We start from the raw sequence: 112040 nt of genomic DNA, 5'->3' as shown, positions 1-112040 counted from the left end.
GGCATCGCAGTCGGTGTCCCTGGCCCCGTCGACTTCGAGTCCGGCAGGCCCGTTGCACCACCCATCATGCCCGGGTGGAACGGCTTCGACATCCGCCGCCGCTTCGAGCAGCGCTTCGACGCGCCCGTCTGGGTGGACAACGACGCCAACCTGCTTGCGCTCAACGAACGCACCAACCGCCAGGTCCCGTCGGTCGATCTCATCTACGTCAAGGTCGGCTCGGGAATCGGCGCCGGCCTCGTCTCGCGGGGGCGCATCCACCGTGGCGCGAACGGCGCGGCGGGAGACATCGGGCACGTGAAGGTGTTCGGGTCGACCTCGCAGTGCCGTTGCGGGAAGATCGGCTGCCTCGAGGCGGAGGCTGGCGGATGGGCCCTCGTTCGGGATGCCCAACTCGCGATCGAAGCCGGTGACGACGGGCTCCTCGCGCGACGCTCGAAGGAGGGCGAGGAGCTCAACCCGGAGCTCATCGCACTGTGCGCCGAAGACGGCGACGCGCTGGCGATCCAGCTCGCGCAGCGCTCGGCGAAGATCATCGGCGAGTCGATCTCCGCGCTCGTCAACATGTTCAACCCGAAGGTCATCGTCGTCGGCGGCGCCCTCGCCTCGGCCGGCGAGATCTTCCTCGCCGAGGTCCGGCAGCGCGTCTACGAGCACTCGCTCCCACTCGCGACCCGCGACCTCAACATCGTGGTCTCAGCGAACGACGTCCGCGAGCCACTGCGCGGGGGTGCCGCGATGGTGCGCGAGCAGCTCTTCGAGGAGACGTTCACGCGCTGGTTCGCGGACGGGCGCCCCACGATCGCAGGGCTCGCCCTCGGTCGCTGACACCAGCGCGCCACTGCGAGCACACCTGGTACCTCTGTTACTTCTTCCGATTTTCGACATAAGCCTGTAGGTTCACTCCTAAAGCTGGTATCGGCCGTCACAAAGGAGTGTCATGCCCAGAATCGACCCGCGCAGCCCCGACCGCCGGGGAGCACGCCCGTGAGCCTCGCGATCCTGCTCGACGACGCCCTCCGCAGCGATGGCGATGGCTTCTCGCTGCGAGTCTCCCTGCCCTGGATCCGCTCCCTCCCCCTCGCCAGCCTCCACGAGCTGCGCGTCACGATCGACGGACAGAGCGCACCGCTCCCCGAGCTGGCGCCCAGCCCCACGTGGTGGTTCGTGCAGGACCGCATCGTCGTGCACTCGAACGTGCGGCTCGAGCCCGGCCAGCACGAGGTGCTCGTGGGCTTCAAGCTCCTCATCCCCAATATGGGCGCAGGTCCGAACCAGCCGCTCATCCTGCCCTTCGCCACCGCCCGGCGCCTGGAACTGGACGCGCCGCTGGCACCGCCGCGCGCATCCCGCGACCTGCCACTCGAAGCCGTCGGGAGCCCCGCGTGAGCGCGCAGCTGCCCGAGGGATGGACGCTCGCCGCCTCGGCGTTCAACTGGTCGCCCGAGCTCATGGTCGCCGACCGCACCTCCCCAGAGATCGCGGCCTCTATCGGGGCATCCGGCGTCGCGAACGTCATCGAGCTGGAGGCCGCCCAGACGTGGCGCACATTCCCTGATCCGTCGGATGCGGAGACCTCCAGCATCCGCTCCGCCCTCGACGCCACGGGCACCTCGGTGAGCATCGTCGGCGCGAGCCTCGACGACTGGCTCACGGCCACCACACGCCGGTCCGAGGACGAGCGCTACGAGTTCCTGCTCCCCCAGCTTCGGGCAGCCGCGCGGCTCGGCGCGGAGGGCATCCGGCTTCCGCTGGGACAGGCGGGCCCCGCCCTCCTCGAGCGCCTCCTCCCCCGCCTGCACGAGCACGGCCTCGCGCTCTACGAGGAGCTGCAGGGCCAGCAGTCGCTCGACAAGCCGCAGAATGCGGCGGCCGTCGAGGCCGTCGCGGCGGTCGACGACACGAGCATCCGCCTCCTCCTCGACATCAGCATGCTCATGCCGTCGCTTCCGCCGAGCTACCTCGCGAGGCTGCGTGCTGGCGGGGTGGATGCGTCGCTCGTGGACGCGCTCGAGCACGACTGGCGGAACCCGGCGACGCTCGACGCCGTCCAGGCCGCGCTTCGCGGCGGGACCGTACCGCCGCCGGTGCACACCCTGTTCATGAACCTCGTCATCCGCTTCGGGCGTTCGGACGCGCGCGAGCTGCGCGAGATCCTGCCCCTCGTCGGCGGCGTGCACCTGAAGTTCTGGGACCTCGACGACACCGGCGGCCGCATCTCGAACCCCATCCGCGAGATCTCCGCCGAGCTTGCCACCGTCGGATTCACGGGCACGCTCTGCAGCGAGTGGGGCGGCCACGAGTGGATCGACTCGCTCACGCCGGAGCAGGCGACCCGCGCCCACCTGGCCCTCGCCCGCGAGGCCATCTCGGAAGGCGCCTCCACGCCGGTGACTGCCTGAACTGCCCTGCCCGCGCAGAGAAGTGCGGCAGATGCAGGCTCCCGTTCCGGGGAGCATGCACCTGCCGCACTCTTGTGGCCGGGCAGGGGCTGCTTAGTCCTGCTTCGTGGAGAAGGCCGAGTCGAACGCCGCCTCCGACGGACGATACGTGGACAGCTTGCGCACGAACCCCAACGCCTCAGGGGCGCCCACGAGACGGTCCATACCCGCGTCCTCCCACTCCACCGACAGCGGACCCTCGTAGCCGATCGCGTTCAGCATGCGGAAGCAGTCCTCCCACGGCACGTCCCCGTGCCCGGTCGAGATGAAGTCCCACCCCCGCCGTGGATCCGCCCACGGCAGGTGCGACGACAACCGCCCATTGCGGCCGTTGCTGAGGCGCTTCTTCGTGTCCTTGCAATGCACGTGATAAATGCGGTCCTGGAAGTCCCACAAGAACCCCACCGGGTCGATGTCCTGCCACACCATGTGCGAGGGATCCCAGTTCAACCCGAACGACTCCCGATGCCCGATCGCCTCCAACGCACGCTTCGTGGTCCAGTAGTCATACGCGATCTCCGACGGGTGCACCTCGTGCGCGAACCGGACCCCGACCTCCTCGAACACATCCAAGATCGGGTTCCACCGATCCGCGAAGTCCCGATACCCCGCATCCACCATCGCCTCCGTCGCGGGAGGGAACATCGCCACGTACTTCCAAATCGACGAGCCCGTGAAACCGGTCACCGTCTTCACACCCAGCGCCGCGGCCAGGCGGGCCGTGTTCTTCAGCTCCTCCGCCGCCCGCTGCCGCACCCCCTCCGGCTCCCCGTCGCCCCACACCCGGTCGGACACGATGTCCCGATGGCGCTGATCGATCGGGTCGTCGCACACCACCTGCCCCTTGAGATGATTCGAGATCGTCCACACCTTGAGACCATTGCGCTCGAGAACGTCGAGCTTGCCCTGGACGTACTCGGCGTCATCCCACCGCCACGGATCGAGGTGATCACCCCAGCAGGCGATCTCCAAGCCGTCGTACCCCCACTCCCCCGCAAGACGAGCAACCTCCTCGAACGGCAGATCGGCCCACTGACCGGTGAACAACGTGACAGGACGAGACATGCTTCTCCTCTTAACTAACGTTCTCGAATGCTGAACTAACGTTCTCGAATGCTTGGGCCGCGCTGCTCAGACAGCGACGGCGGAGCGGGTCTCGACCCACGCGCTCTCCGCGGCCGAGCTGCGCTCGACGGCGTCGAGCACACGCTGCACGCTGAGCCCCTCTTCGAAGCTCGAGTGCAGCGGGGTGCCGTCTGCGATGGCGGTGACGAGGTCGACGACCTGATGCGTGAAGCCGTGCTCGTAGCCGAGCATGTGACCGGCCGGCCACCAGGCTGAGACGTACGGATGCTCGGGCTCGGTCACGAGGACCTGCGCGAATCCCTGCGCCCGGCTGTCCGCCGTGCGGTCGTAGTACTGCAGCGAGTTGAGGTCCTCGAAGTTCCAGGCGAGGGCGCCGAACTCGCCGGAGACCTCGATGGCGAGCGCGTTCTTGCGGCCCGTGGCGAAGCGGCTCGCGTCGAACGAGGCGAGCGCCCCGCCCGAGAGCCGTCCGGTGAAGATCGCGATGTCGTCGACGGTCACCGCCCCAGTGCCAGAGCCGTCGGCGAGCGGACGCTCGGCGATGATCGTGTCGATCGTGCCGGAGACCCGGTCGACGCTCTGGCCCGTGACGAACTGCGTGAGGTCGATGGCGTGCGCCCCGATGTCGCCGAGCGCACCCGAACCCGCGAGCTCCTTCTGCAGGCGCCACGAGAGCGGTGCATCCGGGTCGACCAGCCAGTCCTGCTGGTAGGAGGCACGCACCCGGTGGACGCGCCCGATCCTGCCCTCGGCGATGAGGTCGCGGAGCAGGGTGACGGCCGGCACGCGGCGGTAGGTGAAGCCGACCATCGACCTCACGCCGCGATCCGCTGCACGCGCAGCAGCATCCGCCATCGCCTCGCCCTCGGCGACCGTGTTGGAGAGCGGCTTCTCGACGATGACGTGCTTGCCCGCCTCGAGCGCCGCGATGGCGATCTCGGCGTGCGAGTCACCGGGCGTGACGATGTCGACGATGTCGATGTCGTCTCGCCCGATGACCTCACGCCAGTCGGTGGTCGACTCCTGCCAGCCCCACTGCTTCGCGGCCTCCGCGACCGCGTTGCCGTTGCGCCCGACCACAACCGCCATCTCGACCTCGGCTGGCAGGCCGAAGACGCGAGGCGCCTGCCGCCAGCCGACCGAGTGAGCGGCTCCCATGAAGCCGTAGCCGATCATGGCCACGCGCAACGGCCGGGTCATGCGAGGACCACTTCGCGCTCGACGGGGACGCGGTTGGTGACGTAGCGGCCCGGCGCGATCTGCATGTAGAGGAGTCGCATCGTGAGCACGACCTCGACCGTGAGCTTGTCGCCGGCGGCCGGCACCTCATCCAGCTGGATGACGATGTCGGGCCGGTCGGAGAGGAACCAGAGGGTCTCCGACTGCTCGGGCAGCTCGTCGATCGTGTAGGAGCGTCCGGCGAGATCGAAGCGCAGCTTTTCCTTCGGGATGGAAACCCCGTTGACGTTGACCTCGACGTTGTCGACGGCCGACAGCCAGAGGCTGCGGTACCAGGGGATCTGCACGGAGACGCTGATGCCGTCCTCGCGCCGGGTGACGTCCTTCTCGGCGAAGAGCGAATTGTGTGTTGCCATGTTTCTGTTCCCTAGCCTCAGGCGACCGTGAGGCTGTTCGCCTCGGCCGCGGTCTCTTCGATGGCGCGGCGCATGAGCGCGTGCTGCTGACGCACCTGCTCGACCGGGTCGCTCTCGCCGAGGTCGGCGAACGCGTGGCCCTCCCACTCGCTGGAGAGGTAGCCCTGGTAGCCGCCCTTGACGAACTGGCGCACGATGCGCGCCGTGTCCATGGCCGGCTCCTGGCCGTGCTCATCGATGTCGTAGAACTTCGCGTGCACGTGGAACATCTGCGGCATGATGTCGAGCCACTCCTCCGGCTCGACGAGGCCGTGCATGTTGAACGCGAGGCGCGTGAACGGGCCGAGGCGGGCGAAGTCGAACTTCTCGGCCGTGAGGAAGTCCTCGAAGGCCTGGTTGCGCACGTGCATCGGCTGCGGGCGGCGCCAGATCTCGTCCATGACGGGGAAGTACTCCTCCGGCATGCCCATGCTGCTCAGGGTGCGCAGCAGCCGCGGCGAGAGGCTGTGCATCGTCGAGCTGAAGTCGGCGGTGAAGCCGAGGCGGTCGCTGCCGAGGTCCTCGTACATCTCGCGGATCGCGTGGATCTGCGGGGCGTTCGGGCCGGAGGGGGCGTGGATCTCGTAACCGAGACGCTGGTCGTACTTCTCTGCGAGCGGCAGGAGCCGCGCGAGCAGCTCCTTGCCTGCTGAGCGGATGACGACGGTGCGGAACCCGAAGTCGTTTGCCGTTGCGAGCTGGCGGGCGAAGAACTCGTACTCCTCGTCCGGCGTCATGTCGCGATCCTTGCGGCGCCCCATGTCGAGGTTCGTGCCGACGGCGCTGGGCTCCAGTTCGTAGCGCTCGAGAGTGTCGCGCCAGAACTTCACGAACTCGTGGTCGGTGTCCGGGTAGGTGCGCAGCAGCTGCGCGATGTTGAACTCGACGCCGGTGCCCAGGCCCTCCTTGTGCACGGCCTCGACGAGCGTCTCCGGCGTGTAGAGGCCGGCCGCGAACTCAGAGGTGAGCGAGTAGAGGGTGATGCCGAGCTTGATGCCCGTTCCTGCGATGCCATCTGTCATGGTGTTCTCCTTCTGGTCGCGGCGGTCAGCTGCGTACGGGCAGTGCATGGTGGGCGGCGAGGATGCGCCGCGCCTCAGCGGGGTCGGTGATCATGCGCGAGCCCGCATCCGCTGCCGCGGAGCGCTGGACGGCGTGCTCGGCGCGGATGATGTCGAACGGGCTCTGCCAGTGGTTCCAGTGCCAGCCCTCGTACTCGCTCGAGACGGCACCGGAGTAGCCCTGCTCGACGAGCAGCGCGATGAGCTCGCGGACGGGAACCGAGGGCTCCTCCCCGTGCTCGTCGATGCCGAAGAACTTGCCGTGCACGTGCTTGACCCACGGCATGATCTCGAGCCAGTCCTCGACCCGGGCCGGGCCGAAGAGGCCGGTGCCGTTGATGGCGAAGTCGATGCCGAAGTCGGGGCGCCCGTGCTTCGCGGCGAGGCCGATGAAGGAGCCGAAGCGCTTGCCGTGCACGCCCTGGTCTGCTGGCGGACCCTCCGCGTAGTAGCCATCCCACAGCTCGACGAGCTCGGCGAGCAGCTCCTCCGAGGCGCCGCGGCGGCGGTAGGCCTCGACGGCGGACGGGGCGAACGCCTTGGTGGTGGCGCCCCAGTCGGCGGTGAAGCCGAGGTACGGGGACCCGACCTGCTCGAAGCGGTCGCGGAGCGCGAGGATGCGGGGGTGCGAGGCGTACTGGTCGGCGTGCACCTCGAGGGCCAGCGTCACGCCGTGCTTCTCGGCGATCGGCGCGAGCTGCTCCATCGAGTCCGGCGTGATGGAGATCTGCACGCGGGCGACGGGGAAGCCGAGCTTGGCGGCCGCCTCGATCTGCCGCGTCATGTACTCGACGAGCTCGTCCTGCGAAAGCAGGCGGTCGCGGTGGATGCCGATGTCGGCGTTGACCGCGAGCGAGGTGCGGACCAGGTCGAGCTCCTCGACGAGGTCGGAGAACCAGCCGGCGAACTCGTCGGTGATGTTCGGGAAGCCTCGGATGCTCGAGAACCCGATGAGCTCGAGGCCGGGTCCGAAGCCCTCGGCCGCGACCTTGCGGATGAGCCCTTCGAGGTCGTACTCGCGCCCGTGGAACGCGCGGGTGAAGCTGTAGAGGGTGACCCCCTGGATGGGGGTGCCGAGCTCGCTGCTCATGCGGAGACCGCCTTCATCGTCTTGGAGTTGTGTTCTTCGATGCGGAGCACCCCGTGGTCGGTGATGATGTACGGGATGTAGAGCTTCAGGTCGACGTCGACCGTGTGGTCTCCGTCTCCCGCCGTGATGGGGATGTCGCCTTCGACGACAACCGAGTCGGTCGGGAACCACCACTCGCTCGTGTCGCCGGCGAGCTCATCCGGTGCGTAGGTCCTGCCGTTCATGGTCCAGCGCAGCGACTCGAGTGGGGCGGCGATGCCGTCGACCGAGAGGCCGAACTCGGAGATGCAGGATGCGGGCAGCGAGCGGTACCAGGGCAGGCGCACCTCCACCGAGGTGCGTGTGCCGTTCGTCTTGAGCGTGTCCTGCTCGATGATCCGATCAGGAATCATGGTGGCCTCCTAGCCAGTTGTCAGTCATGGTCAGTGCTCGGTCGTCTGCGACGCGAGCGCTGGTGCGGTGGTGAGCCTCGCCGCGACGTCGCGGGCGCCCTTCACGGCGAGCGCGACGCTCGTGAGGGTGGGGTTGCAGGCGGTCGAGGTCGGGATGACGCCGTTGCCGGCGACGTAGAGCCCCGGCACGCCCCAGACCTCGCTTGTCGGCGAGCAGACGCTCTCGCCGTCGTCGGTCTCGCCCATGCGGGTTGTGCCCTGGTAGTGCAGGGATGCGCCGAAGGGGAGGCGGATGACGCGCTCGTCGAGGGGTTCGCCGACGGCGTCGCCGAGCACGCGCAGTTCGGCCTCCGCCGCATCCATCACCGCTCGGTCCTTGTCCGTCGCGGTGTAGTGGATGCGCACGGCCGGCATCCCGTAGCTGTCGAGGTGCCCTTCGGTGAAGAGCACGCGGTCGTCGCGCTGCAGCTCCTTCGCGCAGAACATGCCGAGCCCCACGATGGAGCCGGGGATGACGGCGTCGTCGACCGCGACCGGCACGGGGGACGCGTCGAGCTGCATGATCTGCCCGTGGAACGGCTTCGCGTCGGTGTACGGCACCCAGCTGACGCCACTCGTCTCGCTGATGGCGCCAGCGGCCTTGTCCTGCACCGCTGTTGCCGACGCCTCCGGCGCTTCGATGCCCGTGATCCGGGCGGCGAAGACGACCTGCGACTGGTCGTTGAGGTATCGGCCGAGCGCATCGGGTCGGATCCCGGAGGCCCACAGGACCTGCGGGGTGCGGAGCGCGTCGGCGGCCACGACGACCACTCGGGCCGCGACCACGCTGAGCTGCGCTGCGCCGGCCTCGCTGAGGTCGCGCACCTCGACTCCCGCGACCGCGCCGTCGTCGCCGAGCACGGTCCTGGTGACGAGGGACTCATCGAAGAGCTCGAAGTTGGGGTTCTCGCGTGTCACGTCGCCGAGGACGACGTCGGAGCCCGACCAGACGAGGCGCCCGTCGTCACGGCGCCGCACGGCGAGCGGCATCCGCTGCACGCGGGCGGCAGGCTCGCGGCCCCCGTCGACCACCGGTGAGAGCCGGTCGCGGATGACCTGGCTGAAGGGGGCCCCCTCGAACGCGTCGGTCGTGACGCCGAGCAGGCGCTCGGCCTCACCGAGGAGTTCGTCGAGCTCGCCCGTCGCGTCGAGGAAGCTGATGCGCTCGCTCTCGCCCGGGCGCGGGCAGGCGCCCGTCCAGTGGGCGGACATGCCGCCCACGTTGCTCGACATGGCCGCGACGGGCATCCCGTCGCCGCCGTCGACCGAGAAGTCGCCGTCGGGAAGGATGTACGTGCCCGGGCGCGACTGTCGCTTCCCCTGCGCGAGGGCGACGGGGCTGTTGAGCTTGGAGGCCGCTTCGCCCGGCCCCTCGGAACGCCGCTGGGCGGAGCTCCGAGCTTCGAGGTCCTCGATGTTCTTGACGTGCGCGCCTGGCGGGTTCGAGACGGTCGGCCCGACCTCGAACATCGCGATGCGCAGCTCGGGTGCCGTCTCGCTCAGGATGCGCGCGTAGCTCGCGCCGGCTGGTCCGCTGCCGACGATGGCGACGTCGACGCGCTCCGGGTAGCGGCTCATGCCGACGCCGCGGCTTCCTTCACGAAGGCCACCGATGCAGCCGACTCCGTGGTCGGGTAGTACTCGAGGCCGATGGGGCCGTCGTAGCCGGATGCGCGCAGCACGGAGAACTTCTCGGCCCAGTCGAGCGAGCCGCTGCCGGGCTCGCCGCGGCCCGGCGCATCCGCCAGCTGCACGTACTTGACGATGTCTCCGGCGTTGGCGAGCTCGGCCGCCATGTCCTCGCCCTCGACGGCAGAGTGGTAGATGTCGTAGAGCACGCCGAAGTTCGGGGAGCCGACGCCGCGGGCGACGTAGACGGCCTCCGAGGTGCGGTCGAGGAGCGAGCCGGGGTGGTCGACGCGGACGTTGACCGGCTCGAGCACCAGCGTGATGCCGGAGCCCTCGATCTGGGTGATGGCCTTCTCGTAGATGGCGATGAGCTCGTCGAGCTGCGTCTGGCGCTTCGAGCCGCCGAAGCCCGTGCCGCTGCCGACGACGATGCGCGGGCAGCCGAGGTCCTGCGCGATGGCGACGCCCTCGTCCAGGCACTGGTAGAAGAAGGAGTGGTCCTTCGGCGGAATCATGAACTGCGTGCGCGGCTCGGCGAGCTGCGCCGTGAGCTGCGTGCCTGTCTCCTCCAGCGCCGCCTTGAGCGCGGGGAGGTCCTTGGGCTTGGCGGGTGCATCCTTGCCCGTCGGCCCCCACATCTCGACGGCGTCGAAGCCGGCAGCCGAGGCGGCGCGGACTCGGTCGTGGTAGTCGCCGGCTTCGGTGAAGAGGAGTTCGATGTTCGGTGCGAGCTGGTACATGGCTGGTCCTTTGCGGGGTTCGAAGAGTGAGGGGTCGACGCGTGGAGGTCGAAGCCCGAGGCGGGCGATGCGCTAGAGGCGGTCGGCGAGCTGACGGATGAGGGAGTGCTGGCGGCGGACCTGCTCGATGGAGCGCCACGGTTCGCGCTCGCCCTCGTATTCGCTCGAGAGGTAGCCCGTGTACCCGGCGTCCTTGAGGGACTTGAGCACCGGCTCCCAGGGGATCTGCTGGTCCTCGAGGTGCTCGTCGATGTCGTGGAACTTGGCCTGGATGAACACGACGTGCTCGATGATTCCGGCGATGTCGGCCGGGTCGACGCCGATGCCGTCGAGGAAGTCGGGGCGCTTGCCCGGCAGCTCGCCCGGACGCAGCGGGATCGGCCGGTCCTGGAAGATGCCGGTGTCGAGGAGCAGCCCGAAGTGCTTCGTGCCGGTGCGCTCGATGAGCGCGATGTAGTCGTCCACGACCTCGTGCTTGATGGGCGTCGGCGAGTGGATCTCCGGACAGATGATGACGTCGAGTTCCTCGGCGAGGGGAAGGCTCAGCTCGACGGCTTCCGTCCAGCTGTGGTGCGGCACGAGGTCGCTCGTGACGACCCCGATCTTCGGGCGCACGAACCTGAAGCCGAGCCGCTTGGCGAGGCGCAGGTCGCGCTGCAGGATCTGTGCGCCCTCCGCCGCGGTGAGGTCGCGCGCCTGCGCTCCGCTCGAGAAGAGCCGCGTGTCGATCCAGGAGCCGTAGTTCGTCGGCTCGAGCGAGTACTTGTCGAGAAGCGCGAACCACTCGTCGACCCACTCGTCGCTCGGGTTGGGGTAGTTGGGGATGTGCCCCTCGCCGAGGATCTCGACGCCGGTGGCGCCGAGGTCGGCGATCGAGCGCAGCGCGGTCTCGAGGTCCATGACCGTGCCGTAGTCGCCCATGTAGCTGTAGAGGGAGACGCCGTATGCGAACTGGGCACCTTCTGCCTCGGGCGTGAGGGTGATGTGCTTCGTCACCTGGTAGCGGCTCGGCTGGTGCTCGAGTGGGATGTACGACATCCGCAGGCGCAGGTCGACCGAGAGCTCGTGCACGCCGTCCGGCAGGCCGCCCTCGAGGGGGACGGTGACGGTGGCGGGTTCGTCGAGCTGCCAGCGCACATCCTTCGACACCCACAGCTCCTCGAGCGTGTACGTGTTCCCCTGGAGCGTCCAGAGCGGGACGGTCGGGTCCACGTCGACGACGCCGGGGATCTCAACGCCGACCCCGTCGATGAGCGAGGCCGCCATGCCGCGGTACGACGGCATGCGGAGCTGGAATTGGAACCCGGTGACCGTGTCGCCCTCGCGCACGTTGCGGAAGCCGACGGACTGGATGAGGTCTCTCTCGAGAAGCATCGTTGCTCACTCTCTGTGTCTGTGCGTCCACTCTACGCACTTATGTCGGTTTCAGTCATAAGAAAGACTGATGTGCGCCTTAGGTGCTGCGGATGCGGGCGGACCGGCCGTAAGAGCGGCGCCCGAGCATCCGGAATCCGCCGCTGCACGGCCGCCGCACGGCCGCCCTCGCCTCAGTCGGTCCGCACACCTGGGGCTTGTGCACCTGCGGGCACCTTCTGCCTGCGCAACCCCCAGGTCTGCGCAGCACCCCGCCCACGCCCGCGCGCCCACAGACCTGTGCCTTCCGCACCTGCGGGCACCCCTCCGCCTCCACAACCCCCAGGTCTACGCAGAACCCCGCCCACGCACGCGCCTCCAAACCTGGGCCTTCCGCACCTGCGGGCACCCCTCCGCCTCCACAACCCCCAGGGCTGCACAGAACCCCGCCCACGCACGCGCCTCCCCGCGCCCACGCGCCCACAGACCTGTGCCACGCGCACCTGCGGGCACCCCTCCGCCTCCACAACCCCCAGGTCTACGCAGAACCCCGCCCACGCGCCCACAGACCTGGGCCCTGCGCACCTTCGGGAGCCCCACAGCCTGCACAACCCCCAGGTCTACGCAGATCCCTGCCCGCGCGCCCACGCGCCCAGCAGACCTGGGCCACGCGCACCTCCGGGAGCCCCACAGCCTGCACAACCCCCAGGTCTCCGCAGAACCCCGCCCACGCGCCCACAGACCTGGGCCCTGCGCACCTTCGGGAGCCCCACAGCCTGCACAACCCCCAGGTCTACGCAGATCCCCTGCCCGCGCGCCCACGCGCCCAGCAGACCTGGGCCACGCGCACCTCCGGGAGCCCCACAGCCTGCACAACCCCCAGGTCTGCGCGACGCCCGAGACCACACATACCTGCACCTCCACCCACTCCCGGCACCTCCGCCCGCGCCTCCGCCCACTCCCTCCAAGCGCAGATGTGGGGGTTGCGCATGTGAATCAACGGATTCACGTGCGCAACCCCCACGTCTGCTCAGCTCAGAGCGCGGCTGGCTACTCAGGCCAGCGCCTGCACCTCCCGCATGCTGCGGCGGATGAGCGCGTGCTGGCGCTGCACGAGCACAAGCGGGTCGACCTCGCCGAGGTCAGCGAAGGCGTGGCCCTCCCACTCGCTCGACATGTAGCCGGAGAAGCCGCCGCGCACGAACTCCTCGGTGATCGCGCGGTAGTCGATCGCCGGCTCGTCGCCGTGCTCGTCGATGTCGTAGAACTTGGCGTGCACGTGCAGGATCTGCGGCATGATGTCCGACCACTCGCGCACATCCACGCGGCCCTGCATGTTGAAGGACAGGTGCGCGAGCGAGCCGAGGATGCCCGGGTTGATGCCCCGCCCCTCGAGGTACGCGATGAACGCCTGCTGGCGCTCGCGCATGGGCACATCGGTGCGCCAGATCTCCTGGAGCTTCTCCACCGCGGCGTCGTCGAGGCCGCGCTTCTTCACCGAACGCAGCAGCGTCGGCGCCATGCTGTGCATCGTCGACGAGAAGTCGGCGACGAAGCCGAGCAGCGGGGAGTCGAACTCCTCGAAGACCTCCCGCACCTTCACGATGGGCTCGGCGTTCGGCCCGAGCGGCGCGTGGATCTCGTAGCCGAGCTTGAGGTTCAAGCGCTCCGCGATGGGCAGGATGCGCCGCAGCAGCTCCGGTTTCGCGCTCTGGATGCGCACGAGCGGGAAGTCGAGCTTCTTCGCCGACTGCAGCAGCGTCTCGGTGAACTCGAACTCCTCGTCGAGGCTCATGTCGCGCGACCGGTTGCGGCCCATGTCGAGGTTCGCGCCGAACGAGCTGGCGTCGAAGCCGTACTTGTCGAACGCGCTCCGCCACTTCGCGACGAACTCGTCGGAGACGTGCGGGTACGTGGGCACCATCTGGGAGGCGACGATCTCGATGCCGGGCCCGATGCCGAGCTCGGCGACGCGCGCCAGAAGGGAGTCGAAGTCGTACCAGCCGGCCGCGAACTCGGCCGTTGCCGAGTAGAGGGTGAGGCCGAGCTTGAAGGGGTCGCTGTCGCGGGGCTCGGCGAACTCGCCGAGTGCATCCGCCGCCGACGCCTCGAAGTACGGGGTGGTCGCAGCCTCGACGGCCTCGCTCGCGACGAGCGTGCGGGTCACGTCGACGTGGTTCGGGACGTAGAGGCCCGGCTCGATCTCGCTACCCGGCTTGATCTGCATGTACGGCAGTCGCAGGTCGGCGACGAGGCGGACCTCGTGCTCGCTGCCGTCCGCGATCGGCTCGTCGAGTTCGACGACGAGCCGCGGGCGGTCCTGCAGGAACCACAGCACCTCCGACTGCTCGGCGATGTCGTCGAGGCGGTAGCTCTCGCCACGGTGCTCGAGGCGCAGCTTCGAGGCGTCGATCGCGGCGCCGTCGATCTCGAGCGCGAGGCCCGTGACCGAGGAGAGCCACACGCTGCGGTACCAGGGCAGCTGCAGGCTGAGCGCTGCGCCATCCGGGTGGGGGAAGAGGCTCTGCTCGCTGAGCAGGGTGTCTTGCGTTGCCATGTGGGGTCTCGATTCCTAGTGCTTGAGTCCGCCTGCGAAGCCCTGCATGAACTGCTTCTGGGCGACGAGGTAGAAGATGAGGATCGGCACCATCGAGATGATGACGATGGAGAAGATCTGGTTCCACTGCGAGACGAGCGCGCCGACGTAGTAGTACATCGCCACGGGTAGCGTCTGGAAGTCGGAGCCGCCGAGGAAGATGAGCGACGTGAAGAAGTCGTTCCACACGATGAGGCCGGCGAGGATCGCGACCGTTCCGGTGGCCGGCGCCATGAGGGGCAGGATGATCTGGAAGAACACCTGCGTGGGGCTCGCCCCGTCGAGGGCCGCAGCCTCCTCATAGTCGGTGCCGAGTCCGCGGAAGAAGTTGGCGTACAGGAAGATCGCGAGCGGGAGGAGCATCCCCGTGTAGAGCACGATCATGCCCCACAGCGAACCGGTCAGGCCGAGCGCGCGGGCCCCCATGTAGAGGGGAACGGTGCCGAGCTGCGTGGGCAGGATGATCGCGATGAGGAAGATGTAGTACGAAACCTGGGTCCAGCGGCGGGTGCTGCGCGTGATGACGTAGCCCGCGAGCGCCCCGAGGATCACCATGCAGAGGATCGTGCCGCCCGTGATGATGATGCTGTTGAGCAGGCCGATGAGCACGTTCGACTGCCCCGTCGCCGTCATGACGTTGGCGAAGTTCTCGACCGTCCACGTTGCGGGGAGCTCGGTGGCAGAGGTTGAGAAGACCTCCTGGTCGCTCTTGAACGCCGTGATGACGAGGAAGTAGAACGGCAGCAGGAACACGATGGCGACGAGCCAGACCGCGACTTCCCTGATCAGCGTGAACTTGGTGTACCTGAACATGTCAGCGTCCCTTCTCGGGGCGTTCGGCCGTGAGCTTCTGCTGGAGGACGGCGAAGATGAGGATGATGACGGTGAGGATGAGCGCGAGCGCCGCTCCGTAGCCGAAGTTGCCGAGCGAGAAGGTCTGCTTGTAGACCTCCGTCGCGAGCGTCTCCGTGGCACCTGCTGGCCCTCCGCCAGTGAGGGCCATGACCTGGTCGAAGATGCGCAGCCCGTTGACGAGTCCGAGCGTCGTCGCGATGGCGACGGCCGAGCGGATCGAGGGGAGCGTGATGTACCAGAAGCGCTGGAGCATGCTGGCGCCGTCGATGGCGGCGGCCTCTTCGATCTCGACGGGCACACTGGCGAGGCCGGCGATGTAGATGACCATCGTGAAGCCCGTGTTCTGCCAGACGATGACGATGAGGACCGCCCAGATCGACCACTGCGGGTCTGCCAGCCAGGCCTTCTGGTATTCGGCGAAGCCGAGCATCCCCAGGAACGCGTTGAGCGGGCCGTTGAACTCGAAGATGAACTTCCAGATGTAGGCGACCGCGAGCGGGCTGAGCACCACCGGCATGAAGAACAGGGTGCGGAGGATGTAGCGCGTCTTGAGCCCGCGGTTGAGTGCGAGGGCCAGGATGAGGCCGGCGATGTTGGTGAGGATGACCGAGCCGAACGCGAGGAACAGCGTGTTGCCGACGGCGCCGATCTTGCTCGGGTCGGCGAAGATATCGGCGAAGTTGTCGAACCCGACGAACGTGAACGAGCCGATGCCAGACCAGTTCGTGAACGCGAAGAAGCCTCCGGCGGCCGTCGCGGCGTAGTGGATGAACGCCACGAGCACGAGGCCGGGCAGCACCCACCACCAGTGACCGAATTGGAGAAGGGGACGCCCCTTGCGGGGGAGGGCGGCCTTCTTGCCACCCTCCCCCGTGGGCGACTGGTCTTCAGCAGCTGACTCGGTCTTGCCGTCGCTGTGCAGTGTCGCAGTCATGAACTGGCTCCTTTGCTACGTGTGGATGCGGTGGGTGCCTGACCTTGGAGGTCAGCTGTCCCAGGCCGCATCCATTGCCGAGAGGACGCCGTCGACCGTGGTCTGACCGGTGAAGAGGCCCTGGACGCCCTTCTGCAGCTCGTCGTAGACGGCCTGGTTCGGCCAGAGGCTGTTCGGCAGCGGCGTGTAGGAGCCGTCGGTGAGGACCTGCTCGACGCTCGCGTACGCGGAGCCTTCGAATTCGTAGTTCTCGATGCCGGAGACGGGGAGCGCACCGGACACGTCGGAGAAGAGCTTCGCGCCCTCGTCACCCGCGACCCAGTCGAGGAACGCCTGGGCGGCCTCCTGCTTGTCGCTTGCCGCGTTGATGGAGAGCGAGTAGTTGGAGCTGGCGAGCACGTACGGCTTGCCGCCGTCAGCGGACGGGAAGGGCTCGATGGAGAAGTCGAGGTCCGGGTTGGCCTCGGCCAGCTCGTTGGCGGAGGAACCGGGGAGGAAACCACCGAGCGACGTGCCCTGCGTGATGTTGTTCGTGATGACGTCGAAGCCAGCACCCTCGGCACCAGGCTGGAAGCAGCCCGCATCCTTGAGGTCGATGATCGTCTCGAGCGTGTCCTTCCAGCCCTGCGAGTCGGCGAAGGTGACGTCGCCGGCTTCGCGCTGCTCGTTCCAGTCGGGGGTCTCCGCGTAGACGCGGGTCGCCGAGATCGACATGGCGGTCATCCCCGTGTTGGGGCCTGCGGCTCCGGCGATGACGATCATCGACTTGCCCTGCGAGGTGAGGTCGCCGCACTTGCCGATGAGCTCGGCCGTGTCGGCGGGGTAGCTGGTCACGCCAGCGGCCTCCGCCGAGGAGTTGCTGTAGACGAAGCCGGCCACGGTGAAGTCGACGGGCTGCGCGAGCACCTGGTCCTCGTAGGTGTAGAGCGCCTCGCTGCCCTCGGGGATGACACCGGATGCGGTCTCGCCGAGGGGTGCGAGAAAGCCAGCCTCGCCGAGGCTGAGGACCGCCTGGCCCTGGCCCGATCCGGGGGCCGTCTGGATGACGTCCGGGGCGTTGCCCGCCTGGAGCTGCGTGCGGAGCGTCTCGCCGTAGCGGTCGTTCGGCTGCGGGTTGAGCGTGATCGTCACGTCGGGGTTGGCTTCCATGTACGCGTTCGCGAGCGCCTCGTACGGGTTCTCGAGGTTGTTCGAGGTTGCGTAGGTGAGGGAGAACTCGGTGGCGCCGCCGCCTGCGGTGTCGCCGCCGCCGCCGCTTGCGCAACCGGAGAGAGCGAGGACACCGGCAACCGGGAGGGCGAGTGCTGCGCTGAGGCGCATCCGCTGGTTACGGGAGTGAGACATTTTTTGCCTTTCTTGACAGCGTTGTCGAAGATCCTCCGGCCGTACCGGAGCTGGGTTCAGTCTGGCAGGCTTGTGCGCAAAACACACATAAGTAGTTGCGATGCTCCGCATAACTCACGGCCCGGAACCCGCCGAGCGCATCACCGAGACGGATATGCTGGCGCCACACCCCCGATCCGGAGGCACAACGACGTGACCACAGAAACACCGCTCTCCAGGCTCGACCTCAACCTGCTCGTCTCACTCGACGCCCTCCTCACGGAACGCAGCGTCACCAGAGCGGCAGAGCGACTGCACCTCAGCCAACCCGCGCTCAGCGCATCCCTCGGTCGTCTTCGCACGCACTTCAACGACAAGATCCTCGCCCGCACCGGCAACACATACGAGTTGACGCCCCTCGCCGTGCGCCTCAGCGAGCTCACCGCCACAGCCCTCGACTCGGCCAGGCGCGTCTTCGACAGCCAAGCCGAATGGAACCCGACGCAGTCGACCCGCGAGTTCACGGTGCTCGGCTCCGACTACGGCTTCGCGACCATCGGCGCCGCCGTCTCCAAGCTCGCCGCCGAGACCGCCCCGGGCGTGCGCTTCCGGTTCCGGATGCACAACCCCTCCATCGTCGAGGACGCCATCGCGCAGCTCCGCTCGGTCGACGCCATGATGATCCCCCACGGCTTCCTCAGCGACCTCCCCTACAACGACCTCTTCACCGACGAGTGGCGCATCATCTGCACCGACGACAACCCGCACGTGGGCGAGCAGATCACGATGGAGAACATCGCCGAGCTGCCGTGGGTGTTCAACTACCTCTCCCGGTCGGCGTTCACCTCGGCGAGCAGGCAGATCCGCGAACTCGGCATCGAGCCGACCGTGGCCGCCGTCGTCGAGGGCTTCCACGTCCTCCCCCACTTCGTCGAAGGCACCAACCGGCTCGCCCTCATGCAGAAGCGGCTCACCGACGTGCTCATCCCGAGCGAGGGATTCCGCGTGCTCGAGCCGCCCTTCGACGCGACCCCCATCTCGGCCGCCCTCTGGTGGCATCCCACCCACAACAGCGACCCAGAGCACGCGTGGATGCGCCGCCTCTTCGCGCAGGCTGGCGAGGCCATGCAGGCGGAGGTCGGCGCGGCGTAGGCGGCAGGCCGGCGCGGCGCTTCCTCGAATCCACTGGTTTCGGGATGGGTTTCACGCTTGCAGATGGCTTGCAAGCCATCCCCAAGCGCGAAACCCATCCCGAGATTCGCTCGCCAACGTCAACACCGCGCGAAAACTCCTCGGGATGGGATCCTCACCTCGGCGCAAGAAGGCCACCCGCACGAAGCGCCAAACCCATCCCGAGACTTGCTCAGCCATTCCGCCAGCACCCGCCCGCAATTTCGGGATGGCTTCCACGCACGCAGATGACTTGCAAGCCATCCCGAAGCGCGAAAGGCATCCCGAGATTCGCTCAGCCACTCCGCCAGCACCCGCCCGCAATTTCGGGATGGCTTCCACGCACGCAGATGACTTGCAAGCCATCCCCAAGCGCGAAAACCATCCCGAGATTCGCTCGCCAACGTCAACACCGCGCGGAAACTCCTCGGCATGGGATCCTCACCTCGACGCAAGAAGGCCACCCGCACGAAGCGCCAAACCCATCCCGAGACTTGCTCAGCCATTCCGCCAGCACCCGCCCGCAATTTCGGGATGGCTTCCACGCACGCAGATGGCTTGTAAGCCATCCCGAAGCGCCAAAGCCATCCCGAAACAGGAGTAGTCAGCGGATCGGCGGAAACGCGGGGCAGCGGGGCACCCCATCAGTGCGCCGCGGACCAGCGGACCAGCGTCAGTTGGGCTGCCGCCAGCGGATCAGCGGATCAGCGGATCAGCGGATCAGCGCTTACCGGGTCAGGATGAGGGCGTCGCCCTGGCCGCCTCCGCCGCAGAGGGCGACGGCCGCGGTTCCGCCGCCTCGGCGGGCGAGCTCGTGCACGGCGCGCACGACGAGTCGGGCACCGGATGCTCCGATCGGGTGGCCGAGGGCGATCGCGCCGCCGTGCGGGTTAACCACCTCGTCGGACACACCGAGTTCGGCCTGCGACTGGACGACAACCGCGGCGAAGGCCTCGTTGATCTCGATGTGATCGAGCGTGGAAGCCGCGATCCCCTGCTTCTCGCAGGCGCGGGCGATGGCGCGCGACGGCTGCGACTGCAGCGACGCGTCGGGGCCGGCGACCTGGCCGGCCGCGCCGACGACGGCGAGCACGTCGTAGCCGTGCGCGTCCGCGAAGGCGCGGGTAGTGAGGACAACCGCCGAAGCGCCGTCGGAGATAGGCGAGGCGTTGCCAGCTGTGATGGTGCCGTCCGCGGCGAAGGCGGCGCGCAGCCCGGCAAGCGACTCAGCCGTGGTCGAGGGGCGGATGCCCTCATCGCGCGTCACTCGCACGGGCTCGCCGCGGCGCACTGGCACGTCGACGGCGACGATCTCGGCGTCGAAGAGGCCAGCATCCACGGCCGCGGCGGCACGCTGATGGGAGCGCGCGGCGACGGCATCCTGTGCCTCGCGCGTGATGCCGAGGCTCGTGTTGTGCTGCTCGGTGAGCAAGCCCATGCTCTGGCCGGAGGCCGCATCCGTCAGCCCGTCATGGGCCATGTGGTCGAGCGCCTCGACAGAGCCGTAGGCCCAGCCCTTGCGGGAACCGGCGAGGAGGTGCGGCGCCTGGCTCATCGACTCCATGCCGGCTGCGACGACGAGCTGCGCGTCGCCCGTCTTCAGCAGGCGAGCGGCGTCGATGACTGCCGTCAGGCCCGAGAGGCACACCTTGTTGATGGAGGCGACGTGCGCCGAGGCCGGGATGCCCGCGGCGAGCGCCGCCTGACGTCCCGCGTTCTGCCCGACGCCGGCGGACAGCACGTGCCCGATGAGGACGGCGTCGACTAGCGAGGTGTCGATGCCGGCCTGCTCGAGCGCGCCGCTGATCGCGGCGGCACCGAGCTGCGGAGCGGTCAGCGTCGAGAGCTGCCCATTGAGCTTGCCCTGCGGGGTGCGCGCGGCGGCGACGATGACGATGTCACTCGGACTCGGGACGCTCGCCATCCCACCAGCGGAAGGCCCGCCCGCGATGTCGACGGAGCCGCCGGCTTCGCCGCCGATCGCACCGCTCCGGAGCGAGCCGCCTGCGTCGAGTCCGTCGTCGCGGTTCGTGCCGCTCATGCGCTGACGCGTCCTCTCGTTCGTGCCCGCGACGCCGCCCGGGCGCGCGGGACCGGCACCGCTTCGACGGCCGCGCCGATGATGTTGCTGACTTCGCCGATGCGCTCGACGCGCAGCTCGACGACGTCGCCCTCGGCGAGCGGGGGCGGTGTGAGGGAGCCCGCGCGGCCCCACAGCTCGGCGAGGCACCCGCCGTTGCCGGCGGTGCCGGAGCCGAGCACATCGCCCGGCACGACCCGTGAATTGCGGGACGCGTAGACCAGAAGCTGAGGGAAGGACCAGCCCATGTTCGAGAGCAGGTCGCTGCCGATCAGCTCGCCGTTGACCAGCACCTGCAGCTCGAGCTCGAGGAAGCCGTCGGCGTCGTGCGCGTCCGAGAGCTCGTCTGCGGTGACGATCCACGGGCCGAGCGTCGCGGCGAAGTCCTTGCCCTTGCAGGGACCGAGGCGCACCTTCATCTCGCGCGACTGGATGTCCCTGGCCGACCAGTCGTTGAAGACGCTGTAGCCGAAGACGTGCCCGGCGGCGCTGGCCTCGTCGAGGTTCGCCCCGTCGCTGACGTCGACCGCGCCCACGATGACGGCCACCTCGAGCTCGAAGTCGAGCCGCTCGGTCACGGGCGGGCGGATGCTCGCCCCGCTGCCCACGAGCGAGTGCGGGTTCGTGAAGTAGAAGGTTGGCGCGTCGTACCACTCGGCGACGACTCCCGAGTCGCCGTCGATGGACTTCACGATGCCTTCGACGTGCTCCTCGAACGCCACGAAGTCGCGCACGCTCGGCGCCTCGATGGGCGCGAGCAGTTCGACGTCGGACACCGACGGCGCGAGGCCGAGCGAGCCATCCGCCCAGGCCCGCTCGATGAGCGAGGTCGCGGCCGCGTTGGCGCGCTCGAGCCCGAGCCGGGTCGCCCCGAGCACGGTGAGCCCATCGGCGAAGGCGAGCAGCCGGTCACCGCCCTCGTGCGCGACGACAACCCCGTCGTGTGCGCTGCCGTCGTGCATCCACCTGGCGTATCTCACCGGGCCGCCTCCACGGAGTTCCACAGGCGCGGCAGTCGCGCGGCGTTGCCGAACAGGACCTGCGCTTCGTCGTCGGCGCCGAGCTCCGCGTCGTGCACCCGCTCGACGGGGTTCTCGACGCCCATGTCGAACGGGTAGTCGGAGCCGAGGAGCACCCGGTCGGCGCCCACGGCGGCGATGAGGTTCCGCAGCGCGGTCGGCGTGTGCACGAGCGAGTCGAAGCTCAGCTGCCGCAGGTACGTGGACGGCGCGCGCAGGCACGTGCGCGCTTCGGGCCGCACCTCCCAGGCATGGTCGGAGCGGCCGATGAACGTCGGCAGGTAGCCGCCGCCGTGGGCCGCGATGAGCACGAGGTTCGGGAAGCGGTCGAGCACGCCACCGAAGATGAGGTGCGAGATCGCGGCCGCGTTCTCGGCGGGCTGGCCCACGGTGTTGGAGAGGTAGAAGCGGTCGAGGCGCTCGTCGAGGCTGCACCCGAACGGGTGGAGGAACACGATGGCCTCGAGCTCCTCGGCGCGGTGCCAGAAGTCGTCGAGGCGCGCGTCGCTCAGCTCGACATCGCCCGCGAACGACGATAGCTCGACGCCGGCCAGGCCGTTGGCGAGCACGGCATCCTCGAGTAGCTCGACGAGGCGGTGCGGATGCTGGAGCGGCACGAGGCCGAGCCCGCGGAGGTGGTCGGGAGCACCGGCGACGTGCGCGGCGATGGCCGCGTTGGCCTCCTTCGCCGCCCAGACGGCGAGCTCTTCGCCCGCCCACGGGTAGTAGTGGCTCGGCGAGGGGGACACGAGCTGCATGTCCACGCCCTGCACATCCATGACCGCGAGGCGCTCTTCGAGCGAGATGAGCTTCGGGAAGCGCGACTTGATCATGGCGCCGGAGGCGGCGAGGCTCTCGGGCCCGTTGCGCTTGGCTTCGAGCTCGCCGGCGGCGGCGAAGCCCTCCGGGTCGCGCCCCTGAACGGCGCCCTGGAGCGCGGGAAGGAGGAGGTGCGCGTGCACGTCGACGATCTGGCCGGCAGCGCCGGACGCACGGCCGGAAACGGTCGCGGCGGTCATGCCGGCACCGCCACGAGCTGCGCGACGCCGCCCATGAGGGCGGGCACGTTGCCGTCGCGCTTGCCGTCGAGCTGCCACTGGCCGAGGGTCGTGGACGCCTCGACGACGTGGGCCGCGCGAGGGAGACGGCGGGCGTGGAAGTCGTCCCAGAACGGCTGGTCGAGCTGCTCGCGCTCGAGCAGCATCGTGGCGAGCACGAGCCCGTCCTCGGCGGCCTGGGCCGCGCCCTGCGCGATCGTGGGAGGGCAGCTGTGGGCGGCGTCGCCGATGACGACGACGCGGCCGCGGTTCCACGCATCCGGCACGACGTGCGAGGTGAAGAGCGTGTAGTGCACGCGGGCCGACTCGGTGAGCGAATCCCGGATCTCCTGCCACGGTCCGCCGTAGCTGCCGGCGAGGTCGCGCATGATCTCGACGCTCTCGGCGGGCGTGAGGCCGCTGCGGTCCTGCGCCTTCTCGACGAGGTACGCGTAGATGCTGTTCTCGCCGGTCGGGCAGTAGCCGGCGATGAAGCAGCGGCCGCCGTAGTAGAGGTCGGTGTGGGTGACCTCGGCGGGGCGGGCCACGAAGGCGCGCCAGATGCCCATGCCGGTGCGCTCCGGCTTCGTCTCGATGCCGATGAGCGAGCGGGTCGGCGAGTTGAGGCCGTCGGCGCCGATGACGAGGTCGACGCGCGACGTGTCGCCAGCATCCGTCGTGAGGGTCACGCTGTCGGCGTCCTGCTCGAGGCCCGTGACCGTGGTGCCGTAGTGGATGCGCGCACCGACGTCGAGGGCGCGTTCGGCGAGGATCTTGGCCAGGTCTGGGCGGTACATGCCGGCCGTCGCGGGGTACTCGGGGCCGCCCGTGCGGGTCTCGGTGAGGCTCGCGATGACGGTGCCCGCGGGGTCGGGGGCGCGCATGCTGACGTCGTCGAACGAGTAGGACTGCTCCTGGATGCGCTCCCAGACGCCGACCTGGTCGAAGACGCGCAGGGCGTTGCCCTGCAGGGTGATGCCGGAGCCGAGGGCCGTGATCTCGGACTTCGCCTCGTAGACGTCGACCTCGACTCCGCCGTCGGCGAGGATGATCGCGGAGACCATGCCCGCGACTCCGCCTCCGACGATGGCGACCTTGGAAACTGCACTCATGATGGTCCTGCTTTCTGCGTCTGCGTTGACGATGAAGGTGTCTGGGTCAGCGGCGGCGGGGTTGCCTCTGAGATGGACGAGTGGGTGCTCAGCGGATGGCGATCGGGTTGACGGGCGAGCCGACGGCACCCGTGATGGGCAGCGGCGGTGCGACGAGCAGGAACTCGTACACGCCGTCGGCCTGGCACGCGGATGCGAGGGCTTCGAGGTCCCACATCTCGCCGATGGTGAGTCCCATGTTGGGGATGACCACCTGGTGGAGGGGCTGGAAAGCCTCGTCGAACTCGTTGGGGCGCACCTCGAAGCCCCACGTGTCGGTCGCTATGGCCGCGATCTCGGAGCGGTGCAGCCATCCGGCCGTCGTGAACGACAGCCCGGCGCTTGGCCCGCCGGCGTAGCCGTTCCAGCCGTCGCGTTGCGCGCGAGCGTAGCGGCCAGTGCGGACGAGCACGATGTCGCCGCGGCCGACCGCCGCCGTGGCGCCCTGCGCGCGGATGCACGCTTCGAGGTCAGCGGTCGTGATCGCGTAGCCGTCCTCGAGCTCTCCGTTGTCACGCAGGTGCCTGCCGAGATCGAGGAGCACGCCGCGGCTCACGATCTCGGCCGCCGTGTGCTCGATGCCCGTCACGAGGTCGCCCTCGCTCGTCACGACCTCGCCCGAGCGGCGGCCGTTCCATGCGTAGCCGTGGTCGAAGATGTGGCCGAGGCCGTCCCACTGGGTCGAGCACTGCAGCGGCATGGCGATGACGTCGTCGGCCCCGCCGAGACCGTGCGGGAACCCCTGGTTCGCGAGCTGCGCATCCGTGCCCGTGTCGAGCATCGTGTGCACGGGGTTCGTGCGGCGCCGCCACCCCATCTGTGGGCCGTTCATGTCGAAGGGCTGCGAGAGCGAGAAGCTGCGGCCTGCGCGCACGAGCTTCGCCGCGGCGGCGCGCTTGGCGTCGTCGATGAAGTTGAGCGTGCCGATGCGGTCGTCGTCGCCCCAACGGCCCCAGTTGCGGAAGGCCTTCGCCGCGCGGGCTACCTCGGTGGTGGGGTCGGTGCGGTCGAGCTCGGCAGGGTTCGCGGTGGGGGCTCCCGTGACTTCAGGGGCTCCCCCAGCGTCGCCGGTGTCGGTGGTGTCGCCGGTGTCGGTGAGGGAGGTCACGAGGAGACCGCTTCTGCGCGCACCCGCGTGGTCTGCGTGCCGAGCCCCTGGATGACGCTCACCATGACGTCGCCATCGCGGAGGAGGCGGCCGTGCACGATGCCGTTGCCGGCCGGGCTGCCGGTGAGGAGCAGGTCTCCGGGGAGGAGCGGCATGTTCTCGGATGCGGCCGAGATGAGCGCGGGGATGTCGAAGAGGAGGTCGTCGCTGACGGCGTCCTGCATGGTGTCGCCGTTGAGCGTGAGCTTCAGCGTGAGCGAGTGCGGGTCGGTCACGAACTGCGCTGGCACGAGGAAGGGTCCCGTCGGGAGGAAGCCCGGAGCGTTCTTGCCCCGGTACCAATCCGTGCCGATCTCCTTCATGTCCTTCCGGAAGATGAGGTCGCGCGTCGAGATGTCGTTGACGATCGTGTACCCGGCGACGTGGCCGAGGGCATCCTCGCGGGAGACGCGGTGCGCGCGCTTGCCGATGACCACGGCGAGCTCCAGCTCCCAGTCGTGCTGGTCGCTGTAGCCGGGCAGCTCGAGCTCGGCGTCGACGCCGGCGACGGCCGTGGGGAGGCCGATGAAGAAGTACGGCTCGCCGTCCCTGGCGCGTGCATCCATCATCTCGGCCGCCCACTCGCGCAGCTCCTCGATGGGGCGCGGGTCGTTCTTCGCCCGGCCGGCAGCGACGAGGTCGATGACATGCGTGCGGTAGTTGGCGCCAGTCTGCAGCACTTGGCGTGGCTCGACTGGCGCTTCGAGGGTGACGTCGTCGAGGGCGAGCCAATCGGCGCCATCGGCGGCTGCTGCGAGCTGCGCGAGGCGGTCCCATGAGGCGGGCGCTTCAGCGAGGAAGTCGTTGAGGGAGTCTGCGCCGAGCTCCTCGCTGCTCAGCGGGCGGATGCGGCCGGCCACGACGAGTCCGAGCTGCGGCGTCCCCTCCCCCACACTGAAGCGGGCAAGAGCGAAGTCGGCGGTCAGGCCTTCGGACGACGATGTCACGGCTGGTCTCCAATTCACGACGCTTCGGTGCGTTCGTGACATAAGTCAACCGCGTCCGGCGCCATCAGCCAAGCAGGGATCCGTTATCCAGGGCATCAGGGCTGGTGATGGGGCCGCTCACGTGCTCGATCCAGGGCCGAACGTCGACAATCCCCTCCGGCAGGAGATCTCTGGCGGCTTCGAAACCGTCTGGCAGCTGGGTCACCAGAGCGTGTGCGTAGCGTTCGCCTCGGTCGGTCGTTGCCTCCCCGATTTTCAGCACCTGATCATCCGGCACCGAGTCGACAAGGGCTCGCGCGTCTTCGAGCTGCGCCTCATTCCACCGACTGCGGAAGACGACGACGGGGCCCGCCGGCCCCTGCGCCACGAGCGCCTCGACCCGCTCCGGCTCGGGTGAGGAGAGGACGTAGACCCGACCGTACTCGGCCAGAGCTACGTGAGTCATGGCGAGCACAGACGGATGACTCCCCAACGTGGCGGCGAATGCCTCGAAGTCTGGATGCTCTGCGTGCGTGTGAACGAAAGCCTCCCGAACCCGCTGCGCAAGGACTCGGAGGGAGGCCACGGCGGGATCGACGGCAGCGTCCTCATCCCAGCGGGAAACCAGCAGAGCTTCTCCATCCCAAAAGCCCTCTACTTCCACGCACCCCTCAAGAAAGGCCAGTTCCGTCTTCGCGACCTCGTCGAGACGGAGTGGCAGGAAACGGTCATCCCAGACGAACACCTTCGATGGCCGGAACGGAGTGAGATACGACGCTGCGCGCGCCGGGTCGAACACGAGCCACCCTCGCGCACGGAATCTGCCGCCGACCACCAGCCCTGCGTACGCGCTCATGTCAGCCATACCGGTCCACGCTATCTCGGGAATCCGCCCCGAACGCCGTCTCGCGTTGAACTTCGAGACAGGATTCGACGACTCGTCAATCTGTAACCTTAGACATCAGCCTGCGCTCGTCGATCAAGCGCCGCCGAACGAACACGTGCCGGGTGCCCGATTGAGATGAGGATCTTTCGAGCCGGAGACTCCCCGGCTAGCAGGGGGCTGTCCCTATATCCCCACATGTTCCGGATGGAACCGACGAGCACGCTCACGGTCACCAAAATCGGAATCACCAACGGCACATCAAGACCCAAACTGTCGTAGAGGAACCCGAACGAGATATTGGCAGCAATGAAACCGACTGTCGAGAGTCGTTCTTCTACATTCACCATCAGACCAAGCCCAACGGCGGCAAGGAGTACGCCGATGTAGGCGGCGGCATTACTCGAGAGAAAATCGATCACCCTTGAGATTCCTTTCTGAGAGCTTCGACTCGAACCTCGTGAATTGGACCCGAACTGGCAACGAGGCTTCAGAATGGATGTAGGCGACGGAAACGCCACGAGCCCGGCCGTGACCAAGCTCGCCGAGGCAGCCCACGACTGAAGCCACGTCCGCTACACGACTTGTGGGCGCCTCGGGAACAAGAGCCGAGACGAGGGCACCTCCGACCCGTCGCGACAGGAATCCGCGAGGGGTGAAAGCCGTATTCCAATGCAACATTCTCCCTAATTTCGTCGCCGCCGCGGAACGCAGCGAAGAGCAACTTAGCAGACAAAATCACCTCAGAAATTTCCCGACTCAATTGAGGAACACTTCTGGCACAGCCGCAGCCGAACTCACGCAAGTCCTATATCCCCTATTTCGAGAGATTCTGACTTATTTCACGTGCGATTGGTGGGTAGAGGGTAGGGGGACGAGCCCGCACGGAATCGTGCACCACCTCGTCACCAGACGCCTCGCACTCGGACGCGCACGTCCGCTGACGCCTGGCAACCGAGCAGGTGCCCGAAGCTCGAGCCTCGAGCCCGCTAGGCAGGCAGGACCGGCGCGGCGAGCAGCGGCAGGGTCTCCGCCCGACTGCGCTCGACGTGTGCGAGCGCGAGCGCGGCCGCTCGTTCGACTTGGCCGCGCACGATCGCGTCGCAGAGGTCGCGATGCTCACGGTGGACGTCGTCGTCGTCGCGTTCGCTGGCGATGTGGAAGAGCCGCTTGACTCGCCCCTGCACGGGGAGGAGCAGGTCTCGAAGGAGACGACTGCCCGCGAGCGCGACGACGGCATCGTGGAAGTCAGAGGTGGCGTCGGCGATCCTCGACTCATCCGAGGAGTCGACGGCAGCGTCTGCGGCTGCAAGGGCCACCATGAGCCCCTCCCCCGACTCCCCGTCGGCGCATCGTGCGGCGGCGAGGCGCGCGGCGAGCACCTCGAGGGACGCGCGGACGTCGAACAGCTCGATCACGTCGGCGAGCTCCATTGGGGCCACCACGGCACCGCGACGCGGCAGCGTGCGAATGTACCCCTCGGCCTCGAGCCTGGGCAGCGCCTCTCGGATCGGGATGCGCGAGACGCCGAGGGCCTCGGCGACCTCGCGCTCACGCACCCGACTGCCCGTGGGGAATCGGCCGTCGATGATGCGATCGCGCACCCACTCGTACACCCGCTCGCCATGAGAGACCGAGGGCTCCTCCGTCACATTCGGACTCGTCATCGCCACGAACATCCCTCCTCGATCCACTGACTGGCTACGTTACGCACCCCACAGCGGCGGGGATGCTCGTGCATCCGCGGCCGATCCCACGAGTACCGCATCTCCACATTTTAGTATGCCAAAACTTGAACCAGGGTCGCCAGAGCCACGAAAAGAATGGAAACAACTTCCCGTTCTCCAAGTTTTGGCATACCATCGCTCGTGTTCGAGTTCAGCCCGACATCGGTGCATCCCCCACGCAAAGGAGCCTGAGCATGACCGATACCGTCACACCAGTCGAGGAAGCGCGGCCGCGCACCCTCAAGCGCGCCCTCGGGCTGCCCGCCCTCATCGGGTACGGACTCGCCTCCATGGGCGTGCTCTCGGTCGTCTCCGTCTACGGCCCGGCCACCGAGCTCAGCGACGGGCACCTCCCCGCCGCGTACGTCGCGGCGATCATCATCATGCTGTTCACTGCCCACAGCTACGGACGCATGGCCGCGCACGTGCCGATCACGGGTGGCGCCTACGCCTACGTGACGCGCGGCTTCGGACCTGCGGTCGGCTTCGTCACCGGCTGGGTGATGCTGCTCGACTACCTGTTCCTGCCGATGGTGAACTTCCTGCTCTTCGGCCTCTACTTCAACAGCCTCTTCACCGCGGTGCCGGCCTGGGTCGGCACGCTCGTGTGCATCCTGGTCGTCGCCCTGTTCAGCATCATCGGCGTCAAGTGGTTCAAGCGCATGAACTTCGTCGTGATCATCGCATCGGTGCTCGTGATCGTCGTCTTCCTCGTCCTGGCGGTGCTCAACGCCCCAGATCTGACCTTGGCTTCGCTGACCGGTCCGCTCTCGATCGGCGAAGGCGGGCTCGCGCCGATCCTCGCGGCGGCGGCGATCGTGGCGTTCGCCTTCCTCGGGTTCGACGGGGTCTCGACGCTTGCCGAGGAGACGCACGATCCGCGTCGCAAGGTGCCGAAGGGCATCGTGCTCGCGACGCTGTTCGCGGGCCTCGGCTACCTGGCCTTCTCGATCGCCGGCAGTCTCATCGCCCCCGACTGGACCCAGCTCGACAACCTCGACGCGGCCGGCACGGAGCTCATGCAGCAGGCTGGCGGTGACGTGCTGATGGTCGTGTTCGTGATCGTGAACACCGTCGGCATCGTGCTCTGCGGCACGGCGGCGCAGATGAGCGTGAGCCGGGTGCTGTTCGCGATGGGCCGTGACGGCATCCTGCCCCCGGTGCTCGCGAAGCTGCACCGACGCTTCCGCACCCCATACGTTGCCGCCATCGTCGTCTCCGTCATCGCCCTGGTCGCGCTCTTCGTCACGCTTGACCAGGCCGTCTACATGATCAACTTCGGCGCACTCGTGGCGTTTGCCATGGTGAATCTCGCCACCGCCAAGGTGCTCTTCTTCGACCTCCGCCTGCGCAGCGGATGGGGGATGCTGCGGCACCTCATCATGCCGATCATCGGGTTCGTCTCCGTCGCCTGGCTGTGGACCTCGCTGGCCCCGTTCACCTTCGTGCTGGGCACGGCGTGGCTCCTCATCGGCGTCATGGTGTACCTCGTTCGCCGCAAGCGCCGGGGTGGACCCCTCGCGCTCCGGCTCGACGGCTCATCGACGGAGGCCATGCCCACGATCCCCTACCAGCAGTGACCCGGCCGCCAGCAGGCCAGGGCAGTCCGGGAGCTCACGACCATCCCGGGGAAAGCAGCACCATGACCGATTCCACGCCCACGCAGACGCTGCGCACGCCCGGGCTCGTCGACGCGCACATCCATCCAGACAAGACCTCGTGGGGTCGGCCCTGGCAGTCGCGTCGAGGAGCGGCCACGCTCGCCGAGCTGATCGAGAACGACCGCGCGACGCAGACGGCCTACGACACGAGCGTCGAGGAGCGCGCGTTCAGCCTGTTCTCGCAGGCGCTCGCGAACGGCACGTTCGGGATGCGCGCCCACGTCGACGTCTCCTCGGAGCTGGGCATCGGGAACGTGGAAGGGGTTCGTGCCGCGGCCGAGCGCCTCGCCGGCGACCTGACCGTGCAGATCGTCGCGTTCCCCCAGTTCGGGCTCCTCTCGAACCCGGGCACCCTGGAGGCGATGGCGGCATCGCTGCAGTCGGGCGCGGACCTCGTCGGGGGCATCGACCCCTCGGGGCTGGAAGGCGACCTGCACGGGCATCTCGACGCGATCTTCGGGCTCGCCGATCGCGCCGGACGCGAGCTGGACATCCACCTGCACGACGGCGGCGAGGAGGGCCTGGCGCAGATCCGGGAGATCGCGCGGCGCACGATCGCCGGCGGCCGGCAGGGCGGCGTGACCATCGGCCACGCCTTCGCGCTCTGCGATCCCACACTCGCGTCGCTCGGCGAGACACTCGATCTCGTCGCCGAGGCGGGCCTCTGGATCGCGGTGTGCGCGCTCGGCCCCGACCCGGTGCCCGACCTCGACCGCTTCGAAGCCCACGGCGTGCGGGCGGTTGCCGGCTCCGATGGGGTTCGGGATGCGTGGAGCCCGTTCGGCACGGGCAGCATGGTCGACCGCGCCCACCTCCTCGCCTACCGAACCGGTGCGATGACCGACGAAGAGCTGGAGCGGGCGTTCCGCATCGCCTCCATCTCGGGCGGCGAGATGATGGGCCTCGCGAGCGTCGCGGAGTGGGACGAGCGCAGTGGCACCCGACTCGAGTTCGCTGCCGAGAATCTCGCTCAGCTCGTCGTCGACCGGCCGGCTCCCCTTCGCGTCCTCCGCGACGGCCGGGTGCTCCACGACGGCCGGGTGCTGCGGTGAACGCTCAGCGCCAACAGGGCGTCGCGGCCGGCATCCTCGTCATCGCCGTCGGGCTGAGCGTCAGGTTCCCGATCACGAACCCCTCCGCGCTGCTCGGTGAGATCGAGACCGGCTACTCGCTCTCGCCGTCGGCGCTCGCCGTCCTCAGCTCGATCCCAGTGCTCCTCTTCGCGCTCGCCGCGCCCCTCGCCCCGCTGATCGTCGGCCGGCTCGGACTGCCCAGATCGATCGCGCTGCTCCTCGCGGTGCTCGCGAGCGCGACCCTGCTGCGACCCCTCGGACCCGCGCCGCTGTTCGTGTCGACCGTCCTCATCGGCGCCTCCATCGCGATCCTCGGCATCCTCGCCCCGCAGATCATCCGGAGCGCGCTCGCCACGCGCGGCGGGTTCTGGACGGGCGTCTACACGGCATCGTTCGGCGTCAGCGCCGCGACCGGCGCAGCATTCTCGGTGCCGCTCTTCCACGCCCTGGGCGATGAGGTCGGGCCGGCGCTCGCAGCGTGGGGAGTCCCCCTCCTCATCGCTCTCGCGTTCACCCTCGCCTTCGGTCGCCGCATCGAGACCCGCGGCGCTGGGCCACGGCCGACGGCGGCTGGCGAGCGCCAGCCGATCCTGCGCGCCCGCGGGCTCTGGCCGGTGACGGGGTTCTTCGCCTGCCAGGCGCTCCTCTACTTCGCCATGACCGCGTGGCTCCCCACGATCGCGATGGACCGCGGGGCCACCCCCGCCGCGGCCGGACTGCTGCTCGCGTGGATGAGCGTCGCCGGGCTCCCGGCGGCCCTGTTCGCACCGATGCTCGCATCACGAGCCGGCTGGCGTACGCCGATGCTCGTCGTCACCGCACTGCTCGGCGCCGCGAGCCTGCTGGGCCTCGCGATCGCACCCCTCGCGGCGATGACCGTGGTCGTCGCGGTGCTCGGCGTCGCCTTGAGCTCGGCGTTCGGGATCTCCGTCGCGCTCATCGTGCTCACGGCACCGAGCGGCGCATCCACTGCCGCATTCTCGGCCGTGGTGCAGGGCATCGGCTACGGGGCCGCGGCGGCCGGCCCCCTGCTTTCCGGCCTGCTTGCCGGAGCGGGCATCGGCTGGCCGGTCATCATCGTCGGCCTCGCTGCCGTCGCGCTGCTCGAGCTCGGGTTCGGCGTCGCGAGCTCCCGGGCGTCCCTCGCCGTGCAGCGAACGGGAGCGCCGGCCACCTCAGCTGATCGCGCGGGCGATCGGGAGGCCGACGCCGTGCGAGGTGAGGCCGCCGTCGATCGCGAGCTCGGCGCCCGTCACGAATGAGGTCTCGGGCGAGAGCAGGCTCGCGATCACGTCGGCGACCTCGCCCGGCGATCCCGTCCGGCGGAGCGGTGTCAGCTCGACGTTGATGTCGCGGAACGCCGCCGAAGCGCTCGCCGTCATTGGCGTCTCGATGTACCCGGGATGCACGATGTTCACGCGGATCCCCCGCGGCCCCAGCTCCATCGCCGCGGTCTTCGTGATGCCGCGCAGCGCCCATTTGCTCGCCGCATACGCCACCGCGTAGTGGGCCGTGACCGCTGCCGCGGAACCCACGTTGACGATGGATGCGCCGCTCGCCATGAGCGGGGCGAGCACCTGGATTCCGAGGGCGGGGCCCGTCGCGTTGATCGCGAAGGCCGCCTCGAAGTCCTCCGCGGTCGCTGCCTCGAGCCGGGCGCGCCTCGTGATGCCGGCCGCGTTCACGAGGCCCGCGAGCGCGCCGGTGGTCGCGGCGAGCTCGGCGAGCGACGCCCAGCCCTCCGGGTCGCGCACGTCGAGGACAACGCGTCGCACGTTCGACGGTTGGGCGGCATCCGCGGGCCATGCCAGGTCGGCGGCGATGACCGGGACGTCGCCCTCGATGAGCCGCTCCACGACGGCCGCGCCGATGCCGGAAGCGGCCCCCGTCACGACGACGGCTGCGGCGAACGCACTGGTGGTCTCAGGCACGGGGCTCCTCTCGGCGTGCGGCTCTGCGCATCCACCTCAACTCAAGCAGGGAGCGCGGCAGGCGGACAGCGGCAATCGCTGATCCGGCCCATCCGCTCCCTGGATACGACGCCGACAGCGACGGCCACGCCGACAGCGACAGCGACGACGAGCGCGCTTTCGGGATGGGTAACACGCCTCGGGATGGGATGCAACCCATCCGCAAGCGCGAAACCCATCCCGAAACCGCAGGGGGCAGGCAGCGAGACGAAGGTGGGGCTGGGAAGACAGACGAGGAATCCATCCCGAAACGGACGCAGCCGGACAACGCGCCCCACCCCAGCTTCTCGAGATGGGTTACACGCCTCGGGATGGGATGCAACCCATCCGCAAGCGCGAAACCCATCCCGAAACCGCAGTGGGCAGGCAGCGAAACGAAGGTGGGGGTGGGAAGACAGACGAGGAATCCATCCCGAAACGGACGCAGCCAGACAACGCGCCCCACCCCAGCTTCTCGAGATGGGTTACACGCCTCGGGATGGGATGCAACCCATCCGCAAGCGCGAAACCCATCCCGAAACCGCAGGGGGCAGGCAGCGAAACGAAGGTGGGGCTGGGAAGACAGACGAGGAATCCATCCCGAAACGGACGCAGCCGGACAACGCGCCCCACCCCAGCTTCTCGAGATGGGTTACACGCCTCGGGATGGGATGCAACCCATCCGCAAGCGCGAAACCCATCCCGAAACCGCAGTGGGCAGGCAGCGAAACGAAGGTGGGGGTGGGAAGACAGACGAGGAATCCATCCCGAAACGGACGCAGCCAGACAACGCGCCCCACCCCAGCTTCTCGAGATGGGTTACACGCCTCGGGATGGGATGCAACCCATCCGCAAGCGCGAAACCCATCCCGAAACCGCAGGGGGCAGGCAGCGAAACGAAGGTGGGGCTGGGAAGACAGACGAGGAATCCATCCCGAAACGGACGCAGCCGGACAACGCGCCCCACCCCAGCTTCTCGAGATGGGTTACACGCCTCGGGGTGGGATGCAACCCATCCGGAAGCGTGCAACCCATCCCGAAACGAAAGTGGGTGGGCAGCGCGGCCCCGCCGCCCCGCCGCAGCGCGGCACCGCCGCCCCGCCGCGCGCCCTACACGCGCTCGAAGACGGCGGCGAGGGCTTGGCCTCCGCCGATGCACATGGTCTCGAGGGCGAGGCTGGCGTCGAGGGCCGGCAGCTCGTTCGCGAGGGTCGCGAGCATGCGGATTCCGGTGGCGCCGATGGGGTGGCCGATGGAGATGCCGGAGCCGCGCGGGTTGAGGCGCGGGTCTTCGGCGTCGATGCCCCAGTCGGCGAGGCACGCGAGCACCTGCACGGCGAAGGCCTCGTTGAGCTCGATGACGTCGAGGTCCGCCAGGGCGATGCCTGCGCGCGACAGCGCAAGGGAGGTCGCCGGCACGGGCGCGACACCGAAGAGGCGCGGGTCGTTGCCCGCTACCGCCCACGAAACCAGCCGAACCGAAGGCGTGAGCCCAAGCGCAGCCGCCCGCTCCGGGGTCGTCACGATGCAGGCGGCGGCCGCGTCGTTCTGTCCGCTCGAGTTGCCGGCCGTGACGGTGGATGCCGGGTCCTTCTTCCCGAGGATCGGCCGCAGTCGGGCGAGGGCCTCGAGCGACGAGTCGGCGCGCGGATGCTCGTCCCGGTCGACGAGCACGTCGCCCTTCCGGCCAGGCACGGTGACGGGCACGAGCTCGGCGTCGAACGCGCCGGATTCCTGCGCGGCGACGGCGCGCTGGTGCGACTGCAGGGCGAAGCGGTCCTGCGCCTCACGGCTGATGCCGTACTCGGAACGCAGCAGCTCGGCGCTACCCACGTTGCCGTCGGGGCTCGGGTAGTTGACGCCGCCGACGGTCTCCCGGCCGCGGGCCAGGGCGTCGTGCAGCATGAGGCCGGCTGGCGGGGTGCCGCGGCGTCCCTGCTCCGTATAGAGGGGAGCGTTCGACATCGATTCGGCGCCGAGGGCGACGACCACGTCGGCGACCCCTGTCTGCACTTCCATCGCCGCGTTCATGACGGCCTGCAGCCCCGAGCCGCACCGGCGGTCGAGCTGGTACCCCGTCGTGGTGATGGGGAAGCCCGCATCCAGGGCCGCGACCCGCCCGAAGGCCGGAGACTCCATGGAGGGGTACCCCTGCGCGCCGATGACGGAGTCGACGGCAGTGACGTCGAGCCCGCTGCGCGCGACGAGCGCCTCGAGGACGGCGACGCCGAGCGCCCGCGCGTCGAGCGGCGCGAGCGATCCGCCGAGCCGCCCGACGGGCGTGCGGAGCGGTGAGCAGATGACGACCTCGCGGAGCTCGGTCATGCCGAGACCTCCTGCAGGGAATCGGCGACCGTGAAGGCGGCCCCGGTTGCGTTCCGAACCTCTTCGACCGTCACGCCGGGCGCGAGCTCGACGAGCACGAGCCCGGAGTCCGTCACGTCGAGGACGGCCAGGTCGGTGATGATGCGGTCGATGCAGCCCTTGCCGGTGAGGGGCAGGGTGCACTGCTCGACGATCTTCGGCGAGCCGTCCTTCGCGACGTGCTCCATGACGACGAGCACGTGCTCGGCGCCGTTGACGAGGTCCATCGCTCCGCCCATGCCCTTGACCATCTTGCCGGGCACGGCCCAGTTGGCGATGTCGCCTTGCGCGGAGACCTGCATGGCCCCGAGGACGGCGTTGGTGACGCGGCCGCCGCGGATCATGCCGAAGCTCGCGGCCGAGTCGAAGAAGGACGCGCCGGGCAGCACGGTGACGGTCTCCTTGCCGGCGTTGATGAGCTTCGGGTCTGCCTCGCCCTCCCACGGGTACGGGCCGACGCCGAGGATGCCGTTCTCGGAGTGCAGCACCACCTCGATGCCGTCGTCGATGTAGTTCGGGATGAGCGTCGGCAGTCCGATGCCGAGGTTCACGTACGAGCCGTCCTTGAGCTCCTTGGCGGCGCGGGCGGCCATCTCGTTCCTGGTCAGCGGCATCAGGCGTGTCCCCTCGAGTCGGTGGATGCGGTCGTTGCGGTTGCTTCACGCGGCCGGACGGTGGTCTTCTCGATGGGCAGCTCACCGGACTGCTCCGGCGTGAGCACGACCACCCGGTCGACGTAGATGCCGGGCAGGTGGATCTCGTCGGGGTCGAGCTCGCCTGGCTCGACGAGTCGGTCGACCTCGGCGATCGTGATGCGCCCGGCCATGCCGGCGAGGGGGTTGAAGTTGCGGGTCGACTTCTCGAAGCGCAGGTTGCCGTGGCGGTCGCCGACGGCGGCGCGCACGAGCCCGAAGTCGGTGCTGATGGCGGTCTCGAGCACGTACTCCTTGGCGGCCCCGAACACGTCGAAGGGGCGCTGCTCCTTGGGGTCGCTCACGAGGCCGACGGTGCCGTCGGAGTTGTAGCGGATGGGCATCCCACCCTCGGAGACCATGGTGCCGGCCCCGGTCGCCGTGTAGAAGGCGGGGACCCCGACGCCGCCAGCGCGCAGGCGCTCGGCGAGGGTGCCCTGCGGGGTGAGCTCGACCTCGATCTCGCCGGACAGGTACTGGCGCGCGAACTCCTTGTTCTCGCCGATGTAGCTCGCGATGACGCGGCGGATGCGCCCTTCGGAGAGCAGCTCGCCGAGGCCCCAGCCGTCGACGCCGCAGTTGTTGGAGACGACCTCGAGGCCGTCGACGCCGAGTGCCTGGATGGCGCGGATGAGGGTGATGGGCACGCCGGAGAGGCCGAATCCCCCGACCGCGAGCGATGCGCCCGCCGGGATGTCGGCGACGGCGTCGGCCGGCGAGGCGTAGGTCTTATCCACGTTCTGCTCCTTCGTTGGGGCTGGATTCTGGAGACTCTGCTGTGTCTGCGGTGCCTGCGGCATCGAGGTCCGCGAACACCTGCTTGGCGATGCCGAGGGCTCCGTTGGCGGGAGGCAGGCCGGCGTAGAGCGCCGTGTGCAGGATGACTTCGGCGATCTCGGCGCGCGTGAGGCCGTTGGTGAGGGCGGCGCGCACGTGCATCCGGATCTCTGCCTCGTGCGATCCGGTGACGAGGCTCGCGAGCGTCGCGATGGACCGCTCGCGGCGGGACAGCTCGTCGCGGGCCCAGATCTCGCCCCACGCGTAGCGGGTGATGAAGTCCTGGAACGGCGCGGTCTCCGCGGTCGTTCCGGCGACGGCGCGGTCGACGTGCGCGTCGCCGAGCACCTCGCGGCGCACGCGCATGCCCTGCTCGTGCGCGCTCGTCGCGCCGGGCTGCACCGGCGACGCGGATGCGCGCAGGTGCGTCGTGAGGAGGCGGGCCGCGGCGTCCGGGTCTTCGAGAGCGGCGAGGTGGGCGGTTCCGGCGATGGTGGAGTGGTAGCCGTTCGGGATGCGCTCGGTGAGCGTCTGCATGGCTTCCGGCGTCGTGACGGCGTCGTGTTCGCCGCTCACGACGAGCACGGGTGCGCGCAGCGAGCCGAGCGATGCGGTGCGGTCGAAGGCGGCGAGTGCCTCGTTGCAGCGCGCGTACGACTCGTCGTCGATGTCGATGAGCGTCGAGAGGGATCGCGCGGCGGGAGAGAGCGGGTGCTGTTCGAGGAAGCCGGGCGCGAACCACCGTTCGGCGCTGCCCGTGACGAGCGACGCGGTGCCGGATGCGCGCACCGCGGCGGCCCGCTGCTCCCATCCCTCAGTGGTGCCGATCTTGGAGTCGGTGCAGAAGAGCGCGAGGCTCTTGACGCGTTCGGGGTGCGCGAGGGCGAGTTCGAGGGCGATGGCGCCGCCGAGGGAGAGCCCCGCGAGGTGGAATGCGCCGCCGCCGGCTTCTTCGACGACCCCGAGGACCGCATCCGCGAGCTCGGCGATCGTGAACGGCTCGGCGACGGCGGGGCTGGAGCCGTGGCCGGGGAGGTCGACGCGCAGGATGCGGAGCGTGCTGCCGGGTGTCGAGGCGCGCAGAGCTTCGACGGTGCCGTCCCAGAGCGCCATGGTGGTGCCGAGCGATGGGAGCAGCACCAGCAGTTCGTTCTGGGCCGCGGGCTGCGTGCCGGGGGCGAAGGCGCCCCTGAGCCGTGGGATCGTCATGCCGTCTCCTCGCTGTTCGTGCTGTCGTCCGCGTCGCTGTCGCTGTCGCTGTCGCTGTCGCGATCCTGGCTGGCGTCCTGGTAGAGGAACCGGCTGATGGCGGCGTTGACGACGCGGTTCGCGGCCTGCAGCGTGACCTGGTCGGCGCCCGCGACGGCGGAGTCGGCGAGGTGGTGCCGCGCCGTCTCGCGCTCGACGGTGACGCGGTCGAGGGATGCGGCGAGGCGTCGGGCAGACACGCTGGCGAGCTCGAGGAGGCGGCGCAGCGCATCCCATTCGGCGTGCCATTCGCCGGCCGGTCGTTCGTCTTGAGAGATGGCGGCGGAGGCGACGGTCGCGAGGAGGCCGGGCGCCTGGAGCGCGTTCGAGACGACGACGATGGGGGCGACGGGGTTCTGCTTGTGGGGCATCGCCGAGGAGGCGCCGCCGCCGGCAAGCGAGAGTTCGCCGACGCGTTCGCCGGAGGAGGTGACGAGGTCGCGTCCGATGCGCCCGAGGGCTGTGCACACGGCCGTCGCGGCGCTCGCGACGGCGAGCACTGGGGTGCGCTCGGCGTGCCAGGAGCGGCGTGGGTCGTCGAGGCCGAGGCCCGCCGCGAGGTGCGCCCGCAGGATGCTCGTGGTCTGCGCGCCGGACCCGAGCCGGTCGGCTGCCTCGCCGGTGCCGACGGCGCCGCCGAACTGCACGGGGTAGTCGAGGGCGTCGATGGCCGCGATGGCCGAGGTGACGCCGTCGAGCCAGCCCGCAAACTGCACGCCGAGTGTGCTCGCGGCGGCCTGCCGGCCGAGCGTGTAGGCGACGCGGGGTGAGCGGCGTTCGGCGTCGGCGAGGCCCTGGAGGCGGGTGCCGGTCGCGGCGAGGTCGGCCCGCACGGCGGCGAGCGCGTCGCGCGCGTGCAGCATGCTGGCGGAGTCGACGATGTCCTGGCTCGTCGCACCCGCGTGCAGGCGCGGGGCCTCGACGCCGGCGGTGGCGAGCGAGGCGCGCAGCTGGCGCACGAGCTCCGGAACCATCACGCCGTCCGACTCGAGGCCGTCGCGCAGCCCGTCGGCATCGAGGTCGGCGGTCTCGACAGCACGTGCGGATGCGGTGGCGTCCTTCGTCTCGAGCGCCGCCCACGCGAGCAGCAGCTCGGCCTCGACGCGGAGCATGCCGCGCACGAGCGAGCCCTGCTCGTCCCCACCTTCCCGGCGCACGGTCACAGCTCCTGGCCGAAGTCGAAGAAGACCGTCTCGCCGTCGCCCTGGAGGCGGATGTCGAAGCGGTAGCTGCCGGGCGCATCCGGTGTCGCGATGAGGGTGGCGCGGCGCTCGGGGGCCAGACCGGCGAGCACGGGGTCCGTCTCGTTCTCGGCGGGCTGGTCGCCGAAGTAGGCGCGCGTGAAGAGGTGGTGGAGGAGGCCCCGCGCGAAGATCGTGACGAGCAGGTAGGGGGCGGCTCCCACATCCCGTCGCCCTGGCTTGATGGTCGTGAACGAGTAGTGGCCGTCGCGGTCGGCCGGTGCGCGGCCGAAGCCCGTGAACGTGTAGCCGTCTCGTTCGAGGCTGCCACGCTGCGCGACCGGCTGGCCGTCGGCGTCGAGCCCCCACAGCTCGAGGATGGCATCCGGAACCGTCTCGCCTGCACCGTCGGTGACGGTGCCGTGGAGGCGGATCGCGTCCGGGCGCCAGGGGGCGGCGATCTCGCCGCCGCGCTCGTAGGGCAGGGCGTAGCCGTAGAAGGGGCCGACGGTCTGCGACGGCGTCTGGCCGAGCGGTGCCGCCTCGGTCGTGGTGGGTTCAGGCATGGTCGGTGTCCTCCGGTTCCATCCACGTGGACTTCGAGCCGGTGAGCACGATGTCCCACTTGTAGCCGATCGCCCACTCGTGCTCGCTGACATCGTGGTCGTAGTTCGCGACGAGTCTTGCGCGTGCGGCTGGGTCGACGATGGACTGGTAGATGGGGTCGAGCGCGAAGAGCGGGTCGCCGGGGAAGTACATCTGCGTGATGAGGCGCTGCGTGAACTGCGTGCCGAACAGCGAGAAGTGGATGTGCGCGGGGCGCCACGCGTTGCGGTGGTTCTTCCACGGGTAGGCGCCCGGCTTGATGGTGGTGAGCCGGTACTCGCCGTCGTCGCCCGTGATGATTCGGCCGACGCCCGTGAAGTTCGGGTCGAGGGGGGCGGGGTGCTGGTCGCGCTTGTGCACGTAGCGTCCGGCGGCGTTGGCCTGCCAGATCTCGACGAGCTGGCCGCGCACGGGGCGGCCTTCGCCGTCGAGGATGCGGCCGGAGACGATGATGCGCTCGCCGATGGGTTCGCCGTTGTGCTGGATCGTGAGGTCCGACTCCTCGGCGGCGACGTCGGTGTGCCCGAACGCGGGAGAGACGAGTTCGATCTCCTCGGGGTCGGCGCGCACGAGCTCGTGCGTGGGGTGGCGCAGCGCGACGGATCGGTAGGGCGCGAAGTCGCGCAACGGGTGGCTGCGGGTGTCGTCGGCGTGCGCGGTGTGCATGTCGGCGATCTGCTGCGAGATGTGCGTCTGGGTGACCAGCGAGTCGACGGGGCCGTCGAGCTGCTCCGGCTGTTCCTGCGGGGCGCTCATCGTGCATCCACGAACGGTAGGCCGGCGTACTGCTCGGCGAGGCTGACCTGGGCGGCGTGCGAGGAGGTGACGTAGCGGATCTGCCCGAGCTGGCGTTGGAAGTCGAAGGCGCTCTGCTCGGCGGATCCGTCGGCGGGGTGCACGTGGAGCATGTCGGTCATCCATTGCGAGAAGTGCTGCACCTTCCACTGCCGGTCGAGCGCTTTGTCGCTGTACTGCTCGAGGCCCGTGTCGTCGCCGGCGTAGTGGGCTTGGAGGGCTTCGGCGAGGAGGGCGACGTCGGCGATGGCCGAGTTGAGGCCCTTCGCGCCGGTCGGGGGCACGATGTGGCCGGCGTCGCCGACGAGGTAGAGGCGCCCGTAGTTGAGGGTGGAGACGACGAAGCTGCGCATGGGCAGGATCGACTTCTCGGTGATGGGGCCTTCGGTGAGGGTCCAGCCCTCGGTGCCGAGGCGCGTCTGGAGGGCTTCCCAGATGCGCTCGTCGCTCCAGTTCGCGATGTCGTCGTCGGGGCTGACCTGCAGGTAGAGGCGCGAGACCGTGGTGGAGCGCATGGAGTGCATGGCGAAGCCGTCGCGGTGGAGCGCGTAGATGAGGTCGTCGGTGGAGGGGGCCACGTCGGCGAGGATGCCGAGCCACGCGAAGTCGTAGACGCGCTCGGCGACCTCGAGGGTGCCTTCGGGGAAGGTGCGGCGGCAGACACCGTGGTAGCCGTCGGCGCCGATGATGTAGTCGCAGTCGAGGGTGATGCGCTCGCCGTTCGGGGCCGTGTAGGCGACGGATGCGCGTTCCCCGTCGATCTGCGCCGATTCAATCTTGGTCGGCTGAACGTCGGTGGCTTCGAAGATGAGCTGCGAGCCGAGCCGCTCGTGTTCGGCGACGAGGTGGTGGACGAGCGCCTGCTGGCCGTAGACGGTGACGGTGCGTCCGGTGAGCTCGGCGAAGTCGATGTGGTGCCGCTCCCCCTCGTGCTGCAGGTAGATGCCGTGGTGGGTGAGGCCGTTGGCCTTGAGGTCGGCGTCGAGGCCGTACTTGCCGAGGAGGTCGACGGAGTCCTGTTCGAGCACGCCGGCGCGGATGCGCCCGAGCACGTAGTCCCTATCGCGAGCCTCGAGGATGCGGTAGTCGATTCCCGCCTGGCCGAGGATGTGGCCGAGCAGCAGGCCAGCCGGCCCGGCTCCGATGATCGCCACCTGCGTGGACTGGCGTACGCCCGTCGCGGTGCTCTCGCCTGCCTCGGCGCTCTGGCCGTGGCTCTCGTCGCTCGTCATCGAACGCCTCTCGTCGTTGGGAAGGATGAGACGAGTGTGCGGGGCGGGCGGATGCGGTGGGCGGGGGTTTCCGCTGAGTGGAAGGTTTCGGGAAGTCATCCGGCGCGCTTTGGTGGCGGGGCCAGCGCTCCCCACGTGACAGCTCAGAGTTGTCGCAAAACCGACGAGGGCTGCGCGTTTCCGTGGATGGAGTTACGACACATGGTTTTGAGAATCGCGCGACTTAGACCCACGGGCGACCTGAGCCGAGCCCTACTTCGGAGGTGAGACGTCTCGTAACCCTAGGGTTACGAGACGCGTTCCGGGGGCATGACAACCCATTGTCGAGTTTCAGCTCGGGATCGTTTAAGAACGCATGGCCGGCCCGACGAAATGACCCGACACCTCCACCGGCTTTACGGCGATGAAAAGTCCGCGAAGCAGGCTGGCTTTCGCTCCTGGTAGTCAATCAGCTTGCCAGCGGTGCCCCTGCGGCCAATCCTCTGCGAGCTCGAGCAGTCTGCGGGCATCGCGAGCTTCGCGTTTGTCGGTGCTCTGACCGTTCCACTCGTGAATCACGCCAGGGAACATCGGCTCGCTTGGTAGCGGATGCAGCGGGTCCGGATGGGCCCATAGTGCGACGCGGGCCCGGGTTGGGTCGTGGAGAGAGAGTTGATCGACGATCAACACCGCCGACACTCGACGATTCTTCCAAGCTCCAGGCGATCCGAAGTAGCCGTCAGGGTTGCGGACGCCGCGCGACGTGACTTCCTCGCCCGGGGTGAGTCCACCAAGTACCCAAGACACGGAGCCATAAAGTGCATTGAACACGTCTTCACCGTCCTCATCGAACGTAGTTGTGCCGACGGCCACGACGAACGGCGCGTCGAAGTGGCCGTACCTGCTCACCTTGGACTTGAGAGCGGCGACGAGCTTTGCCCCGTCGTCAATGAAGTGGGCTTCGGAGTGGGCATAGATGCCGATGGAGCGCCTTACGTTCCCGCGGCGGCTGCGCTTGATAGGCATCGCCTTGATCGTGACGCTCCATCCGTCCTGCTCAAAGGTCCGTTTGGGTAGGTCTTCGGTGTCAACCGAATCGGGATCGAGCTGGGTGAGCCACTTTCGAATCTGGTGACGGAGTCTCGCGGCGGGCGCACTATTGCTGGCTTGCGTGATCGCGGTCGTCATGAGGAGGAAGTTGTCGTCGCCAACCTGGTCGAGCGTTGCAAGTAAGGCGCCGATGCTATTGGCTGCGGCGCGATCGGCGCGCGACTGTCCAGGTGCGATCGCCTCGATGAACACGCGCGTGGTGCCCCGGCTCGCGAGGAAGTCGGGCCGGCGAGTGGTGTGGCCAAGCTTGGGGTGGACGACGACCTCGTGGCTACCGCGGACCAAGCACTCGTGCAGGTACAACTCGAGAAAAGCACTTCGCGCCTGTGCGTCATCGGACCGTAGCGCCGCCCTCATCTCGGCGTACTCGCGATCACTGAGGCGGTCGGCCCACTGCTGGTGAAGCGCTCGGCTGTGCCGCCATAGCGAGCCGCCAGCCCGATTGAAGAACGAGAACGAGGTCTCGCCGTTGCGCTGCGGGGTGAGGTCGGTCCGCTCGCAATTGTCATAGATCGGCGGCCTCATGCTGGACGCGATCGTTCGACTCGAAGGCTCTTCACGAAGACCATTAAAGTTGCCAGTGCAACTTCACCAACCACCGCTTGCGAGCCAGGGGCGCGCTGCCGCCGAATGCCGCGAGCGTGAGGTTGGCGGGTGGCGTGGCCGCGGTTTGAGCGCGCACCCTCACATGTCATCTTCGTCTGCTTCACCCTGAGTATTGCGTGCGGGTCGTTCTGCAGGTTCTTGGTTGTCGGCCGCACGCGCGTCGTGGAGACGGTTGTAAAACGGTACGAACACTAGACGCAACATGAACCACCAGCAGTACAGCGCGTTGGCGGATCCGACTGAGGCGTCGCCAGTGAGACCGTGCGCGAACTCATTTCGGAGGTTCGGGCCAATGGGTCCGCAGAACAGGGCCCGAATCTCAAACGTGATGTCGGGCCCGAAGATTTCAACTACGGCGTCCCGGGACATCAGGGACGATAATCCGATCTCGTTCTCGATCCCGTCCTTGCCCATGGTCGTCGTTGGGAATCCGGCGTTACGGACGTGCAGCCGCACGATGTGTTCAATCTGGGGTGCAAGCAACTGCGCCGCTGTGAGGAAATCGCCACCATATCCGTAGCAAAACGCCTGCGCGATCAGGCGCTCTCGATCCGCGGGGACAATCGAGCTCCCGCGCGTGATCTGAAGGAAGTCTGCGAGGGCGAAGTGGTGTTCATTGCTGAGAGCGACCCACGCCGGCGCCAGTGCACCTTGCACTGTGAGCGCAAGGCGGAACTCGTAGGCCTGGATCATCTGACGCCAGACGGCAGGATCTTCGCCGTAGATCAGCTCGCCGTCTTTCCCGGAGGAGCGGTAGATGATGCGCCCGTCGTGCGAGAAGTGGGTGTTGGAGAACAGGCCCTGCAGAGGAAACTCCTCGAGGATGGCCTCGGCGTCCCTTTGGGCCGATTCATAGCGAGCGAACGAGGACAGGCCGAGGAAGGATAGGACGGCCTCGAGCGGCGCTTTGCCGCGCATCTTTGCCATACTCTCTTTACGTAACTCCGACAAATCAACTGCTTCGGACTCAAAGACGCCCATCTGCCCCATCATCGCTGCGCCGGCTGCGCGGATCCGGGTTGCGAGCTCCGTGGTCAGATCTCCGACGCCCATCTTCGTTCGGTGGCGTCGAGGAATTGTCCTCAGCGCTTTTAGAGCCTGCTCATAGAGGTGCCCCGAGCGTGCGCGCGAATCGGATCCGTCGGACACGTCGAGGGCATCAGCTTCAGCGATGAAATCCTTGACGAGCGCGAGCCGGGCACTGTTGGCCTCGTCCGTATTCCCGGCGAAGTGGAACCAATCCACCGCGCGACGCAGATAGCCACGCGTCGCGTCGAACTCGCCCGCGACGTGCTCATCAGCGAATTCCCGCATTCGGGTCGCGATCTGCTCCGCCTCCGACTGTGCAAGGTGGTGCTTGAGCAGCAGATCCGCAACCATCCCGGGACGCTGCGAGTCGTCGGAGAGGAGAACATGCCGGGTCATCGACCGGGTGAGATCTTCTAGGTGAACGTCGAGAGCAGAACCAAGGCGTCGGGCGATCAGCAGCGCGCGGTCCCAGGTGTCGTCATCACGTGGCCAGGACCCTCTTCCGAGCGAAGCTTCGCGCAACGCTTCCAGCGTGCCCGTGAACCACCGGATGCGCTCTTTGCCCGTGGAGCGAAGAGCAAGCACATCTGACACTCTCGCCTTGAAGACAGCGTCTGGAATAAGAGGAACCACAGCAATGAGGACGTCGACCTGTTCCTGCGTGAGATCGCTCGGCAGTGCCGAACGTCCCTCGTGCATCATCCACATCGGTTCGTAGGGGCGCGCCCAATCATCGGGCCGAGGCATGAACGACGCCACTTGACCGAGCAGCTTCGCAAGCTCGACCACGTCGGGCGATGCCGCGGAATTGGCCAGACTGTTCAACCGACTCCACAAGGAAGGGAGTCGATCCTCGTCGCCACTGGTCTCTTCACGAAAAACACCACCGCTCTCCACTTCATGGAATGCGGTCTCCCAGTCTTGGGGTGGGGTCTGGTCGGGCTTGGCAGTTCTCACAGTCGAAACATATCTCGACCACCGGACACTCGGGGTTCCGGCCATGCATTCAGTCACAGAGAGCAGCCACTATGAAGATGACATATGTACCCCTATCGTCGCCTCCCGATTGGTGATGACTGTCTCATAACTCATGGGTTGTGAGAATCAGGGTGATGCCGTACGTGATTGCGCGCCCACCTCCCGCACTTCGTCGTGGACACACCGCCTGACCCTGTCCGCCCGTGGCTAGGTCGGGGAGAGTATGGGGCGGTGAGCACCCATTTCGACAAAACGTTCCGGGCCGATCCGCGGTTTGCGCGCAAACGAGTCGCAGGTCTCACCTGGTTCGGGATCGCGCTCATCCTGGCGGGCTTCGTCTGCATCGTGTTCACTGCGCAGAACTTCATCCCTCTCGCCGAGTGGGCCCGCGAGGGAGGCGAGGACTCGGCACTGGTTCGCAATCGCATGGCGGGCATCACGCCGCTTGTCATGATCGCGATCGAACTCGTTGGCATCGCTTGGGGGGTGTACCTCCTCATCGTCGGCGCTCGCCCGTGGCATGTCGCTGCGACCGGGACCCGGCTGCGCAAGCGCTACTACGGCTTCCATCTCAGCGATCAGACCTTCTTTCACGAGGCGCACCGGCGATTCGCGACCGGTGATCCGTCAGTGTTCGCGCCATTTCCTCACCAAGTAGATGGCGGGCAGACGGTCGTGATGATCTGGACAGCCGACGCCGACCAGACCGCGTTCGTCGGCATCTCCTGGGACCAGAATCGGCGACGCACGCACAATCTGCCACTCATCTCGCACACTGGCCCGCGCTATCAGGCACTCGACGCCGCGCTCCGGAACAAGCTGTACAAGCCGCTGCCCGACGAGCACAATCCACTGCTGCGCCCCGGCACTCGACCAGCAGACTGAGCGAGCCGATCAGCCGCCGAACGAGTCCAGCGGTGTCCGCTGCCCTTCTCGAAACTCGTCTAGGGCCCGCTCGAAGGAGTACGACGAGGACCGGTAGAGCACGGATCGATCGTGCGCGACGAGGATCATGCCGCCGCCGCGAATCGATCGGAACACCGCGACTCCCCCATCGAACGGGGCCGCGGACACGGGATCTTCAAAGACCTTCCCCCGCTTCTCGTTGAGGGAGCAGAAGAGACGAAATCCCGAGTCCGCGAGTCGGCGGTCCGATGCCGAGAGCCGTCCCCAATCGACCGAGGGTGGCACGGCATCCCCACGGCTGACGGGAACGAGGATGGGCGATAGGGCCGGTGATCCCGCCGCGTCGAGGTACGACTCGCGGATCTCCTGCGGCGTCGAGCGCAGCAGGTGGGTGAAGTCGCGGGCATCCCTTGCTGCGGTGATTCCAGCATCGGCGATCTCAATGCCCCGTTCGGAGCCGTCTGTCCCGCGCACGGACACCCACCCGGGTGCGACGGGCTCAAACCGCAGGCCTTCCGCGATCTCGACGGGAGGAGCGGGCTCGACGAGGAGGGGGAGCCTGAGCTGGGGAGCGTGCCGGGCAGCCGGACCGAACTGCAGCAGCAGATAGCGCTCAACGTCTTCGACGCCGCGAGCTCGCATCCTCGTGTCATGTAGGCCACGGGAGTACCGGCGGACGCACCACCATCCGTCAGCGTCCGAGACTTCATAGCCGGTCTCGAAGTCACCGACGAGCACCGTGTCGCCACGTGCGGTCACCTCGGCGCCGCCGAGCGCGACGAACTCCCGGAAGGCCGTCGAGAACAGCCACTCGGGCGACCACGACAGAACGACGGGCGGGTTCACCTGGGGTTGACCGACGTCGAAGACGGGAGATCCGTGTGGGTCCAGCAGTGCTCGTCGAAGGGTCCCGAGGGGCACGGCCATGAGGTGACTGAACGTTCGGGGCTCCCAGGGAACCCCGCGAAGGAAGATCACTGTTCGGCTCGGATCGGCCACGTTCCAGAGACGAACGTTTCCCTTGCCGTCGGTCGCCGACTCGGTGCCAGCGGCGAGCGCTGGCTGAGTGCTTGTCGCCAGCAGCCCGAATCCACGCGTCCCCCGGACTGATGCGTTGCCGATGAGGAAGGTCAGGTAGCGCTCGACGTCCTCGAGCCGTGACGCCTGAAACTCCGTGACATAGCTTCCCGATCGCGACGCTCCGGCCACCAGATAGCCGGCATCGCTTGATCGGACTCGGTGGCGCTCCTCGCCACCCCTGCTCCACACTTCGACGTCCTCATCGTCGCTGCCGACCGCGTACCCAGCCAGCCCGATGAACTCGGCGAACATCGACGAGGGACCGAGTGCGTTGAAAAGCGTCACGCAAGCGACGGTAGCGTGCCCGGGCCGAGGGAACCCTGCCGGGTCTACCCGACCCCACCGTGCCTCGAGTGCCTGCAGTCGAGGCTCATCGCTGGGGTTTACTCGGCCGCGTGAAGCAATGTGGTCGATGCAGCTCCTTGTAGGCGGTGCATCCGTCTCAGAACCTCCTTCGTCTCGAAACCCATGGGTTCTGAGAATCAGAGGACCCAGGGGTCGGCTGGCTGTACCCGCTCGTCGACGAGCGTAATGAGCCACCCGGTCAGACTCTCGTCACCTTCATGCGCTTGGAGAGTGTTGGGCCCGTACCAGCCAGTCGCACCCGCCGGAGGGTCATGCTTTGCCAGTTCGCGTTGCTCGTGTTCTCGTTGAGGGTTTCGCGTGTTCCGTGTTGTAAGAACTTCCTCGAGATGCGCTGATCCGGGTTCCGGACGAAGGATCTGCTCTCGAGCACCTGTCAGGGCGAGTCTGACGTAGACAGCGCTTATCGATGCAACGGTTCCAAGGATCGACCATGGCGACGCGCTGCGTAGCGGAGCGTACTGGTCGAAGTGCCAACAGATTTCGTCGAGTTCGTTGCCGTAGTACTGCCAGGTGGCCTTCTCGGCTAGGCGTTCGATTCTGTCGCCAACTGCGATTATCTCGCCGTCTTCTTCGAGTTCTGTCACGCTGCACGTCACTCGGATCATGAGAACAGGGTCCAACGTCAGCTGTCAGATCGGCAGGTCAAGGCATCGCCCCTCCTCGGTCGAGGTCTCGGCCGCAGATACCTGCCAGTGAGACATCGCAAAACCCAGGGGTTCTGCGACAACGTGGGACCGGGGAGAGCGCCGCGAAGCTCGCCGTGCGTCCCTGGCTAGAGCTCGATACTCATCGTGTAGACGAGAGGCCCATCCGCGATTTGCGTCTCGTGACCGACCTCGAAGCCGTGTCGCCTGTAGAGGGAGACGTTCCGTTCTGCAGATGTTTCGAGGGAGATGCGTGGGGATGGCGACGTGGCCACCTGACGCAAACATTCATCAAGGAGTCGAGAGCCCAAGCCCTGGCCGGCCCGCTCAGGACGCACTCCTATCGTCGCGAGGTCCCATGATTTCTCGAGCCTGGGAGGCAACTCGACTCCGAATACAGGGCCGAGACGATCGCCCATGAGCTCGGTGATTTCAACCTGTAGAGACTCGGCAGGTTCGGGGACCCCGGGTGGGAGCAGGGCGGCGACTCCGGCGAGATCGTCGCTGACTACGACGACGCCGTGCTGCAGCGCATGCGTCAGGTAGATGGCCTGGAGTTGCTTGAGTCGAGCTGAGTAATTGTCGCTTGGAATGCTCCAGCGCGTCCACGGGTACGAATCGAAGGCGGCAGCAAGGGTAGCTGCCGCTTGAGATAGGTCTGAGTGAGTTGCATTTCGGATCGCTACTGGCACCCGAAAATCCTATGCTCAGTGCCTGTTCCCCAGACAGCGGGTCCCGAGCACCGTAGGTATAGCACGGCTCGTGTCAGCCTTGACTGGGGCGCTTGGAGAACGTAGTGAGACGGTCTCCAAACCCATGGGTTTCGCGAGCAAACTTTCGCAGCGAGTCGCCCTATCCTGGGTCGAAGACGTGACCCAAAACTCCGCTGGTCAGCGTGAGCCACACGAGCATGACCGCTGCTCCTAGGCTCACAAGCAGCGTGAGCATCTTTCTGTCCTCGTTTGATGGCATGACACCAGCTTGCATACTCTGCACCTGAGGGCATGCACAAATGTTGCGAGACGCGGTGAGCAGTCGTCGTGTTGCCTTCGCACGCCGAGACGTGTCGATCTCGTGCCCTGCCGCGTGAGACGCCTCAAAACCCATCGTTCAAGGCCTGAATACAACGCTGTCGAACCAGACCGGTCGGAAGATGTGCGGTCAATTGCTCGTAGCGGGGAGCCTCACAGGCGTGACGTTGGTTAGCGCTCTCGCACTGGCGTGATCAGGACCCCGCCGAATCGCGCCTCGGAGTAGTCCCACTCGCGTCCATCAACCCATACACGCGCCGAAATGCAGGGCAGCGGTTCGTGCTCACCGTTCGGCCAGTGCAACACGAACCCGCCGCTGAACGACGCGTTCGATCCAGTCACTCGTGCACCGTTCGCATCCACTGCGCGAGCCTCGCATTCGAGGCACAAGTATTCGGGGTACCGATCGGATTGGAGGACTTGGGTGCCGCAGTTCGGGCAGGGCTGCAATCCGCGGGCACCAGGGAGGAACGGGCTCATCTAACGAGCGTAGGCCGAGCGGCGCGCGTGCTGTTCGCGTACGGCCGGCTGATCGACATCGGGCACAGTCCGGAATGGTGGAGACGGGTTTGGAGTGTCTCGCTCCCCCAGCCTGGCCAAGTGAGACATCGCAAAACCCGTGGGTTGTGAGAATGAGGGTGAGCCCCACGAGTACGTGTTCCCGCGCCCACCTCCCGCACTTCGTCGTGGACACGCCGCCTGGCCGTGTCCGCCCGTGGCTAGGTCGGGCGAGAGCATGGGACAGTGAGCACCCATTTCGACAAGACGTTGAGCGTCCTGCGGGCACGTGCGTCGTGTGGCGTGGCTTGGTGAACCACTAATCGGTTAACGCGAAACGGGCTGTGGCGGGGAGGCGCTGGCGCCATCCGGAACCCCCGCAGCCTGACGACGGGCCCTGACGAGACCAGCCACGATCGCGATCACAACCAAGGCGACATCCAGCGCCCCGTATACGACCGCGGTGGGTTCGAGACCGAAGCGCTCGACGGCGAGGCCCGCCACCAGCGCCGGGACGCTGAAAGCGATATAGCTGACGATGTACATCGTCGAGAAAACTTGTCCACGCTCGGTATCCGGAGCTGCCTCACCCAGCGCGCCGACGGCGAGGCGGAAGGTCGCACCGAAACCGAGACCCGCGATCGCCGAACCGACGATATACAGCGGCGTACCGGCCATGACGAGTGCCGCGATCGTGATCAGCACCCCGAGAATCAGTGTTCCGTAGCCGAACAGTGTGCCCAAGCGCGGGGGGAGAAATGCCGAGATAGCTGTGCCGACCGTACCGGCGACGAAGAAGGCCCCGAGCACGAGGCCGATGGTGAAGTGGCTCGGCACGCCGAGTACGGTGCCGAGGATCGACGACCCGAGTGACAGGTAGAGGCCACCTAGTGCCCAGGTCGCGGCGATCGAAGGGACAAGGGCGAAGAAGATGCTTCTTGCGGCGGGAGGAAGCCCGATGCTCGGCAGGAGCGACCGCCAGATCGAGCGGGGTGTGGGACTGTCTGGCCGGACGCGTTCTGGAACCAGCCAGATGAGAGCGGCGATGACCAGATAACCGACAGCCAGGATCCAGAACACCAGCTGCCGAGGGAAGGGCGCGAATTCGACCAGCGCGCCGGCGAGCACGGCACCGAACGCGATTCCCAATGACGGGACCGCGCTGCTGACCAGCGAACCGGAGCGGGCGCTCGGCGCTTTGTCGATGATCATCGCCGTGAAGGTGCCGGTGGCGGCGCCGACCGCGAAACCCTGCACGAGTCGCGCCACGACCAGAGCGCCCGTACTGTCGGCCGTTGCGAAGAGCACCATGCCGAGGGTCAGCAGAACAAGAGAGGCCGACGCCACGGGGCGACGCCCGATCCGGTCGCTCAGCGAACCGACCGTGAGCAGAGCGACGAGCAACGCGACGACGTAGGCCGCGAAGATGACCGTCAAGGTGAACGATGAGAAGCCCCAGAGCTGCTGGTAGACGGGGTAGAGCGGAGACGGAGCCGATGCGGCAGTCAGCGTCGCCGCACCGGCGAGGCCAGCGAGCGCAAATGAGATGGGGCGTGAGAGCACGATTCCTCCGTCGTAAAGCAACGATCTTTGCTTTAAACATAGGCCTCGGTGTTGGTTATAGCAAATTTCTTTGCGATAATCTGATCATGTCATCTGCTGCAGCGTCGACCCGGCCCGGTGGCCGGAGCGCAAGAGTTCTGAACGCGATCTACACCGCCGTCGGCGAGCTCGTCGGTGAAGGAACAGAGAGGATCACCTTTCCGCTCATCGCCGAGCGCGCCGGAGTCAACCCGACCACGCTGTATCGCCGATGGGACGACGTCGACGCTCTGCTCGAAGAGGTCTCCGTCGCGGCGCTGACGCGAGAGGGTGACCAGATTCCCGACACAGGCGCCCTCGAGACGGATCTCACGGAGTGGGCACTCATCATCACCAAGGACATCGCGCGGCCACACCGCACACGGTATCTGCGAGCGATGGTGGCAGCGCGCGCTGAGATCGTCTCGAGTTGCCCCGTGATGGAGCGGCGGCGCGACCAGGCGGCGGAGATGGTGCGTCGGGCATCAGGGCGTGGACAAGCAGCGCCGACCGTCGGGCAGATCCTTGACCACATCGTCGCACCGCTCTATCACCATGTCGTCTTCGCCCTTCCTGCCGACGAGGACTATGCGCGGCGACTCGTTCGCGACGTGCTCTTGATGGTGCGCTGAGTCCGAGAAGGGGTTGCCTAGCTTTTCCCGGTGGTCACGCCTCCGCGACGACGTCGGCGTCGGCGTCTGAGATGCCGTCATGAGACGCCGCGAAACCCAAGGGTCTCCCGATGCCGCCTCTGTTGCGGAACGAGTTCGATTCGCGGTCCGGAAGCGGTTGTTCAGGAGAGTCTGCTGAGGAGGTTCCGCAGGGCGGCATCGTCGTGGGGAAGGGCAGGTTGGGTGTTGCTGAGCGCGAGGTGCACGATGCCGTGGACGAGTGCGAACGCGGCGAGCGCGTCAGTGCGCTCAGGTTCGTTACCCCCAGTGGCGAGGTGAGCCCAGGCGCTCTTGCGTGCGCTGGAGAGGCGGGGGTGTGCCAGATCAAGCAGCTCCGTCTGCCACATGACGTTCACCGCAGACGCTGATTGCTCCGGGGCTGCCGACTTCAGGAGCTGGGATCCCTTGCTCAGCGGGACCCGCAGTCGGGATCGCAGGAGCGGAGGTCGACTCGGCCGGCGGAGGGGTCGGTGTCGCCTCGTTGACGGTCTCAGCATCCGCACAGGCAGACACGAGCGTGATGATGGCGTGCGAGACGTTCCAAAGAGCCCATGGGCTTTGAAACGCCCACCGGCGGGTAAACGCGCTGGGTTCGATGACGGGGTACTCGCCGGCGTCAAGGCACGCGGACGACGACGTCGTGAAGCACGTTCTTCGCGACCGCTTCGCCCCTCAGCACCTCGAACATCAACTCGCCGGCCGCGCGGCCGTACGCGCGGGGACGCAGGTCGACGCTCACGAAGTCGTCCAGGCCGGACTCCGTCCTCGGGTCGCCGCTCATCGTGGCGATTGGCAGCGTCGCCTGCCCCCGCGCAGCTCGCAGGAGCTTGAGACGCGGGGCGACACCCTCCTGGATGACCAGGATGCTGTCGATGCCGTCAGTGGCGTCGATCCGATTGAGCACGTCGATGAGCTCTTCGCGGACCGGATGCACGCCAAGTCCGAAGACCAGGGGCTCATTCCCGTCGTTCTCGCAGCGACGCCGATAGGCCTCGTCGACCTCCAGCGACCACTGGGGTGCGACGGCAGAGTCGATGCTGACGAGGGCGGGCCGACGCCCACCGATGCTGGCGAGCGCATCCATGACACGTCCGGTCAGCGCGCCCTGCGCGGCGGCGATCGTCGCCATGACCTGGCCGCTCGCCTCACCGCGGTACGGCCCGACCGCAACCACGGGGACCTTCCTCCGGAGGGCATCCGCGACGAAGGCATCGCCCGGGAGCGAGTCGAGAGCGATGAGACCATCGACGTTCAGACTGCGCGAGGCGGCACGCGTTCCCCCCTCGGTGAAGAGGACCAGGTCGTTGCCCTCGGCTGCGGCAACCTCGGTGACGCCGAAGACGAACTCCATGTAGAAGGCGAGAGATTCGGCCGAGGAGATCAGATGCAGGCCGATCGCGTTGTGCTTCCCACCACGGAGCGCCTGAGCGGCGCGATTCGAGACGTACCCCATGGCTTGCGCCTGCTTCATCACCAGCTCACGAGTGCGCTCGGAGACGCGACCACGGCCGTGGAGGGCGGAGGACACGGTGGTCGGCGAGAGCCCGAGCTCTCGTGCCAGGTCGAGGATCGTGACAGGTCCGGTACTCACCGGACCAATCTACTCGCGATTTCGGCACCGCTCTTGCCCAGGACTTCCAGGTGCGGTAACGTCACCGCAACACTGCGGCAACGTTGCCGCAAATGCTCCGGAGCATGCTTCAGCTCACACTCTCTCGCACACCGGCGCGCACCTTCCCAAGCGGGCGCCGTCCCGATCACTGGAGTCCACATGACCCACCCATCCACGCAGGCGACTGCCACCGCCACCCTCAGCGCACTCACTCCCCGAGTCGTCCTCAGCTTCGTCGGCACGCTCGTCATCGCCTTCATGGCCGCGAACCTCGTGCCGGTTCTCATCGCCGGTATGGTCACCCACCTCGACATCGACATCAGCACCGCAGGCCTGCTCGCCACCTGCATGAGCCTCGCGTCTGTGTTCGCGATGCTCATCACCAATGGCTTCGTCGCCCGCGGCAACCGCGCCGCGATCTCGCGTGTGGGCCTCGTGCTCCTTGCTGGCGGGTACTTCCTCGCAGCGGCACTCATGAACGTCGCCGGGGTCGCCACCGGCCTCATCGTCGGCGGCCTCGGCATCGGCATCGTCCTGGCCTGCGGCACCGCGGCGCAGTCGTCGACCGTCAACCCGGACCGCACAGTGACCACCGTCATGATCATCAACCGCATCGGCGCGACCTCCCTGCTCGCGATCGCGCCACTCTTCCAAGGCGACCTTCGGGCCGTGCTCATCACCATCGGCTGCCTCGGCGTGCTCGGCCTCGTGGTCGCCGGCGCCTTGCCCAGCCTTGGCATGAAAGAGCCGGCCACCAAGACCGGGCCGACACGACTGCAGAGCATCACGACCCTCGGCATCGTCCTCGCCGTCGCGACCGGCCTCTGGTCGGTCACCGAGGACATGGTCTACTCCATGACCAGCGTCCTCGCGGATCGCGCCGGCATCGCCCCGAACGTCGCAGGGTGGCTGCTGTCCGGCAAGGTCTTCGGCGGCCTCATCGGAGCGCTCCTGGCCCCGGTCGCCCTCAAGCGTCTCGGTCGCAGCACATCGCTGCTGATCATCGTCGTCGTCAGCACCGCCGCCAAGTTCGCAATGATCACCTCCACCGACCCACTCGTCTACGGCCTCGCCATCAGCATCTGGGGTGTCATGTACGGCGCAGTCCTCGTTCTCCTGCTCGGCCTCGCCGCCGTCATGGATGTCACGGGCCGCACGGGGGTCGTCGTCATGGGCGTGTACCTCACCGGCATCGCGCTCGGCCCGTTGCTCGGCGGCCAGCTCATCGGGGCCGTCACCCCGCTCATCTACGCGGTCATCGTGACCGTGCCCAGCATCACGTTCGGCCTCGTGCTCTTCAAGATCGCTCGAGCGAGCCGCAAGTTCGAGGACGGCAACACGACCGCGATCCCCGTCTCGACGGGCGCCGAACCAGCTCGCCGCTGACCCGCACTACAGCCGACAACCGCACGCACTCGAGGAGACCACCGTGACCCCTGCAGCACCCGCGGACCTGATCATCACCGCAGGCCGCATCCACACCTTGACCGAGGATGGAGAGCACACCACGACCGTCGCCATCCGCGACGGGCGCATCATCGCCGCCGGAGGCGACGAAGTCCTCGACGAGCTCGCCGGGCCGGACACGAGCATCCACCGCTACCCAGAGGCGACCATCACGCCGGGGCTCATCGACAGCCACACGCACATCGTCTGGGGCGCCGAGCTCTCGCGCGGCCTCAACCTCACCGACCTCACACTCGCCGAGGTGCGCGAGCAGCTCGAAGCCGCCGCCCGCCACACCCCTGAAGGCGAGTGGCTCTTCGGATGGGGAGTCGACCCGAACATCTTCGGCGAGGGCTTCGACGGGCGCATCTTCGACGACATTACCGGGCACGTGCCGCTGTTCCTGCGCATGCGGGACGCGCATTCCGCGGTCGTGAACTCGGCAACGATCGCACGGGCCGAGCTCACGGGGGCAGAGACGTTCCCGGACGAATCGCGCATCGACGTCGACCGAGACGGAGCCGTCACTGGCTACGTGCTCGAGCTGTCCGCCATGAACCTCGTCATGGCGCACGCCCCGGAGCAGTCGTTCGACGACCGCGTGCGGCAGGTCAGGGAAGTCCTCGCCGGCATGTCCGAGGTCGGGTTGACCTCGACGCACGTCCTCGACCTCCACGAGGGGAGCCAGGAGATCCTGACGGCCGCCGAGGAGCACAGCGAGCTCCCTCTGCGCCTCCGCATCTCCCCTTTCGTCATGCCAGGATCCGACCACGATGACTTCGAACGCCTCGCGGCTCTGCAAGGCGAGGGCGGGCGGCGCTGGCGCATCGAGGGAGTGAAGTTCTTCATCGACGGCACCGTCGACAACGGCACCGCGTGGCTCCACCAGCCCGACACCTACGGGCAGGGCACCGACTCCATCTGGACCGACCCCGACGCGTACCGCGCCGCTCTCCGCTTCTTCGCCGAGCGAGGCATCGCGACCGCGACCCACGCCATCGGCGACCGCGGCGTCGACTTCGTCCTGGATGCGATCGAAGAGCTCGGCGAGGTCAGGCACCTCGCACCGCACCGCATCGAGCACATCGAGACGATCCCAGACTCGACCGTTGGCCGATTCGCGGAGCTCGGAGTCGCCGCGAGCATGCAGCCCATCCACGGCACACACCACACGAAGGCCGACCGAAGCGACAACTGGTCGGTACGGCTCGGGGAGCAACGGGCCTCGCACGGCTGGCGCTGCCGCGACATCCGCGAGACCGGTGCCACGCTCGCACTAGGAAGCGACTGGCCCGTGACGCCGTTCGACCCTCGAGCGATGATGGCCGACAGCATCCTCCGCTACCCGGTCGCCAAGCCCGGCACCGCCCCAGTCCAGCCGGAGCAGGGGCTCACCGCACTCCAGGCGCTCGAGGGGTACACATCCCACGCCGCCCGAGCCGTCGGGCTCGACCACGAAGAAGGGAGCATCGCGCCTGGGGCCCGTGCGCAGCTGACGGTCTTCGCAGCCGATCCGCTGAGCATCACCCCGGCGACACTCGCCGAGACGCCGGTCATCGCCACCTACGTCGACGGGACCCTGGCACACGCGACCGCGACGGCGCGCGTCTAGGCGGAAACTCCTCGGAGCGGCGTCGCGGGCCTCAAACGCGAGGCGCGGAAACTGGTGGCATCGCCTCCAGATCTCGACGTCCGCTACCGGGCTTGTCGAGGCGCGCGCGGAGGCGCATCGACAAGCCCGGTGATCGACGCCTCAGCGCCTACGCGATTCGGATGAGCTTCTTGTTAACGAACTCGTCCATCGCGGGCTTGCCCATCTCGCGGCCGGTACCGGAGCGCTTCACGCCACCGAAGGGCAGCTCCGCGGCGTCGCCGAGGACGAGGTTGATCCACACCATGCCGGCGTCGATCCCGTCCGCGACCCGCAGCGCCTGCTCCTGGTCGGTCGTGTACACGTACGAGCCAAGGCCGAACGGGGTGTCGTTCGCGAGGCGCACGGCCTCCTCCTCGGACGCGACCCGGTAGAGCGACGCGACGGGCCCGAAGAACTCTTCGTGGAACGCGTTCATCGCAGGTGTCAGGTCGGTGAGGACGGCCGGTGGGAAGAAGTTGCCCGTCGGCTCACCCGATGCCAGGATCGTCGCGCCCTGTGCCTTCGCGCGGCCCAGCTGTTCGCCGAGACGCTCGGTCGCGGCGGCGGACGACAGAGGCCCGAGTTGAGTGCTCTCCACCATCGGGTCAGCGGGCGCGTTCGAGGTGAGGGCCTCGGTGAACTTCTCCGCGAACTCATCGAACAGCTCGTCGATGACGATGAACCGCTTGGCGGCATTGCAGGACTGCCCGTTGTTGTCGATGCGGGCGTTGACGGCGTCCATGACGACGGCATCCATGTTGTCGGTTGACAGCAGGATGAACGGGTCGGACCCACCGAGCTCGAGCACGACCTTCTTGAGGTGCCTGCCCGCCAGCTCTGCGACGGCGGAACCGGCACGCTCCGAACCGGTGACCGAGACGCCCTGCACGCGGGGGTCGGCGATGACCGTCGCGATCTGATCGTTCGTGGCGAAGATGTTCACGTACACGGAATGGTGGGCGCCGAGTTCGGCTTCCGCGTCGTCGAAGATCTGCGCGATCGCCAGCGCCGACTCGGGGCACTGCGGGGCGTGCTTGAGGAGGATCGTGTTGCCGTTGACCACATTCGGACCAGCGAACCGCGCCACCTGGTAGTACGGGAAGTTCCAGGGCATGATGCCGAGCAGCACACCGAGCGACGCGCGTCGGATGAATGCGGAGCCCGTGCCGTCGGACAGTTCGATGGCCTCGTCTGCAGAGAACGCCTCGCCGTTGTCGGCGTAGTACTGGTAGATCACCGCGGCGAAGTCGACCTCGTCGAGCGCCTGCTCGTAGGTCTTGCCCATCTCGCGGACGGCGATCTCGGCCAGCTGTTCGCGGCGTTCCGTGTGGAGAGCGGCGACGCGCGCGACAAGCGCGGCACGGTCGGCGACGGCGACGCGCCGCGACCACTCCTCGTGGGCGGCGGACGCGGCGGTGATCGCCCGCTGCAGCTCCTCGTCCGTGATCGTCGGGTATTCGCGGAGAGTCTCTCCGGTCGCGGGATTGACAACGGCGTAATCGCTCACTGGTGTGCTCCTCTGTCTGAAAGGTAGGGGGATATGGGTGGAATTCTGAGGGCGGCATGAGGCTCGGATCGGCGTGCGGCAGTGCGAATACCCGTTTGCAGAATCACGGAGGCCACAACTCGCATCGAGGCCGGGATCCGCACATCGGGCGGTCCCGCAGCGCGGTTCTGCGGCTCGTCGGCAAGCCCCGGGAAATCGCCGGCCGCGTCTGGAGATCTGTACGAGACACGTGTCACGCTCCCGCCGAGGCGATGCTCCGGAGAACCTGCTCATTCGCTCGTATGTGCTCCAGGACGGCCGCGTGAGCGGTCTCGGCGTCGCGTCTGAGAAGTGCTTCGGCAATGAGCACGTGTTCCCGGAGTGCGTCTTCGTGGTGCCATCCGACCACCACCTCCCGGCGCTGGAGGAGCCTGATCGCGAAGGTCATCTGACTGCGAATAGAGGCGAAGAACTGATCAAGGAGAGGACTGCCGGCAAGGGCGATGACCGAGGCGTGGAATTGCACGTCCGCCGTCGCGTGACGCGATGAGTTCTGCCCCTCCGCGGCCGCCCGCCGGAGATCAGCTAGCGAGACCATCACGGTGTCGAGTGCGGAGTCCGGCGCATCGGCGCAGGCGCGGGCACCTGTGCCCTCGAGGACAGCGCGGGCAGCGTAGAGGTCCGTGACGTCGTCGGTCTTGAACTGGCGGACGCGGGCGCCCCGGTGCTTCTCGTGGGTGACCACGCCCTCTTGCGCGAGCATCAGAAGGGCTTCTCTGACGGATCGTCGTGAGGCGCCGAACCGGTCGGAGATCGAGATCTCCCGCAGAGGCTCGCCCTGCTCGAACCGCAACGCGAGGATGTCGTCGCGCAGATGGTCGGCGATCAGCGAGGGTGCAACCATATTTGCCTCCGGGCCGCCAGAAGCGGCCGCATCAGATGTGACCAGGTGTCGTGGTCGTCGCCAGTGTACCCACGGGGTCAGCGCCGTCCGTCGCACGCCCGCCAGGCGGATCGCACGACGGGCGATGGGGCCCGTGGCTGGATTTGTCAGTGCCTAGGACGGCATCTGGTCTCTCTCCTCAGCAGTGACGGAATCTTCGTTCTCGGTTTCCGAGAGCACCTCGCTGAGTGCCGTGAGCAGCCGGTCTGCGTGCTGTGACTCGAAGACCATTGGAGGTCGGATCTTGAGGACGTTCTCGTGACGGCCGGACGCGCTGACCAGCACTCGTTTCGCTCGCAGCCCGTTGACGACCCGGTTCGCCAGACCGGGGTCGGGGGTGCCGAAGGGGTGGATGCCACTCCGGACGAACTCGACGGCGAGGAAGAGACCCTCGCCGCGAACCTGACCGAGACGCGGATCCTGGCGTGCAAGTTCGCTCAGTCCGTCCATGAGGACAGCTCCGACGGCTGCCGCGCTCGGAAGAAGCTCACGATCCTCGATCTCATTGAGGACGGCGTTCGCCGCGGCGATACTCACCGGGGTTCCTGCGAAGGTGTTGAAGTACCGGACGTCGCGCCCGAAGGCATCCATGTGCTCGCGTCTGCCTACTACCGCGGAGATGGGGAGGCCATTGCCCATAGGTTTTCCGAGGACGACGAGATCGGGTTCGACGCAGTGCCGAAGGAAGCCCCACCACGCGGATCCCAGCCGACCGAAGCCCGGCTGGACCTCATCGGCGATGTAGAGGCCACCGCGATTGCGAGCGACATCGACCGCAGGCCGCAGAACTCCCTGTGGATGCGTCACGAGACCATCGCTGGAGAGAACCGAGTCGATGATGAGGGCGGAGAATCTCACGCCCCTCCGCTCGAGGAGGGTGATCGCGTCTTCGACGCGCTGCGCGAAGAGCGCGGCCGACGCCCCCTCGTCCGACGGGTCTCGCAATGGGTCGGGCGCGGGCACGGTCACGACGTGGGCTGGGAGCGTGTTGTTCGGCCCGAGGCTGGGCGAGATGGCTGCACTGGCTTGCGTGGTCCCGTGATACGCATTCGAGGTGATGACGACACCGGTCCCGCCGGTGATATGCCGTGCCATTCGGAGCGCGAGATCCACCGCCTCGCTGCCGGTGCACGCGTACACCACCTGTTCCAGGTAGTCGGGAAACAGGGAGACCAGTCGTTCGCTGTAGTCGACGATCTGATCCGTGAGGTACCGGGTGTGCGTGTTGACTTTCCCGAGCTGCTCGTCGACGGCCGCCCGCACTCGCGGGTTCGCGTGCCCGACGGCCGGCACGTTGTTGTACGCGTCGAGGTAGTCGACGCCGTCGGGGTCGAACAGGAGGGCGCCGTCTCCGCGAGCTACCTCAACGGGGCGCTCGTAGAAGAGCCGATAAGGCGCGCCAAGCACTCTCTGCCGCCGCTCGATCAGCTCAGCCGCCCTGCGCCCTACTTCCACGCCAGAGGCGGGGTCGTAGCTGTTCACCATGTGCATCTGACCGGGAAAACCCATGTCGCCTCCTTTGGTCACCAACTCGACTATTGGTCACCAATATTGATACCCTACTCGCATGAACATCACAACCGACGCCGATTCGGCCTCAGCGCACGCATCTGCTGCCGCGGTCGACGAGGTCAACGTCGCCGACGCCGAGATCATCGAGATCCTGCGGACGCGGTTCGAGATCCACGCGTCGGCCGTTCAAGCCGTCGGGGCCGAGAGCGCCGCCGTGTTCCGCGCAGTCGATGACCGAGATACGGCATTCGCCGTCAAGGTCTTCTGGGCCGACGCATCCTCGAGCGCCCCCCTTCGGTGGCACCAGGAAGTCGTCCAGAGGGTCGCGGAAGCGGGGCTCCCGGTCGCCCAGCCGCGACGATCCACTGCCGGAGAGCTCACCGTCGAGGCCGAGACGGGCAAGAGGGCGCTGCTCGTTCAGGTGTCAGACTGGCTGAGCGGAACACCACTGGAACGAGTGCCGATGCGGAAGGAACTGCTCCGCGAGATCGGCCATGTCGCGGCGCGACTTCACCAGTGTCTCCGACTGGAGAGCGCACCGGCCGGACACGGAGAGCACCCGTGGCAGATCACCGAGTCCAGGACGACGATCGAGCGTGCCCTCAAGCGCATTGCGATCCTCACGGACCAGGGACAGCTCCCGGGGACCGCGAAGGAAGTTGCGCGGCTCGAGCGCGCAGCCGACACCGTCTTCACCCTCCTGGCGGAGAGCGTGGCGCCTCGGTTGAGCAGACTCCCAACCACCGTTGTGCATCACGACCTTCACGACTCCAACCTCCTGGTGGGGCCCGGGACCGACCACACGACGATCACCGGCATCCTCGACTTCGGCGATATGGCCCGCAGCATCCGCATCTCGGAACCCGTGATTGCCGGCGCCTACGCTGCGCGTCACTGCGCCGATCCCATGTCGGCCGTGGACGAGGTCATGACCGGATGGTCTGCGTCTGTCCCCGTCACATCGGACGAAGCTGCGGTCGTGCTGCCGCTCGCGGCCGCACGGCTGCTCGCCAACGCCACGGTATGGATGTCACGCCTGGGCACCGCCCGGGGCGACTACGCCGCGCACCGTCGACGCGGTTCTCTCGAGACCGCAGAGGCGCTCCTCCACGCGGTCTAACGACCATGAAGAAGTGCAAGCGTGGCCGCGCCCCGTCCGCGCACCAAGACCCCGAGTGGATCTCGAGACACACCGATCGTCCAGAAAGTGGGAAGCCAATGGATACCCCAAGCCGCGTAGCGATCATCACCGGAGCGGGCAGCGCCGAGGGAATCGGAGCCGCCGTCGCGATGATGCTCGGTCGGGCCGGCATGAAGGTCGTCGTCACCTCAACGACAGACCGCATCCACGAGCGAGTATCCGACCTGCACCGAGCCGATATCGACGCCAGCGGAGTCGTGGCAGACCTCACGGAACAGCGAGGGGTGGATGCTGTTCTCACTGCGGCGCGTGAGAGGTACGGCGTCCCGACCGTCCTCATCAACAACGCAGGTCTCACTTCCGTCTCGCGCGCCGAGCCCACCGCCGCGATCGATGACATCTCCATCGAGCAGTGGCGGAGCGCGCTGGATCTGAACCTCACCACAGCCTTGCGGATGACGCGCGCCGTCATCCCGCACATGCGGGAAGCCGGTTACGGGCGCATCGTGAACGTCGCCTCTCTCTCCGGGCCGGTGATGGCCTACCGGGGAGACATCGGCTATCACGCCGCCAAGGCGGGGATGATCGGCCTGACGCGCGGAACCGCGATCGACGTGGCGGCATCTGGCATCACGGTGAATGCCGTCGCACCCGGGTGGATCTCGACGTCCTCGTCCAGCGATCACGAGCGCTCCATGGGGCGGGCCACCCCGATGGGCCGCTCAGGTTCGGCCGAGGAAGTCGCGTCTGCCATCTGCTCCCTCGCAGGAGCCGGAGCCTCATACATCACGGGGCAACTGCTGCTGGTCGACGGAGGCAATTCGATCGACGAGGAGCGTGGCATGGGATGACCAGAGCGCAGCGACCTGACCTCACACTTCCACTTCACACAGCACCCAAGGAAAAGCCATGACCGACGTCTTCGACTACTTCACACAAGTTGATCTCCCCACCCCGACGCTCTCCGACGAGGAGGTGCAGCGACTGTTCGTGGAAATGTTCGGGATCGAGATCGACGTGCAGGCGCTCGGCAGCCAGCAGGATCAGAACGTCCGCGTCTTCGAGCGGGGGTCGACGCAGCCGCTCGGTGTCCTCAAGCTGAGCAACCCCGTCTTCAGCGAAGCGGAGATCGACATGCAGGATGCCGCGGCGACAACGGTCGCGCAGCGCAGTCCGCAGGTGCGTGTCCCCCGCATCGTCCACGGACCCCGCGGCGCTATGTCGGCGTGGTGGAATTCGTCCCAGGGGCCCATTCACGCCCGCGTCATCGAGAACGTCTCTGGCCGGACGCTCATGGGGTCGTCCTACCTCTCGCCCGCCGTGGTGGAGGGGCTCGGCGCGCTCTCGGGCGCGGTGAGCGCCGCCCTCGCGGACTTCACGCACCCCGCAACGAGCCGTATCCTCCAATGGGATCTGCGTCATGCCGAGCGTGTCATCGATACGCTCCTGCCCCTCGAACCGGATGCCGACATGCGCGGCATCGTGCAGCGCGCCGCCGACACCGCCCGCGCCGCCCTCGCCCCGGTGAAGGCCTCCCTGCCGATCCAGACCGGGCACTTCGATGTCACCGACGACAACGTGCTGCGCGCCTGCGGCGCCACCGTGCCCGACGCGGTCATCGACTTCGGCGACACGTGCGCGTCGTGGCGAGTGGGTGACATCGCCGTCACCGTCTCCTCCGTGCTGCATCACGATGGCGCGTCCCCGGAGAGCGCCTTCCCTGCCATTCGCGCCTTCGATCGCCTGCGCAACCTCACCGATGACGAGCTGACCGCACTGTGGCCCCTCGTCATCCTGCGCGGCGCCGTGCTAGTGCTGAGCGGCCGCGCTCAGGTACGCGTCGACGAGGAGAACGAGTACGCCACCGTCGCACTCGAGCGCGAATTCCAGATCCTCGAGCAGGCGATATCGGTCCCGATCCCCGTGCTGACTGCGGCGACACGCACCGCCCTGGGCCGCCCTAGCGCGCCCGAACGTGCATGGGCGGGCTCGAGCCTCCTCTCGCCCGGGCGGCACGTCGCGCTCGACACCGCCACCGAGTCGCCGCTGAACGACGGCGGAGCGTGGCTCGACACGACGACCCTCGACCAAGCAGCGCAGCACGCACTCGATGCTGGCGCCGGTATCGTGACCGCGCCTGCATGGTCTGCGCGCCTCACGGGCGAGACCGACCCGCTGCCCTCGGCGACCGACACGATCCCGACCGACCTTCTGCTGTGGCTGGCCACCCCGACGCGCATCGACGGCGAGACCGTCGTGGCGGGGGGAACGCTCACATGGAGGTCCGGCGAGGAGATCCTCACGATCTCTGGCGCCTTCGAAGACCTGGCATCGGCTGTTCTGCCCGCGCGCGCCCGCCTGACCCTGCGGCGCGGTATCGACGGGATGATGCCGCCGGAGCGAGTCACACCCGCCCTCGCCGCAGCCTGGCGCGAGGTAACAGGCGACCCAGGAGTCGCGATCGGCCTGCCTTCGGAGACGGCGGCCGACGACGACTCGCTCGCGCGTCGCCATGAGGTGCTCGCTGAGGTTCAGGAGCACTATTACGCCGTACCACCGCGAATCGAGCGAGGCTGGCGCGAGCATCTGATCGACGTGGACGGTCGCGTCTACCTCGACATGGTGAACAACGTCGCCTCAGTGGGCCACGCCCACCCGCACGTCGTCGCGGCGGGCTCGCGGCAGATGCACCTGCTGAACACCAACTCGCGCTTCCACTACCGCGCGATCACCGACTACGCCGAGCGGATCGCGGCGACCTTGCCCGAGGCGCTCGACACTGTCTTCCTGGTGAATTCCGGCTCCGAGGCCACAGACCTCGCCATCCGCCTCGCGATGGCAGCGACGGGTCGCCCCGACATCGTCGCAATGCGCGAGGCCTACCACGGGTGGACCTACGCCAGCGACGCTGTGTCCACATCCATCGCGGACAACCCGAACGCCCTCGCCACGCGCCCCGACTGGGTCCACACCGTGGACGCGGCGAACTCCTACCGCGGAAAGTACCGAGGGGCGGATGCCGTGAACTACGCGCCGGAAGCCGTCGCGGTGATCGACGAGCTCGCCGCCGCCGGTCGCCCCGCTGGCGGCTTGATCACTGAGACGTACTTCGGCAATGCCGGCGGCATCGCACTCCCGGAGGGGTACTTGCGGGAGGTCTACGCGGCGATCCGCCGCCATGGGGGTCTCGCGATTGCCGACGAGGTGCAAGTCGGGTACGGCCGACTCGGCGAGTGGTTCTGGGGCTTCCAGCAGCAGGACGCGGTGCCCGACATCGTGGCCGTCGCCAAGTCCATCGGTGGCGGGCAGCCTCTCGGCGCCGTCATCACGCGCCGCGAGATCGCGGACCGCTACCGCAGCGGAGGGTACTTCTTCTCCTCGACCGGAGGCTCCCCGGTCTCCGCTGTCATCGGCACTGCCGTGCTGGACGTCATCGAGCAGGAGGGCTTGCAAGAGAACGCGCGCGTCGTCGGAGGCCACCTCAAGCGACGCCTCGAGGAGCTCGGCGAGAAGCACGACCTCATCGGCACCGTGCACGGTTCCGGCCTCTACCTCGGCGTCGAGTTCGTGCGTGATCACGAGACGCTCGAGCCCGCCACCGCCGAGACCGCGGCGATCTGCGACCGCCTCCTTCAGCTGGGAGTCATCATGCAGCCCACCGGCGACTACCAGAACGTCCTCAAAGTCAAACCTCCACTGGTCGTCACGCGAGCCTCGGTCGACGTCTTCGTCGACGCCCTCGACCGCGTGCTCACCACCGGATTCTGACCCGACCCACTCATCGGAGAGGCGCGTCTCGACGCCACGAGGTCGCTGCATCCCGAAGCCCGAATCTCACTCTCGTTAGGCAGACCGCTATGCGCATTCCCACCCTTCCGTTCGACCTCCTCCCCTCGGAGGGCTCAGTCTGGGCCGTCACGACCTCAGGTCTCGAAGGAGCCGCCCCTGCCGGGACGGACCTCTTCGTCGATCCCAGTGGGGAGAGCGGTGTCGCCGCGGAGACATTGCTCAATGCCCACACCCTCCTGGGGACCCCACCAGAAGGTGACTTCACGTTCGCTGCCGAGGTGACACCCGAGCTTCGGGCGACGTTCGACGCAGGGGTTCTGCTCGCGTGGGTTGACGACACCAACTGGGCGAAGCTGTGCTTCGAACGTTCTCCGGCGGGAGCGCTGATGGTCGTCTCGGTCGTCACGAGAGGGCTTTCGGACGACGCCAACGGGTTCATCGTGAATGCTCCCGATGTGCGCCTCCGTCTCGCGCGAGTGGGCAGGGTGCTGGCATTCCACGCGCACGACGGGTCTGCATGGCGTTTCATCCGCGCGTTCTCACTGCCGCGAGTGGCGACCGAGTTGTCGGTGGGCTTCGAGGTGCAGAGCCCGACCGGGGACGGATGCCGAGTCTCCTTCGCCGACATCGCGTTCGAGCGTCGGACAGTCGTGGACTTGCGCAACGGCGACTGAACCGCGCCGGCGAACGGCTTGACTGACGTGTGACACGAGGACCTCCGTGGATCGAGTGGGTGTGATGACCCACATCGACCACGGAGGTCCTCGTCCTATCCCGGGTGGCTCAGGCGATCACGCGTACACCGGAGTCGGCGACGGGGACGGGGACGGCGTCAGTCTCGTCGAACTCGACCTCCGGCGGTCGGCGACGGAAGCCGTGGGTGATGACGGCGAGCCAGACGACACCGAGAGCGACCCAGATGAGCCCGACGACGAGCGCAAGACCCGAGAGGCTGAGCCAGAGCCACGCGGTGAGCAGGAACCCCAGCGTCGGCAGCACGCCGAAGCGGAGCACTGCCGCGGCCCCACGGCGGCGTTGGTCGATGAGGAAGTGCTTGATCACCGCCAGGTTGACGAGTGAGAATGCGGTCAACGCGCCGAAGCTGATCACCGAAGCGACGGTGTTGAGATCGGCGACAACGGCAGCGAGTGACACCACACCGACGAACAGCGCGGCGCCGATCGGTGTCTGCCAGCGCGGACTGACCCAGCCGAAGAGGCGGCGCGGCAGCACGCCGTCGCGACCCATCGCGAACAGGATGCGGGCGACGGAGGCCTGGGAGGCGAGCGCCGCGGCGTAGCACCCTGCGATGTAGGTGACCAGGAAGAAGATCTCGAGCCATTTGCCTGCGGCGACCTCCATGATCTGGTTCGCCGCCGCGTCAGGGTTGTCGATGTCCGCGACCGACGGGATCACGAGCGTGGAGACATAGGCGATGACGGTGAAGATGAGCCCGCCGAGAATCGTGGTGATGATGATCGCCCGCGGCACGGTCCGACCTGGGTCGCGCGCCTCCTCCGACATCGTCGAAATGGCGTCGAACCCGAGGAACGACAGCGCGAGGATGGCCCCGCCGGCGAGCAGTCCGGGGAAGGTGAGTCCGGCGTCGTACAGCGGCTGAAGCAGCGAGGCGGTGGGGTTCTGAATCGCGTAGCTGATCGCGCAGACGACGAAGACGGCGGCGAAGATCAACTGCAACCCGACGAGAACGAGGTTGGCGTTGCGCACCACGGCGACGCCGACGACGTTGAGGGCTGTGATCAGCACGACGCTGAAGAGCGCGAACAGCCACGGCGGGACGGCGGGCAGCTGCGCGTTGAGGTAGATGCCGATCAGCACGTAGTTGATGAGCGGGAGCAGGAGGTAGTCGAGCATGAGCGCCCAACCGGTCAGGAAGCCGACGTGGCCGCCGAATGTCTTACGGGCGTACGTGTAGGCGCTGCCCGCACGAGGGAAGGCGGGTACGAGCGCGGCGTAGCTCAGGGCGGTGAAGAGCATCGCGACGAGGGTCACGAGATAGGCGGTCGCAACGTGCCCGTTCGTGGTGACGGCGACCAGGCCGTAGGTGGTGAACACGGCTAGGGGCACCATATAGGCGAGGCCGAAGATGACGAGGGAGGGAATTCCCATCACCCGCTTGAGTGAGGTGTCGGTGGATTTCATGGCAGTCCTGTTCGGGTCAGCGTGCGGCGACCACGGAGGTCGTCTCTGTGAAGGTGCGGATGCCGCGCCGCCACGTACCGCGGACGCGGACGTTGGCAATGGCAGCGGGCTCGATCGAGCGGAGATCGTCGGTGAGCCAGACGAGGTCGGCGGGCATCCCGGGGCGGAGAGCTCCGCGACGGTCCTGATCGCCGCCCTGCCACGCGACGCCGCTTGTGGCGGCGTCGATGGCTTCGTCCACGGTGAGTCGCTCCTGCGGCTGCCATCCCCCAGAGGGGTGGCCGCCCACATCCTGACGGGTGACCGCAGTACGGATACCAGCGAGCATGTCGGGGGCTGCGACGGGCCAGTCGCTGCCGAAGCTGAGGCGCGCACCGGCTTTTTGAGCGGAGTGCATGCGGTACTGCAGTTCGCGCTGCGGGCCGAGGCGTGGCAGCGTGAGATCGGTCATGACGGCGTCTTCGAGCGCCCACTGGGGCTGGAAGCAGATCGTCACGTCGAGGTCGGCGAGGCGCGGCAGATCGGCGGGGTCGATGACCTGCGCGTGCGCGATCGTGAGGCGCCGGCCGCGGCGGAGGCTCTCGCGGATGCCCTCTGCGGCGTCGAGGGCTGCGCGCATTGCGCCGTCGCCGATGGCGTGCAGGTGGACGTCGAATCCGGCGGCGTCGCACGCCGCCACGGCGTCGACGAGCCGCTCTGGCGACCAGTTGGGCAGGCCGCGGGTGAGAGCGTCGTGGTAGCACTCGAGGAGGTGCGCCGTGTGATTCTCGAGGATGCCGTCGACGAAGAACTTCACGGTGCGGCACGTCAGACCCGGGGTGCCATCGATCTCGTCGGCGATGCGTCGCAGCTCGTCGAGCTGAGCGGGCCAGCGGATCGGGTCGGCGCGCAGGGCGAGGTCGGCGTCGACGACGAGTTGGCCGGATGCGGCGGCCGCGAGCCAGGCAGGAACGTCTTCGACCTCGCACCAGGCCTCCTGCACCCAGGTCACCCCGTGTGCCGCGAGGTGCTCGCCCGCCCATGTCAGAGCATCGACGTCGGCGGCGATCGCGGGCTGCGGCGCGTGAGCAAGCACGAGGTCGATCGCCGGGCGCTCGATGAGCGTTCCCAGGGGCGAGCCGTCGGGGCGACGTGCGATGCGGCCCAGCTCCGGGTCCGGGGTCGTCGCATCGACCCCGGCGGCGCGGAGCGCGGCGCTGTTGACCCAGACGGTGTGGTAATCCCACGCATGCAGTACGACGGGCCGGTCGACCCCGTCGAGCCAGCGGGCGTCGAACATCCCGCCTTCCACGATCGTGGCGTCATAGCTCCCCCCTACCAGCCATGGAGCATCCGAGACGGCGGCCCACGCCTGCACGCGGGCGGCGATCGTCTCGACGGTCCTGGCGTCTCGCAGCTCAGGGCCGACGCGCTCGCGCCCGGCGAGGAGTGGATGAGCGTGGCCCTCGCCGAAGGCGGGCAGCAGGAGCCCACCCTCGAGATCGACGTATTCGGCGTCGTCGGGTACAGCGCTGCCCTCGGGCGCGACGACGCCGTCGACGATGATGAGCTGATCGGCGTCCGGCGATGAGCCGTCAACACGGATGGTGCCGTCACGGAACACGGTGACAGTCATAGGAACCTCCTGCTGCCCTCTTGGGCGGTTTCTTGCGGTAAGCGCTGGCGCACTCTGCGCCAGCCGGGAATCGGTGGTCGGCGTCAGCTCGCGCCCGCGGCGGTGTCGAGTGCTGTGTCAGGGGGAGGAGCGAGGGAGGGGGACGCGGCGACCCGGAGCGACCATGCCGGGACGATGACGGGCGTGAAACGGGTGGATGTGCGCATGTGCAGACCTTCTGGACAGGAACGGATGTGAGTCGACTGACATGGAACGGGAGGAGCGTCAGCGTGGCAGTGAGTGAGGCGTGGTCCGAGTGGGGCAGCCCGGGATGAGACGTCTTCGAAGCACCGCCGGGATCCAGCAAATGAAAGCGTTTCATTTGTTGTGGGTTGATAGTAGACCCGCCTACCTAGCCCGCACAACAAGAACTTTTGGACGGATTACGGGCTCATTACGGGCTTGTTTCCAGCTGCACCCGCTGCAGGGGCCGCATTAAAATGAAGGACATTCATTTCAGGCGGAGGCGGGGTTCGTTCTTCAGCTGGCGAACGAGGGAACCAGGCGGAGAGTACGATGAGGCCTCAATGACTCCCGAGATTCCCGAAGCTGCGGGCGAGAGACGAGCACCTCCGCGACCCGCCCGACGCGCGGGTCGCCCCGTCAAACCACTCATCACCGCGGACGGCATCGCCGAGGGCGCCATCGAACTGCTCGATGATGACGGCGACTTCACGATGACGCAGCTAGCGCGCCACTTGGGTGTCGGCACTTCGGCGCTCTACAACCACGTCACCGGCAAAGAGGAAGTGCTCGCTCGTGTCCGCGAGCTGGTCAGCGACCGGATCGACGTCAAGATCTTCGACTCGACCCCCTTCTTCGAAGCGCTGGGAGTCTGGGCGCGGTCATACCGTGATGCCTTCGCGCGTCACCCCGCGACGATCGCGGTCTTCGCCACCACAGCACTGGACGGCGCCGGTCGAACGACAGAGATGTATGAGCGGGTAGTCGGGGCCTTCCTGAGCGCGGGGTGGCCAGAAGAGGACGTTATGACAGCGCTCGTAGCGCTGGAGGACTTCATTCTCGGTGCCGCCTTGGACGCCGTCGCCGCCGACGACATGTTCGAGCTCCGCAGCCCAGACGACGCGCCGACCTTGAGCCGGGTAACCGCTGCAAGCCGGCGCTCCGCATGGGGAGAGGACCCTGCCCTAGCGTCGTTCGAGGCAGGCCTCGACGCGATGCTGACGGGCCTGAGAGCGCGTCTGGCGCGCCTCTGCAGCTGAGCCCAGCTCATCCCACTCCACACTTTGCCCGAGAGGCGATTGGGACATCGAGTTCTTGTGGCAGATCTTGGAGAACCGGATCGCTTCTGAAGAGCACGAGAATTCCTGCGAGACCGCAGCCACCTGACGGACGGCGCGGGCAGACACTATCGAGCATGTGGCACTCCCCTACAGTGCGCAGCACGCAGAGCACCGCGCAATGCCGCGTGAGGTCCGGCGGCCTCGTAGGCTGCGGGTGATCAGGCGTCCCCCGACGCAGCGTCGTGCAGTGTGACGACCAGCTTCTGAGCGGACACGCCACCGCGGAGCGTGTCGATCGCTCCTTGGAGAGCAGAAAGGCCGTCTCCGACAACGTGGGCATTCGGGTAGGCGCGATGCCGGCCCGATGCGAGAGCTTCGGGGAGGTAGCTCCCCCAGATGGCAGCACCAACGGGAGAGGTCGAGATGGCGCTTCCCCAGATGAACGAGGCCCTGATGTTGCGGGCACGGCTGCGTACTTGCAGCAGCGCGCTCCGTGTTCCCAAGCGCAGGAGCAGGCGGATCCGGGCGAGGGAGAGGCCACCTCGACGGGGCTGCTCGTAGAACGACACGGGCGGGCTCGCCATCGCGATCTTCGTCGCGCCGGTCGCCCGAGCGATCTTCAGGCACGGTTCGGCTGACCCCACGGCGATGGCCAGGACACCCGCGACGACGGAACCGTCGACAGCCTCGATGATCCGGTCGACAACGTCCGCGTCGCGGTAGTCGAATGCCGCCTCGGCTCCCAACCTCTTCATCTGTTCGTGGTTGCGGGCAGAGGCAGTCGTGACGACTCGATAGCCGGCCGCTCGGGCGAGTTGAATCGCGTTGCCTCCCACGGCCGTCGCGCCACCCCACACCACGACGACCTCGTCGCGAGTCTCCGGGCTTCCGAGGCTGGAGTAGTCCAACCCCAGCTGCGCGGTTTCGAAGAGCCCGGCTGCCGCCGTGGACAGCGCGAGTGGGAGGACGGCGGCCTCCTCGAACGCCAGTGCGTCCGGGAGAGCCGCGGCAAGATTCGCGTCGACGGCGACGTATGCCTGGAAGCCACTCGCGGACACAGCGTCGCGGCCCTTCTCCAAACCGATCGCGTACGCCGTGACGCGATCGCCGACCTCGAAGGCGCCCACGTCCTTGCCGACCTCGACGACGACACCCGCGACGTCCTCGCCGAGGATCACCGGGTACTGCAGCCACCCGTACATCAGCCGTCCGTTGGACTGGATGATCGCATCCAAGGGGTTCACTGCCAGTGCGCGCACTGCGATCAGCAGCTGCCCCGGCCCCGGCTTGGGTGCGGGTGCGTCTCGGATCGTCAGGTCGGCGTATGGGGCATCGATCCACGCCGCAGTGTTTTCTCTCATGACCGTCCGCTCCCTACAGGTGATGACATCTCGTGCCGTCACTGTACACCTGATGACACCTCATGCCATCATGTTGCTATGCCTCGATGGTCCCCCGACGCCGCACTTCGGCTCGAACGTGCGGCGATCGTCCTGTTCGAACAACAGGGCTTCGCCGCAACGACGGTGCCCCAGATCGCCGCAGCCGCGGATCTGACCACTCGGACGTTCTTCCGCCACTTCGCCGACAAACGCGATGTCCTCTTCCTCCGAGATCGCGAGTTCCCCCAAGCTGTCAGCGACTTCATGAGCTCGGTTCCGCCCGAAACCGCCGGGGCAGCCACCGTGCGCGCGGGACTCGTTGCGGCATCCCGCGGAATTCAGGACTGGCGAGAGTCGATCGCTCGTCGGCGCCTGATCGTCCGCAGCGAGCCGGCACTGCACGAGCGCGATCTCCTGCAGAGCCACCACCTCGCCCTCGCGATCAAGGAGTCGCTGGAGCAACGTGGCACCGCCCCCCGCTGGTCGTGCACGCTAGCCGCTCTTGCCGTGACCTGTTTCGACCTCGCGATGGACCGATGGCTTGCGGGACCCACGGATCGCCCGCTCGAGGAGTGCGTGACGTCGGTCTGGGACGACATGCGCGAGTGCATCAGCGAGTGACGCCGCTCACATCGGATGCCCAAGAGGGAGGACGTGCGTGGCTCCCACCCATGAGCCCGCCTCGGCTCTGCCACGTCGCGAGGTGACTGCGGCAAGGTCGGCTGCGTCATGGGGTGATTCTAGGGACCCGACCCCGAGGCCAGGGCGCCTCGTGCACAGCACAAGACGCCCCAGCTCACGTCGACCGTTGCGCCGAGTTAACCTGCTGCCGCCTCCGCGACCAGGGCAGTGTCGACGAACTGCTCGAACCGCACGATGAGTCCGCCGCGAACCACGAAATGGTGGGCAACCCGTGCGTTCAGCGCCTTGCCCGTGGTTCGGTGGGTTGCGGTGTACCGCGCAAGCACGACCACATTCTCCCCCTCGACGATGTAGGAATCGTCGTGGGCAGTCCAGTCCTCCCAGTCGCGGCCGAGGACTTCCATGACGTTCGAGGTCACCCCTCGGGGCGTTCGGTACGTCCCTGCGAGTGGGAACCCTGCCATTTCGGTCCACTCGACGTCGGGGGCCAGGGTGGCCCGGAGCGCGTCGAGGTCGCCCGCCGCTGAGGCGAGGTACTGACGGCGGACCACATCCCGCGGTGCAGCGCTCGTCGTCTCGTTTTCGTCGTCGTTTGTGCTCTGGTTCAGCCCCATGTCATCTCTCCCTTGGCAACTTTGGTCCCGATCTGAGCTGCGATGCCCATCCCGGAGTCGGGGTACTTCTGGTTCAGCAGTGCAGTGGCGGCAGCGCCGTCCGTGGTTTCAGCCAGTACCTTCTCGAACGTGTCGAGGTAGGTGCGGGTGTACCGAAGTGCGCTCGCGTCGTTCGCCGTGTCGGGCAGGCGATGACCTGGGATGACGGTGATCGGGTCGAGGGCCGACATCGCGTCGAGCTGGTCGACCCAGGCCGAGCGCAGTTCGGGCGTGGCGGTGTCTGCGGTCCAGACGTGCTCCTGCTGGAACACGAGAACACCGCCGAGGATGACGCGCTGCGCGGGGTACCAGAGGTAGTGGCGGTCGGGGAGGAGCTCGGAGCCGCCACGGAGCTCGAGCTCTTCGCCGTCGACCGTGATGGTGTCGGAGGTGAGCGGTGAGATCTCGGGGAAGCGTGTCGGCAGGTTCGTGCCGAGCGTGGCCCAGGCCTTGAGCTTGCCCTCGAAGGAGGCCGAGATGTGTTCGATGACGATCGGGGTCGCCGTGACGATTGCCTCGGGGAACGCCTCGGCGATGATTTCAAGGCCGAAGTAGAAGTCCGGGTCCGCGTGACTGACGAACACGGTCGTGAGGGTCTTGCCGGAGTCGAGGATCGCAGCCACAAGCCGGTGCCCGTCAGCTCGAGTGAAGCCAGCGTCGACGAGGACCGCCTCTGTTGGCCCGGTGACGAGCACGGCGGACTTGTTGAGGGAGCCGACGGGGAAGTTGAGATCGAAGACTTCGAAGGAGAGTGTCATGGTCGGTGATCGCTTTCTTTGGCTGTGCAGCGTCTGCCGCACACAAGAAGCAACTTAGCTGAGCAGTCAGCTATTCCCGGAACTTTCGCGGCATGACTCCGCCCCGGTCAGGGCATGATGGGCAGCGCCCGCGCAGCTTCCTTGCTGAGCGCCTCGACCGAGGCAGCGAATGCCGCGCGGTGCTCTTCCGGAAGCACCGCGAGCAGCGTCCGCTCGATGTTGGCAGCGTGCACAGCACTCGAGTGCAACAGCATCCGCTCCCCCTCCTCGGTGAGATTGACCAGCTGGACGCGCGCATCCTCCGTCGAGGGTTTGCGCGTGACGAAGCCGCGCTGCACGCCGCGCTGCACGAGCCGAGTCGCACCTCCCGACGTGAGCACGCGCGCCTGAGCGATATCTCGGACCGCGATGCCGTCTGGGCCAGCCCTCCCGACGACGACCAGGAGCTCGAACAGGGTGTGCTCAAGACCCGTCTCATCCTGGAGCGCCTTGGCGAGGAGATGCTCCCACCCATTGGCGGCCCCAAGGAGTCGGCCGAAGAGAAGGATCCGTGGGTCACTGACCGCCTCGCACACACTCGGAATGACGGTCACTGAACTCATGAAGTCACCCTAATCCGCCTCCTCGCTAAGAGGGTCGTGGTGCTCACAAGAACGCCGCCGGACGACGAAGTGGAGATGGGCGAGACCGCTGCCCACCGGGGAGATGACAACGAAGCCCGGCGATCAACCACCCCACCTAAGGACAACAACCCGGGACTTCGAGCTCGGGAGCCGCTTCCCGGTCACGAGCGCCGGGCCGCCATGACTTGGGGACTACGCCTGACCCGGAATGGCGTCGAAGTCGGCGCCGTTGGCGATAGCGCTCAACGCGGCGAGGTGAGCTTCCACCGCGATGGAACCGACCGGCGTGAGCTTGACCCAGGTGAGACGCCGCGAGTCAGCTCGACTGGCTGACCTCTCCTTGCGGAGCGACACGAAACCGGCGTCGGTCAGTACTTTGATGTGCTTTGAGAGCTTGGCATCATCGATGGCGAGCGCGTCGCGGACCACGGCGAACTCCAGCTCGTCGACGCTCCGGAGCAGTCCGCAGATCCGCAGTCGCAGCGGCGCATGGATGACCTCGTTGAACGCGGGAGCGCGACCGGCCGTCACGCTCCAGCCACCTTCGGAGCGGCGACCTCCTGGCGGAGAGCCTCGTCGTACCGGCGCCCGAGGATGACGGTGGCCGCGAAGGTGACCCCAGCAGGGATGAGCGCCCACCACGGATCGACGCCCAGAAAGTTGAACGCCAGGCTCGACACCATCGCGGCAACGAGCACACCAAGCGTTGCCAGGAGGAGGCGCTTGCTTCGCGGGCCGGCCGGCTTCGTCACGACCACTCCGAAGCGTCGGGAGTAGGTCGTGGTCAGGATCGGGATCGCGACGATCCCGAGCACCAACAGCACCATTGGCCATGCCCCGGGAAGCGCATGCGCACCCGCGAAGATCGCGGTGATCACCCCGAGGGCTGGGTGATACCACCACGGCGTGACGATGCGAGCGGCCAACCCCTGGCTGTCGTGCCCGAGGTCGTCGAGCGCAGCCTGTGCCTGATCCCGGCTGGGCGACTTAGCCCGGCTATCCGGTGTCTGATCCTCAAAGTCACTTGCCATGCTCGCAACTCTATCCAGTGAGTTGCGAACGTGGCAAGTCATCCAGTGCGAGGAATCAGAGAACGACCCTTGTGAGCTCCTGCCCTTCCGGGGTGGTGACCGTGAGGATCGTGCCTGAGTAGGAAGCGATGCCTGCGAGGCCCAGAACGAACTCGTACGTACCGGGAACTGCTCCCGTCGAGGTGAAGCGCGCGCCGCGACTACCCAATCGAGACCAACCCCACGTGCCGGGAGTCGTTCCCGAGGAGTTGAGGGCCCACTGATTCGCAGTGCCGTCGATGTCCACGTCGAAGGTCGTGCCTGCCGTCAGGCTCTCCGTCGTCGTGAGGGAGATCGGGAACCGCGTGGCGTCACTCGTGTTCGCAGAGATGGTGACCGGCTGCGCTGGGCTCGCTGCCATGGCAGGCGCGGCGACGCCGAGAGCAAGAACTGGAGTGGCCCACGCGAGACCGATCACGGTGCGACGCGAGACAGCCTCAGGTTCGGGTGCGGTCATGGTGAAAAATATAGCGACCGCGCGGTCAGGCGCCTAGCACGATTTTGGCGCTGACGACCGGGATAGAGGTCGAGCCGGAGCAGGCATCGCACCACCCGACGTTCTATGCGCTTCGCTCGCTGGCCTGGAGCCACCCCTTGATGGCGTCAGCGACCTCATCCAGGTGAGATTCGAGCAGGAAGTGTCCGCCATCGATGAGGTCGACGCGAGCGTGCGGAGCGTCGCGAGTGAACGCCTCGGCGCCGGCTGCGTCGAAGATCTCGTCGTTACGCCCCCAGACGACGAGGACCGGCACCTGCGAGGTACGGAGCCAGGCGTGCACGGCTGGGTACAGGTCACGGTTGGTGGTGTAGTCGCGGAAGAGGGTCAGCTGCACGTCATCCTGCCCCGGCCGGGCGAGGAGCGCGAGGTCGTGCTCCCACGCGTCGGGGTCGACGGTCGTGATGTCCGGCACGCCGTGGGTGTACTGCCACTCGACGGCCTCCCGGCCGAGGGCGGGACGGAGCGCGTCGCGCGTCTCAGTGGTCCGCTCGGCGGCGTCGGCCCAGATCGGGTCCCAGAAGCCGGGCACGAAGCCCTCTTCGTACGCGTTGCCGTTCTGGGAGATGACCCCGACGACCGCAGCGGGGTCGGCGAGAGCGAGGCGCCAGCCGACCGGGGCGCCGTAGTCCTGGACATACATCGTGTACTGCGTGACCCCGATGGTCGAGAGGAACCGACCGGTCACCTGCGCGAGGGCCGCAAAGGTGTATTCGAACTCGTCGACGGATGGCGCAGCAGAACGGCCGAAGCCGATGTGGTCCGGAGCGATGACGCGGTACCGATCGGCCAGCGCGGGGATGAGGTGCCGGAACATGTGGGAGCTGCTCGGGTACCCGTGCAGGAGCAGAAGCACGGGAGCGTCGGCGGGGCCGGCTTCGCGGTAGAAGACGTCGAGCCCATCGACGGAGACGGTGCGGTGGTGGACGGTGACCATTTCTAACCTCTTTGGCTTGTTTTACTGGTTAGCAGGACGGTAGCATGGATTCGTCGCACCAGACAGTGCGGGAAAGCGAGGAGAGGTGCTTCGCAACGAGGAACTGCTGCTGAGCCTGCTGAACAGCGCACCGGTCATCGAGGGCACCCCGACCGACAGCCTCCAGGGCGCTCCGGGGCGAGATATCGCTCGCAGCTGGGGCGGGACAGGATCCGCGAACGAGCTGGCGCGCCTCCGACGCGTACGACAGGCACTGCAGGCCGTCGTCCGTGGAGACGACGGAGGGGCGATCGGGGAGCTCACGGGCATCCTCGACGATGCCGTGCAGACGCCGCGCGTCACCCCGGATGGCGTGACCTGGGAGCTTCAGGCTCCCGACGACGACCGCCTTGCGGCAGGGGCCGTGCTGGCGTGGTCGAGCGTGATCACGGAGTTCCCCGGGCGCCTCCGCGCCTGCGCGAACCACGAATGCACCCAGTTCCTCGTCGACCACAGTCGCCCTGGCACCGCGAAGTGGTGCTCGATGGCGGTCTGCGGCAACCGGATGAAGGCGCGCACGCACGCACGCCGCTCCAAGGCCTGAGCCAAGCTGCCCGCGAGCGCAGCCCCCCAAGCGATCACTCTGGTCGGGTCAGGCGACTGAAGGTTGTGGGCCCCGTCAGGCCTCGCTGCGACGGCGGGAACCCAGCCCAACGGCCGTCAATCCCGTGATCGCCACTCCCAGCACCAATGCGGTCCCCAAGCTGTGATCGCGTGACGCCGCGCAAGCACCGATCGCCTCCTGCATCCCGTTCCCACCCGTGTCACGAACACCGAGTCGGTAATCCGGGTCGGCGCCGAGGACGGGGGTGCAGACGACCTTGACGGGGTCTTGCGTGGACACGACGACGGACGCGGGAAGCGTGAGGGCGAGAATCATGACGCAGGCTGCTACCGCGGCCAGCCCCCAGGCGATGACAGCAACAATGCGAGCTCGTCTCATTCCGGGATCCTACAACCGTGGCCGTTGCGGCCATCGCCCCTGCCGAGCAGGCCGCCCGCAGTGTCACACGCTGACCACTCTCGGGAGATACTTCGGCGATACTCATCGGCACCGTCCGGCAGTTCACGGGTGGCACAACTCGTGAGCGAACTCGACTCGGCGATTCGACTCCGAACCTACTCAAAGTCTCCGGCACCCATCTCCCCAGTCTCCCCGCACGCGCAGCGCTCCGCAGCCATCGGGGACTGAGAAGTTTCGGGGACCTGCGCCTAGAGCATTCCGAGCACGGCCAGCGGCCTCCGAGTGCTGGGTGGATCTCACAGTGCGAGCATGAGGCCATGCTCAATCTGTTGACGCTTCCGGCCGAACTCTCGACGACGACCGCGCCCATCGCGATCCGTCGAGCGACGCTCGGTGACCTCCCCGCACTCATGGGACTGCTGTCCGGTGACCCGATCAGCGCGTCTCGGGGCGACGTTGCCGATCACGCCGATGAGACGCTGTACCGCAGGGCGCTCGAGGGCATCATCGCCGACCCTGGCAACGAGGTCATTCTTGCGACCGACCTGGCCGGAGCCCCCGTCGGCACCCTGCAGCTCACCCTCATCCCCGGGATGGCCCGCCGAGGAGCCTGGCGGCTCCAGATCGAGGCGGTTCGGGTTGCGACCGACCATCGTTCGTCCGGGATCGGCACGGCCCTCATGAACTGGACGGTCAGCGTGGCTGCGCCGGCACTCGGCGCCACGCTCGTGCAGCTGACGTCCGACAGCGCCCGCGCCGACGCGCACCGCTTCTACGACCGCCTCGGTTTCCGGCCCTCGCACACCGGGTTCAAGCTCACCCTCGACACCGCCCGCCAACCGGGGCTCTGACCGGGAACGCGCTGCTGGTCGCCTCGGGGCTCAGCAGCACAGGGGTTTTGCGAGGCGGCGGCGATGACGGGGTTTCTCGGCCATGATGTTGTGATGGTGAGCAGCGAACCGAAGAAGCGCATTCTGCGCCTGGCCTCCAGCTCGCCGTGGCACGGAGATGCGGGCTCGCCGGCGTGGCCCTACGACGTCGACTTCGTGCTGAGCGAAGACCAGGTGTGGAGTATCGGGTTGAGCGAGGGGGTGGGTCACGGGGCTGCCGGACGTGTCGTCAGCGTTGAAGAGGCCCTCCAGACGCGCTCACTCGCGCACATCGTGAAAGCCGAAGGGAGCTGGCTGGTCCCCTACCTTCGGCGACTGCATGCTGGCGGGCGAGTCACCGAAGAGGAGCTCGTCGAGGACTACCTCCGTCGGCACGGCCGCCGTCCGCGCGTAATTGCCTAGTCGGAGCATCACGGCGACGGCCTCGTCGACTCCCACCGACCGAGAACGAGCTGCGGGCGCCAGGAGTTGAGCTTCCTCTGTCAGTGCAAGAGCTGAGCCCGTATGATCACGCCTCGTGAAGAGCGTGAACGTTCCGATGATCGTCGATTCCGGCTCATGGTGGGACGAGGGGGTCGAGGTGCCCAAGATCGATCACGAACTTGCCGGGCCCGCGACCTGGCTGCGGGGCCATCCGTCGGTCTTCGACACAGATCACGACGAGACGCTCCTCTTCGCCGAGACCGGAAGCGGAGTCTCCCGGTGTGGAACGGCGGACGACTTCAGTCAAGACATCCTGTTCGAGAACGTACCCATGGGGTACACCGGCCTGACACTGCTCGAGAAGCGCGCGGTCGTCATGGGTGGTCGCGTTGCGCGCCTGTGGCCAGGTGAACGTCAACCACTGGGATACGTCGCGACCACGGTGGATGCGGCGGGGCGGCCTCTCGGGGCGGGCCACGATTCGATCCTCTGGCACAGCATTCACCGCGCGCTGCGATGGTCGACGATCGTCACGGATCGCCCGTTCACCGTCGGCGCCGTGCAGAGCTCACAGGCCTGGCACTGATCGCCGTCGACTCAGCTTCGCAGCGTCCGCATCCGACTGCCGGTCAACCGGCTTGGTGAGCCCGTTCGACTCGTCAGCTTCCTAGCCGGCGACCCACGAAGCGGTGAGACCTGCGCGGAGGGCACGATCGAGGTCGCCGAACGGACGACCGCTGAGCACGATGAGGGGTGCGTTGCGAGTGGCCTTCCGCTTGCTCCCCCAGGTCATTCCGACGAATGCGAGCTGGTCGGCGTCGGCGGTCCAGATGAAGACGACGCCATCACCTCCACGGGCCTGCTCGGGCAGTGGCACGTACCGGGTCGGGTCTCCGGATGCGAACGCCGCGTGGAGCCGCTCGAATGCGTCCGGGCTGAACGCGTGGTAGCCCTCGAAACGCTTCCGGAGCGGTGTGCCGGTCTGCTCACGGACCCAGACTCGCGACCAGGACCCCGCGATCGCCCCGATAGCGAGGACTCCGAAGGTCACGGCGAGGATGATGATCGCGATGGGAAGAATCCCCAGCCCCCGCAGCGCCTGATAGCGCGGGCGCGACGCTTCCTGAGCGCTCTCCTTCGAGTACTCCATCAACCCGGCGAAGTTCACCACCGCGAACACCACCGCTGCTACGCACAGCAGGAGCGCGCCCGTCGCCACGATCGTGCGCGGCAGCGAACGCCGAGAGACGAGGCCGGGAGTCCGCGAGAGCGTCGTGTCGTAGAGAGGCACACCCCCAGCATCCCAGGTCTCGGAGCCTGCTGCTCGTGTGAGCTGCGCACCGAGCTGAGGAGCACACCGGTCGCCTGGGCCCGATGGACCTGTCGGCGGTGGCTGATACCGTGCCCGGCGTGAAGATCCTCCTGCTCTCTCGCTGTCCGGGTGCGCTCGCCTCTTTCCTCGCGGAGTCGACAGATCGTGAAGGCCCGCTCCGCCTCGGCTACATCGACGACGCCCAGGTGGCTTTCTCGGAGGCTCCGTTCGTGCGCGCAGAACGCGACTCGGTGGAGGAGCTGGGCCACGAGGTCGTCGGCATCACCGTTCGGGGCCTGAGCGTCACCGAGTTCGAGCGCGTACTCGGAGGACTGGATGCGTTGTACGTGGCGAGCGGGAGCACCTTCGCGCTCCTTGAGGCGCTGCGCGTGTCAGGCTGCGACGCTCCGCTGATCAGGCACGTGCGAGCGGGGCTCCCCTACGTCGGGTCCAGCGCCGGATCGATCATCGCGGGGCCCGACGTCACCCCTGCGTCCCTCATGGACGACCCCGCAGATGGGCCCCTCCTCACTGATCTCACCGGCCTCGGACTGGTCGAGCAGACGGTCATCCCGCATGCGGATGGGCAACTGCCGCCCTACCCGCCGGACCTGATTCGCACGACGCTGGACACGTACGGAGCTGACTACCCGTTGCTCCCCCTCGCCGACGACCAGGCCCTTCTCGCCGATGGAACGAGTACGCGAGTGATCGACTCAAGCTGCTGATCGGAGTGCTCCGATCCTCACCGAACGATGTGCATATCTCTCATCGTGATTGCGTCGCGATGTCGAGAAGTCGCCTCGTCCAGTCGGCCAGCGCGGCGGTGGCGCATCGAGAGATGACAGCGCCCGGCATCATGCTCGTGAATCCGTGGAAGGCACCCGGCCACACGTGGAGTTCCGCGTCGCCGCCTGCTGCCCAGATGCTGCTCGCGTACGCGACTGTCTCATCACGAAAGACCTCGACGCTGCCGCAGTCGATGTAGGTGCGCGGGAGGTTGGAGAGATCGGTTGCTCGGGCGGGGGCGGCGAAGACGGAGACATCCTCGCCGGCGCGGCGGGATCCGAGATAGGCGTCCCATCCGAAGCGAGTCATCTGCCGATCCGCGACCCCGATGCCGTCGATCTGCCTGGTCGACACCGTGCAGTCCCGGTCGTCGAGCATCGGCGACACCAGGATCTGCGCCATCAGGGCTGGCCCTTTCCGTTCCCGGGAGAGAAGGGCAGTACCTGCGGCGAGCCCACCGCCGGCGCTCTGGCCGACGACGACGATGCGTTCTGGGTCGATGTGGAGCGCATCGGCGTTCGCTGCGACCCAGGCCAGCCCCGCGTAGCAGTCCTCGACCGGATACGGGTCGGGATACTCGGGGGCGAGGCGGTAGTCGACGCTGATGAGCACCACGTCGTGGTCGTTCAGGAGCCAGTCCTCGTACGAGTCCAGATTCCCCAGGTAGTGGCCGAACATCATGCCACCGCCGTGGATCGTGTAGAACGCGCTCGTGATCCCGGTGCGACCGATGCGCTGGACAACGGCGAGGGTGATCGGATCACCGAGGTGGCCTGGCACGGTGAGCGTCCGCCGTTCGTACCCGCGAGCCCGCAGCCGCTCGTCGAGTTCATCTTCCGTGATGTCGAGGCCGCGCAGGTGCGGGAGCATCTCGGTCGTGAGGGTGAGAGGCCCGTGCGCTTCGAGTGCGGTGAGGAAGGTGGCCAGCTCGGGATCGAAGGCCGGGCGAGGTGTGAGGTCAGACATCGGTGGACTCCTGTGTGGTGATCGACGTGGGAAGGGTGCGACGCGAACGTTGGATGCCGATGGCGACGAGCGCCGCAGCGAGGGCGGTGATGCTCAGACCGGCGATGAGCGTCGCGTCTTGCAACGATGCGAGTCGGTCCGGGGTCCAGGTCACCGTCGCGATAGTGCCGGCGACATGGGGGGCCAGGATCGTGCCAGCAGCGGTGATCCCGGCTGCGGTGGCGATCTCGCTCGCGGTGTCGACGAGGGCGGCACCGATGGAGGTGCGGTTCTCGGGGAGGCCGCGCAGGACGTTGTTCCCGGCGACGGCGCCGACTACCCGCATCCCGGCGGCGACGAGCACGAGCGCAAGCAGGATCCAGGCATAACCGAAGCGACCCATGAGCGCGAACACGGCAAGGCCCGCGACGACAGCGGTCGCGCTCATCCAGGCTGCTCGATCAAGACCCAGCAGTCGGGCAACCGGGCCGACGAAGCGGCCGCTCACGAGAAGCACCACGACCTGCGGCAGCGTAGCGATCGCGGCGAGGGCGGGCGACCACCCCCACGCGAGCTGCAATTGCACTGTGACCAGGTACGACAGCCCCGCCATCGCAAGGCCCGCGGCGGCCTTGTACGCCAGACCACTCGCGACCTGAGGCTGTACGACGAGTCGCAAGTCCAGCAGCGGATGGCGCGCCGTGCGGGCACGGACCACGAATGCGACGGCCGCGGCGACCGTGGCCGTCGCCGTGCTCCACTCCACAGTGACGTCGGCACCAGCGACGAACAGGGTCGGAGTGAGCAGGACGCCGACGACGGTTGCCGTGCCGAGGATCGCGCCGATCACATCGATGCGGTCGCGGTGAAGATCTGCTTGCTGGTCAGCGGCGATCCCCGCGCGAATGCCAACGAAGGCGATCGCTGCGATCGGAGCATTGGCCACCATCAGCGCCTGCCACGGTGACACGGCAAGAGCGAACCCGCCAATCGTGGGCCCGGCGGCGAGGCCCACCAACCCAGCAGTCGAGATGACCGTCAGCGCCCGCACGCGCAACTCGTCTCGAGCGAAGAGCCGGAAAGCCAGCGCCATCGATCCTGGGGCCGTCATCGCCGCGGCGACGCCCATCAGCGCGCGTACGGCGATGAGCTGCTCGATCGACGTGACGAACACGGTCAACGCGCTCACGATCGCGAGCAACGTCAGGCCGGCGAGCATGATGCGGCGGCGACCGAACCGGTCAGCGACCGAACCGAACAGAAGCATGAGGCCGCCGAAGGCGAGCGAGTACGCCCCGGAGACCCACTGCAGCGAGGCGGCGGGTGCGATGAGCTCGCGCCCGATGGAGGGGAGCGCAACGTTCAGGACAGAATTGTCGAGCATCTCGAACAGGAACACCGCAGAGAGGCCGGTCAGCGCAACCCACGCATCGCGCAGACGTGGCGGGGGAGCCTGTACGGCGGCAGGCGTCGTCGATTCGAACATGAGCGCACTCCTTCGATGAAGAAGTGGCGACTCCGACGAGACCGCTTGTGCGTTTCCGTCTGCCTCAGCAGGACGGGATTTTTCCCTCTGCGTGAAGGCTAGCGCATCACCGCCCTATCCCGAGCGTGGTGACGGGCTCCGCATTCTCCAGGCCTGTCGTACCCGTCTTCCCGTGTGCCCTCCCAGGAGTCTCGGCGCTGGGTCGCGTTTCGCTAGCATCGGCTGAATGTCGAACACCACGGACGCGTACTCCCTCCGAGCCGACGAGTACAGCAGCCTCCTGGGTTCGATGGAGTCGGTGCACGACTCCGACCGTCAGCTCATCGATAGCTGGGCGGCGGCGGTTGACGGTCGGGGGCTGGACGCCGGTTGCGGGCCCGGGCATTGGACGAACTACCTGGCCAATCGGGGGCTCGAGGTCCGGGGCATCGACCTGGTCCCGGCCTTCATCGAGCGTGCGCGATCCTCGTATCCCGGCGTGCGATTCGAAGTGGGGAGCATCGACGAGATCGACGAGCCCGACGACTCCCTCGGAGGCATCCTGTCCTGGTACTCGACGATCCACCACGACCCGTCTCGCATCTCCGAACCCCTCACCGAGTTCGCGCGAGTCCTGCGCCCGGGCGGCCTGCTTGTCCTCGGGTACTTCGAAGGTCCCGCGTGCGAAGCGTTCGATCACGCCATCACTACCGCGTACCGGTGGCCGGCGAGCGAGCTCGAGCAAGCCCTGGAGGCATCCGGATTCGAAGTGCTCGAGTCCCATCGGCGAACGAGCAGAACCCACAGACCGCACGGCGCTGTCATCTGCCGACCCTCGCTCGCGCCTGACTGAGCAGCTGGCAGCCTCTTCCTTGTGTCAAGCGTGCTTGACGTGTATAACTGTCTCGACAGTCAAGCTAGCTTTACACATGGGAGTGCAACATGGACACCGAGCGTTCTTCGTACACAGCGGACACTCGAAGCCGGTGGGGCCGAGTCAAGTTCGGTGGGCGCTGGTCGGCGCTCTGGCTGGCGATCCCCTCCGGCCTGCTCCTCGCCTGCGCCATCGCAACGATTCTGGTGCTGACAGGGTCCGCCGGCCCACACCCGCTCGTCGGGTGGTTCGCGACGGTGCTGGTGTCGTTCTGGGCCTGTGCCGGTCTCGTGTGGGCGCTGTCCGTCGACCGGGACAGCCTTCGAGGGGCCACCCCGCGTCCCGAGCAGTCGGTGGAGTCGGCGTGGATCGAACGCGCGACGAGTGGCGCGTTCGGCGACACCCTGCTCGTGACCGGTCTCGGCACCGCGGTCATCGCGGTCGGGAACCTCGACATTCCCGCGCTCCTTGCTCTGGTCGCCGTGATCATCGTCGCGATGGGATCGGTGAGCATCCGGTATGGCCTCGAGCGAAGGCGAGGCTAGTCGGTGAAGAACGAGCTCCCGGCGCTTCGCAAGCAACGCGGGTGGTCGCAGCAGCGCCTCGCGGAAGAGCTCGGCGTCTCCCGCCAGACGGTCATCTCCATCGAGCGCGGCCGCTTCGACCCCTCGCTACCCCTCGCGTTCCGACTCGCGCGCGTCTTCGAATGCCCGATCGAGAGCATCTTCGACGACGATGACGCCGACGGGGCCGACGACACCGAGTGACGGGTCCCCTCTGACGACTCCCGCAGGCATCCGCGAGAAGGGCCGCGTCAGCCGTCGTCGCGCGGGCGTTCCGTCAGCCCGAGGAGGGCGATGACCTGCTCGGCGTGCGCGCGCGCAGCCGCCGCGCTCGGTGCGGGCGCCAGCCCGAGCAGGCGGCGACGGTGCGGCTCACCGAGGAGCAGCCCGAACAGCGCCTCCGCCAGCGCCAGTGCCTCCGCGTCCGTCTTCACCTGCACGAGCCCGCTCGCAGGAGAGAGGCACTGCGCAAGCAGGGCGACGTACCCCCGTGGGCCGCTGGAGTAGAAGCCCGACGCGAGCTCCGGGAACTGCGCCGCTTCTCCGATCATGAGCCGGTGCAGGCCGACGGCGTTGTCCGAGTGCAGGACGAAGACGAGCCGCGCTGCGGTCTCGAGCAGCGACTCGGCGGTCACCCCGTGGTTCGCGAGGTCGCGAGCGCGGAACCGCTCGATCGCCGCGGTGAACACCTCCGCCTTGTCGCCGAAGTAGGTGTAGATCGTGCGCTTGGTGACCCGTGCGGCTGCTGCGATCTCGTCGACGGTGACCTGGCCGTAGCCATTCGACACGAACAGCGCGACGGCGGCGTCCAGGATCTGGTCTCGGCGCTCCTCCCGCTCCTGGGCGGTCGGGCGGCCCCGCTTGCGGCTCGTGCTCGACACGGTCTCGCTCATCCGCAGTGCTCCCCACCTCGTGCTTCGCATGTCGACCCTCGACGACAACCATCCTATAATGAGACGTATTCGTTTCATTACCCGCGTGGTCATCCCTCGCGGTCGATCGCGCCGAGCCCCAGAAGGGTCAGGCGAGAGGAGCTCCCAATGGCTGCACGCAGATCCGCAACCCCGCGGAAGACAGCGTCGAATCCACCCCCAGCGCACACCACGTCCCTCGACAGCGAGGGACTCGTCGAGTTCTACCGCCAGATGGTGCTGGTCCGGCGGTTCGAGGAGCGCGCCGCCCGCTCGTACACGCAGGCGGAGATCGGTGGCTACTGCCACCTGAACCTCGGTGAGGAGGCGACGGTGGTCGGCCTGATGGCGTCGATGGAGTCGACCGACTACCTCTTCACGAACTACCGGGAGCACGGGTACGCGCTCGGGCGAGGCATCGCGCCAGGGCGGATCATGGCAGAGCTCTACGGGCGCAGCGGCGGCGTGTCAAAGGGGTGGGGCGGGTCGATGCACCTCTTCGACCTGGAGTCGCGCCTGCTCGGCGGGTACGGCATCGTCGGCGGGCAGGTGCCGCTCGCCACCGGTGCGGCCCTCGCGATCGACTACCGCAGCGGACAAGAGGCCGTGGTCTGCGTCATGGGAGACGGCACCACGAACATCGGGGCGTTTCACGAGTCGCTGAACATCGCTGCCCTGTGGGACCTTCCGGTCGTCTACGTGGTCGTCAACAACGGCCTCGGGATGGGCACCACGGTCGAGCGCGCCTCCGGCGAGCCCGAGCTGCACAAGCGGGCATCCTCGTACCGGATGGCATCCGCCCGCGTCGACGGGAACGACCCGGTCGCCGTCCGGGACGCCGCGGCCAGCGCGCTCGCGAGCGCCCGGGCCGGCAAGCCGTTCCTGCTGGAGACGGTGAGCGAGCGGTTGAAGGGCCACTCGGTCGTCGACCCCGCGAAGTACCGCACCCGCGAGGAGGCTGAGGCTCTCAAGGTCGGCGACCCCATCGCCGCGTTCGCGGTTCGCCTCGCCGAGCAGGGACTCCTGACTGACGAGGCAATCGCCGACATCGACGCTGCCGCCATGGCCGCCGTCGCGGAGGCCGTCGCGTTCGCCGAGGCGAGCCCGCACCCGTCGGTCGACACGCTCTTCGACTACACCTACGCCACACCGGTTCCCAACGATTCCCGCAGGCTGCCCGGCCAGCCACTCTTCGAACCATCCCCCTCACCCACGATCGGAGCATCCGCATGAGCATGATGACCTACCGTCAGGCGCTCCACGACACCCTCCGCGCCGAGATGCTGCGAGACGAGAACGTGCTGCTCATCGGCGAGGAGATCGGCGTCTTCGAGGGCTCGTACAAGATCACCGCCGGCATGCTCGCGGAGTTCGGCGAGAAGCGCGTGCGAGACACCCCCATCGCCGAGGAGGGGTTCACGGGAGCCGCCATCGGCGCCGCGATGCTCGGACTGCGCCCGGTCGTGGAGATCATGACCATCAACTTCTCGCTGCTGGCCCTGGACCAGATCGTGAACCACGCCGCGAAGATCTATGGCATGTTCGGCGGTCAGGCCCGGGTCCCCCTCGTCATCCGCACCCCGGGCGGAGGTGGGCAGCAGCTCGGCGCCACGCACTCGCAGAACATCGAGCTGTACTACGCGTTCGTGCCAGGAATGAAGGTCGTCGCCCCGTCCAGCCCCGCTGACGCGAAGGCGCTGCTGCTGGCCGCGATCCGCGACGACGACCCCGTGCTGTTCCTCGAGAACCTGGCGCTCTACAACACCAAGGGCGAGGTGCCGGACGACGACACCCCCGCCGAGATCGGCCGGGCCGCCGTGACCCGCGAGGGTGCCGACATCACCGTGGTCGCTTACTCGCGCATGGCGGCCGTCGCCCTCGAAGTGGCCGAGCGGCTCGCCGAGACCGAGGGCATCGACGTGGAGGTCGTCGACCTCCGCAGCCTGCGCCCACTCGACCGCGACACCGTCATCGCATCCGTGAAGAAGACCCACTGCGCCGTCGTCCTGGAAGACGACTGGCTCACCTACGGCATCGGCGCCGAGATCGCCGCGACCATCTCGGACGGCGCCTTCGACTGGCTGGACGCACCCGTGCGCCGGGTCGCGATGGCCGAGGTGCCCATGCCCTACTCCAAGCCGCTCGAGACCGCCGCGCTCCCTTCCGCGGACGACGCCGCCACCGCCATCCGGCAGACCCTCGCCGCGGTCTCCCGCCGCATCTAAGGACACCCCATGATCGATATCTTCATGCCCCGCCTCTCCGACACCATGCAGGAGGGCGCCATCGCCGCGTGGCACAAGCAGCCAGGCGACGCCGTCGCCGTGGGCGACCTCCTCGTCGAGATCGAGACCGACAAGGCCACCATGGAGTACGAGGCCTACGACGCCGGCGTCCTGCGCGACATCCTGGTCGCCGAAGGCGAGGTGGCGACCATCGGCACGGTCATCGCGCGCCTCGACGACGGCAACGACGACGCGCCAGCCGCGAGCGCGGACGCTCAGGCTTCGGAGGTCGCTCGGGAGGTCGCTTCCCAGGCCGACCACCAGGGCGCAGTCGGACAGCGGCTGTTCGCGACGCCGCTCGCGCGCCGACTCGCTCGCGAGCACGAGATCGACCTGTCTGGCGTGCTGGGATCCGGCCCCGGCGGCCGGATCGTCCGCGCCGACATCGAGGATGCACGCGCACGTCAGGCCTCCCCCGCGGACACGGCCATCGCTTCGTCAGCTCGATGCGCATCGAGCCCGACGGCGGGCCAGGCCACCGGCGGCGGCACCCGCACCAGCACCAGCGCTCCCGATGCGCGACAGCCGACTGCAGTCCCGTTCGACAAGACCCGCGAAGTGATCGCTCGGCGCCTCAGCGAGAGCAGCAGCACGGTGCCGCATTTCTTCGTCACGGCTGTGGCCGACGTCGAGGCCCTCCTGGCGCTCCGAGCCGAGCTGAACGGCAGCCTCGAATCGACGGGGCGCCCCAAGATCAGCGTCAACGATCTCCTCGTGCGCGCCTGCGCCATCGCGCTCCGCGCGCATCCGGGAGTCAACGCCTCCTACTCCCCGGAGGGCCGCGGAGAGACCCTGCTCCACGGGCGCGTCAACATCGGCATCGCCATCGCCTCCCCGACTGGCCTCGTCGTGCCGGTGATCGACGACGCAGACCTGAGACCGGCGTCGCAGATCGCGCGCGAGTCTCGGCGACTGGCCGGACTCGCGAAGGAACGCAAGCTCGGCGCCTCGGAGATGGCGGGCGGCACGTTCACCATCAGCAACCTCGGCATGTACGGCGTCGAGCAGTTCACCGCCATCATCAACCCGCCGGAGGGGGCGATCCTCGCGGTCGGCGCGGCGAGGCCAGAACCCGTCGCGATCAACGGGGCAGTCGAGGTGCGTCACCGCCTGCGATACACCCTCTCCGCCGACCACCGCATCATCGACGGAGCCCTTGCCGCGGAGTTCCTCGCCACGCTGACGGGGCTCCTCGAACGGCCCATGCGCATCATCGCCTGAGCAACTGGAATGGCGGTCGCGGGGACGGTCGCGCCCCCGCGACCCCGACCCGGTGATGGCGGTCCGGCTTCCCGGGCGGCGATCTCGTACTGTGGTGGGACCGTCGCTCGAAACCGGAGAGCCCGGGCGACGCCCACTCCAGGGGGAAGCTGAAGGAGGGACCACATGGGCCGACCGAGTCTTGTGCATGAGCGGCGCCCGCAGATCGTCGCGGCCGCGAAGCGAGTCATCGGGAAGTACGGAGTCGAGGGCGCGACCCAGGAGCGCATCGCCTCCGAGGCGCAACTGAGCCGGGCGCACATCCGTCACTACGTCGGCAACCGCGACGAGCTCATCCAGCTCGTCTGGAACTCGACGATGGACCCGTACGCGCAGGAGATGCACGAACGGGTGCAGGCCGCGCGCTCCGGCCAGGGGCTCGAGGGGGTGCTCGACTTCCTCTTCGGCACCGGTGTCGAAGCGAGTCCAGACGATGCCGTCTTCGATGCGTTCCTGGCCTGGTCCCAGCACGACGAGCAGGTCAGGCGGCGCCTGCTCGACAGCTACGCGACCGTGGTCACCGAGGTCGCCGCGGCGATCAGGGCGACGCACCGGGAGATGGACGTCGCACGGAGCGAGGCGCTCGGCTACGCCATGCTGTGCCTCACCATCGGGTCCTCGAGCATGAGCGTTCTCCAGTTCCCGGACGCGCAGACCAGTCCGCTTCGCGACCTGGCGGCGTCGATGATCCAAGCGGCGGCGGCTGCCTGAGCGCCGCCGCCCGATCGTGGCTCAACTGCGATCGGCGCTCGGCACCTCGAGACTGCGGGTGCTCTCGTCGTCGCCGACCTCGTCCTCCGATCGGATCTGCGCGGGCAGACGGCGGAAGCCCTTCGTCATGAAGCCGAGGTAGATCACCCCGATGATCAGCCAGGTGATGCCGAGCATCTTCGCCGAGGAATCGATGCTCACCCAGAGGGCGACATTGGTGGCGACGCCGATCAGCGGGAGGACGAGGTAGCGGACCACATCCATCCCCGAACGCCGGCGCTGGCGAACGAAGTAGTGGTTGATCACGGCGATGTTGACCATGATGAAGCCCGTGATGGCGCCGAAGCTCGTGAGCGAGGTCGCGCCGAGGAGGTTGTCGGTGAAGAAGACGGCGCCGAGCGCCGCGACGGAGACGAGCACGATGTTGTTGACCGGGGTTCCGAACCGCGGCGACAGCTTGCCGAAGAACCGCTTCGGGAGCAGACCGTCACGCCCCATGCCGTAGAGCACGCGGGAGACGGCGGCGACGGCGGCCATCGCGCAGAGGATGCTCGCGGCCTGATCGGCGACGAAGAACGTGATGTTCAGCGCTTCTCCCCCGATCCGGGGCAGGAGCTCGAAGATGCCGGTATCCGGATCCTCGAATTCCGCGTACCCGGTGGGCCAGGCGATCTGCAGGAAGTAGGCGATCGTCGCGAAGCCGAGGCCCGCGCCGATGCACATGATCAGGATCGCTCGCGGGATCGTGACGGTCGGCTCGTGGGTCTCCTCCGCGAGCGTGGAGACGGCGTCGAAGCCGAGGAAGGAGACGGCGAGGATCGAGGCCGCCCACATCACGTTGCCGAAGTTGAACGTCTCGGGGTTGTAGATCGCCTCCGGCACGAAGAGGCCGCCAGCTCCACCGCCCTGGAGGACGTAGCTCGTGATCAAGCCGATGAGTACGACCGCGAAGATGATCTGCGCGGAGACGACGGCGATGTTGAGTCGGCCGGAGACCCGTGCTCCGAGGATGTTCATGACCGCGCCGAAGCCGGCCGCGAGCAGCACCCAGATGGCGGTCGGGATAGCGGGAACGTACTCCTCCATGTAGATCCCGAACAGCAAGTAGCAGATCATCGGGAGCAGCATGTAGTCGAGCAGGAACACCCAGCCGGTCGCGAAGCCGAGGTAGGGATGCACGCTCTTCTGCACATAGGTGTACGCGGACCCGGCGACCGGGAAGGCCTTCACCATCTGCGCATACGAGTACGCGGTGAAGAACATGACGACCAGCGTCACGAGGTACGCGAGGGCCATCATGCCCCCGCTGAGCTCGGTGGCGATGCCGTAGAAGTTGAAGATGGCCGTCGGGGCGAGGTAGGCAAGCCCGAACGCCAGGAGGTGACGCAGCTTGAGTGATCGAACGAACTGGGTGGCTTGACTCACGGGTGCTCCTCTGGGGGTCTCCGTCGACTGCACTGTCGCGTGGAGTGGGGCACGAATCGTGCCCTCTGGCGAATAGATTACCAACATTGCTAATTTATGCCAGACTGCATTTCCAAGTTGTTACGTCTCTACCCGCAAGGAGCGCTCATCGTGGACCTGATCCTGACGAACGGCAGATTCTTCACCGCCGACGAGGCCGCTCCGTGGGCGAACGGAGCCGTCATCCGTGACGGCCGGATCGCGCAGATGCTCAGGGAGGAGGACTCGCTGGCCCTCCCAGCCGAGGGGCTTCCCAACTACGACCTGGGCGGACGACTCGTTCTGCCCGGCCTGATCGACGCCCACACGCATCCCAGCGGCGTCGCGAAGAGCGCCTGGCACGTTTCCCTCCCGCAGACGGACGACGTGGACGCGATCCTCGCCTTCATCCGCGAACACGGCGAGCGGCACCCCAAGGAGGAGGCGCCCTACCTGTTCTTCGAGTACTACCCGAGCACGCTGTTCGCGGGAAGCGCCCCGACGAAGGAGCTCCTCGACTCGGCGATCAGCGACCGCCCCGTGCTCTGCCAGGACTTCAGCGACCACGCACACTGGGTCAACTCGAAGATGCTCGAGCTGCTCGAGGTCGACGAGCACACGCCAGACCCCGTGCCTGGCCTCGAGATGTTCGTCCGTGACGCACACGGCGTGCCGACGGGGCACATCCTCGAGTTCGCGCACCTCCGCTTCATCGACCGCCTGTACGACTCCATCGGGTGGCGCCCACCAGAGGAGCTGACCGCCGAGAGCCTGAAGCCGTTCTTCGAGTTCATGACCCGGCACGGCGTCACGTCCCTCTTCGAGGCGCTCATCGAGGACGAGGATGTGCTCCCCGCGCTCCGCGAGCTCCACCGACGCGGGGAGCTGCACACCAGGTACGAAGGCGCCGTTCGGTTCCGGACCCTCGCCGACCTCCCCGACGCGATCGAGCGAGCCCAGCGCCTCGACCGCGAGCACGGCACGGATCACATCCGCGTGCGAACGCTCAAGCTCTTCCTCGACGGCACGAACGAGAGCGGGAACAGCGCGGTCCTCGCTCCGCTGGTCCACGACGACTCCGGCAGCCTCGGCGAGATGCAGATCGAGACCGACGAGCTCGTGAGCTGCCTGCTGCTGGCGAACGAGGCGGAGATCGACGTGCACATCCACATGGTCGGCGACCGCGCCTTCCGGGCTGGATGCGATGCCGTCGCGGCCGCCAAGGAGTCGCTCGCCGAGACGGGCGGTGCCTGGCGGACGCAGGTGACGTTCGCGCACTGCGAGCTCATCGACCCGGCGGACATGCACCGGCCAGCCGAGCTCGGCATCATCGTGAACTGGACGAACCACTGGTCGGCGGGGTACTTCGGTGAAGAAGCGAAGAGCTACCTCGGGGACGAGCGATGGAATCGGATGTACGACTTCCGGGGCGTCCTGCAGGCCGGCGCCTCGATGACCTTCGCGAGCGACGTCGTGACGAACTTCGAGCTCCACCGAGGAAACCCGTTCTTCGGCATGCAGGTGGCTGCGACGCGGGTCGACCCTGAGCTGCCCCTCGATCCCGACCGCTACCCGGGGAGCGTCCGGCCGAGCCGCGAATCGCGCTTCGAGGTCACCGCGCTCCTGCGCGGGCACACCATCGAGGCGGCTCGACAGCTCCGGATCGATGACAGAGTCGGGTCCCTCGAGGTCGGGAAGGATGCGAACCTCGTCGTCCTCGACAGGGACCTCTTCGACGTGGAGCTCGACCAGCTCGGCCAGGTGAGCCCGTCGGCGGTCCTGTTCGAAGGAGAGCTGGCCTTCGGCTCGCTCACCTAGACCGACGGCGGTCTCCGTCCGCGAAGTCCTCAGCGAGATGTGCGCTTCGGAACGAGCAGAGTGATGAGGAGAACGGCGAGACCTGCGCCTCCGGCGACGAACCCCGCCATCTGGAGTATCCCGGCACCGATGTTCGCATCGAGTGCCGTCGGGTCGGTGATGAGGACCGCCGAGGCGAGCGCGATGAATCCGATGGCAAGAAGAATCGTTCCGAGAAGTCGCATGCAGTGTTCCTTTGGTTGAAGCGCGGTTGGGTGTGGTCGTGATGCGTGTCCGGCTCAGCCCTCGTGGAGCGTGTACCCGACCCCGTAGACGGTGAGGAGCCTCGACGGCGTCTGCGGATCGGCCTCGATCTTGGCCCGGAGGTTCTTCACGTGGGTGTCGATCGTGCGGCCTCCGATCCAGCGATCTGTGCCATGCAGGCGGTCGAGCAGGCGGGCGCGGCTGAGGACGATACCGGGGTGCAGGGCGAACTCCTCGAGCAGGTCGAACTCCGCGCGGGTGAGGTCGAGGAGCCGATCGGAGAGGGTGGCTCGACGCCGCTCCGGGTCGATCTCCAGGTCGCCGACGGCGACGACCCTCGTGGCCGGCGCCGTGCGGTGGACTCGCCGCAGAAGCGCGCGGACTCGGGCGACGAGCTCGCGCGGGCTGTACGGCTTGGCGAGGTAGTCATCGGCGCCGAGCTCGAGCCCGAGGAGCAGATCGTTCTCCGTGGAGCGTGCGGTGAGCAGGAGTATCGGGAGCTCGAACTGCTCCTCGCGCAGCGTGCGGCAGACGGTGAGGCCGTCGGCCCCGGGGAGCATCACGTCGAGGACCAGCAGGTCGGGCGCAGAGCGACGCACCTCGGAGAGCGCTTCGGCGCCGTCGGCCAGCACCGTCACGTCATGCCCCTCGCGTTCGAGGTAGCGGCGGACGAGCTCGGACTGCAGCGCATCGTCCTCGACGATCAAGACTCTGGTCACGACCCAACCCTAAGCACGCGTCCGCCATGCGGTCTGGCTCTGCACTGAACGCTCACAAGTCCCTCACATCCGAGGACGAGCGTGGGTCACGGCCGCTCACGACACGAGGAGGACTCATGCTCCGCATCACCCACCGATCCCTGACCGCCACAGCAGGCGCCATCGCGCTCGTCGGAGTGCTCGCCGCGTGCTCCGCACCCTCAGCCGACCAGAGCCCTGAGGGTGACACCGGCATCGCGACGTTGGAGACGACCGCTCCGGCCCCGACCGAGGCAGCCGATGCGCTCATCGCGGAGTACGGCGAGCCGGTGCGCCTGCGTCTCGACATGTCGGACGAAGAGGAGGCGGACGCCTGGAAGGCGCGGGATCGCTGCCTCGAGGACCACACCGATGCACCGCAGGACGCCCCCGTGGGCGGCGGCGGAGACTCGGTCAGCGCCAGCGACGGTGGGGATCCGGTGAAGGCCGCCGAGGCCGAGGCTCTCTGCCTGCGCGTGGCGCCGCTGCCTCCGTGGGAGCTCGACGTGCAGAACCCGGATGCGCTGCGGTTCGCGCAGGGCGTGGTGGACTGCTTGCACGATCGCGGCGTCCGCGAGGTCGAGATCGCGGAGGCGGACCAGTTCGGCCGGATCAATATCGCCTTCGGCGGTGAGACGAACGATGCCACCTCGATCTCGCTTGGCATGCAGTACGTGGATGCCTGTGTGGCCTCCGAATCGGATGGGAGCGCTGCATGACGAGAGGTCGTCGCCGCACCGCGCTCATCGTCGCGCTCGCGGTCTGCTCCGCGCTCGCCGCGGGCGCCGGCGGTGCCGCCCTGGTGCTCCGGCCCGCGAATGAGGCAGCCCCCGTGGAGGAGACAGCCGCGCCGTCCACCACGGTCGTCGAGCGTGGCGAGCTCGTGCAGACCGCTCGCCTCGACGGTGCCGTCGGCTTCGGCGCCGCGGCCCCCGTGACGACGAAGGCGGATGGCATCATCACCTGGCTGCCCGAGGCGGGCGAAGTCCTTGATCGGGGGTCGGTGGCCCTGCGCGCGAACGAGCGCCCGGTGCCCGTGCTCATCGGCGAGGTTCCGCTCTACCGCGCGATCGACAAGCCGAAGATGGAGGGGGCCGATGTCAGCATGGTCGCGTCGAACCTGATGGACCTCGGCTACCTGTATCCCAGCGACATCGACACGTTCGAGACGGGGAAGCACTTCAAGCAGGCAGTGCGGGACTGGCAGGAGTCGCTCGGCGTCGAGCGCACCGGCATCCTCGGACCCGCCGACGTGGTCGTCCTGAGCGCGTCGAGTCGCGTCGCCGCCGTGAGCGCCCGCCTCGGCGACACTGCGGCTGGCCAGCCATACACGGTGACGCTCACGAGGCGCGTCGTCGAGGCGTCCGTCCCGGCGCAGGACGCGGGGGTGATCGGCGCCGGTGCACGAGCCACGATCGAGCTGCCGGATGGACGCGTCGTCGACGGTTCCATCGACAGCGTGAACACGACCGGCGAGGGGGCCGAGGCGAAGGTCGACGCAATCGTCGCGATCGACGATCAGGCCGCCCTCGACGGCGTCGACGCTGCCGCCGTGACCATCCGCATCGTCACCAGATCGGTGCAGGACGTGCTGATCGTCCCCGTGGCCTCGCTTGTCGCCCTCGCCGAAGGCGGGTACGCCCTGCAGGACGACCGGGGCGGACTGCACGGCGTCGAGATCGGTCTGATCGCGGACGACCGCGTCGAGGTCAGCGGCGAGGGAATCGACGCCGGCATGACGGTGGTGTCGGCACGATGACGACGACGCCTGCACTCGAGCTCGAGCGAGTCAGCCGCATCCACCCCGGTGGAGTCGTCGCCCTCGACGACGTCTCGCTGCAGATCGACCCCGGTGAGCTCACCGCGATCGTCGGACGCTCCGGCGCCGGCAAGTCAACGTTGCTCAACGTGCTCGGCACGCTCGACCGCCCCACGAGCGGTGCGGTTCGCATCGGCGGGACCGACACCCGAAATCTCACGGATCGTGCGCTCTCCACCCTGCGGGGCAGCACGATCGGGTTCGTCTTCCAGGGCTTCCACCTGAGCGACGGCGTGACCGCCGAGCAGAACGTCATGATGGCGCTCCTCTACAGCGGCGTTCCGAGGCGAGCGCGCCGCGATCTCGCACGCGCGGCGCTCGAGCGCGTCGGGCTCGAGCACCGCATGGGGCACGCGGCGCAGGAGCTCTCCGGCGGCGAACGGCAGCGAGTCGCCATCGCCAGGGCGATCGTGACCGATCCGCTCGTCGTCCTCGCCGACGAACCGACCGGCGCCCTCGACACCGCGAACGGCGAACGTGTGCTCAGCCTGCTCGAGCGGCTGCACGACGAGGGCACCACCGTCGTCGTCATCACCCACGACGTCGAGCTCGCCACGCGACTGCCGCGCCGCGTCGAGCTGAGAGACGGCCGCATCGTCGCCGACACGAACACCGCCACCACCACCGATGCCGGTACCGAGGCGGTGGAGCATGCGTGAGCGCCGCAGACGCCTCGGCCTCCGAGACCTGCTCGAGGTGGGCACGGTCGGGCTTCGCACTCGGCCGCTGCGCGCCGTGCTCTCCACCATCGGCATCGCCATCGGCATCGCCACGCTGGTGACCGTCACCGCGGTGCCCGCGTCCTCGCAGGCCGCGCTCGACGAACAGCTCACCGCGCTCGGCGCGGACCTGCTGCGCGCCGACCCACGTGCAGGTGCCGACGGAGACCCCGTCCCGCTTTCGGCCGAGGCGCTCGGCATGCTGCAGCGCATCGGGGCCGTGACCGATGCCGCGACGGTCGGCAATGCCCACGCCCCCATTCGCAGCAACGAGCTCCGCGAGTACCCGGAGACCGGGCTGACGACGCTCGCCGTTCGCGGTGACCTCCCCGCGGTGCTCAGGGCGGAGGTGACCTCCGGTCGCTGGCTGGCAGAGAGCGACCTGCCCACAGCGGTGCTCGGCATCGACGCCGCTGAGCGGCTCGGCCTGTCCCAGCTCCCCGACCGTCCCGTCACGATCGACGTCGGCGGCGTCGCGTTCACCGTCATCGGAGTGCTTTCCGCGACGCCGCTCTCCGGCGACCTGCAGTCAGCGGTCCTCGTCGACGATGCTGCGGCGCAGCGCTGGCTCGGCTTCGATGGCGCACCGACGGTCGCCTACGTCACCGGAGACGAGGCGTCGATCGAGGCGCTGCGTCCGGTCGTCGCCGCGACCCTCTCCCCGGGGGCGAGCGGGCTCGTGCAGGTGAGTCAGCCCTCGGCCGTCCTCGCCGCGAAGGACGCCGCCCGTTCCAACTTCGATGGGCTGTTCCTCGCGCTCGCCGCGGTCGCGCTCGTGATCGGCGGCATCGGCATCGCGAACACGATGTTCGTCTCCGTGCTCGAGCGTCGCCGGGAGATCGGCCTGCGACGCGCGCTCGGCGCACACCGCGGGCAGATCCGGGCCCAGTTCCTCCTGGAGGCGATCCTGCTCTGCGCGCTGGGCGGCGCATCCGGAGTGCCGCTCGGGCTGCTCGGCACCGCAGCTTGGAGCGTCGTGCAGGGGTGGCCGCTGGTCGTTCCGGTGGAGACGATCGTGGCAGGTATGACAGCGGCGCTTGCGACAGGCGCAGTCGCCGGACTCGCCCCCTCGATCCGCGCCGCGCGACAGTCGCCGACGGCGGCCCTCGCCGCGACGTGAGCAGGCAGGGCGTCGACCGTGCGCGGATACCATTCCGGGCGAACAGCGATGAGAGCATGGCAGACGACATGAGCAGAAGCAGAAGAGCCGGGGCCGCGGGCGCCCGACGTGTGCCCCGGCTGCTCGCCCGCTACCTCGCGGCTGGAGTACTGCTCGTCATCGCGTCGGCGGGCGGCACGATCTGGCTCGCGGAGACCTCCGAGTACCGCTACGACGAGCAGGCGTCCGGCGCCGCGCTCATGCGGGACGAGCAGGTGATCGACGAGCTCACGAACTGGGCGGGGAGCCACACCGACTGGAGCACCGTCGGGCCAACGCTGCTGCTCCTGGGCAACGAGACAGGGCGCCGCATCGCCGTCATCGACGCTGCGGGGACGGTCATCGCCGACACGGCGCCCGATCTGCCCCGCCCAGCGAGCTCCACTCGGCTGCTCGACCCGCTCGAGCCGCTCTCCGACCCGGTGACGCTCGAGCCGCAGCTGCACGAGGGAATCACCGGGCCCTTCCTGCTCGATCAGACGCAGCGCGACCAGCTCACAGGGCAGGCGAGCGCGGTGGTGGAGTGCCTGGGTGACGCGCTCGTCGACACGACGGTGTGGGCGAGCGGTCGCCCAGTGGTCGTCGGCGGAGAAGACGCCCCAGACTGCGGCCGTGCGGCCCTGAACACGCCACTGCCGAGCGAGCGGACCGCCCTCGACGAGCTCCGCGATCGCACGAACGCGTGCATGCTCGCCGCAGATGCACCTCTCGTCGCCGACGTCGAGCTCGACCTGCCCCCGTCGAGCGACTCCGCGCATCTCGCGCTGCGCACCGTCCCGGCGAGCGGCGATACCGCAGACGAGTGCCTCCTGCAGGCGCGCATCGACCAGTCCGAGGCGACGACCGCGCCCGCGGTGCACGTGGTCCTCACCGACGAGCGTGGCGGCCCGCAGGGTCCGCTCGACGCGAGCCCAGGATCGATCGCCCGCTTCGGAGTCTTCATCGTGGTGCTGCTCGCGCTCCTGTCGGCAGCCGCCGCGCTCATCATCGGGCCGACCCTGCGGAGCGCGCGCCGACTCGAGACCGCCGTCGATCGCTTCAGCGCCGGTGACCGCGACGCTCGCACGGGGCTGCATGCCCGCGACGATCTCGCCGGGATCGGTGCGGCATTCGACCGCATGTCCAGCGAGATCGCCGGACACGAAGGGTCCCGCCGGCGCCTGCTCGGCGATATCGCTCACGAGCTGCGCAGCCCGCTCACGAACATCCGCGGATGGGTCGAGGCTGCGGACGATGGACTCGGCCTCGAACATGCGGCGCTCCGGCGGCTGGTGCTCGACGAGGCCAGTCGCATGGAACGCATCACCGGCGACCTCCAGCTCCTCGCGCTCGCGGAGTCCGGCGACCTCGTGCTGGAGCGCACGCGGTGCGATGCGGCCGCCGTCGTGCAGGAGCTCGCCGAGGCGTACCGAGCCCGCGCGGCCACCGCAGGCGTCGAGCTGAACGTCACGACCCCCGAGCAGCTGCCGCTCACCACCGATCCCGCCAGATTGCGGCAGATCCTCGACAACCTCCTCTCGAACGCGCTCCGGCACACGCCGTCCGGCGGACGCGTCGACGTCGAGGCGGCGACAGCAGACGGCACGGTGCGCATCGCCGTGATCGACACCGGGACGGGCATCGCCCCAGCCGACCTCCCCCGCGTCTTCGATCGCCTCTGGCGCGGGGAGCCCTCTCGAGTCCGCGCAGGGCAGAGCACCGGCCTCGGCCTCTCGATCGCCCGCAGCCTCGCCGAAGCGCTCGGCGGCACGATCCAGGCGCGGAGCACTCTCGGCGAGGGCAGCCGGTTCGAGGTGTCGCTGCCTCCGCTCAGACCACAGTGACGGGTTCCGCGTGCAGCGGGATCAGCCCTGAGCCAGCCAGAAGTCGACCTCCTGCTGGCGCGGCCTCGGAACGACCCTGGTCTCATCGCCGAGCTCGAGGACGTGATCGGGAGATGCCTGGAGCGTGGGCCAGGCAGGCCGCGCATCGCCGTTCGGGTCGCCGGTCCTGACGAAGGCCAGCCAGTAGCCGGTCATCTCGGCCTCGAGACGATGATCGATCGCCTCGTAGGCGACGTCGCCATCGGCCCCCAGATTGCCGTACGCGTACATGACCTCGGCCCCGTGGTACGCGCCGAATCGCTCGAGTGCGGGGTCAGGTGGCACCCGCGTGAAGAAGTACGGATAGACGCTCCCGGTACCCGTCGCCGCCGCGCTCACGCCCCACTCGTGGGTCGGGCTGATCATGGACCTGTCGGTCTCCGCCCGCACGCGCGAGTCGAGCACCTGCTCCGCGGTCTCGCCCGGGTACAGCTGCAGGTAGGCATCCGCCTCTGCGCCGTAGGTCTCGCGGGCTTCCTGCTCGTAGGCGCCCGGGTCCGTGTCCAGGCTCCCCAGCAACGACAGGGAGGCTTCGTCCGCGTTGCTGCCCAAGAGCAGCGGGACGTCATTCTGCGCGCCGGCGGCGTAGATCTCGGTGGGCGAGGCGGGGAGCAGCGCACCGTCGATGTGCGGCCACCAGTGCGCCGACAGCGAAGCCGCAGCCTCCTGGATCGCCTCGGAGGGCAGTGCGCGCAGCTCGGCCAGACTCGCGACCCCGAGCGCTTCCTGCAACGAGGCTGCGGCCGCGCGGGCGTTCTCGGCGGTGTCGTACAGGTCGCCGGCGTCTCTGTCGCCGGCCGTTCCGAGACAGCTGCCGCTCTCGCCGATGAGGCCGTGGACGAGCCCCGCAGCAAGCGGGGAGACGCCGAGGATGCAGGCGCTGCCGGAGCCCGCAGACTCCCCCGCCACGGTGACCCGGCCGGGATCGCCCCCGAACGCGGCGATGTTGTCCTGCACCCAGTGCAGCGCGGCGATCTGATCGCGCAGACCCTGGTTGCCGCCCTCGTCCCCCAGCTCCTCATCCGCCAAGAAGCCGAACACGCCGAGACGGTAGTTGATGGTGATGACGATTGCCTCGCCGCGAGCAGCCAGCGCGGCACCGTCGTAGGCGGGAAGCGCCCCAGACCCACCGGTGAATGAGCCACCGTGCACGAACACCAGCACCGGGAGCCGCTGTTCGGGCTGCGCCGAACTGCTGCGCCAGATGTTGAGCCGCAGCGCATCCTCGTCCGTGGCGTAGCCGCCGAGCAGGGTGTTCTCGAGCGGCACATCCATTGCCTGCGTCGCCGCGCGGATGAAGAACGACGGCTCGGATTGCACAGCAGAAGGGCCGAAATCGTCCGCGATCAGGGTCTCAGCGCGAGGAAGCGCGGGCTGCGGCGCCGCCCAGCGCAAGTCGCCGACGGGAGGGGCCGCGTACGGTATGCCGGCGAACGCCTCCACCCCGGCTTCCTCGTCGCGCACCCCGACCACCGCTCCCTGCTCGGTCGCGACGGCGGCGGTGTGCGGACCATCGATGGTCCGGGTCACGATCGGCGGACCAGCCGCGATGGCAATCGCTGCGACCAGGGAGGCGGACACCAGCCATGCCGGCACCTGCACGAACCACCGGCGAGAGCCCCACGTGTGCGCCGCGAGCGCGACGAGCAGCACGCTGGCGGCCACCAGCAGCCAGGCCCACCAGAGCCCCTGGTTGAGCCAGACCAGAACCCCGCCGAGGGCCGAGACCAGCGCAAGCGGCACCCACCATTTGGCGCCGACCTTCGGTGTCCGGGAATCGCGCGGAGTTCGGGGACTGCTCATGGTCTTCTCCTCGTTGCAGCTCTCAGATACCTCACCACACCTCGACCTGCGCAGAGGCAGGGTTCGCGACGCTGACTCGCGTCGTGGTGGGTCAGTAGAGCTCGAGCGCCAGTTCCTGGGCGAGTTCCATGCTCCGCCAGCGCGCTGGGGAGAAGTCGTACGGCATCATCTGGACGGCCTCGGCGAGGCTCGTTCCGCGCGCCGCACGGGCGTCTTCGGCATCTTCGGCGGCGTCCTCCGCGCCCTCGTGGTCATCGGCAGGAGCAGGAGCAGAATGTGACTCCTCCCAGGCGTCGAAGCGGTCGTTGTCGGCCTGCGCGAGGCCGGAGCTCTCGATGACCCCGTTGAGGGTGGCCTCGAAGGCGGCCCGTTCAGCGGCCACCTCAGCCACGCGGGGGTCGTCGACGGCGACCGTATCGTCGAGCGCCTCCTCGGCGGCATCGATGCGGTCGGCCTCCTCCCGCAGCTCCGGGTGGGTGGCCAGGGCGATGAACCGGGATGCCTGGACGGAAGCACCGAGTGCGCCGAAGATCCGCTCGGTCACGAGGAGGGTGTCCAGGTCTTCCTGCCGCAGGGCCCCCTCTGGCAGCTCTGCCAGGCGGTCGCTCACGACATCGGAGAGCAAACCCAACCTGCTGCCCTGCGCGCGCATGCGCTGCACCGCTGTCCGCTGCCGCTCGAGTTCGGCCTGCCGCGCGACGAGGGACTCCTCCAGCCGCTCGAGGATGCGCGCGACATCGCCGCCGCTGTCGGCTGAGTCGGCCACGTCCGCGTCCGCGAAGGCATCGCGGATGTCGTCGAGCGCGATGCCGGCGTCGGCCATCCGACGGATCCACAGCAGCTGGATCATCTCGTCGTAGCCGTAGCGGCGGCGGTCGTCGCTCCCCCGCGCCGGCTCCGGGATCAGCCCCAGCTGGTGGTAGTGGCGAATCGCGCGGGGCGTGGTCCCGACGAATTCGGCGGCTCCGCCGATCGTGACCTGGCGGGGCGGGATGAACGACGACAGCATGTGGGGCCTTCCTCGGGGGTGGCTGGATGCATCCACTGCACCACATGACGCTGCGGAAGGTGCAAGTCCGCAGTCGATCCGAGCCGGAGACTGCGGGGTCTAGAATGAGAACTGTTCTGGTGTTATGGTGTTTATGTACAGTGGAGTTCGCATGCGGAAAGTACTGATTTCAACGAGCGCCTCGTTGCCCATCTACGAACAGATCAAGACGCAGGTACGGTCGGCGATCCTGTCCGGAGATGCCGCGGCAGGCGAGACGTTGCCTTCATTGCGCCAGTTGGCGGCAGACCTCCGAGTGAGTGTCATCACCGTGACTCGCGCGTACAACGACCTCGTCCACGAGGGCCTGGTCCGCAACGAGCACGGCCGCGGATTCGTCGTACTGGAGGTCGACCCCACGATCGCCTCCGGAGCACTGGAGGAGCGAGTCGCCGCCGCACTGCACGAGCTGCTCATCGCAGCCCGAAGCGCCCACATCGACATCGACGAAATGCACCGACGCCTTGATGAGGCTTGGAGGAACAATGACTGACGACGCAGCGCAGATCTCAGACCTGCGCATCACTCGACCCGACTTCACGGTCGAGGACATCTCATTCAGCATCCCACGCGGTTCCGTGGTTGGACTCGTCGGCCCGAATGGTGCCGGGAAGACCACGATCATCCGCTCCCTGCTTGGCCTGATCACGCCCGACGCGGGACGCATCGAAGTCTTCGGCGGGTCAGCTGGAGCGAGCACGGCCCTCGCGAAGACGGGCATCGTCCTCGACCGGCCGACGGCCGCCGAGGACTGGCGCGTGACGTCGCTCGGCCGAAGGCTCGCCCCGTTCTACCCGAAGTGGGACCACGCCCGCTTCGCGCAGCTGCTCGACCGGTTCAGCATCCCCGAGAAGCGGCGAGTCGGTGAGCTCTCCCGCGGCCAGGGCGTGAAGCTCGCGCTCTCCTGCGCCCTCGCGCAGCAGCCGGAGCTCCTCATCCTCGACGAGCCCTCGAGCGGACTCGATCCGGCATCGCGCCGGGAGATCACCGACGTGATCCGCGAGTTCATGGTCGATCCGCAGCACGCGGTGCTGTTCTCGACGCACATCACGACCGACCTCGACGAGCTCGCCGATGACCTCATCGTGCTCGTGGGCGGGCACATCGCGCGCCGAGGCCCACTCCCCGACGTCAAGGAGAGCTACGCCATCGCGCGCGGCACGGGCACCGTGCCCGCGAGCGCACTCGGCCCCCAGCACACGGGCCAGGGATGGTCCGCGCTCATCCGCGTCGACGACTCCCCGCAGTACGGGCCCGAGGTCGTGATCGACGAGGCGACCATCGACGACATCATCATCCACCTGGCCGCCGCACACGAGGAGGCAACAGCATGACGCTCGCATTCACTCGCTTCGACCTGATGTCCTGGGCCGTCAAGAAGCAGACGCTGCTGCTGCTCGCGTTCATCGCCCTGGTCGGCATCGTGCTCCCGCTACCGGGGATGGCGATCGCCGCATCCGCCCTCGTCACATCCCTGATCCTGTCCGCCCCTTTCCTGGGAGACGAACGCGATCGACTCGACACGCTCTACGGAGTGCTCCCGATCTCGCGGGGCGCAGTTGTCGTCGGGCGCGCGATCTCGGTGCTCCTCTACGGCCTCGCCGCGGTGGCCGTCGCGACAGCAGTGACGTTCGTCATGGCGTGGGTGCGCAACCGCGAGCTCGCACCAGAGCTGCTTCTCGTGAACTACGCGGCGGCGTTCGCGATCATCGGCCTGGCGGTCGGCGTGCAGCTCCCCGTGCTCTTCCGCGTCGGCTACACCCGTGGACGCTTCATGGTCTACGCCCCGGTGATCGTCATCGCGGGCGGAGCCTGGGTGGGCCAGGCCACCGGGGTCCTCGGCGACGACACGTTCTCGGCCCTGCCCCTCGAGGGCATCGTCGCGGCGTGCGCCGCCATCGGCATCATCGGCATCACCGTGGGCACCGGTCTCGCTGCACGCTTCTACCGGGCGCGCGAGCTGCGCTGACCGCATTCGTGCACTCCGCGCGACCGCATCGAACAGCATGCATTGCAATACCTTGCATTACAAAGTAAAGTGCAATGCATGACAACCTCAGTCGGTGCGCAACTCCGCAAGGGCGTCGTCGAGTACTGCGTCCTCGGACTCCTCCAACAGGGGCCCATGTACGGGTGGCTGATCTCAGAACGACTGGTCTCCCTCGGGCTCATCGGCAGCATCGGAACGCTCTACCCGTTGATGACTCGACTGCGCGAGCGCGAGCTGATCGCCGCGCACGCCGACGACTCCGATTCGGCGCGACCCCGGAAGTACTACGCCATCACCAGTCAGGGACACGCCGAGTTGGAGCAGTTCAGGTCCCAGTGGGCGCCGTTCGCCTCCGCCGTGGAGGAAGTCACGCAATCACGAACGACCACCACCACGACCGCGAGCGACAGCATCCGCTCACGCGACCAGACGGAAGCAGGAGACCGATGAAGCCTTTCGAATCGCAGAACGAAATCGCAGGCAGCTACCTGAAGGAGCTCCAAGCAGCACTTCGCGATGGGGCGCCCCAGGTCCGGGACGAGGTGCTCAACGACATCGCGGACACGCTCCGCGGCCTCGATGCCGACGAGACTCGAGTCCGCATCCGAGAGCTCGGGGCACCGAGCACGATCGCAGCCGACGCCATGGCGGAGACGCCCTCGCCCGAAGGGACCGGGCCGAGCCGCGCGTACCCGATCATCATGTCCATCGTCCTCATCGCCGGCTGGTACCTGGTGCCAGTGCTCGGCTGGGTGGCCGGACTCATCATGATCGGCGCGAGCCAGCACTGGTCGTCGCGAGTGCGCAGGAACGGCATCCTCGCGTCTGTCGCCGTGATCGTCGTCTCGAGCATCGGCATCTTCGCGTTCCGCGGGACAGAAGCGTGGGTCGTCGGCGTGATCATCTTCGCTGTGCTGCCGCTCCTCGGCAACATCTTCGTCGCCGACTACCTCCGCCGCCGCTGGGCACTGCCCGGCCAGCACTAGATCCGACGCACACCCGGCCCGATCTGGCCCAGCTCGACAGCTCTGCCGATGACCGATGACCCGAACTCTGGAGGAGAATGCCGGTATGCGCCTCCGTCGATTCACTCCAGTGCTGCTCGTCCCCCTCGTGCTCGCAGCACTCGTTGGATGCTCGCCCACTGCGCCCACGGAACCGGAGCCGCCGAAGTTCAAGCTCTCCCTCAACGAGGTACGCGACGCATCGCGGGAGGTGGCCGAGGGGATGGTCGCGGAGTTCCCGGAAGCAACGGGGCTCATCGAAGCCGATCCCAACGTCTCAGCCTGCGCCGGCGAGGAACCCAGAATCGGTCGTTGGGTGTGGGCGAAGACGTTCTCGTCCACCGACCTCGTGAACACCGTCACGAAACTCCAAGAGGAGTATGGCGACGCCGTGACCTCCACGGGCACCGCGAGTGAGACGGTCGAGTATGCCGACGGCTCCACATGGCCTGCGACTGGCTCGCACACCTTGATCGAAGACGAGACCGGGTCGTATCTCCTGAACTACCCAGCTGGAACCGAAGGACAGGTCCTGCTTCGCGTGGTCACCGCCTGCGGAGTGCTGCGCTGAGCATCCCACCATCGAGACGATTCGGACCCCACGGGTCTCGGGCATCTGGGCGCTAACGCCTCCCTGCCGAACCCTGCTAAGTTAGGGGCAATCGTTCAGCCCGCCCGGTCCACCGGTGTGGGCTGGATTTTTTTGTCCGAGAGGATGCCGAGAGTGTCACCTTCACCGAAGAAGTACCTCACGATCGGAGAGCAGGCTCAGCTCCTCGAGAGCCGGGGCATGGAGCTCGACGGCAACCCCGAGCAGTGGCTGAAGTCGATCAACTACTACCGGTTGAGCGGGTACTGGTACACGTCGCGTCGATTCGAGACAACCGCTGAGGGCGCGCCCTCACGATCCGATCAGTTCCAACCGGGGACCAAGTTCTCAGAGGTTGCGGCACTGTACGAGCTTGACCGCAAACTTCGCTCTCTTGTACACGTCGGGCTCGAGCGGGTCGAAGTAGCGCTCCGCAGTCAGGTCAGCTACGTCCTCGGGCGCTACGGCCCTTTGTCCTACGAGGACAAGTCCCTGTTTCGGGATGCCTTCAACCACTCGTCGTGGGTCGACAAGACGCACGAACGGGTGAAGCGGGCGGCCCGCAGATCGATGTTCATCAACCATCACATGCAGAATCACGCTGGGGTGATTCCGATCTGGGTGCTCGTCGACGTCCTCGACTTCTCGGACGTATCGATGCTCTACGACGGAATGCGCGCAACAGACCAGTTCGATGTGGCTGAAGGCATGGGTATTCGTCTCCGACTTGACCGGTTATCGCACAGGCAACGCGGCAAAGCCGTCAAGCATCATCCGTTCGCCCGGTGGCTCGAGCAGCTGACGGTCGTCCGCAATATCTCTGCCCATCATGGACGCCTTTGGAACCGCTCCCTCGTCCCGGCTGCGACAGGGGCGATGAGGACCATCGAAGAGTTGGAGAGCCTTCCTCCTGGACAGAGCGAAGATCTCTACGGAGCGCTCGCGGTCATCGCGCAGATCTTGACAGCTGCCGCGCCCGACTCGAATTGGGCACTCAAGGTCGCGTCGGAAGTCGAGCGCGGGTTCGCGGCGCTGCCCGGGCGGGATGTCAGTGAGATGGGGTTTCCCGGCGATTGGCGCGATGTCGGCGTCTGGAGGGCCTGAGAAGCGCACCGTCCGCAGTGGTTCGTTTGCGCAGGATTTCCTGGGTGGGCCACGCCTATCTGGCCGAGCACGCTCGCAGAGCGTCCCCTCGGAACCGGTGACCCGATCAGCGATAGCGTGATCGCATGACAGGCGGCACTCTGCGTTGGGCGACCGAAGCTGATGCGCGGGCAGTCGCCATCGTGCACGTCGACTCGTGGCGAGCGGCCTACGCGGGCCTCATCCCCTCGGAGGTGCTGGCCGCCCTGAGCGTCGAGCAGCGCACCGCCGGCTGGACACGGTGGATCGCCGCCTCCCTGCGCGGCGATGCGACGGACCTCGACGCCGTGCGCCCGCATCGGCTGCTCGTCGCCGAGGACGGGGAACGCATCGTCGGCTGGGCCGCATTCGGGCCCGGGAGAGACCCCGACGATGGGCACCGAGGGGAGCTCGGTGGCCTGTACGTGCATCCAGACCACTGGTCGACGGGGGTCGGCGCTTCGCTCATCCGTCGCGCCGAACAAGAACTCCGCACGGCCGGCCACTCGGACGCCTACGTGTGGGTGCTGACGGGCAACGAGCGGGCGATCGGCTTCTACGAGCGACAGGGCTGGCGTGCGGACGGCGCCAGCAAGATCGCGGATGAGGGCAGCGCACGCGCGCTCGTCGAACTCCGACACACAAGGCCCCTGTCTTAGTCATGCCGAAGAAGCGCTGACCGAGAAGGACCTGGGGCGGCTGGCCTCAGCGACGGATACGCGGGGCCAGCCGCCCGACCTGGAGGCGACGCCTGGACTAGACGCCCAGCTGCCCCAGCCACTCTGTGACGGAGCGAGGCGTGATGCCGAGGCGCCGCTGCGCGCTCGTCGCCTCCTCGATGACCTCGTGGGCCTGCGTGGCTCGCCACTTGTAGGAGTCGACGACGGGCGCAGCACCGGGACCGATGACACGCGCGAGGTCCTCTCCGAACGCATCCGGATCACGACTGTCGAAGCTGACCGGACGACCAAGGTGCGCTGCGAAACTCTGCGCGAGATCGTCGCCGAGCAGACCGGGGAGGGCGCCGACGCCGACGATTCCGGTGATCGCATCGTCCTGCAGCAGTCCGACGACGACGTCAGCGACGTCGAGGTGGGAGCTCCAAGAGACCGCATAGTCCGCACGGATGGGGTAGCTGAGAACGCCACGCTCCTGCACCGACTCGACGACGAACGGCAGCAGGAGGTTCTCGAGGTAGAGGCGGGGCTGCACGATGGCGGTCGAGATCTCGGCTTCCTCGAGCCTGCGCACCAGCACGGCGAGCGCGCTCTCTGGGTCCTCCAGCGTGTACCCGCTCGTGGAGACCACGACTCGGGCCGGAGTCGACGCCTCGGCGGCGTCGGCGACCGCGTTCGCTGCGGACAGCTGGTCGGCAGGCGATCCGATCGGCAGGTGGACGAAGATCCCCTGAACTCTGCGATACGCGTCGGTCAGCGAGGCGGCGTCGGTGAAGTCGACGGCAACTGCCGTTCCCGGGCCGGCATAGGAGCTCGGTGTGCGAACCGCGGCGGTGACATCGAGGTCGGCCTGGGCGAGGGCTGCGATGACGGGGGCGCCCTGGGCACCAGTGGCGCCATGAATCAAGTAGGTCATACGCCCATTAGTGCACAAGATGCATCGGTTACGTCAACTGCACTAAAGGGATATGCTCAAACTCATGCCAAGATGCGACGATCTCCCCGAGTGCGGTGTCGCCCGATTCCTCGTACTCCTCGAGGGGCCATGGGCCACCTTGATCGTGCGGGAACTGCTCCACGGCCCCCTCCGGTTCACCGAGATCAAGGACCGCCTCCCCGGCATCAGTGCGCACACGCTCACGAACCGGCTGCGGCGCTTCGAGGCCAACGGGCTCGTCACACGGACGTCCTACCCGGAGATCCCGCCGAGGGTCGTCTACGAGCTGACCGAGGTCGGTGAGCAGCTGCGGACGGTCCTCGACGCCATGAACGCGTGGGCCCTGTCCGTGCCTGAAGTCGCCAACGCGGAGTGACCGGTTAGCTCCGCCGTCACCGTTCTACTAAGATCCTTGCTCGGAATTGCTAGCCATGTCACGAGGTTCGCATGATGCCTCGTGCCGACCGAGCAAGGAGCCGGCCGTGCAGTCGCCCGAGTCAAAACTCACCCCAAGCAGCTACGGCGCGGTTCGCCGGACGACCAAGGGAGAGAAGACTCCCCGGATCACGCAGAGCTATGGCGCAGTCTCGAAGGCGATCCGTGGAGAGGGGCTCCTCGATCGCACGCTCGGGTTCTACGGCGCTCTCGCAGCAGGCCTTCTCGTCGCACTCGCCGCCGCGATCACTGGGTTCATCCTGCTCGGGGACAGCTGGTTCCAGCTGCTCATCGCGGCGGCACTCGGGGTCATCTTCACGCAGTTCGCGTTCCTCGCTCACGAAGCCTCCCACCGCCAGGTCCTGACCTCGGGCAGGGCGAACGACCGGCTCGGTCGTTTCCTCGCGGCCGGCATCGTCGGGATGAGCTACAGCTGGTGGATGACGAAGCACACGCGTCATCACGCCAACCCCAACAAGAAGGGGAAGGATCCCGACATCGACTTCGACACGATCTCCTTCACGGAGGAGTCGGCGAGCGAGCAACGGGGTCTGCTGGCACTGATCACCCGCAAGCAGGGGTACCTCTTCTTCCCGCTGCTGACCTTCGAGGGCTACAACCTCCACTTCCGGTCCATCAAGTCGCTCTTCGCCAGGGAGAAGATCACGGGTCGGTGGGTGGAGCTGACGATGATCGCGGTCCGCTTCGCGATCTACCTCGGCGCGATCTTCTGGATGCTCCCGCTTGGCCTCGCGGTCGCGTTCGTCGCCGTGCAGATGGCCGTGTTCGGGGTCTACATGGGGGCGTCGTTCGCGCCCAACCACAAGGGCATGCCGCTCATCCCCGCCGACGTGAAGCTCGACTTCTTCAGCAGGCAGGTCCTCACCTCGCGCAACGTGCGGGGCGGCTGGTGGGCCAGTGCGCTCATGGGCGGACTCAACTACCAGATCGAGCACCACCTCTTCCCGAGCATGCCGAGGCCGCACCTCGCCCGTGCTCGCGAGATCGTGCGCGCCTACTGCGAAGAGCAGGACGTGCCGTACGCGGAGACCTCGCTCCTGGAGTCGTACCGCATCGTGGTCGAGTACCTCAACCGGGTGGGGCTGCACGCTCGCGACCCGTTCGACTGCCCCGTCGCCGGCGACTTCCGGCGCCGATAGGAGACCACGCCCACTTGCCTCGATGAGCCCAGAGCTCAGAGCTCGCGCGCGAACCCGCGAACAGCCTCGGCGACCGGCGTCTGCCCCTCGTTCAACTCCAGGATCTGCCGGCTGACGGACGGCTCGAGCACCAGGGCCTCGAGGACAGCGGCCACATCCTCGCGGGGTATCTCGCCGTGCTCCTCTGCGGGCCCGAGGGAGACCTCCCCGGTTCCAGCGTCATCCGTCAAGAGCGATGGGCGGAGGATCACCCAATCGACATCCTGTCGGGTCAGGCTCACCTCTGCCCGCTTCTTGACCGCGAAGTAGTGTTCCTCGTCGTCGCTCAGCGCTCGTTCACGCCACGCTTCGGGAAGCACGGAGAGCAGAATGAGCCGCACCCCTCGGACGCGCTCGACCGCCTCCGCCACGCGACCGAGAGCGGCGAGGTCGATGTCGTCCGTCACGCGCTGGGGGCCAGCATTCGAGCCAGCGGCGTACACGACGACAT

110 protein-coding genes (2 of these 110 running past the window's edge) are annotated in these 112040 nt (G+C 67.8%); 45 read left to right on the top strand and 65 right to left on the bottom strand.

The window, feature by feature from the left end:
• From C5E06_RS14950 to C5E06_RS14940, 3 genes are all read left to right on the top strand, one after another.
• Positions 1-828: the 3' portion of an ROK family protein gene (locus C5E06_RS14950; protein WP_104307427.1), read on the top strand. 450 nt of this gene lie to the left of the window's left edge; the window shows 828 of its 1278 coding nt (coding positions 451-1278); its start codon lies beyond the left edge, outside the window; it ends in the stop codon at positions 826-828.
• Positions 829-987: 159 nt separating this feature from the next.
• Positions 988-1389: a hypothetical protein gene (locus C5E06_RS14945; RefSeq protein WP_104307426.1), complete on the top strand. Its 402-nt coding sequence runs from the start codon at positions 988-990 to the stop codon at positions 1387-1389.
• Positions 1386-2402 carry a TIM barrel protein gene (locus tag C5E06_RS14940; protein WP_104307425.1) on the top strand — a complete coding sequence of 339 codons (1017 nt, stop codon included), beginning with the start codon at positions 1386-1388 and terminating at the stop codon, positions 2400-2402. Before C5E06_RS14945 ends, C5E06_RS14940 begins: the two co-directional genes overlap by 4 nt.
• 93 nt (positions 2403-2495) lie before the next feature.
• Here the strand turns inward: C5E06_RS14940 and C5E06_RS14935 are convergent, their stop codons facing one another.
• The 13 genes from C5E06_RS14935 to C5E06_RS14875 all read right to left on the bottom strand — a co-directional run bounded on the left by C5E06_RS14935 (position 2496) and on the right by C5E06_RS14875 (position 17194).
• Entirely contained in the window at positions 2496-3506 is a 1011-nt protein-coding gene (locus C5E06_RS14935) for a sugar phosphate isomerase/epimerase (RefSeq protein ID WP_104307424.1), read from the bottom strand.
• Positions 3507-3572: 66 nt separating this feature from the next.
• Positions 3573-4727, bottom strand: a complete 1155-nt coding sequence (locus tag C5E06_RS14930; RefSeq protein ID WP_104307423.1) for a Gfo/Idh/MocA family protein — start codon at positions 4725-4727, stop codon at positions 3573-3575.
• Positions 4724-5122: a DUF6379 domain-containing protein gene (locus C5E06_RS14925; RefSeq protein ID WP_104307422.1), complete on the bottom strand. Its 399-nt coding sequence runs from the start codon at positions 5120-5122 to the stop codon at positions 4724-4726. The genes C5E06_RS14930 and C5E06_RS14925 overlap by 4 nt, the downstream gene beginning before the upstream one ends.
• A gap of 17 nt (positions 5123-5139) precedes the next feature.
• The gene (locus C5E06_RS14920; RefSeq protein ID WP_104239785.1) at positions 5140-6183 is read right to left on the bottom strand and encodes a sugar phosphate isomerase/epimerase; all 1044 of its coding nucleotides are present in this window, start codon (positions 6181-6183) and stop codon (positions 5140-5142) included.
• Between the two features lie 25 nt (positions 6184-6208).
• On the bottom strand, positions 6209-7312 hold the full coding sequence (locus C5E06_RS14915) for a sugar phosphate isomerase/epimerase (RefSeq protein WP_104239786.1): 1104 nt from the start codon (positions 7310-7312) through the stop codon (positions 6209-6211).
• Positions 7309-7704 (bottom strand): DUF6379 domain-containing protein, encoded by a 396-nt coding sequence (locus C5E06_RS14910; RefSeq protein ID WP_104239787.1) that lies wholly within the window; start codon positions 7702-7704, stop codon positions 7309-7311. The genes C5E06_RS14915 and C5E06_RS14910 overlap by 4 nt, the downstream gene beginning before the upstream one ends.
• A gap of 30 nt (positions 7705-7734) precedes the next feature.
• Complete coding sequence (locus C5E06_RS14905; RefSeq protein ID WP_104307421.1) at positions 7735-9321, bottom strand: GMC oxidoreductase; 1587 nt, start codon at positions 9319-9321, stop codon at positions 7735-7737.
• A complete protein-coding gene (locus C5E06_RS14900) occupies positions 9318-10112 on the bottom strand; it encodes a TIM barrel protein (RefSeq protein WP_104307420.1) in 795 nt (264 codons plus the stop codon). Before C5E06_RS14900 ends, C5E06_RS14905 begins: the two co-directional genes overlap by 4 nt.
• A gap of 72 nt (positions 10113-10184) precedes the next feature.
• Positions 10185-11486: a DUF6379 domain-containing protein gene (locus tag C5E06_RS14895; protein ID WP_104307419.1), complete on the bottom strand. Its 1302-nt coding sequence runs from the start codon at positions 11484-11486 to the stop codon at positions 10185-10187.
• 1033 nt (positions 11487-12519) lie between these two features.
• Positions 12520-14022, bottom strand: coding sequence for a DUF6379 domain-containing protein (locus C5E06_RS14890; RefSeq protein ID WP_104239791.1), 1503 nt, complete (start codon positions 14020-14022; stop codon positions 12520-12522).
• A 15-nt stretch (positions 14023-14037) separates the two neighbouring features.
• Positions 14038-14874: a carbohydrate ABC transporter permease gene (locus C5E06_RS14885; RefSeq protein ID WP_104239792.1), complete on the bottom strand. Its 837-nt coding sequence runs from the start codon at positions 14872-14874 to the stop codon at positions 14038-14040.
• Position 14875: 1 nt separating this feature from the next.
• Positions 14876-15850, bottom strand: a complete 975-nt coding sequence (locus C5E06_RS14880; RefSeq protein ID WP_104239793.1) for a carbohydrate ABC transporter permease — start codon at positions 15848-15850, stop codon at positions 14876-14878.
• 51 nt (positions 15851-15901) lie between these two features.
• Positions 15902-17194 carry an ABC transporter substrate-binding protein gene (locus tag C5E06_RS14875; RefSeq protein WP_104307418.1) on the bottom strand — a complete coding sequence of 431 codons (1293 nt, stop codon included), beginning with the start codon at positions 17192-17194 and terminating at the stop codon, positions 15902-15904.
• 192 nt (positions 17195-17386) lie between these two features.
• Here C5E06_RS14875 and C5E06_RS14870 point away from each other — a divergent pair, with 192 nt between their 5' ends.
• Positions 17387-18325, top strand: coding sequence for a LysR family transcriptional regulator (locus tag C5E06_RS14870; protein WP_104239795.1), 939 nt, complete (start codon positions 17387-17389; stop codon positions 18323-18325).
• Between the two features lie 745 nt (positions 18326-19070).
• Here C5E06_RS14870 and C5E06_RS14865 read toward each other — a convergent pair.
• The 9 genes from C5E06_RS14865 to C5E06_RS14825 all read right to left on the bottom strand — a co-directional run bounded on the left by C5E06_RS14865 (position 19071) and on the right by C5E06_RS14825 (position 28253).
• Complete coding sequence (locus C5E06_RS14865) at positions 19071-20267, bottom strand: acetyl-CoA C-acetyltransferase (protein ID WP_104307451.1); 1197 nt, start codon at positions 20265-20267, stop codon at positions 19071-19073.
• Positions 20268-20380: 113 nt separating this feature from the next.
• On the bottom strand, positions 20381-21403 hold the full coding sequence (locus C5E06_RS14860) for a fumarylacetoacetate hydrolase family protein (protein WP_258067681.1): 1023 nt from the start codon (positions 21401-21403) through the stop codon (positions 20381-20383).
• Positions 21400-22461, bottom strand: coding sequence for an amidohydrolase family protein (locus tag C5E06_RS14855; protein ID WP_104307416.1), 1062 nt, complete (start codon positions 22459-22461; stop codon positions 21400-21402). The genes C5E06_RS14860 and C5E06_RS14855 overlap by 4 nt, the downstream gene beginning before the upstream one ends.
• Positions 22458-23591, bottom strand: coding sequence for an FAD-dependent monooxygenase (locus C5E06_RS14850; protein ID WP_104307450.1), 1134 nt, complete (start codon positions 23589-23591; stop codon positions 22458-22460). Before C5E06_RS14850 ends, C5E06_RS14855 begins: the two co-directional genes overlap by 4 nt.
• Positions 23592-23679: 88 nt before the next feature.
• Positions 23680-24738, bottom strand: coding sequence for a cyclase family protein (locus tag C5E06_RS14845; RefSeq protein ID WP_104307415.1), 1059 nt, complete (start codon positions 24736-24738; stop codon positions 23680-23682).
• Positions 24735-25724: a fumarylacetoacetate hydrolase family protein gene (locus C5E06_RS14840; protein WP_258067677.1), complete on the bottom strand. Its 990-nt coding sequence runs from the start codon at positions 25722-25724 to the stop codon at positions 24735-24737. The genes C5E06_RS14845 and C5E06_RS14840 overlap by 4 nt, the downstream gene beginning before the upstream one ends.
• Before the next feature lie 64 nt (positions 25725-25788).
• Positions 25789-26568 (bottom strand): hypothetical protein, encoded by a 780-nt coding sequence (locus C5E06_RS14835; RefSeq protein WP_104307413.1) that lies wholly within the window; start codon positions 26566-26568, stop codon positions 25789-25791.
• Between the two features lie 89 nt (positions 26569-26657).
• Entirely contained in the window at positions 26658-27008 is a 351-nt protein-coding gene (locus tag C5E06_RS14830; RefSeq protein WP_104307412.1) for a hypothetical protein, read from the bottom strand.
• 567 nt (positions 27009-27575) lie between these two features.
• Complete coding sequence (locus C5E06_RS14825) at positions 27576-28253, bottom strand: GntR family transcriptional regulator (RefSeq protein ID WP_219820221.1); 678 nt, start codon at positions 28251-28253, stop codon at positions 27576-27578.
• 254 nt (positions 28254-28507) lie between these two features.
• Between C5E06_RS14825 and C5E06_RS14820 the strand changes: the two genes are divergently transcribed.
• The 3 genes from C5E06_RS14820 (at position 28508) to C5E06_RS14810 (ending at position 32309) form a co-directional block, all read left to right on the top strand.
• A complete protein-coding gene (locus C5E06_RS14820) occupies positions 28508-29893 on the top strand; it encodes an APC family permease (RefSeq protein WP_104307411.1) in 1386 nt (461 codons plus the stop codon).
• Positions 29894-29955: 62 nt separating this feature from the next.
• Positions 29956-31026 carry an amidohydrolase family protein gene (locus C5E06_RS14815; protein ID WP_104307410.1) on the top strand — a complete coding sequence of 357 codons (1071 nt, stop codon included), beginning with the start codon at positions 29956-29958 and terminating at the stop codon, positions 31024-31026.
• Positions 31023-32309, top strand: a complete 1287-nt coding sequence (locus C5E06_RS14810) for a hypothetical protein (RefSeq protein ID WP_104307409.1) — start codon at positions 31023-31025, stop codon at positions 32307-32309. The genes C5E06_RS14815 and C5E06_RS14810 overlap by 4 nt, the downstream gene beginning before the upstream one ends.
• On the opposite strand, the gene C5E06_RS14805 is transcribed toward C5E06_RS14810, so the two are convergent.
• The 11 genes from C5E06_RS14805 to C5E06_RS14755 all read right to left on the bottom strand — a co-directional run bounded on the left by C5E06_RS14805 (position 32223) and on the right by C5E06_RS14755 (position 45572).
• Positions 32223-32978 (bottom strand): SDR family oxidoreductase, encoded by a 756-nt coding sequence (locus C5E06_RS14805; protein ID WP_219820220.1) that lies wholly within the window; start codon positions 32976-32978, stop codon positions 32223-32225. The two genes, C5E06_RS14810 and C5E06_RS14805, sit on opposite strands and share 87 nt — an antisense overlap.
• A 1128-nt stretch (positions 32979-34106) precedes the next feature.
• Positions 34107-35321: an acetyl-CoA C-acetyltransferase gene (locus C5E06_RS14800; protein WP_104307408.1), complete on the bottom strand. Its 1215-nt coding sequence runs from the start codon at positions 35319-35321 to the stop codon at positions 34107-34109.
• Positions 35318-35974, bottom strand: a complete 657-nt coding sequence (locus tag C5E06_RS14795) for a CoA transferase subunit B (RefSeq protein WP_104307407.1) — start codon at positions 35972-35974, stop codon at positions 35318-35320. Before C5E06_RS14795 ends, C5E06_RS14800 begins: the two co-directional genes overlap by 4 nt.
• A complete protein-coding gene (locus C5E06_RS14790; protein WP_104307406.1) occupies positions 35974-36789 on the bottom strand; it encodes a CoA transferase subunit A in 816 nt (271 codons plus the stop codon). Before C5E06_RS14790 ends, C5E06_RS14795 begins: the two co-directional genes overlap by 1 nt.
• Positions 36782-38038 carry a 4-carboxymuconolactone decarboxylase gene (gene pcaC / locus C5E06_RS19770; protein ID WP_104307405.1) on the bottom strand — a complete coding sequence of 419 codons (1257 nt, stop codon included), beginning with the start codon at positions 38036-38038 and terminating at the stop codon, positions 36782-36784. The genes C5E06_RS14790 and pcaC overlap by 8 nt, the downstream gene beginning before the upstream one ends.
• Positions 38035-39234 carry a lyase family protein gene (locus C5E06_RS14780; RefSeq protein ID WP_146081397.1) on the bottom strand — a complete coding sequence of 400 codons (1200 nt, stop codon included), beginning with the start codon at positions 39232-39234 and terminating at the stop codon, positions 38035-38037. The genes pcaC and C5E06_RS14780 overlap by 4 nt, the downstream gene beginning before the upstream one ends.
• Before the next feature lie 2 nt (positions 39235-39236).
• Positions 39237-39824 carry a protocatechuate 3,4-dioxygenase subunit alpha gene (gene pcaG / locus C5E06_RS14775; RefSeq protein WP_104307403.1) on the bottom strand — a complete coding sequence of 196 codons (588 nt, stop codon included), beginning with the start codon at positions 39822-39824 and terminating at the stop codon, positions 39237-39239.
• Positions 39817-40620, bottom strand: a complete 804-nt coding sequence (pcaH, locus tag C5E06_RS14770) for a protocatechuate 3,4-dioxygenase subunit beta (protein ID WP_104239812.1) — start codon at positions 40618-40620, stop codon at positions 39817-39819. Before pcaH ends, pcaG begins: the two co-directional genes overlap by 8 nt.
• Positions 40617-41891 carry a 4-hydroxybenzoate 3-monooxygenase gene (locus C5E06_RS14765; protein WP_104307402.1) on the bottom strand — a complete coding sequence of 425 codons (1275 nt, stop codon included), beginning with the start codon at positions 41889-41891 and terminating at the stop codon, positions 40617-40619. The genes pcaH and C5E06_RS14765 overlap by 4 nt, the downstream gene beginning before the upstream one ends.
• A gap of 444 nt (positions 41892-42335) precedes the next feature.
• Positions 42336-43505, bottom strand: coding sequence for a hypothetical protein (locus tag C5E06_RS14760; RefSeq protein WP_104307401.1), 1170 nt, complete (start codon positions 43503-43505; stop codon positions 42336-42338).
• Between the two features lie 159 nt (positions 43506-43664).
• Positions 43665-45572 (bottom strand): DUF4209 domain-containing protein, encoded by a 1908-nt coding sequence (locus tag C5E06_RS14755; RefSeq protein WP_181062999.1) that lies wholly within the window; start codon positions 45570-45572, stop codon positions 43665-43667.
• Positions 45573-45740: 168 nt separating this feature from the next.
• Here C5E06_RS14755 and C5E06_RS14750 point away from each other — a divergent pair, with 168 nt between their 5' ends.
• Positions 45741-46478 (top strand): hypothetical protein, encoded by a 738-nt coding sequence (locus C5E06_RS14750; RefSeq protein ID WP_181062998.1) that lies wholly within the window; start codon positions 45741-45743, stop codon positions 46476-46478.
• 9 nt (positions 46479-46487) lie between these two features.
• Here the strand turns inward: C5E06_RS14750 and C5E06_RS14745 are convergent, their stop codons facing one another.
• The 4 genes from C5E06_RS14745 to C5E06_RS14730 all read right to left on the bottom strand — a co-directional run bounded on the left by C5E06_RS14745 (position 46488) and on the right by C5E06_RS14730 (position 51681).
• Positions 46488-47864, bottom strand: coding sequence for an Imm61 family immunity protein (locus C5E06_RS14745; RefSeq protein WP_146081395.1), 1377 nt, complete (start codon positions 47862-47864; stop codon positions 46488-46490).
• Between the two features lie 197 nt (positions 47865-48061).
• Entirely contained in the window at positions 48062-48529 is a 468-nt protein-coding gene (locus C5E06_RS19070; RefSeq protein ID WP_146081394.1) for a hypothetical protein, read from the bottom strand.
• 188 nt (positions 48530-48717) lie between these two features.
• Positions 48718-49281 (bottom strand): N-acetyltransferase, encoded by a 564-nt coding sequence (locus C5E06_RS14740; protein ID WP_104307398.1) that lies wholly within the window; start codon positions 49279-49281, stop codon positions 48718-48720.
• 1164 nt (positions 49282-50445) lie between these two features.
• The gene (locus tag C5E06_RS14730; RefSeq protein ID WP_181062997.1) at positions 50446-51681 is read right to left on the bottom strand and encodes an MFS transporter; all 1236 of its coding nucleotides are present in this window, start codon (positions 51679-51681) and stop codon (positions 50446-50448) included.
• Here C5E06_RS14730 and C5E06_RS14725 point away from each other — a divergent pair.
• Positions 51672-52331, top strand: coding sequence for a TetR/AcrR family transcriptional regulator (locus C5E06_RS14725; protein WP_219820219.1), 660 nt, complete (start codon positions 51672-51674; stop codon positions 52329-52331). The genes C5E06_RS14730 and C5E06_RS14725 overlap by 10 nt on opposite strands.
• Before the next feature lie 161 nt (positions 52332-52492).
• Here C5E06_RS14725 and C5E06_RS14720 read toward each other — a convergent pair whose 3' ends face one another.
• Positions 52493-52717, bottom strand: coding sequence for a hypothetical protein (locus tag C5E06_RS14720; protein ID WP_104307394.1), 225 nt, complete (start codon positions 52715-52717; stop codon positions 52493-52495).
• A gap of 269 nt (positions 52718-52986) precedes the next feature.
• Positions 52987-53961 carry a LacI family DNA-binding transcriptional regulator gene (locus C5E06_RS14710; RefSeq protein ID WP_104307393.1) on the bottom strand — a complete coding sequence of 325 codons (975 nt, stop codon included), beginning with the start codon at positions 53959-53961 and terminating at the stop codon, positions 52987-52989.
• 180 nt (positions 53962-54141) lie between these two features.
• Between C5E06_RS14710 and C5E06_RS14705 the strand changes: the two genes are divergently transcribed.
• Together C5E06_RS14705 and C5E06_RS14700 are read left to right on the top strand one after the other, a co-directional pair.
• Entirely contained in the window at positions 54142-55368 is a 1227-nt protein-coding gene (locus tag C5E06_RS14705; RefSeq protein ID WP_104307392.1) for an MFS transporter, read from the top strand.
• Positions 55369-55411: 43 nt separating this feature from the next.
• The gene (locus C5E06_RS14700) at positions 55412-57040 is read left to right on the top strand and encodes an amidohydrolase (RefSeq protein ID WP_104307391.1); all 1629 of its coding nucleotides are present in this window, start codon (positions 55412-55414) and stop codon (positions 57038-57040) included.
• A gap of 148 nt (positions 57041-57188) precedes the next feature.
• On the opposite strand, the gene C5E06_RS14695 is transcribed toward C5E06_RS14700, so the two are convergent.
• From C5E06_RS14695 to C5E06_RS14685, 3 genes are all read right to left on the bottom strand, one after another.
• A complete protein-coding gene (locus tag C5E06_RS14695; protein ID WP_104307390.1) occupies positions 57189-58568 on the bottom strand; it encodes an aldehyde dehydrogenase family protein in 1380 nt (459 codons plus the stop codon).
• Between the two features lie 232 nt (positions 58569-58800).
• Positions 58801-59547: a GntR family transcriptional regulator gene (locus C5E06_RS14690; RefSeq protein ID WP_146081393.1), complete on the bottom strand. Its 747-nt coding sequence runs from the start codon at positions 59545-59547 to the stop codon at positions 58801-58803.
• Positions 59548-59604: 57 nt separating this feature from the next.
• Entirely contained in the window at positions 59605-60999 is a 1395-nt protein-coding gene (locus tag C5E06_RS14685) for an aspartate aminotransferase family protein (protein ID WP_258064805.1), read from the bottom strand.
• A gap of 58 nt (positions 61000-61057) precedes the next feature.
• On the opposite strand from C5E06_RS14685, the gene C5E06_RS14680 reads away from it, so the two are divergent.
• The 4 genes from C5E06_RS14680 (at position 61058) to C5E06_RS14665 (ending at position 66606) form a co-directional block, all read left to right on the top strand.
• On the top strand, positions 61058-62122 hold the full coding sequence (locus tag C5E06_RS14680; RefSeq protein ID WP_104307387.1) for a phosphotransferase: 1065 nt from the start codon (positions 61058-61060) through the stop codon (positions 62120-62122).
• Positions 62123-62220: 98 nt separating this feature from the next.
• Positions 62221-62994, top strand: a complete 774-nt coding sequence (locus C5E06_RS14675) for an SDR family NAD(P)-dependent oxidoreductase (protein ID WP_104307386.1) — start codon at positions 62221-62223, stop codon at positions 62992-62994.
• Between the two features lie 58 nt (positions 62995-63052).
• Positions 63053-65911, top strand: a complete 2859-nt coding sequence (locus C5E06_RS14670) for an aminotransferase (RefSeq protein WP_104307385.1) — start codon at positions 63053-63055, stop codon at positions 65909-65911.
• Positions 65912-66000: 89 nt separating this feature from the next.
• Entirely contained in the window at positions 66001-66606 is a 606-nt protein-coding gene (locus C5E06_RS14665; RefSeq protein ID WP_104307384.1) for a DUF1349 domain-containing protein, read from the top strand.
• Positions 66607-66715: 109 nt separating this feature from the next.
• Here C5E06_RS14665 and C5E06_RS14660 read toward each other — a convergent pair whose 3' ends face one another.
• The 3 genes from C5E06_RS14660 to C5E06_RS19705 all read right to left on the bottom strand — a co-directional run bounded on the left by C5E06_RS14660 (position 66716) and on the right by C5E06_RS19705 (position 69916).
• Positions 66716-68095 (bottom strand): APC family permease, encoded by a 1380-nt coding sequence (locus C5E06_RS14660; RefSeq protein WP_104307383.1) that lies wholly within the window; start codon positions 68093-68095, stop codon positions 66716-66718.
• Positions 68096-68111: 16 nt separating this feature from the next.
• A complete protein-coding gene (locus C5E06_RS14655) occupies positions 68112-69710 on the bottom strand; it encodes an amidohydrolase (RefSeq protein ID WP_104307382.1) in 1599 nt (532 codons plus the stop codon).
• Positions 69711-69793: 83 nt separating this feature from the next.
• Positions 69794-69916, bottom strand: a complete 123-nt coding sequence (locus C5E06_RS19705; protein WP_258064808.1) for a hypothetical protein — start codon at positions 69914-69916, stop codon at positions 69794-69796.
• A 360-nt stretch (positions 69917-70276) separates the two neighbouring features.
• Between C5E06_RS19705 and C5E06_RS14650 the strand changes: the two genes are divergently transcribed.
• A complete protein-coding gene (locus C5E06_RS14650; RefSeq protein WP_104307381.1) occupies positions 70277-70972 on the top strand; it encodes a TetR/AcrR family transcriptional regulator in 696 nt (231 codons plus the stop codon).
• Between the two features lie 239 nt (positions 70973-71211).
• Here C5E06_RS14650 and C5E06_RS14645 read toward each other — a convergent pair whose 3' ends face one another.
• Positions 71212-72354 carry a zinc-binding alcohol dehydrogenase family protein gene (locus C5E06_RS14645; RefSeq protein WP_104307380.1) on the bottom strand — a complete coding sequence of 381 codons (1143 nt, stop codon included), beginning with the start codon at positions 72352-72354 and terminating at the stop codon, positions 71212-71214.
• 78 nt (positions 72355-72432) lie between these two features.
• Here C5E06_RS14645 and C5E06_RS14640 point away from each other — a divergent pair, with 78 nt between their 5' ends.
• Entirely contained in the window at positions 72433-72996 is a 564-nt protein-coding gene (locus C5E06_RS14640) for a TetR/AcrR family transcriptional regulator (RefSeq protein WP_104307379.1), read from the top strand.
• 197 nt (positions 72997-73193) lie between these two features.
• Here the strand turns inward: C5E06_RS14640 and C5E06_RS14635 are convergent, their stop codons facing one another.
• The 7 genes from C5E06_RS14635 to C5E06_RS14610 form a co-directional block, all read right to left on the bottom strand.
• A complete protein-coding gene (locus C5E06_RS14635; protein ID WP_104239828.1) occupies positions 73194-73631 on the bottom strand; it encodes a nuclear transport factor 2 family protein in 438 nt (145 codons plus the stop codon).
• Positions 73622-74428, bottom strand: a complete 807-nt coding sequence (locus C5E06_RS14630) for an MBL fold metallo-hydrolase (protein WP_104307378.1) — start codon at positions 74426-74428, stop codon at positions 73622-73624. The genes C5E06_RS14635 and C5E06_RS14630 overlap by 10 nt, the downstream gene beginning before the upstream one ends.
• A 107-nt stretch (positions 74429-74535) precedes the next feature.
• On the bottom strand, positions 74536-75030 hold the full coding sequence (locus C5E06_RS14625) for a MarR family winged helix-turn-helix transcriptional regulator (RefSeq protein ID WP_104239830.1): 495 nt from the start codon (positions 75028-75030) through the stop codon (positions 74536-74538).
• A 213-nt stretch (positions 75031-75243) separates the two neighbouring features.
• Positions 75244-75582 (bottom strand): transcriptional regulator, encoded by a 339-nt coding sequence (locus tag C5E06_RS19700; RefSeq protein ID WP_258067672.1) that lies wholly within the window; start codon positions 75580-75582, stop codon positions 75244-75246.
• Positions 75579-76082, bottom strand: a complete 504-nt coding sequence (locus C5E06_RS19695) for a hypothetical protein (protein ID WP_258067670.1) — start codon at positions 76080-76082, stop codon at positions 75579-75581. Before C5E06_RS19695 ends, C5E06_RS19700 begins: the two co-directional genes overlap by 4 nt.
• A gap of 55 nt (positions 76083-76137) precedes the next feature.
• Positions 76138-76578 carry a hypothetical protein gene (locus C5E06_RS14615; protein WP_104307376.1) on the bottom strand — a complete coding sequence of 147 codons (441 nt, stop codon included), beginning with the start codon at positions 76576-76578 and terminating at the stop codon, positions 76138-76140.
• A gap of 103 nt (positions 76579-76681) precedes the next feature.
• Positions 76682-77554, bottom strand: coding sequence for an alpha/beta fold hydrolase (locus C5E06_RS14610; RefSeq protein ID WP_104307375.1), 873 nt, complete (start codon positions 77552-77554; stop codon positions 76682-76684).
• 85 nt (positions 77555-77639) lie between these two features.
• Here C5E06_RS14610 and C5E06_RS19835 point away from each other — a divergent pair, with 85 nt between their 5' ends.
• Positions 77640-78137, top strand: coding sequence for a CGNR zinc finger domain-containing protein (locus C5E06_RS19835; RefSeq protein WP_104307374.1), 498 nt, complete (start codon positions 77640-77642; stop codon positions 78135-78137).
• Between the two features lie 75 nt (positions 78138-78212).
• On the opposite strand, the gene C5E06_RS14600 is transcribed toward C5E06_RS19835, so the two are convergent.
• Positions 78213-78536: a hypothetical protein gene (locus C5E06_RS14600; protein ID WP_104307373.1), complete on the bottom strand. Its 324-nt coding sequence runs from the start codon at positions 78534-78536 to the stop codon at positions 78213-78215.
• Positions 78537-78874: 338 nt separating this feature from the next.
• On the opposite strand from C5E06_RS14600, the gene C5E06_RS14595 reads away from it, so the two are divergent.
• From C5E06_RS14595 to C5E06_RS14585, 3 genes are all read left to right on the top strand, one after another.
• Positions 78875-79408 carry a GNAT family N-acetyltransferase gene (locus tag C5E06_RS14595; protein WP_104307372.1) on the top strand — a complete coding sequence of 178 codons (534 nt, stop codon included), beginning with the start codon at positions 78875-78877 and terminating at the stop codon, positions 79406-79408.
• A 93-nt stretch (positions 79409-79501) separates the two neighbouring features.
• On the top strand, positions 79502-79849 hold the full coding sequence (locus C5E06_RS14590) for a hypothetical protein (RefSeq protein ID WP_104307371.1): 348 nt from the start codon (positions 79502-79504) through the stop codon (positions 79847-79849).
• A gap of 115 nt (positions 79850-79964) precedes the next feature.
• Positions 79965-80456: a hypothetical protein gene (locus C5E06_RS14585; RefSeq protein WP_104307370.1), complete on the top strand. Its 492-nt coding sequence runs from the start codon at positions 79965-79967 to the stop codon at positions 80454-80456.
• Positions 80457-80537: 81 nt separating this feature from the next.
• On the opposite strand, the gene C5E06_RS14580 is transcribed toward C5E06_RS14585, so the two are convergent.
• Positions 80538-81161, bottom strand: coding sequence for a hypothetical protein (locus tag C5E06_RS14580; RefSeq protein ID WP_104307369.1), 624 nt, complete (start codon positions 81159-81161; stop codon positions 80538-80540).
• A 119-nt stretch (positions 81162-81280) separates the two neighbouring features.
• Between C5E06_RS14580 and C5E06_RS14575 the strand changes: the two genes are divergently transcribed.
• Positions 81281-81910 (top strand): Type 1 glutamine amidotransferase-like domain-containing protein, encoded by a 630-nt coding sequence (locus C5E06_RS14575; RefSeq protein WP_104307447.1) that lies wholly within the window; start codon positions 81281-81283, stop codon positions 81908-81910.
• Positions 81911-81950: 40 nt separating this feature from the next.
• Here the strand turns inward: C5E06_RS14575 and C5E06_RS14570 are convergent, their stop codons facing one another.
• Together C5E06_RS14570 and C5E06_RS14565 are read right to left on the bottom strand one after the other, a co-directional pair.
• Positions 81951-82937, bottom strand: coding sequence for an alpha/beta hydrolase (locus C5E06_RS14570; protein WP_104307368.1), 987 nt, complete (start codon positions 82935-82937; stop codon positions 81951-81953).
• The gene (locus C5E06_RS14565; RefSeq protein ID WP_104307367.1) at positions 82930-84402 is read right to left on the bottom strand and encodes an MFS transporter; all 1473 of its coding nucleotides are present in this window, start codon (positions 84400-84402) and stop codon (positions 82930-82932) included. Before C5E06_RS14565 ends, C5E06_RS14570 begins: the two co-directional genes overlap by 8 nt.
• A gap of 226 nt (positions 84403-84628) precedes the next feature.
• Between C5E06_RS14565 and C5E06_RS14560 the strand changes: the two genes are divergently transcribed.
• The 3 genes from C5E06_RS14560 to C5E06_RS14550 all read left to right on the top strand — a co-directional run bounded on the left by C5E06_RS14560 (position 84629) and on the right by C5E06_RS14550 (position 86022).
• Positions 84629-85234, top strand: coding sequence for a class I SAM-dependent methyltransferase (locus C5E06_RS14560; RefSeq protein WP_104307366.1), 606 nt, complete (start codon positions 84629-84631; stop codon positions 85232-85234).
• Between the two features lie 89 nt (positions 85235-85323).
• Entirely contained in the window at positions 85324-85800 is a 477-nt protein-coding gene (locus C5E06_RS14555) for a hypothetical protein (protein WP_104307365.1), read from the top strand.
• A 3-nt stretch (positions 85801-85803) separates the two neighbouring features.
• A complete protein-coding gene (locus tag C5E06_RS14550) occupies positions 85804-86022 on the top strand; it encodes a helix-turn-helix transcriptional regulator (RefSeq protein ID WP_104239862.1) in 219 nt (72 codons plus the stop codon).
• 47 nt (positions 86023-86069) lie between these two features.
• Here the strand turns inward: C5E06_RS14550 and C5E06_RS14545 are convergent, their stop codons facing one another.
• Positions 86070-86711, bottom strand: a complete 642-nt coding sequence (locus C5E06_RS14545) for a TetR/AcrR family transcriptional regulator (RefSeq protein WP_104239863.1) — start codon at positions 86709-86711, stop codon at positions 86070-86072.
• 147 nt (positions 86712-86858) lie between these two features.
• Between C5E06_RS14545 and pdhA the strand changes: the two genes are divergently transcribed.
• The 4 genes from pdhA (at position 86859) to C5E06_RS14525 (ending at position 90985) form a co-directional block, all read left to right on the top strand.
• A complete protein-coding gene (pdhA, locus tag C5E06_RS14540; protein WP_104307364.1) occupies positions 86859-87962 on the top strand; it encodes a pyruvate dehydrogenase (acetyl-transferring) E1 component subunit alpha in 1104 nt (367 codons plus the stop codon).
• Positions 87959-88954, top strand: coding sequence for an alpha-ketoacid dehydrogenase subunit beta (locus tag C5E06_RS14535; protein ID WP_104301204.1), 996 nt, complete (start codon positions 87959-87961; stop codon positions 88952-88954). The genes pdhA and C5E06_RS14535 overlap by 4 nt, the downstream gene beginning before the upstream one ends.
• Before the next feature lie 9 nt (positions 88955-88963).
• Complete coding sequence (locus tag C5E06_RS14530) at positions 88964-90235, top strand: dihydrolipoamide acetyltransferase family protein (RefSeq protein ID WP_104307363.1); 1272 nt, start codon at positions 88964-88966, stop codon at positions 90233-90235.
• A gap of 165 nt (positions 90236-90400) precedes the next feature.
• Positions 90401-90985, top strand: a complete 585-nt coding sequence (locus C5E06_RS14525; RefSeq protein WP_104239867.1) for a TetR/AcrR family transcriptional regulator — start codon at positions 90401-90403, stop codon at positions 90983-90985.
• Between the two features lie 21 nt (positions 90986-91006).
• Here C5E06_RS14525 and C5E06_RS14520 read toward each other — a convergent pair whose 3' ends face one another.
• Positions 91007-92410, bottom strand: a complete 1404-nt coding sequence (locus C5E06_RS14520) for an APC family permease (protein WP_181062996.1) — start codon at positions 92408-92410, stop codon at positions 91007-91009.
• A 150-nt stretch (positions 92411-92560) separates the two neighbouring features.
• Here C5E06_RS14520 and C5E06_RS14515 point away from each other — a divergent pair, with 150 nt between their 5' ends.
• Positions 92561-94246 (top strand): amidohydrolase, encoded by a 1686-nt coding sequence (locus C5E06_RS14515; RefSeq protein WP_181062995.1) that lies wholly within the window; start codon positions 92561-92563, stop codon positions 94244-94246.
• Between the two features lie 29 nt (positions 94247-94275).
• On the opposite strand, the gene C5E06_RS14510 is transcribed toward C5E06_RS14515, so the two are convergent.
• Positions 94276-94470: a hypothetical protein gene (locus C5E06_RS14510; RefSeq protein WP_104301194.1), complete on the bottom strand. Its 195-nt coding sequence runs from the start codon at positions 94468-94470 to the stop codon at positions 94276-94278.
• A 54-nt stretch (positions 94471-94524) separates the two neighbouring features.
• Positions 94525-95208: a response regulator transcription factor gene (locus tag C5E06_RS14505; RefSeq protein WP_104239871.1), complete on the bottom strand. Its 684-nt coding sequence runs from the start codon at positions 95206-95208 to the stop codon at positions 94525-94527.
• A gap of 116 nt (positions 95209-95324) precedes the next feature.
• Between C5E06_RS14505 and C5E06_RS14500 the strand changes: the two genes are divergently transcribed.
• The 5 genes from C5E06_RS14500 to C5E06_RS14480 all read left to right on the top strand — a co-directional run bounded on the left by C5E06_RS14500 (position 95325) and on the right by C5E06_RS14480 (position 100746).
• The gene (locus C5E06_RS14500; RefSeq protein ID WP_104307360.1) at positions 95325-95945 is read left to right on the top strand and encodes a hypothetical protein; all 621 of its coding nucleotides are present in this window, start codon (positions 95325-95327) and stop codon (positions 95943-95945) included.
• Entirely contained in the window at positions 95942-96985 is a 1044-nt protein-coding gene (locus C5E06_RS14495) for a peptidoglycan-binding protein (protein WP_104307359.1), read from the top strand. Before C5E06_RS14500 ends, C5E06_RS14495 begins: the two co-directional genes overlap by 4 nt.
• A complete protein-coding gene (locus tag C5E06_RS14490) occupies positions 96982-97704 on the top strand; it encodes an ABC transporter ATP-binding protein (RefSeq protein ID WP_104307358.1) in 723 nt (240 codons plus the stop codon). The genes C5E06_RS14495 and C5E06_RS14490 overlap by 4 nt, the downstream gene beginning before the upstream one ends.
• Complete coding sequence (locus C5E06_RS14485) at positions 97697-98884, top strand: ABC transporter permease (RefSeq protein ID WP_104307357.1); 1188 nt, start codon at positions 97697-97699, stop codon at positions 98882-98884. The genes C5E06_RS14490 and C5E06_RS14485 overlap by 8 nt, the downstream gene beginning before the upstream one ends.
• 68 nt (positions 98885-98952) lie before the next feature.
• The gene (locus tag C5E06_RS14480) at positions 98953-100746 is read left to right on the top strand and encodes a cell wall metabolism sensor histidine kinase WalK (protein ID WP_181062994.1); all 1794 of its coding nucleotides are present in this window, start codon (positions 98953-98955) and stop codon (positions 100744-100746) included.
• 21 nt (positions 100747-100767) lie between these two features.
• On the opposite strand, the gene C5E06_RS14475 is transcribed toward C5E06_RS14480, so the two are convergent.
• Positions 100768-102588: a carboxylesterase/lipase family protein gene (locus tag C5E06_RS14475; RefSeq protein ID WP_104307355.1), complete on the bottom strand. Its 1821-nt coding sequence runs from the start codon at positions 102586-102588 to the stop codon at positions 100768-100770.
• A gap of 91 nt (positions 102589-102679) precedes the next feature.
• The gene (locus C5E06_RS14470; RefSeq protein WP_104307354.1) at positions 102680-103597 is read right to left on the bottom strand and encodes a MerR family transcriptional regulator; all 918 of its coding nucleotides are present in this window, start codon (positions 103595-103597) and stop codon (positions 102680-102682) included.
• A gap of 184 nt (positions 103598-103781) precedes the next feature.
• Here C5E06_RS14470 and C5E06_RS14465 point away from each other — a divergent pair, with 184 nt between their 5' ends.
• The 8 genes from C5E06_RS14465 to C5E06_RS14430 all read left to right on the top strand — a co-directional run bounded on the left by C5E06_RS14465 (position 103782) and on the right by C5E06_RS14430 (position 109000).
• Complete coding sequence (locus tag C5E06_RS14465) at positions 103782-104129, top strand: GntR family transcriptional regulator (protein WP_228496687.1); 348 nt, start codon at positions 103782-103784, stop codon at positions 104127-104129.
• Positions 104122-104970 (top strand): ABC transporter ATP-binding protein, encoded by an 849-nt coding sequence (locus C5E06_RS14460; RefSeq protein WP_181062993.1) that lies wholly within the window; start codon positions 104122-104124, stop codon positions 104968-104970. Before C5E06_RS14465 ends, C5E06_RS14460 begins: the two co-directional genes overlap by 8 nt.
• Entirely contained in the window at positions 104967-105605 is a 639-nt protein-coding gene (locus C5E06_RS14455) for an ABC-2 transporter permease (RefSeq protein ID WP_181059478.1), read from the top strand. Before C5E06_RS14460 ends, C5E06_RS14455 begins: the two co-directional genes overlap by 4 nt.
• 78 nt (positions 105606-105683) lie before the next feature.
• Positions 105684-106076 (top strand): PadR family transcriptional regulator, encoded by a 393-nt coding sequence (locus C5E06_RS14450; protein WP_104239880.1) that lies wholly within the window; start codon positions 105684-105686, stop codon positions 106074-106076.
• Positions 106073-106612 (top strand): hypothetical protein, encoded by a 540-nt coding sequence (locus tag C5E06_RS14445; RefSeq protein ID WP_104239881.1) that lies wholly within the window; start codon positions 106073-106075, stop codon positions 106610-106612. The genes C5E06_RS14450 and C5E06_RS14445 overlap by 4 nt, the downstream gene beginning before the upstream one ends.
• 85 nt (positions 106613-106697) lie before the next feature.
• Positions 106698-107201, top strand: a complete 504-nt coding sequence (locus tag C5E06_RS14440) for a hypothetical protein (RefSeq protein ID WP_104307352.1) — start codon at positions 106698-106700, stop codon at positions 107199-107201.
• 153 nt (positions 107202-107354) lie between these two features.
• A complete protein-coding gene (locus C5E06_RS14435; protein WP_258067663.1) occupies positions 107355-108323 on the top strand; it encodes an Abi family protein in 969 nt (322 codons plus the stop codon).
• Between the two features lie 125 nt (positions 108324-108448).
• A complete protein-coding gene (locus tag C5E06_RS14430) occupies positions 108449-109000 on the top strand; it encodes a GNAT family N-acetyltransferase (protein ID WP_104307351.1) in 552 nt (183 codons plus the stop codon).
• A gap of 97 nt (positions 109001-109097) precedes the next feature.
• Here the strand turns inward: C5E06_RS14430 and C5E06_RS14425 are convergent, their stop codons facing one another.
• Positions 109098-109934, bottom strand: coding sequence for an SDR family oxidoreductase (locus C5E06_RS14425; RefSeq protein WP_104307350.1), 837 nt, complete (start codon positions 109932-109934; stop codon positions 109098-109100).
• A 64-nt stretch (positions 109935-109998) separates the two neighbouring features.
• Between C5E06_RS14425 and C5E06_RS14420 the strand changes: the two genes are divergently transcribed.
• Together C5E06_RS14420 and C5E06_RS14415 are read left to right on the top strand one after the other, a co-directional pair.
• A complete protein-coding gene (locus C5E06_RS14420) occupies positions 109999-110331 on the top strand; it encodes a helix-turn-helix domain-containing protein (protein ID WP_104239962.1) in 333 nt (110 codons plus the stop codon).
• A 55-nt stretch (positions 110332-110386) separates the two neighbouring features.
• On the top strand, positions 110387-111550 hold the full coding sequence (locus C5E06_RS14415) for an acyl-CoA desaturase (protein WP_104307349.1): 1164 nt from the start codon (positions 110387-110389) through the stop codon (positions 111548-111550).
• A gap of 35 nt (positions 111551-111585) precedes the next feature.
• Here C5E06_RS14415 and C5E06_RS14410 read toward each other — a convergent pair whose 3' ends face one another.
• Positions 111586-112040, bottom strand: the 3' portion of a protein-coding gene (locus C5E06_RS14410) for an NAD(P)H-binding protein (RefSeq protein ID WP_104307348.1). 295 nt of this gene lie beyond the right edge of the window; 455 of the gene's 750 nt are visible here — the last part of the coding sequence; the start codon falls outside the window, past its right edge; the stop codon is at positions 111586-111588.

Source organism: Pseudoclavibacter sp. RFBI5, from assembly GCF_002931395.1.
Lineage (GTDB): Bacteria > Actinomycetota > Actinomycetes > Actinomycetales > Microbacteriaceae > Pseudoclavibacter.
The sequence above is the reverse complement of the archived record's forward strand: the minus strand, read 5'-3'. Positions and strand labels throughout refer to the sequence as shown.

What these genes read in the sequence shown, in the direction of transcription:
- C5E06_RS14935 (WP_104307424.1), bottom strand. Translation starts at nt 3,506, where the DNA reads ATGTCTCGTCCTGTCACGTTGTTCACCGGTCAGTGGGCCGATCTGCCG.
- C5E06_RS14930 (WP_104307423.1), bottom strand. Translation starts at nt 4,727, where the DNA reads ATGACCCGGCCGTTGCGCGTGGCCATGATCGGCTACGGCTTCATGGGA.
- C5E06_RS14925 (WP_104307422.1), bottom strand. Translation starts at nt 5,122, where the DNA reads ATGGCAACACACAATTCGCTCTTCGCCGAGAAGGACGTCACCCGGCGC.
- C5E06_RS14920 (WP_104239785.1), bottom strand. Translation starts at nt 6,183, where the DNA reads ATGACAGATGGCATCGCAGGAACGGGCATCAAGCTCGGCATCACCCTC.
- C5E06_RS14915 (WP_104239786.1), bottom strand. Translation starts at nt 7,312, where the DNA reads ATGAGCAGCGAGCTCGGCACCCCCATCCAGGGGGTCACCCTCTACAGC.
- C5E06_RS14910 (WP_104239787.1), bottom strand. Translation starts at nt 7,704, where the DNA reads ATGATTCCTGATCGGATCATCGAGCAGGACACGCTCAAGACGAACGGC.
- C5E06_RS14905 (WP_104307421.1), bottom strand. Translation starts at nt 9,321, where the DNA reads ATGAGCCGCTACCCGGAGCGCGTCGACGTCGCCATCGTCGGCAGCGGA.
- C5E06_RS14900 (WP_104307420.1), bottom strand. Translation starts at nt 10,112, where the DNA reads ATGTACCAGCTCGCACCGAACATCGAACTCCTCTTCACCGAAGCCGGC.
- C5E06_RS14895 (WP_104307419.1), bottom strand. Translation starts at nt 11,486, where the DNA reads ATGCTTCTCGAGAGAGACCTCATCCAGTCCGTCGGCTTCCGCAACGTG.
- C5E06_RS14890 (WP_104239791.1), bottom strand. Translation starts at nt 14,022, where the DNA reads ATGGCAACGCAAGACACCCTGCTCAGCGAGCAGAGCCTCTTCCCCCAC.
- C5E06_RS14885 (WP_104239792.1), bottom strand. Translation starts at nt 14,874, where the DNA reads ATGTTCAGGTACACCAAGTTCACGCTGATCAGGGAAGTCGCGGTCTGG.
- C5E06_RS14880 (WP_104239793.1), bottom strand. Translation starts at nt 15,850, where the DNA reads ATGACTGCGACACTGCACAGCGACGGCAAGACCGAGTCAGCTGCTGAA.
- C5E06_RS14875 (WP_104307418.1), bottom strand. Translation starts at nt 17,194, where the DNA reads ATGTCTCACTCCCGTAACCAGCGGATGCGCCTCAGCGCAGCACTCGCC.
- C5E06_RS14865 (WP_104307451.1), bottom strand. Translation starts at nt 20,267, where the DNA reads ATGGCGAGCGTCCCGAGTCCGAGTGACATCGTCATCGTCGCCGCCGCG.
- C5E06_RS14855 (WP_104307416.1), bottom strand. Translation starts at nt 22,461, where the DNA reads ATGACCGCCGCGACCGTTTCCGGCCGTGCGTCCGGCGCTGCCGGCCAG.
- C5E06_RS14850 (WP_104307450.1), bottom strand. Translation starts at nt 23,591, where the DNA reads ATGAGTGCAGTTTCCAAGGTCGCCATCGTCGGAGGCGGAGTCGCGGGC.
- C5E06_RS14835 (WP_104307413.1), bottom strand. Translation starts at nt 26,568, where the DNA reads ATGGCTGACATGAGCGCGTACGCAGGGCTGGTGGTCGGCGGCAGATTC.
- C5E06_RS14825 (WP_219820221.1), bottom strand. Translation starts at nt 28,253, where the DNA reads ATGACGAGTCCGAATGTGACGGAGGAGCCCTCGGTCTCTCATGGCGAG.
- C5E06_RS14820 (WP_104307411.1), top strand. Translation starts at nt 28,508, where the DNA reads ATGACCGATACCGTCACACCAGTCGAGGAAGCGCGGCCGCGCACCCTC.
- C5E06_RS14815 (WP_104307410.1), top strand. Translation starts at nt 29,956, where the DNA reads ATGACCGATTCCACGCCCACGCAGACGCTGCGCACGCCCGGGCTCGTC.
- C5E06_RS14800 (WP_104307408.1), bottom strand. Translation starts at nt 35,321, where the DNA reads ATGACCGAGCTCCGCGAGGTCGTCATCTGCTCACCGCTCCGCACGCCC.
- C5E06_RS14795 (WP_104307407.1), bottom strand. Translation starts at nt 35,974, where the DNA reads ATGCCGCTGACCAGGAACGAGATGGCCGCCCGCGCCGCCAAGGAGCTC.
- pcaC (WP_104307405.1), bottom strand. Translation starts at nt 38,038, where the DNA reads ATGACGATCCCACGGCTCAGGGGCGCCTTCGCCCCCGGCACGCAGCCC.
- pcaG (WP_104307403.1), bottom strand. Translation starts at nt 39,824, where the DNA reads ATGCCTGAACCCACCACGACCGAGGCGGCACCGCTCGGCCAGACGCCG.
- pcaH (WP_104239812.1), bottom strand. Translation starts at nt 40,620, where the DNA reads ATGAGCGCCCCGCAGGAACAGCCGGAGCAGCTCGACGGCCCCGTCGAC.
- C5E06_RS14765 (WP_104307402.1), bottom strand. Translation starts at nt 41,891, where the DNA reads ATGACGAGCGACGAGAGCCACGGCCAGAGCGCCGAGGCAGGCGAGAGC.
- C5E06_RS14760 (WP_104307401.1), bottom strand. Translation starts at nt 43,505, where the DNA reads ATGAGGCCGCCGATCTATGACAATTGCGAGCGGACCGACCTCACCCCG.
- C5E06_RS14720 (WP_104307394.1), bottom strand. Translation starts at nt 52,717, where the DNA reads ATGTGGCAGACGGAGCTGCTTGATCTGGCACACCCCCGCCTCTCCAGC.
- C5E06_RS14705 (WP_104307392.1), top strand. Translation starts at nt 54,142, where the DNA reads ATGACCCACCCATCCACGCAGGCGACTGCCACCGCCACCCTCAGCGCA.
- C5E06_RS14685 (WP_258064805.1), bottom strand. Translation starts at nt 60,999, where the DNA reads ATGGGTTTTCCCGGTCAGATGCACATGGTGAACAGCTACGACCCCGCC.
- C5E06_RS14680 (WP_104307387.1), top strand. Translation starts at nt 61,058, where the DNA reads ATGAACATCACAACCGACGCCGATTCGGCCTCAGCGCACGCATCTGCT.
- C5E06_RS14675 (WP_104307386.1), top strand. Translation starts at nt 62,221, where the DNA reads ATGGATACCCCAAGCCGCGTAGCGATCATCACCGGAGCGGGCAGCGCC.
- C5E06_RS14670 (WP_104307385.1), top strand. Translation starts at nt 63,053, where the DNA reads ATGACCGACGTCTTCGACTACTTCACACAAGTTGATCTCCCCACCCCG.
- C5E06_RS14665 (WP_104307384.1), top strand. Translation starts at nt 66,001, where the DNA reads ATGCGCATTCCCACCCTTCCGTTCGACCTCCTCCCCTCGGAGGGCTCA.
- C5E06_RS14660 (WP_104307383.1), bottom strand. Translation starts at nt 68,095, where the DNA reads ATGAAATCCACCGACACCTCACTCAAGCGGGTGATGGGAATTCCCTCC.
- C5E06_RS14655 (WP_104307382.1), bottom strand. Translation starts at nt 69,710, where the DNA reads ATGACTGTCACCGTGTTCCGTGACGGCACCATCCGTGTTGACGGCTCA.
- C5E06_RS19705 (WP_258064808.1), bottom strand. Translation starts at nt 69,916, where the DNA reads ATGCGCACATCCACCCGTTTCACGCCCGTCATCGTCCCGGCATGGTCG.
- C5E06_RS14650 (WP_104307381.1), top strand. Translation starts at nt 70,277, where the DNA reads ATGACTCCCGAGATTCCCGAAGCTGCGGGCGAGAGACGAGCACCTCCG.
- C5E06_RS14645 (WP_104307380.1), bottom strand. Translation starts at nt 72,354, where the DNA reads ATGAGAGAAAACACTGCGGCGTGGATCGATGCCCCATACGCCGACCTG.
- C5E06_RS14640 (WP_104307379.1), top strand. Translation starts at nt 72,433, where the DNA reads ATGCCTCGATGGTCCCCCGACGCCGCACTTCGGCTCGAACGTGCGGCG.
- C5E06_RS14635 (WP_104239828.1), bottom strand. Translation starts at nt 73,631, where the DNA reads ATGGGGCTGAACCAGAGCACAAACGACGACGAAAACGAGACGACGAGC.
- C5E06_RS14630 (WP_104307378.1), bottom strand. Translation starts at nt 74,428, where the DNA reads ATGACACTCTCCTTCGAAGTCTTCGATCTCAACTTCCCCGTCGGCTCC.
- C5E06_RS14625 (WP_104239830.1), bottom strand. Translation starts at nt 75,030, where the DNA reads ATGAGTTCAGTGACCGTCATTCCGAGTGTGTGCGAGGCGGTCAGTGAC.
- C5E06_RS19695 (WP_258067670.1), bottom strand. Translation starts at nt 76,082, where the DNA reads ATGGCAAGTGACTTTGAGGATCAGACACCGGATAGCCGGGCTAAGTCG.
- C5E06_RS14615 (WP_104307376.1), bottom strand. Translation starts at nt 76,578, where the DNA reads ATGACCGCACCCGAACCTGAGGCTGTCTCGCGTCGCACCGTGATCGGT.
- C5E06_RS14610 (WP_104307375.1), bottom strand. Translation starts at nt 77,554, where the DNA reads ATGGTCACCGTCCACCACCGCACCGTCTCCGTCGATGGGCTCGACGTC.
- C5E06_RS14600 (WP_104307373.1), bottom strand. Translation starts at nt 78,536, where the DNA reads ATGAGACGAGCTCGCATTGTTGCTGTCATCGCCTGGGGGCTGGCCGCG.
- C5E06_RS14595 (WP_104307372.1), top strand. Translation starts at nt 78,875, where the DNA reads ATGCTCAATCTGTTGACGCTTCCGGCCGAACTCTCGACGACGACCGCG.
- C5E06_RS14590 (WP_104307371.1), top strand. Translation starts at nt 79,502, where the DNA reads ATGGTGAGCAGCGAACCGAAGAAGCGCATTCTGCGCCTGGCCTCCAGC.
- C5E06_RS14570 (WP_104307368.1), bottom strand. Translation starts at nt 82,937, where the DNA reads ATGTCTGACCTCACACCTCGCCCGGCCTTCGATCCCGAGCTGGCCACC.
- C5E06_RS14565 (WP_104307367.1), bottom strand. Translation starts at nt 84,402, where the DNA reads ATGTTCGAATCGACGACGCCTGCCGCCGTACAGGCTCCCCCGCCACGT.
- C5E06_RS14560 (WP_104307366.1), top strand. Translation starts at nt 84,629, where the DNA reads ATGTCGAACACCACGGACGCGTACTCCCTCCGAGCCGACGAGTACAGC.
- C5E06_RS14555 (WP_104307365.1), top strand. Translation starts at nt 85,324, where the DNA reads ATGGACACCGAGCGTTCTTCGTACACAGCGGACACTCGAAGCCGGTGG.
- C5E06_RS14545 (WP_104239863.1), bottom strand. Translation starts at nt 86,711, where the DNA reads ATGAGCGAGACCGTGTCGAGCACGAGCCGCAAGCGGGGCCGCCCGACC.
- pdhA (WP_104307364.1), top strand. Translation starts at nt 86,859, where the DNA reads ATGGCTGCACGCAGATCCGCAACCCCGCGGAAGACAGCGTCGAATCCA.
- C5E06_RS14535 (WP_104301204.1), top strand. Translation starts at nt 87,959, where the DNA reads ATGAGCATGATGACCTACCGTCAGGCGCTCCACGACACCCTCCGCGCC.
- C5E06_RS14530 (WP_104307363.1), top strand. Translation starts at nt 88,964, where the DNA reads ATGATCGATATCTTCATGCCCCGCCTCTCCGACACCATGCAGGAGGGC.
- C5E06_RS14525 (WP_104239867.1), top strand. Translation starts at nt 90,401, where the DNA reads ATGGGCCGACCGAGTCTTGTGCATGAGCGGCGCCCGCAGATCGTCGCG.
- C5E06_RS14510 (WP_104301194.1), bottom strand. Translation starts at nt 94,470, where the DNA reads ATGCGACTTCTCGGAACGATTCTTCTTGCCATCGGATTCATCGCGCTC.
- C5E06_RS14500 (WP_104307360.1), top strand. Translation starts at nt 95,325, where the DNA reads ATGCTCCGCATCACCCACCGATCCCTGACCGCCACAGCAGGCGCCATC.
- C5E06_RS14495 (WP_104307359.1), top strand. Translation starts at nt 95,942, where the DNA reads ATGACGAGAGGTCGTCGCCGCACCGCGCTCATCGTCGCGCTCGCGGTC.
- C5E06_RS14490 (WP_104307358.1), top strand. Translation starts at nt 96,982, where the DNA reads ATGACGACGACGCCTGCACTCGAGCTCGAGCGAGTCAGCCGCATCCAC.
- C5E06_RS14485 (WP_104307357.1), top strand. Translation starts at nt 97,697, where the DNA reads ATGCGTGAGCGCCGCAGACGCCTCGGCCTCCGAGACCTGCTCGAGGTG.
- C5E06_RS14480 (WP_181062994.1), top strand. Translation starts at nt 98,953, where the DNA reads ATGAGCAGAAGCAGAAGAGCCGGGGCCGCGGGCGCCCGACGTGTGCCC.
- C5E06_RS14475 (WP_104307355.1), bottom strand. Translation starts at nt 102,588, where the DNA reads ATGAGCAGTCCCCGAACTCCGCGCGATTCCCGGACACCGAAGGTCGGC.
- C5E06_RS14470 (WP_104307354.1), bottom strand. Translation starts at nt 103,597, where the DNA reads ATGCTGTCGTCGTTCATCCCGCCCCGCCAGGTCACGATCGGCGGAGCC.
- C5E06_RS14460 (WP_181062993.1), top strand. Translation starts at nt 104,122, where the DNA reads ATGACTGACGACGCAGCGCAGATCTCAGACCTGCGCATCACTCGACCC.
- C5E06_RS14455 (WP_181059478.1), top strand. Translation starts at nt 104,967, where the DNA reads ATGACGCTCGCATTCACTCGCTTCGACCTGATGTCCTGGGCCGTCAAG.
- C5E06_RS14450 (WP_104239880.1), top strand. Translation starts at nt 105,684, where the DNA reads ATGACAACCTCAGTCGGTGCGCAACTCCGCAAGGGCGTCGTCGAGTAC.
- C5E06_RS14445 (WP_104239881.1), top strand. Translation starts at nt 106,073, where the DNA reads ATGAAGCCTTTCGAATCGCAGAACGAAATCGCAGGCAGCTACCTGAAG.
- C5E06_RS14440 (WP_104307352.1), top strand. Translation starts at nt 106,698, where the DNA reads ATGCGCCTCCGTCGATTCACTCCAGTGCTGCTCGTCCCCCTCGTGCTC.
- C5E06_RS14430 (WP_104307351.1), top strand. Translation starts at nt 108,449, where the DNA reads ATGACAGGCGGCACTCTGCGTTGGGCGACCGAAGCTGATGCGCGGGCA.
- C5E06_RS14425 (WP_104307350.1), bottom strand. Translation starts at nt 109,934, where the DNA reads ATGACCTACTTGATTCATGGCGCCACTGGTGCCCAGGGCGCCCCCGTC.
- C5E06_RS14420 (WP_104239962.1), top strand. Translation starts at nt 109,999, where the DNA reads ATGCCAAGATGCGACGATCTCCCCGAGTGCGGTGTCGCCCGATTCCTC.
- C5E06_RS14415 (WP_104307349.1), top strand. Translation starts at nt 110,387, where the DNA reads ATGTCACGAGGTTCGCATGATGCCTCGTGCCGACCGAGCAAGGAGCCG.